Below are 110,018 nucleotides of genomic sequence, written 5' to 3'. Positions count from 1 at the left end.
GGGGAGTACGACCGCTCCTCCGAGGTGGGCGAAGGTGCGGGCATGCCCGAGGGCGCCCTTCCTACCGAGCCTTGGTCGGACCGGGCCACCCGGGTAGCTCCTATTGGGGGTGACGAATGAAGCGAACCCTCTCCGCCCTGGCCCTCGTAGCCGCGGCCGCGGCATTTGCCGCGCAGATGACCGGCATCTTCATCGGGGACCGGGAGCGAACCCTGTACGTCGGCGGCGAGCCGTTCTGCCTGGTGTTCCCGCAGCCGGTCCTGGGCGGCGAGGTCGAAACTCCGGGTTTTGCCCTCGCGGTCCAGGACAACATGGCCTGCTTCACGGCCCTCGATCCGGGAAGCCAGGCCCGCGCCACCCTCACCGTGGGGGACCGAACGCTTTCGTACGTCCTCAAGGCGAGGCTGGACGCTCCCTCGGCGGAAATCCGGGTGATCTTCCCCGGGGGACCCGCCGCATCGCCGTCGAACCAGGGCGCCCCGCCCGCAAAAGCCGAAGCACCCCAAGCCGTCGAAGCTGCTACCGCAAAGCCATCGGCGAACGACCAGGAAGCGCCCGAAAAGGTCGAGAGCAATTCCCCGCTGCCCGTCCCCGAAGAGGTGCGGCAGCGGGTCGTAACCCCCGAACCGGATCCTACGATTCAGCGGCTGGAAAGCATCATCGCCAAGCTCGATCGTGTTCTTCGGGCCCAAGAGGTCAGCGAGGGGCGCTACCTTCCGGAAAGCGTAACGGAGCCTAGCCACCAGCGCGGGGCGGGCGAAGGAGAGGAAAGCCCCTCCCTCCAAGAGGAAGTCCGCAAAGCTGGAGAGCCTGCTTCTGGCTCGGAAGCAAGCGGTGTGGAGAAGGAGGAGGCGAGCCCGCAGCAGGGTATCGCTGAAGTGCAAGACGAGCCGGAAGGGAAGGCTGAAGCGGAGGAGCCCTCTGCGGGGGTCGGATACGACCCGGTCGAAGACCCTATCCCCCAGGGCGTTCGCGTCATCACTTCGCTCGTGCCTGGCAAGCACGCCTGGCGAATCACCTACACGCTGTACAACGATGGGGACTACCCCTTGATCACCGACCCTAATAACATTCGGATCCTCTTCAACGGGGAGGCCGTGGAAACGGGCAAGCTCAAGCAACGCACGAGCAGCGGCTACGCAGGCTGGGTTCCTCCTGGCTACGAAGAGGTTGGCTCGGTCGAGGTGTCCCCCCTCGACGGCCAGGGGGAGCTGCGGCTCGAGTTCGACCTGACCCGCCTGAGCCCGGAGCGGGAAAACCTCACCATCGTACGCAGGTGGAAGATAACCACCATGCCGTACGTCGTCCCTAACCAGCCATGAAACGCTACCGCTACGAAGCACTAACGGCCGACGGTGGTACGACCAGCGGCGAGATCCAGGCCGCCGGCGAGCTCGACGCCCTCGAGAAGCTCTCGGCTCGAGGGCTCGAGCCCTTCGAAATCCGCCCGATCGCAAACAGCCTTTTCGAGGGCATCAAGCGGCGCTCGGGCCCTCTGCGCCTCGTAGATTACGTTGAGCTCTACCGGGGGCTCGCACAGATGGTCAGTGCTGGCGCCCCTTTGCTCGAGGCCCTTGAAACCATCGAGGAATCGACCGAGCGTCCGCAGCTTGCCGCGGTCGTCCGCGAACTGCACGACCTCGTACGCGGGGGCACGAAGCTCGCCGAGGCCATGCGGATGACCGGGAAGTTCCCGGAGGCCCACATCGCCACCGTGACCGCCGCCGAGGAATCGGGAAAACTCGACAAGGCGCTCTACTCCATGGCCACCGCCGTGGACCAGCTCAAGGATCTGTACGCCAAGGTGAAGGAGGCCATGACCTACCCCCTCTTGATCCTCGCCCTCACGGTGGGGATCTCCTACTACCTCCTCACCCGACTGGTGCCCAAGATTCTCGGGCAGTTCATGGAGATCGGTTTGCAGCAGGTTCCGGGCCCGACCAAGGTCACCATGGCCGTCGCCGATTTCTTGAACCGCTATGGGCTCATCCTCGTCGTCCTGATCGTTGGCTTGATCTACCTTTTCGGAGTGTGGGCTCGAACCCCCCAGGGGCGGCGAACCCTCGACGCCTTCAAGCTGAAAGCGAAGCTAATCGGCCCCATCACCAAGAAGATCGCCCTCGTGCAATTTGGTCAGACGCTGGGGTTCTTGTACGAGCACGGGGTCAGCCTCAACGAAGCTCTCAGCATCGCCGGAAAGGCCAGCGGCAACGTGCTCGTCGAAGAAGCCGCGGAGCGCGTTCGGGCGCGCCTCGAGGCGGGAATGACCCTGTCCGAGGCCCTGGCCGACGACAAGGAGATTTTCACGCCTAAGTTCGTGGCCGCCGCCCGGATCGGCGAACGCTCGGCAAACCTCGCAGATCCCTTCTACGCCGCGGCGCGAAATTACAACCAGGACGCCATGCTCCAAGCAGGGGGCCTCTCAAAGGTCCTCGAGCCCATCCTGTTGGTCTTCCTTGCCGTGATCGTCGGAGCCATCATGCTCTCCATCTTCCTTCCCATGTACGATCTCATGGATCAGTTGAGGCAGACGCGATGAAGCGAAGCGGGTTTACCCTCATCGAAATTGTGATCGTCCTGGCCATTATCGCGGTGCTCATCGTCTTCCTGGCGCCGCGCGGGCAACGCGCCCAGTCGCAACAGGACGAACTCATGGCCCAAAGCCACGGAGGAATCGTTTACCAGGCGGTGCAGAACTACCTGCTGCAAAAGGTCAACAAGACCGTAAACGACTTCGTGACGGTCGCTGGCTTGGCTTCGGCCTCGAGCACGCCGCCAGGGTACACGCCGGCCGGCGATCTTTACGACTGCACCGCTGGGGTCAACGTGAACACGGCGGTGAGGTGGCCGCAAGCACCCCCCAGCGTGCGCTGCGTTCTCGACGTGAGCGCTGCGGGCGAGCGCTTCGCCGTCGTCACCTGGGTCGACGGGCACATCAAGACCTACTACGTCAACGGGCGCGCCGTCTTGCGCTAGCGAGCGGCTCCAATTTTGCGCCCATTCCGCACGGCGCGCCTCCTATACTCCTTGCGATGAAATGCGCAAGGGGTTTTTCATTATTCGAACTCGTGGTCGTTCTGGCCATAATTGCCGCGGTCACCTTCATGGTGACCGGGCGCGGCGAGAGCGACGCGTACGAGCGTCAGGTGGCCCTGAACGAGGCTGCGAAAATTCGCTTTTTCGTTAGCAAGGGCTTCGCGCAAGCGCGAAGCAGCAACGAGCCCATCGAGGTGGTGGCCACCGGGCACCGCCTGATGCTGCGCGGCGCTCGCAGCGGCACGGTGTACGACACCCTCGACACCAAGGTCTATGCGGCGAGCGTCTCGGGCGTGACGACCACCCTTTACCCTTCCGGGACCGTCACGGGGGGCGACTGTACCCTGGCCCTCGAGGGATCGTACAGCACGCTGCGGTTCGCCATTCAACCTGGGGGGCTGGTCCGGGAGGTCTTGGGCGACGTCGACTGCCCCACGACCTTGACGGTTGCGGGTACGCGGCCGTCCCTTCCCACCGGAACGGGAGGCGCGCCCCCCACCGATCCGCCCCCTCCCCCGCCGCCCACGGAGCTCGATCCCCCGCCCCCTCCACCGACAGGGAGCACCACGGGCTCCTTGCAGGTCAACATCGAAAACCCGGGAAGCGCTGGAACCGACCCCGAAGGGGACCTCCGCCTCCACAACGACACCGGCCTGATTCGGACGATCGACCGCGACACGCTGGTTTCAGGCCTCGACGCAGGAACGTACACGCTTTATGCGTTCCCGATCACGCTAAACGGGTGCGCCTACGAACCCACACGCGACACGTTCAACATCGGCATCCTCCCCAACGACACCTCTTTCGTCACGGTGACCTACCAAGGAGCGGATAGCCGCCTGAACTACGTAACGCTCAACGGTCTCTCCACAAGCGAGGCGGTCGTTCTCGAGCGCGAGGGCGGCACGGCGGTCCTCCGGTTCAAGGCGGTGGGGGCGCAGACCGTCACGGTGTCGGACACGCCAACGGACTTCAGCGCCGATCTCCCCACTACGGTCAACGACCCTGGAGACGTCGAGTACGAGCTCACCTTCGCTTACGCCCCGAACCTCGAGCCCCAGCAGCGCACTGCCCGCATCGAGGTACAGCTCGACGGTTGCGGGACAAGCGACAACGCCGTGGTGGACGTGGTTCAGGACGCCGGCAGCGCCCCACTCTCCATCGTAGTTTCGGGGCTTCCCGCGGGTGTCACGGTGCCCGTCCACCTCGAAAGCGCCGATGCCCGCTGCAAGAACCTCGACTTCGATACCGGGAACGCAACACTCGAAGAAGAGCTGCCCGCTACCTGCTCTTACAGGGTATGGGGCGAACGGCTTCAACACGGGGGCAACTACTATGAGCCCCAGCCGGTCGACTTTACTTTGAACGCCTACGAGCCCAAGACCGTCTCGCTACGCTACGAGCTAAACCAGGGGTATGTGGAGGTTGCCGTTGCGGGCCTGCCAGCGGGGGCCCCGGACGTAACGGTGAACGTCACCGGACCCGTCAGCGAGAGCGCCAGTGTGGCTCCGAGCGGCAATCACACCTTCACGCTTCCACCGGGAACCTACTCCGTGGAAGCCACCCCTACCGAAGTCGTGGTTGGAGGGGTGCGCTACGTTCTCGACAACCCTACACAGAGCGTGGCCCTTGCCAACGGGGACCGGCGATCGGTCACCTTCGCCTACCGCCAGATCGACGGCCTGGTGACCATCAGCACATCGGGCCTGCCCTCGAACGAGGAAACGCAGATCAGGGTCCAGCCGCAGGTGGGAAGCGCCTACATCATTAGCCTTAACGGGGGCGACAGCAAGACGCTTCCCTTTGCTCCCGGCCAGTACCTTTTGACGGCCAGCGATTCGGGCAACTACTACGTGGTTGGGGGTGGCGGCGTACTCAACGTGGCTTCCGGAGGGAGCTACACGGTTACCTTCACCTTCCGGAGGAAAACCGGGATCTTGCGCATTCGCGTTGACCACCACAAGGCCTGGGTCGACGGCGTGGGCACGGCCTACGGTGACGGGGACAGCGCCTTCGAGTTCCGCGACTTCAGGGTACCTACGGGCACCTACACCGTTAAGGGGAACGACACCTACGTCTACATCACCTCGGCTCCTCAGTACCGGTACAGGCTCATCAGCGGCAACAACAAGAGCGCAACCGTTACTTACAACGGCACGACCACGGTAACGATGGACTACATCATCGAGCGCAGGAACCGCTACTGCGTCTTCGTCTGCTGGTGGGGGTCCTGGTACAAGGTGGGTGATTGATCATGCTCAAGCGTCAAGGGTTTACGCTTCTCGAGGTCGTCCTGGCCATTGCGCTCGCCACGATGGCCGTGGGCGTGATCGTAAGCGTATTCGGAGCAACCACGGTCGGAGCTCGCATTACCCACCAGGCCGAGGCCTCGAGCCAGGTCATGGCGCTCATCGAAGAGGAGCTCGAGCAGGGGAACGCGGTTTTGACCGCAGGGGGCGTATGGGACTACGGGGAGCTCCCCGCGGTGATCCCGGTCAGCCGGCAGGACCTCAACCGCTACCGCCTCGAGATCGAGCGGCAAGGTGTCGAGAGCTTCGCCGGCGGTGGCGACGTGGTGCGCTACGGGATCCTGCTTTGCTCCATGCCCGTAGGAGCCAGCGAGGAGTCGTGTAGTCAGACGGTTTTTCGCGCTCCACCGCCCGCCGCCGCAACCAGCGCCGGCGTTACCACCGACACCGCCTCGCAGCTCTACATCGGGGGTGAAGACCCCACCGGCAGCGCCAACGTGGTGGCGACCAACGGCACGTCCACCCAGACCTACACCAGCTACGGCACCTATGCGCTTGCTGCGGGCTACACCGTGACCGGCAACAACGTCGTCAACGCTTCGGGCATTCGCTATGCGCCCGAGGTGGCCTCGGGTGGCGGCGCGGTGCAGGTCTACTACAAGGCAGATAGCGGGGCGATCCTCGTGACGGTAGGCAAGGACGAACCCGCCCTTACCCTGCCGGCGATCGAGCTTACCGGACCTGCCGGATTTTCCGCCGCGGTTCCTGAAGGCGAAACGCGGTTCGCAGAGGCGGAGCCGGGCACCTACCGGATCGTTGCGCCGAATGCGACCTACGGCGGCTACGACTACGCTGCCCGTTACGGGAGCAGCGCCAACTCGGACGGGAGCTTCCAGGTAACCGTTGGCGCCGTCAAGCGTGTCAACCTCCGCTACGTGGCCACCAACGGAAAACTGCGGCTTGAGTTCAAGGGGGGAGGCCCCGCCCCGAAAGTGGCGCTCAAAAGGAAGGTGGGCTCCGACTATACCCTCCTCGAGAGCTTCGTCCTGCCGACGACGAAGAGTTACGAGCGCATGGACCCCGCAACCTATGCCGTCGCCCTCGACGGCCCCTACCAAAGCGACGGGATCGATTACGCACTCGAGTTTCGGCGCTACGACCCCAGCCGATCTGCGTGGTCTCCTTGGTTTAAGGAAAGCGAGGCACGCTTCGACCTGATCCCGGGCGAGGAAACCGTCATCTGGATGCGCGCCTATCCCGTGACCGGCAAGGTTACTTTGCACATCGACGGCCCTTCGGATTTGCAAACTACCGTCACCCTCGCAGGCCTCAAGCCCGACGGGTCGCTGTTCAAGCGCGAGTTCACCCGCCCAGGCGTGTACACCGTGGGGAACCTCGTACCGGGCAGCTACAGCTTGCAGGCCTCGAGCGGGCAGGACTCCGCGGGCAACTACTACTTGGTGCAGGGACCCGAGAGCTTCTTGCTTGCGGCTGGGGAGGCTAAAGACGTAACCCTATCCTACGGGCAGGCCCAAGAAGGAACCTTGGTGGTCTTCAACGTCAGCACCGCTTACGGCCCGAGGTGGGAAAACGAACCCGCGGCCTACAAAACCGCGGTCGTCGAAGCCAATTCGGTCAGCGTTCCGAGTGACGCGTGGGTAGTGCACCGCAGCTTCCAGCCCTTTCTCATTCCCCCGGGCAAAGACGGCTGGATTTGCACCGAGGATCCCATCACGGGAACGTTCATTACCTACAAGGTCTCGAGCTTTCTTCAGCAGCCGCAGAACCAGTGGGTGGACTGCCTGAGCTACCGGGGGAACGAAGGCAGCCTCCTCGTCCGAAGGGTCACCGCCAGCGTGGCTCCGATCAGCGGCTACTTCTTCAACGAGGTGAGCGTCCTAAGAGACCAGGTTCCGAGCAACTTCGAGGCGCGCTTCCGCGTAGAGCAGGACGTCAACGGCGGCCTCTACGTCCGGGAGCCGGCCAAGGTTCGGAGCAGCGATCTTACCGAGGACCCCAACGCCGCGGGTCGCTGGCGCGCAAGCAAAGGTGAGCAGCTCCAGGACCTGACCACGGTAACGCAGTTCATGGCGCTCGGGTCCTATACCGGGTCGCAGTGCGACTTCTGGGCTCTCGACGTCAAGGTTATCGATCCCGGTGGTGTGATCTACACCGACTCCAAGACCTACAGCCGCCAAGAGCATGTCACCATGCCCATCTCGGTTTTGGGATTGACCGGCAAGAAAGCCTACCTAAGCGTGTTTGCGCAATGCCCGTAAGGGGGTGAGGGGGAACATGAAGAATAGAAGAGGCTTTACCCTGATCGAAATCCTGCTGGCCCTCGCGGTAGCGGCAGGGCTGATGCTCGTCCTGATGCGGATCTTCGGCTCGGCATCGGACACCGCGCTCACGGTAAACGCCGCGGCTACGCTCGAGGCCGAGCTCGCCACCGCGCGGGCTACCATCGAGCAGGCCTTCAACGACAAGAGTTTCATCGCGCCGTTCTACGGGGAGTCCGCCGCAGTAGGTCTTCTCTATTCGGTGGACACGGCCAAGCCGCGGCAGACGGCCAGCCTGCAAAGCTCGACGCGCGTAGACTTCGACACCGCGCCACCGCACAGCCCGGTGGCCACCGGCGTCGTTTTCAACGGTGGCCCGCGAGGTGCGGTCTTCGGCGTAACCGAGGGCGACACCTACGTCGACACCGACTGTCCGGTCGGGCTGGCCTGGACGCCGGCCACGGAGTACCACGCCGCGGGCACCGTCGAACTCGGCGTTGGCGCGGCCCTCAAAGCGCGCTACAACGGGGACTTCGTCGACGACACCCTCTACTTGCGCACCGATCAAAACGCGTGGATGCCGGTCCTCGAGGGGGTCAAGGGGTTCCGCCTCGACTACCTCTACCGCAACCGCACGGGCGGAGGGGCCAAGAACTACCCGAGTGACGGAAACGTCCCCTGGGAGGTAGATAACGCACAGATCCTCACCCCCACTCCAGCGGCTAACGACGGGCAGGAATTGCAATTGACCCAGGTCGTGGCCCACGTCACGCTCGAGCGGGGCGGCACCGAACGAAGCGCCACGATCCCCTTGAGCGCGCGTCCGCTGAAACCCGTGCGCTATCTCGAAGCGTGTGGGAGCGCGGTTCGCGCAAAAGGAACCCTTATTCTTGAAATCTCGGGCTTGCCTAGCGAGCGAAGCGGGGTGCGCCCAGTAAGCGTGAGCGGGCCTGACCCCGCCGTTTCCGGCAGTTACGACTACTCGAAAACCTGGCCCAGCATCGACGCCGGAACCTACACCGTCACCGCCGGCCCCCTGGAGATCAACGAAGGCGGCCTGATCCGGCGCTACGTGCCGCGCAAGGATCCCGACGTGCCCCACGACCTCGCCCGCACCATGTCCTGGAACGTGAGCGTCAACTCCTGGTCGCCGCGGCGCGTGCGCGTCGTCTACGAAGAGGAGCCCGCCGTACTCTTGTGGAGCAAACCGGTCATCTACGTCACCATCCCCTTCTCCTGGGTGGTCCCGAGCAACGCCGGGGCCGGACTTGCGGGCCCCAGCGGGTCGGTAAACTACTGGTACATGAGCACGTCGAAGCCGCAGCTCGGCAACGACTTCATCGACCGTGCCTGCGACGCCGGCTATCCCTGTACCGGTGACCTTGGTTACGGCGTCTACGGCCTCCCCTACCCCGTTTGGGGTGGAACCGAGACCGTTTACGCCCGCCCCGGCAACTACACCGCCACGGTTCAGGGGATCCTGCACCAGACGACGCTGCTCAAGTTCACCGTCATCCCCGCCTTCCCCCTCGTCTACGTTGTCTTCAGCCCCTGCACGAACGTCACCGTCCTCGACGAGGCGGCCGGAACCGCGCGAACCTATCCGGTGGGCAGCGGCCAGGCCACCGAGGTTCGGACGGACATCCTCTGCCCCTTCCTCTTCTGAGCCATGAAGCGAGTTTTCTTTCTCTTCACCCTCACCCTCCTCCTCACCGCCTGCCCCGGCCCCCAGCCGCCCGGCGGCGACTACACCGTTCCCGACGTCGCCTACTCGGTCCACCCCCTCTTCATGATCGACCGCCCCTTCGCGGTCCGGCCCGGGGGCTGGACCGAGGTCTGGCTCTCGATCGTGCCGGAGCCGCGGCGGGACGTGACCGGTGACCTCGACTGGAGCGGTTTCGTCACCGCCCTGGGGGACAGGAAAGTCGAAGTGACCCTGGACGACGCGCCCAGCTGGATCACCAACTGGGAGGCCCTGGGCACGGTAGGCCTGAGCGATTACCACGGGCTTCCCGAGTGGCTCGACGCCTGGGCCTACGCCGTCCGCCTCGAGCTCGCCCCCGACGCGCCCGCGGGCGACCACCGGCTGCGCTTCACCGTCCACGCCCCCACCCCGCGCTCTGGCGAGGTGACCCTCCGCGTCATCGACGTGAGCGGCGCCACCTGCGGCCAGCCCGGCCCCGGCCTCCCCGACGACCCCAGCTACTGGCGCAACGCGCCGGTCCCCGACACCTTCTTCCAGTACGACCTGGGGAGCTGGATCAAGTCGGGCACCCTGCCTCCCGCCGGCCCCGACCGGCCGCTCGTCTGGGCCTGGGGCCTCGAGGAGGCCTGGGTGCGGCTCCCCGACGGCTGCGACCCGGTCTACGTCGTCGCCCCCGACTCCGGCGGCCCCGACGCCCGCATCTTCTGGACCCGCGACTTCGACGTCTCCACCCCTCAGTACGAGACGATGCCCTACGCCGTCCGCTCCGACGTCACCGGCGCCTTCGCCCCCCTCGACTGGTGGATGAGCCTCAGCTTCAGCCTCGACCTCGACAACATGGCCGCCCCCGGCTACCCGCCCAACTACCTCCAGGTCACCCAGCAGGGGCAGGCGATCTGCTCGGCGGGGGACCAGGCCATTGACGCCTTCTACGACCCCTGCCACGGAAACGGCACCATGATGGCCACCGGGGGCACCTGGAACGACGGCTACGGCGTCGCTGGCCTCTTCAAGAACGTCGTCAAGTGGGTGCCGATGCGGGCCGGGGGTGAGAATGGGGGCTTTTACGGAGCCGCGCTCAACAGCACGGCCACGGAATACGCCCTCACCGGCAGTTTGACCATGGATGGCCAGACCTTCACCTGGCCCGGGCGCACCCCCATCGTCGTCACCGCGGCCGTAGGGGCGCCCAGCCAGGGGGACTGCGACGCCCTGGCCGCGGCCCGGGCCCGCGGCCAGATCGCGGTGTACGGCGCCGGGAACAACCTGGACTATTTGGGCGACCCGGCCGGCTGCCCCGACGCCATCGCCGCCGGCTCCGCCGTCTTCTCGCTGATCCCCGGCAACACCGACGACGGCTCCACCGACTGGGCCGGCTCCATCTGGGCCCGGGCTTGGGTTTCGTCTTACGGCGACAACCCCAACACCCCCTGGGAAGAGCGCATGGACTTCGTCGTCCCCGGCCAGTTTTACACTCCAGACGCCTTTCTCCCGGACAAGTACGGGTTCAACGTCTACCCCTGGACCTCACCGGCCACGCACCGGCTCGGGGGGCTGATCGGGCTCTACCTCTACTCGAACCGGGTCTGGCACGGCGATCCCTACCGCGGTCTGTGGGGCACGGCGGACCTCTACACCATGGTCTACGACTGCCTCAAGGCCGCTTCGTCGAACTACGACCCCGCGGCGCCCGGCGAGGGCTGGGACGTAGAGACCGGCTGGGGCGTGCCCGACCCGGCCAAGATCGTGGACCCGAGCTTCGCGGCGTGTCACGGAGGCTGAACCATGGACCTGGCGGGGCTGGCTTCCTGGTTGTGGTACTGGGCTTCCGGCCTGGGGCCACCCCTCGCCCTCCTCGTCCTTGCCCGCTGGGTGGGGGAGTGGCTGGCCCTGGACATGGACCTGGGCCCCGTCGCCCCCATCCCCCCTTTGGTCGCGCTGCTCGTTTCCTTGCAGCTCACCCGACACCTGATCGGAGGATGACCCAATGAACAACGCACGCGGCAGCATCATGCTGGTCGTGCTCATGCTGAGCCTGCTCTTCAGCGCCATCGCCGCCTTCAACCTGTTCGTAACGACGACTCGGAGCCAGGCCGTACGCCTCGAACAGCGCACGCAGGCGCTCGAGGCCAAGGCGCGCGCCCAGGCACACCTCCTTCGCGGCCACGTCGTGACCAAGCTCAAACACGAGGTGGCCGCCCAGACGGAGCTGAACCTGGGCAACGGCGCGTACTATCTGGAGAACAAGGAGGCCGACCTGGCCAGCGCGCTCCAGCAAGTGGCCGACGGCCTCTACTGCGACTGGGTCGAGGGTACCCGCATGCGCGTGGCCTTTACGAACGAGGCCTGCGGGGAACCTCTGCCACCCGGGGTAACCCCGCCGCGCCTCCCCTACCTGATCGGGGGCGCGGCAAACACCTTCGTTAGCGGACCTTTCGGGATAGGCGGGACTTACTACTACTACCCGCAGGTGTACGCCATCCCCTACGTGGCGCTCGTCGAGGCGAAGGATGCTGAAGGTGAAGCGGTAGCCGTGTTCAAGGGCTACTTCGAAGCGCACGTCTCCGTGCCCAACCCCATGCACTTTTCGACGTACATCGAAGATCCTCCCACGAGCGGCCTGGTCGCCTTTGGCAACAACGACCTGATCGAAGGGGCGGTGGCGGTTCCCGGCCCGGTACGCTTCGACGGGGAACCGCTACTTCTTGGTACCGTCTTCGTCCACAGCAACCCCACCGGTGAGGTTTCCTTCGCTGGGGTTCGCCTCCAGGAAAATAAGATCGTCAACCCGCAGGCGCCCTGCTACCCCGGGGCCTGCCCTAGATTGACCTCGGGGGCCGACTGGTCAGCACCCTTCACCCCACCCCCCTTGTCCAACTACTACAGGGCCCCGAGTGGCGCCCTCGAGTTCAGCGGTGACGTGGATCGCATCCGCATGCGCTACAACGGCAGCGACGGGCGGCATTACCTCTACGTGAAGCAGGGCGCGACGGAAACCCAGTACCGATTCACGATCGGGGGCGCGCTGGAATCCTCGACGGACGGTGGGGCTACCTGGACGGAAGAGCAGGCCAACTTCAACGGCCGCATCTACGTCCGCGGGGATCTTCGCGGACTCGAGCCAGTTGACGCGTTCGAGCCCGCCTTGGACGGCCCGGTTAGCATCTTCACCGACGGCGACCTAACGGTGACGGGTCCCCTCCTCTACAACAACACGCCCTGCCAGCGATACAGCGACCCCGACTCGAACACCATCTACTCTCAGTGCGACACTACGGTAGACGACCAGCTCACGCTCGTCTCCTTGGGCGGCAACGTACTCCTCGATGTGCCGCCTGGCCATTCCTGGAAACTCGCAGCCAACCTCGTGGCTGTACAAGGCGTCGTGAAACCCTCGAGTTATTCGGCCCCGCCGGCCACCTTGGACCTCCTGGGGACGATCGCGGCGAAACGTTACGCGCCCTGGGGGTTCGACGATGCCGACGGGCGCAGAATCACCGGCGTGGTGCTGCATCACTACTTCGATTCACGTGAAGCACGGGGCGCCACCCTCCGCTCGGCTTTGTTCCCGATCACAGGAACGGCGGCGCAGGTCATCGGCATTGTTCCGCACAGCGAGGCCCCCAAGATCGTTCGGGAATAAGCAGCGCTAAAGCACAAGCATGGGAAAGGCCCGGGGGTTTCCCCGGGCCGCTATGCCTGCCTACGCCGTGAGCTACTCGCAGGCGGTCGGCTGGGCGGCGCTGGCCTTGACGGACATCGGCTTGATGCCGTCCTGAGTCGCCTGGTGCCAGTAGGTGCCGTCATCGTGACGCGCGACCGCACAGAAGCCGGTCGCGTCGCCGCTGATCAACGCGGCGGTGACCCCGGTAGGAGCGGCCGGGAGCGGAGGCTCGAGGGCCTGGAGGTCGGCGATGTTGCCGGTGTAGGTGAAGGTGCGGCCGCGGTACTGCGCCTCCGCCTGGGAGATCTCCCGCAGGTAGGAGATGGCGGCCTGGTCGTTGCCGGACTTCTGGGCGCGGGCGATCCGGGGCAGCAGGAAGGCCATGAGAATCGCCAGGATGCCGATCACCACCATGAGCTCGATCATCGTGAAGCCTTTGTTCTTGCGCATCGTTACCTCCCTAAGGTGTTAGCAAGTGCCGTATCCACGGCGGACGCGGGCCTATTGCTTCGGGCCGAAGACGCCGTTACCGACATCGAAGGACTTTCCCTTGCCGGCAGCCTCGCGCAGGGCCTTGAGATCGCTGGCGATCTCCTCCGACGCGTCCGCCATACGACTCAACGAACGCGCCACGACCCATGCGAGGTACCCGTAGAAGGCCATGATGGCGAGGGAAAAGACCGCCTGGAAGAGGAAATACGTAGAGCTCATCGGCATAGCGACCCCAAGCTACAAAAACGCCGCCCATTAATGGGCGCGTTTTGTGTACAGTTCACTCGATATGAGGATGCGACCCATGCGAACACTGATTTTTCTCGTTGCCATCGGCCTGAGCGCCCTCGCACAGGCCGCGGCTCCTACCGGCCCGCGCACCACCACCGTCTACTACGCCCCCGAGCTCACCAGCACCGCGGGCATCATCGAGGTGAGCCCGCACTTCACCACGGTGTTGCGCTTCCCGGGGAGGATCGAGGACTACTACCTGGGCGACGAGCCGCTGCTCAAGATCAAGGCCCAGGACAACGTTTTCGTCATCTGGCCGCTCCAGCGGGCCGGACGTACCGACCTGCACGTGCTCGTCAACGGCCAGTCCCTCGAGTTCATCGTGGAGGTCGTGGCCGAAGGGCAGCCGCGGGAGTACATCATCAAAGAGCATCTGCCCTATCGCAGACCTACTGCGCCCGTGTCGGTCACCGCCCCCACGCAGCCGCGGGCATCGTCGACGCCCAGCTACACTGCGCCAACCAAGCCTGCCGCCACCAGCACCGAAACACCGCAGATAGCCGTCCGGAAGGTGGCCGAGGCCAACGAGGGCGGGCAGATCGCCTTCGCCGGGGCCAAGGTCGAAGGCAGCGCCCGTCTCGTGGCTCCGGGTCAAGTGGCAGCTTTCCTATCCATCGCGAATACCGGGGTCGCCAACCTCGTCATCGACCCTGGTGAGCTCGAGGTGCGCCAGAATGGCAACTTGCTCGAGTACCTCCTCATCCGCACGCCCCCCGAAGACGTCGTCCCCCCCACCCGCGCCCTGACCATGACCGTGCAGATCATGGATGCCAAGGCCGGGCCGCTTGAAGTCTTCTTCAATGTCCGGGACGAAGGAAGCGGCGTCATTTACCGGGTAGCCCTCGAGTTCTGGCCCACGGACAAGCTCAGCCCGGCGCGCAAGATCACCGTCGGGGCGCTCTAGGAGGCACCATGCGCGCGTGGTTCTTCATCCTGGTCCTCCTCGGTGTGCTCGCAGCAGCCGAAGACAGCGACGCGCCCGTAGGCTTGGTCTCCTACATCGGGGACAGCCTCGAGTTCGACACCGACGCCGAAGACCCCCGCGCCAGCCTCCCCCACATCGAGGTCGTAGACCTGAGCGAGTACACCGCTTGCCGGGACCAGGGCTTCCCCAGCGACTGCAAGTTTGAGTACCCCATACCGTACGTACCCGAAGGCGAGGCCGAGAAGCTCGAGCGCGCCCTATCCGAAGCCTGGGCGAGGTACGACGCGCGGGTCGCCCATCGGGTAGACGCGGCTATTTACGGCACGGCGCTCAAGTGCCAGTCCGCGCCCCAAGACGAGTACCTGGGCGCCTGGGACGGCACGGCGAAGGAACTACCCACCGAAGAGTATTGCGACGGCGATCTCCCAAGCGCCCCCGTCATGTGGTATCCGATGGTCTGCCCGAGCTTCTACCTGGACTGGGAAGATCTGCTTCAGCGCTACACCGAAGCGATTCTTCACGGGTACACCAACTATCTGGTGGATTACTACGCTGACGTTGGCGCAGCCCTGGCTCGCCATGCCCCCCTGGCGCTTCAGTGGGAAAACGGCTTGTTCCCGGGTAGCGGGTCGGCGATCGCCCCGGTCATCAACCTCGATGCGGGCAGCCTCGAGCAGTGGGCGGAACTGGCCGAGAAGGCTCAGGACGCCGACCTCCGCGGTGCCGCCTACATCAACCAGGCCCTTCCGGGGATCCCCAGGGAACTGCGCAAGGTGCTGCGCAACCTGCCCGACGACGAGCGCAGCGAAGACGGCCCGGGTCTTGCCCAGCTCGAGGCCCTCAAGCGAACGATCACCACCCGCGGCGACATCTTCCCCGAAGGCAAGCCCCAGTATTGGGCGGGAAAGAACGGGGGACCCGTCCCCGAAGGAGTAACCGGGGCAGCTCTTCCCGAGGAGTACCAGGCCTACGGCGTGGTGCCGATGATGCGGGTGTACACCAAGACCGACACCGAGGTTTCCCCGCATACGCCCACCTTCTTCGTGGCCTGCCTCACCCCGACCACCCCACCCGTACCGGTACCCATCCCAATCCCCCTGCCCATCGTCCACGTCGCCCCCCGTGCGCACACCGGCTGGGAGGCCGTCCCTGAAGGGTGGCCCATCCCGGGTATCAAAGGAGACCCCCTCTACTAATGGCAGCCGAGAGACAAATCCCCGAAGAACTCCGGCGCCGCCTCAGCGACGCCTTGCAGCGAACGGTACCCGATAGACTTACGCCCACCCAGCTATCGGCCCTGATTAACGATCTAGGCGAAGGCGGCCACAAGGATTTGCAGCGCGAGCTTTACGCCACGGTCGTTGGGGCCGTGCCCTCAGAGGAGTTCGCCAAGCAGGCGGAGGTGACCGAAAAGGTAAACCAGCTCAAGGGGGGACTCACGAGCGAACGGGACGAACAGGGTCGCCGGCACCCATCGCGCGCCAAGCACTTCATGCTCATCAGCGCTGGCACCGTTCTCCTGATCGGATTCCTCATGTGGAACAGCTTCCGCCCGCCTTCCGTAGCGCGCCCTGCGCGATCCGCGCCGCCTCCGGTGGAAACCCAGGAGCCCGCAGCCAGGCCGAGCGAAGGCGCGCAGCCGGAAGTGAACCTCGGGCAGGTTGAGCAACCCCAAAGCGAACCTGAACCTCAGCCCATTCAAGACGAGCCGCTTGAGCCTACCGTGCCAACGCCCAGCTTTGGCGCGAAAGGCGGCTACGAGGACCCCGCAGGCGACTTTTACGCCTACGGACTCGACGGCGTCGACGGGGCGGAGCAAGGGCCCGGCGTCGCCGCAAGCGTTGCGCCGCTAGCGGGAGGTGGGGGTGCTCGCCTCGCCCTCACGGGTGGCGGCTCCGGCGCATCAGCCGCACTCAGCGGGGGCGTAGCCGTGACGGGGCGCTCGGCTGCGGGAGGCGCCGGAAAGGCCCAGGCGCTTTCCGGGGGCATGGGCGGCAGCAGCCCGGCCCTCGGGGGGACCGGAATGGCTAGCCAGACAAAGCTGACCGGGGGAATGGCCATGGAGCAAACGCCGGAGGGAAGTGCCTCACGTGTCGCCCTGGCATCGGCTTCCAGCTCCGCCAGGATGTCACCTGCCCCGCGCGCCTCGGGGCCGACCGCAGACCGCCGCCTCTCGGTCCCCGCTGTTCCCTCGAGCCCCACCCCATCTCGCAACCTTGCCCGGGCCACGAGTCCACTGACGCCCGGCACCCTCCTCGAGGGAAAGATCGAAGCCGCGCCCGTGCTGGCCACCGGCCTCCCCGAAGCCCCAGTCAGCGTGCGCGACAAGGATGGCCGGGTCTGGCTTGGTGTGGCGAAACTCGCAGGGGCGAGCGGTCGCGCGATGATCGTGCTCGACGAAGTTGTCGAGAACGGCCGCCTTTACCGAACCAAGGCCAGCGTACTCAGCACCGACCGGGTGTACGGGGTCAAAGTCGAAGCGAAGGAGGTTTCGCCCGCCCTCGCGAGTTCTACCCTGCGAGCAGCTCTCGGGGGGGTGGCAGAGTACGTCAAGGGCGTACAGAGCGCCACCAAGGTGTACGTGGACCCCGAGGGAAACCGCGTCGAAGAAACTCAGCCAGCAGAAATCGAATGGGTAGTGGCCAAGCGGCTTGCGGAAGTGTTCGACCTGCCCATCGAAGAGAAGGCAATTTCGCGCATCTTCGTGATCAAAAGTGGGGAGCCGGTGCGAATCCTTGTACGTCAGTCGCCTCAGCCCGTCGATGGCGCTCGCTGATCTTCTGAAAAGCGACGGGGCCTTGACCCTGAACCAGGCGCGCCGCTGGGTCTCGGGGGCACTCCCCGAGCCAGATCGCGTCTTGCACGTCTACGGCCTCGAGGTGCCGGTCTTCCTCTCGCCCGAGCTTGCCGACGCGGACGACGGTCTGGTCATGCACGCCGCCATGGTGGGCGAGATGCGGCGGATTCTCGAGGTGCCGGCAACAGCATGGCGGGCGGCGAACGCGACCCGAACAGACCACACCGGCCTTGAGCCGGATGCCGTATGGAACAGCAAACGCGGGCGAATCGCCGTGGAGTTCGACGCCGGACGCTACCCGCGTGACCGTGTGACGGCCAAGCTCAAGCACTACGATCTCGCCTACGACGGACAGATATGGGGGGTGCTCCGGCCTGCAAGGATTGGCTACGTGCAGCGCCTGGCACGCGAGCTCGGACTCAAGCGGCCGCCGACCATCACGGTCGAGCCGTGACGAGCTCGAGGGTCATAGCGGGCAGCTCCGGGAGTTCGCGCAAGCGCCTGAACTCGACGGCTCCCTGGCGCACGAGGTTGAAGGGGCGCCCCCCGCGAGGGCGGTCGAAGGCAACCGTGACCCTGGCCCCCAATTCACGGCCCTTGCGAAACAGCTCGAGCAGAGTAGGTTTGGATGGCGGCATGGGATAGCCAGCCACGAGTAAGCGTTCGCCGCTGACCACATCGCGCAACAGGACCGAGCCGCGAAAGCGCTCTTTGTAGACGAGGGGACGCTCTCGTCTCAGCTCCTCGATCAAACGGCGGGTTGCAAAGCGCCGGGTGACGTAGCGCATGCTCAACGGCTTCCAGGGATTCTTGTAGCCAAGGTAGCGCCGGCCCTCGACTCCGAGAACGAAAAGCGGGCCTACGGGAGCGTCTACGCGCTGGAGCATCCCCTCGAGCCCGCCGGGAAGATGCTCTATGTCGCCTTGGTGAAGCGGCCCGATGCGGTCTAGGTACAGCAGCACCAACGCCCCCCGGGGTGTGGGGAGCAGGCGTTCGTGAGTTGGTTCGAGCCGCTCTTCGTCACTCAACATTTTGTGCGCCCATTATGCCGGAGCCCGTTGCTATATTGGGCGCGATATGAAACGGTTACTGCAACCCACACCCATGACCATCGCACTTTTGGCCGTTCTCGCCCTGGTGGTTGCGGCGCCTGCGCTGGCTCAGACCACCGAAGACAACTTCCGCAACGTCCTGGGAACCGTGCGCAACATCGGGCGGGAAACCGCAGACACCACGCTGTGGTTCGCTACGACGGTCTTCAAGGTCATCTTCTACGCCGCCGCCCTGGGCGCCCTGCTTTGGGGCCTGTCGATGAAGGCCGCAGGGCACAAGAACTGGTGGATGTGGGCGGGCGGCGCACTTGTTGCAATCATTGGCTACAGCGTCGGGCTTCCGTTCCTCGAGGCCCTGGTGGGTGGCCCCCCCACGATTAGCCCCTAATGGAGCTGCGCGGAAAGACCTTCCGGATCGACCAGCCGGGTTACCTGCCCGGCCCTCTTGCCATCACGTACGCGGACATCATGGTCATCTTCTCCTTTGCGGGCGTGATGGCCCAGGTGGCCCGGCTCGTTCTTGGCGGGGCAGGTTCCGCCCTGGGCTTCATTGGAGGCACCATCCTCGGATACATGCTCTGGCAGGCCGTGAAGCGCGCCCTGCCGGGCCCAAACGCCTCCTACTACCTGGACTGGGTCAGCACCCAGGCAGATCACTACGCCCACCGCCCCGATGAGCACCATCATCCCTTGATCGTCTATGGCGACTAAGCGCAGACCCCAGCACAGACCAAAGCCTCGCTCCTACGAGGCGCCACCCCCCAACTGCGTGGATGCGAAAACGCGCTCGCTCCAGGAGTTGCTGCCCTACTGGCACATCCGCGACGGCGTCGTTTTCAACCGTAACGGCCTAGGGGAGGTTGGTTTCAGGATCCGCCCGCCGGCCGCCTCATCCATGGGCTACGAAGAGCTCGTGGGGTTCTTGCAGCAGATCAAGTCGACGCTCCGAAACGCCATCCAGCCCAACCAGCGCCTTCGTCTGTACTTCCGGGTGCAGCCGGCCGAGGGCCCGGACCTAACCGGATACCGGGAGCAGATACGCGCTCGGGAGCCGGCGCTTGCAGAGATAGGGCACCTGCGCAACGACGAACTCGAGCGGCTGTCGCGATCGCGCGCCTTCTACGACTACGACTTCGTCGTCTCGATCGAAGTGGGCACCCCGCGCGCCATGCACCGTTCTGCCAACCCCATCGCCGTTGCGGTATCCGAAGTGCTCCCCTTTCTGAAACGCCGCGAGTACGTGCCCTTCACCCCTAGCGAGTACCTCGAGTGGCTTGAGGACGTCGAAATGGCGCGCTTCCGCTTGCGCGCAGCGCTCGAGATGGGCGGCATCGAGGCCCAGCCGCTAAGCGACGAAGAGCTGTTCCGCTTCATCTTCGAGTACCTGAACCCCGAAATCGAGCCCCCGCCCTACGCGCCGCCCGCCATCCCGGACGAGGGCACAGAGTTCGACCCCGCCGAGGTCGGCACTTCGCTCCGCGACCGCTTGGTAAGGACCCCGATCGACAACCGGCGGCTCGACCGCTTGCAGGTGGGCGACACCCTTATCCGCCTCTACCACCTCGCAGACGTGCCCCCAGAGCTCGAGTTCGGATCGGTGCAAGCTGCCCTCTTCGCGGTGGAGCCTCCCTACTTGCTGGTGATCGACTACGAGCGCCTGGACAGCGCGGCCGCAAGCACCCGACTCCGCAAGATCTACACCGACCGGGTTCAGGACGCTCGGGTCGGAGACATGCCTTCCCCGGAGGCGGATGAGGGATCCCAGCAAGCCTACGAGATGCTCAGGCGGATCGCCTCCACGGGCGAGGGCGTTTTTCGCGTCGGGGTCAGGATCGCCCTTTTCGACAAGGACGAGGAGCAGCTCGAGCGGCGGCACACGGCCCTGCTCAGCGCTACCGGCCGAATCGTGGGAACGCCCTTCTTGCCGCTCGATCGAGGCGCACTTTCTCCATGGCTCGAAACCCTGCCCTTTAGCGCATTCAAGATCAAGGGAAGGAAGCTCTACATCGAAACGGATGCCGCCCGCTTCTGGCCCTGGCGCGCGCCCTGGACGTACTGGCACCCCGAACCCATCGAAGTCTTCCGAACCCAATGGAACACGCTCGTGGGGCTCAACGTATACGACCACGGGGAGGTGCCCAACTCGCATGCAATCATCGCAGGGAGCTCGGGATCGGGGAAATCGTTCCTGGTGCAAACCCGCATGCTCGAGCTGCTGAAGACGGGAGACGCCATCGCCATCGCCGTGGACGAGAAGCCCAACTCCTACGACGGTATGTACCGGCTCTTCGCGGAGCGAGGCCTGGGGACGCGGATCCACTTCGGCCCCAGCTCGGACACGGTCATCAACCCCTTTGACCTTCCCGAGGGCTCGACCGAGCCTGACGAGGTGAAGCGTTTTTTCCTCGAGGCCCTCTTGAACCGAATGGTGCCCCCTTCGGATGACCCAACCGTGGGCGCCATCGAAGAGGCCATTAAATCGGCCGCGGTGACTCAGGTTTACGCCCAGGCCGTGGACGAGATCGAAACGGACGACGGCGGAATCGAGAAGGTCTTCACCGGGGTGACGATGAGCGACTACGTACGCACCCTGAGCCAGCTCAACGTCATTGGTGGCCGAACCCTAAACGAGCGGGAGCGTGAGATCGCGAACTCGCTTGCGACGCGCTTCGAGCGCTGGACGCGGGCCCACCCCCGGGGACGCCTTTTCGACGGTCAGACGACCGTTCCGATCGACGATGCGGCGAGGTTCGTCTACTTCGTAGTCGAGCACGGAGAGACCTTGAGCGACCTCTTCCCCATCACGATCCTGACCGTCGCCGACCTTACATGGCGGATCATCCACAAGAGCCGTTACGCACGCAAGCTGATCGTTTTCGAAGAGGCCTGGGCGCTTCTTCAGGACGAACGCAGCGCGTCGTTCGTACACGCCTTCTTCCGCGCCGGCCGAACGCTCGGCGTCGCCGCTTGGGCCGTAAGTCAGTCGCTTGCGGACTTTACCGGCGAGCACGCGGCGGCCATTCTCACCAACGTCAGCCACGTTGCGCTCTTACGTACGGACGATCCATTGGGAACCAAGAAGGAGGTGTTGCCGGGGGTGCCCGAAAACCTCCTTGACGTACCGCCCCCAAGGCCCGGCGAAACCGGACGCAACGCGCTTTTCTGGTTGAAGGCGGTCTCAGGGGAAATCGGGGACGTGCTCAAGGTTGAGGTGGACCCTCTAAGCTATTGGACGTTCACCACCAGGGCAGACGAAGCCCGCAGGCGCAACGAGCTTGCCGAGAAGCTGGGCAGCTTCCACGCCGCACTCAGGGTTCTGGCGGGGTACGAAAAGAACCCGGAAGTCCACGCCGCAACGGAGTAGCCGACTAGCTGAACCGAAAACCCCCCCATTCCCGCGCCTTCAAGCGCTACGCTAGCGCCGAGATGAAACGAGCCAAAATCGTTCTCGGCGCTTTCCTACTCTTCGGCTTCGCGGCAACATCGACCGCGAGGGCAGAAGTGGGTCTCAACGACATCCTTGACGAGGCCTGCGCCATCAGCAACGTAACCGCGGTGTGTCAGATCGCTACGCTCCTCGAGGAGCTGGGGACCAACGTCGAGCAGTTCGTCGACGCAGGCCAAGGTGAGGTTCGCAAGCGTCTTACCGGCGGCTTGGTGGACGTGGTGGAGGGGTTTACCCGGGACATCGCTAGCGGCGTCGAGCTACCCCCGGAACTTCTCAACAAGCTCGAGGAGATCGCCAACCTCCCAGAGCAGTTCCGGGAGGATTACCAGGCAGCCTGGGGAAAGGTAGACGAGCTCAAGCGGGCGCTATCCGACGATATGATCGCCGAGCTGCGGAGCTTGTTGCAGTACGAGGGCGGAGACGATCTTCGCGTCGAGATCGACGGCGAAGAGGTCTCGATGAACGAGCTCCTAGCAGAAACCGTACAGACGCCCCAGCCTTGCGAAAGGCTCGTGGTGACCTCGCCAATGGACGACGAGTACGGCGCCCTGGCTGACGCATGCGCCCGCGAAAGGGCAGCTCGCAGAGAAAAAATCGCTCAATTCATTGCGGAAGCCTCGAGGAAAACCTTCGACTATGCCCAGTCGTCGATACAGGCTGCCGAACAAGCCAGACGCAACGAAGACGCACAGCGCCAGATCGAGGGCGCCCGAATCCTGGCGAATGCCCAGGCGAGCGCCGAGCGTCTGGCCAGCGACTACTCGCTCGCCGCAACCGCGAAGGACGCCTCCAGCCGGGCGAAAGAACTTGCAGACAACGCCCAGAACGCGAGTTCTACCCGAGCCGCAGTGCAGGTCCTGGCGGAGGGTATGAGCTCCCTCCTCGAGTCCAACACCGCCTCGCTGGCGGCCGTGCAAATGTCGCTGGCCGAACTGGCCCAACAGCAGGTCTACACCAACCAACAGATCAACAGGGTGGCCAGCCAGACCGTCAAAGAGGTGGCTGGCCAAGAAAGCGAACTCATCGAAGAGGCCTTAGCCGACGCGGCCTACTTTGAAGGTCTCCACGACGCGTTTTCGGAGCAGGGGGAGAGCCTGATCCGAAATGCCGAGGCGCTCTTCGACACGTCCTGCGCCAAGAAGCCCCGGTGGTGGGAGGAGGGGTGCCCATGAGCAGCCCTCTCGAGTTCCTTGCGACGCTCAACGGCTCCCTGGTTTCCCCCCTGGAGTCGCTGCTCTTCCCCATAATCGGCGGGCTCGTCATCATCACCGCGCTTTGGGCGCTAACGATGGGTCCGCTTCGCGGCCGCCCAGACCTGATCGCCCCCGCCCTTTTCCGGTCTTTCGCGATCGCCGGCCTCATCTTCGCCTCGCCCTACGTTGGAACCTTGCTTTTGTCCGGCTGGAGCATTGCGTACTCAACCGGCTATAACGCGGCCAAGCAAAGCCTCGACGACATCCTCGAGCGGGGAAACACCTATTTTTCGACGATGGGCCTCATCGCCGGCGGCGTAGGTGCGCAAGCCGTAAAGGTGGCCGCTTTAAAGGTCGAGCAGGCCGCTCGTGAGGCGGCAATCAAGCGCATTACCGCCGAGGTCTACGAAGAAGTAAACACCCAGGCAGCCAAGCAGGGGTGGTCGAGCACGAAGATCGGCCAAGAGTTGCACGAACGCCTGCTCAGGCGATTGACCCCCGAGGAGATCGAGGCCGCCACCCAGAAAGAGCTGGCCTCGGGTAAGTCGCTTGGCAACCGAATGGACAAGGCCCTCAACTACGCCAACTGGGTGGGCATCCCTTTGATGGGCATGCTCTGGTTGTTCTACGTCTTGGGCCTGGCCACGGGGCTGACCGTGATCCTCCTGAAACTTGCGTGGCCGATCGCCTTGGCTATGCTAGCCCTTTCGCCGCGCTCTGGCTCGTTCTTCATGGCCCGCTGGTTCAACATGGCCATCTCGGCCCTTGCCACCGCCCTCCTGGTCCCCATGATTGTGGGCCTGGCGGCACAGATCTTCATCGGCGTTCCCGTCGAAGAAGTCATCAACCGCTGGAAGGAGCTGGCCGACACTACGGGGGGCGGCGGCTTCCTCGAATGGCTGAAGGACGCCTTTTCCCTGGTCGCAATAAGCCTGTGGAGCGCCCTTCTGATCCTGGGAGGCTTGTTCATGCTCTTTATCGTGGGGGGCATCGCCGCAACTGCGGTGCCCACCGTCATCGGCCAGGTACTTGTTTCGACGGGCCTTTTCGAAACCGTGTTGGCTGGGCGGGCGGCCGTCGGGTTGCTGCCTGCGGTTCGCGGCGGCATGGGGCGATCGGGTCCGCAAACGGGGGCCCCGACCCAACCGCAACCCCCGTCCGAACCGCCTGGTGGTGGGATGTACGGGGGCGGAGGTGGAAGCACCCCGCCTCCGGGCGGTCGGTTGCCCCCCGCCAGTACGCCTCCGGTGCTACCCCAGGGAGGCGCGCCCCCTGCTTTAACAACCGGGCAAAAGCCCACCAACCCCGGGCGCGGGGGTTCGGGAATGGCCGTCACGCCTGAGACCGAACTGGTGCGCAACCCACGCCCACACACCAACGAAACCGGCTCCGGTCGGGGAGGTAAGGCGTGAACCCCGCTCGAGCTCTCCTCGGCCGCCCCCTGTACATACCGCTGCTAATCGGCCTGTTCTTCATGGTCCTGGCGGGGGTTCTTGCCGCACGAAGCTACGCCAACAGCGTGATCGCGGCCACGCGCGCGACCTACGACTCGGGCTGGCACAAGGTGATCCGCTACGACAACCCGATTTCGTTCCTGTCGCGCTGCTACGCGTGGGACGCGAAGCACCCTGGGGCCAACTGCATGGAGATCTACCGCTACTACCAGAGCGTCCATGCACCGGATTACCGCTGGCCGCTCGCATCTGCTGCGGCGGCCGCCTTGTCGTTCATCGCCGTAGCCTTTTGGCCCGGGAGAAAACCCGAACTGCCGGCGGAAGGCGGCCTCGCCAAAGAGGACGACCTCAAGAAGCATGGCTACCTGGGCGAAGGGCGGCTGAGCGATGGGGCCGTTTTCCTGGGGTTGCTCGAGGGGCGGCCCAAAAAGTACGTGCAGCTCCCCCCAAAAGAACTAGCGCGGCACGTGCTCGTCGAAGCCGGGACGGGCGAGGGTAAGACTTCGACCTACGTCATGTCGCTGGCGATCAGCGCAGCACACCACCGCCAGGGAATGATCGCCTGGGACCAGAAGTACGGAGAGCCAAGCGGTCTGGTCGACGTGCTGCCCATCTTTCGCCACTTCGAACGCCCGGTGTACACCTACGCTCCTTACGATCCCGACACCCCGCGCATACCGCTGCTCGACATGGTGGTGGACTACATGACGGCCACCAAGCTGGCGGAAGCGCTGATCGCGCCAGCCAAAGAGGAGTCGGTGGACTTCTACCGGGACATCGACCGTGAGATGTTCGCGGTTGCGGCCCTCGCCGTGGCGCTCATTGCTCGCGCCGAAGGCCGAGCCGCTCGCATGAGCGAGATCGTGGAGCTCTTCAACACGGGAGACCCCAAACAGGTCGCCGACGTCTTACAAGAAGCAAGCCGGTACGCAACCAGCCCAGCCAACGACCCATGGAAGTGGGGGCGGGTCATCTTTGGCGAAGAGAGCAAGATACGGGGGGTCCCCGAGTACATGCGCTCCTTGAGGAAGAAGATCGCGGTCTTCCTCGAAGATCCCAACGTCGACCGCGCCACCTCTCGAGGGGCTCCGGGGGAAAACCTGTCCCTGACAACGATTTTCGAGAAGCCCTCGCTTCTCTACATTGGTCTTCCCAAGACCAAGGTGATGAGCGTTTCGAACAAGGTGCTGATGCGCCTGCTCAAGATCTGGATCGACGACGGCCTCTACCAGGCCGCCGTGGAAAACCACGGCGGAGAGCTCCCCTATTTAACGCACTACGTACTTGACGAGTTCCAGAACTTCGGGGAGCTCCCTCATATTTCCGAAGGCCTCGCGCTGTTCAGGTCGATGAACGTCGCCTTCCACATCATCATTCAAGACCGGGCCGCCATCGAGTCCATATACGGCCCCGAGGGCCTCAAGGAGCTCACGGGCAACAACACCGGAACCAAGATTTTCTACGTTGGCGGTCTCGGCGACAAGGCACGCGAAGACCTGGAGAAGGCGGTGGGCGACAAGGTGATCGTCGAGGAGGCCCTGATGCGCCAACTCTCCCCCGTGCACGAGGTGGAAGCCAAACAAACAAGGCGGCTGGGCAAGAAGCCGGTCTACTCCAGGGAGGAGATGCAGCGGGCCGAACAAGGTACCGTACTGGCCAAGATGCACTACGTGCCCTTCGTGATCTACCAAGCCGTACTGCTGGACGATCCCCGCCACCCTCTGCATCGGAACTGGGCAAGCATCAAACAAAACGCCCTCGCTTACGCCAGGGAGTGGAAGGCCCACTACAGCGAGCGCGGCGACGAGAACGCGAACGGACGAAGCGAGCAGGACGCCTCGATCACCGGCTTCCTGGGCTGGGTCAAGGAGCTTATCGACGCCACGGCGCCCCTCGAGGCTGTGCGCGATCGCGAGGGCAACATCGGCATGGTGCGCGTACTCGGGCTTACCCGGGAGGCTTTGTCCGACGAGTGGGTGGAGCGCGGCTGGGTGGCCAGGCATCGGGACGGCTGGGTGCTAACGCGCGCCGCTCTGGCCCTTCTGGAAGACGACCTACTGCGACGGCTACGTGAAAACGCCGCCATCCGCGGGCAGCTCAAAAAACTCGAGGAGATGGGCAAGGTGGCTCGAGGTGTGGCCGCCCAAAGTGTGGCTCTCGTCATCGTCGACGAACCCTCACGCTCGATCTTCGTGCACGTCAGCACCCCGCTCTCCAAGTGGGGAGAAGAGCGCGTGGCCGATCTCCTCGCCTTGGGGGTTACGAATCCCAACGAGTGGCGTGCCCTGCCAAGGGGTCGCCTCGCCTACGGAATGCTGCGCGACGAATCGCTGGAGCAGGGCTACGGTGAACTGTTCGCGCGCAACGAAGGAGGTGGAGTATCCGCGCTTTAATCGCCCTTATCACAATCTTGGGGGTTGTTTTTGCACAACCTGCGCCCCTCGAGGTAATTTCTCGCGCGCAGCCTGGCGACGTCTTGCTCTTGGCTGCGCCCAGCATAAAAGACGAAGAGATAGCCCTCGCACTTGCTCGGGCTGCCCACTCGGGCGTCATCGTTTCGATGGTTCTTGACGCCCGAGCAGCCTTCGATCCTGATGCCTACACCCGCCACCTCAGCACAGTGCCCGGGCTGATCGTGCGCCTGGCGCCGCGAATGAAGACGAGCATCTTGATCCACCGCGGGATCGTGCTCGTTGGTGATGGCGTCTGGAAGCCTGGGGGCTCGGTACGGGTAGTGCGCGAACATGGCCACGCCAAATGGTTTTCGCAGGTGTTCCTTCGGGCCCAGCCTTATGAATACGTTCCCCAACCCCCGCCCGGCTACACGATCGCCGAAGGAAACCCCCTAGACGAGGTCGCAGATAGGGCCCTGGAAGCCTTCGAGGCAGTTTTCGAGTCGATGTATGGAGGTAAGGAGCAATGAAGGCCCGCCGGAAAACGTTTTTCGCATTGCTAATGTCGCTCGCCTTTGCCCAGGTCATGGCCCAGCAGCCGCCACCGCTAAACGCTTTCGATTGGGGCCAGGTTCTCGAGCGAGTATCGCATGCACAGGAAATTGTTTTGGTCTCCGTTGAGAATCTGGACGACGCAACCGCCGAGGCTCTCGCGCAACTTGGCTACGAGGGGGTAAAGGTTTACTTGCTAACCAATGATCACTCCGCTGCCCTAGCAAGGCTCGAGCGCAGCGGAGCCGCTCTGCTGGGCGGATACGCGGGGCCCTTGGTGATCGTGGATGGAAGCGTCTTCGCGTATGTCGACGAATACGAAGCCTTCGTCGAAGCGCCATCAGGGGCGCTAGCCAAGCTGTACCTGAAACAGTTTGGCCTGGGAGGTTCCGAATGAGGACCTTTTTCCGCTTCCTTCTTCTCGTAGCCGCAGTATTTGGTCTCGCCTGGGCTGAAGGGGACGACCAAGCAGAGCGGCTTGCTCAAATCCAGGCGCTCCAGTCCGAGATCGTTGTGCTTACCGCACGAGCTCAGGCGCTCGAGGACACCATTCAGCGCTTCGTGGAGGAGGCCCGAGCAGACGGTGAGTTCACCGAGGACGAGCTTCAGCGAATCGAGGAGCTCACCGCGCAAGCTGAAGAGTTGAGCGCGGAGCTCGAGGCCAAGATCGAAGAGCTCGAATCGCTACGGGAAGACGTCGCCGAGGAGGGGACCACCTTCCGAAGCCTTTTCGAGCTCCTGCGACTGCTGGACGAGGCATATTCGTTCGTCTACGTCTCGGCGGGGGAGCTGGATCCGCGATTCGCCGCCTACTTGAGCAAGCTCCACCCGGCCCTCCTGCGTAACAGCCGCTCACCCCGCTTCCCCATCGTCAAGTATGCGGAGCAGTTCTACCCGCTCGTTCCCGGGGTAGCGGTCCTGACCACCGAAGACGGATGGCCCTTGTCGCCGCCTCCGCCCTTCATGCCTGCGCTCTTTGTTCAGCAGCACGACATCGATACACGCGACCCCCGGTGGACGCAGGATCTCATGGGGCAGTACAGTCCCTTCCCTGTCGTTGCGGTGGTCAAGGGAGAAGTTCCTGAGCCGCCGATTCTCTTCTTTGATCGGATCAGCCTCGAACACCAAGTCAGCTACATCAACATCCCCATCACCGTAGCCGGCCAGAAGATCACCATTCCAATTCCCTGGCGCATCGTCCCCAAGGTCGAGTACCGCATCTACACCGTTTCAACGCCCCTCATCAGTGAAGGAGTCTTCGACCCTGAGCGAAGCACGTACAGCTACATCAAGAACACGCAGGAGTCCAGGAACAAGATCCTCGGGCCATTCATGGACGCCCTGTACCGCTCACCTCCATACGCGCCCTGAACGAAGAAAGGCCCGGGAGCGAGGGGGGCAACCCCCTCGCATTTTTTGCGCCCATTCGCGCGGGAAGGGCTTCTAGATTGTCCCTATGGTTTCCTATCACCTCACCACCCTATTGCTCATACTGGGCTTCGTTGGCGGCGCTGTTAGCTTGATTTGGCTGAACTGGTCGGTTGGCGTACTGGCCCTTGTTTCCGTCGGCGTGCTCTACTGGGTTCGCGAAGCCGTGTTACTGCTCGAGGACCTGAGGGACGTGCTCGAGAAAGAACGGGGTTGATCGTGCGCACCCTCGTTGTCGCACTTGCGGTGCTTGCCGGTAGCAGTCTTGCCTGTGGCTACATTCCAGCCGAGCTCTACCGGCTAACCGCGGAAGCTGCGGCCCGCCACGACCTCCCCCCCGACATGCTGGCGGCGCTGGTCTGGGTCGAGAGCCGCTACTGCCCGAATGCACGTGGCAAGGACGGCGAAATCGGGCTTGGCCAAGTTCTGCCGAGCACGGCGCGCGACCTGGGGGTCGACCCGCAAAAACTCTGGGACCCCAGGCTTAACCTCGAAACGGCGGCAAGATACCTGGCAATTCAGTACCGCCGGTTTGGCCGCTGGGAGTTGGCGCTCGCAGCCTACAACGCCGGGCCCGGGCGGGCCTACGAGCCGCCTCGAAGTACCCGCCAGTACGTGGTCAACGTGCTTTACGTGTATGAACATCTGAAAAAACGGCGCATGGTGGCAACCAAATGAACCGCGAGAAGCTCCCCGAAGACCTGGAAGCCCTCATCCAGCGCCTTCCCGCCAAGTTCAGGCGTCCGTTCCGCGAGCATCCCGATCTTTCCGAGGCGACGCTGCAAATTGGGCGCCCCCTAACCGTGTCGTGGGGCGATTGGGAACGGCGGTTCGTTGAGTACGAAGACCTGATCCCCGCGCGCGAAGACATCCAACGCATCGCTCAGCAGTTCGCAGGGATCAAAGATGACGGCCGTGCCGGCATCGACGGAACGGCTCACCGCGTGAGCGCCATCTTCGATCGCATGAACAACATCGTGGGCTTCACCGTTCGCGTAGCCCGCCACTTCCCAGGCGCCCTTCCCGAATCGCTCAAGCTCGAGCTGCTTCGGAGTAAAGGATCCGTCCTCATCGTAGGTGCGCCCGGGTCGGGAAAAACGACACTCCTCAGGGCAGTGGCGGCCGCTTTCGCAGACGCGATCGGACCACACCTGAACATCATCGACACGTCGAACGAGATCGGCGGCGTGGGCGAGACCCCGATTCACGAACTTCGTCACGCACGCTGGCACCAGGTGCCCAACCCCGCAAAGCAACCCGAGGTGATTCGCCGGGCCATCGCCAACCATGGCCCGCTCGTGCTGATCCTTGACGAGGTGGGGTACCACGGCGACGTGCCCGAAGTGGAGGCCGCCGCCCGGCGCGGCGTACAGGTCATCGCCACGGTCCACGGGTACGGAATCTTCGACGTGATCGAGAATGCGCACTACTCCCCCCTGCTAGGTCATCCCGATCTAAACAGTCGTGTGCGCCTTGCCCGCCCAGCTTTCCAGTCGCTGCTCGAGGTGCGGGCCAAGGGCAAGTTCTACTGGTTACCGGACTTAGCCGACGCAGTCGATCGCGCGCTAGCGGGTGAGCCGGTCAAGGGGCAACGCATCGGCCACTGGGCCGACGGGGAGCCCGACTATCCGCCTGGTGCAGGCTTGACGGTTCGGAAGGGTTTGCGGAGCCCGACCCTTAAGGGTGATGGAGGCGCGAATGTGGCCCTTTGACGAGGAGTTGACGCCAGCAAGTAGGGTCGCCTACCCCTTCAGCGGCACCAAGGCCAGGCAGTTTGCGGCCCTGATCGAGCTGTACAGCAAGCACTACTATCCCCTTCCGCAAGACGGCGAAGAGACACTGCTGCCGGAGCGGGCCCGGGAGCACGTGATGCTCGCCCTCGCGCGGCTCGGGGCAGTGGAGATGGACCCCGCCAAGTTGCTGCGTGCGCTCGAGGAAACCAAAGGAGAAGTGTACGGCCCGGAGGAGATCGAAGAGCTCCGAGGGGTTTTGCAGAACCAACATAACGCCGAAGCGAACGAGGAGGGAGCTCGGGAACCCGGCGCTCAGAACCCAGAAGGGCCCACACCTGAGCCGCCGGGCGACGACGCCATCAAGAAGGTCGCGCCGCCCGAGCCACGGGCAAACGGCAATGCGCCGACGGTTTCGGTGATTTCGGAACCTTCCCCTTCAGGGTTCGTTTCACCCAGGCGGCGCAGGGAGTCAGCCGCGCCTGAGGGGGGCGCACGAGCAGAGCGCAAGGAAGAGAGTGTAGCTCCGCCTGCCGACCCGGCCAAGAAGAACGCCGGGGCGCCGCCCGCTGAAGCCCGAAGCAAGCGCAGTCCTGCGAAGAACACAGAGGCTCCGAAGCGCCCACCGCAACCCCAGCCGGACATGGGCACATCCAGACGACACGCTCCCATCCCCCCCGCACCATTCGCCGAAGGGCTGGTGCAACGAATCGAAGCTCTGGAGGCCAAGGTGGCGGGCATGCACAGCGGCATGTCTCGCACTCCGACACCCGGGAACATGGCTCCCGCCATCGAGCAGAGACTCGCCGCGATCGAGCAGGCGGTAAAACAAGGAGCGCAGGCGGGTCAGGCGGTAGAACGACTGCAAAGAGAGCTGGCCGCTCAGCGGCAGCAGATCACGCAGCTCGAGCGTCGGGTAGCCGAGGCCGAGAAGCGCGCCGCGCAAACCCCGCCTACAGAAAAGCTGCGCACGGGGTTAGAAGAGCTCAAGCTAGGGGTGGAAGCCCTCGAAACGGAGCAGCTCGAACTGCGACAAAAGCTCGAGGAAGTACAGGCATGGCTCGAGACTCTTAAGTCGGTGCTGGCCACTTTAACCGGCCAGGTCACGGCGCTTGAGGAGGTGGTCGGCCACAGCGAACCAACGCCTGCACCTCCCCGCAAGCTACTTGATTTGCTTACGCGCAAGAAGTCTTAGCCCTTAGTATTTATCCTTGTTGGCGGCGGGCGGCAACCAAGCTCCCGCCGCCATTGACTGGTGGGGCTGCTTCAACGGACCATACGCGGTGTACTACCGCCCTCATGTTCCTGCGCGATTTGCGGTCTTACACCGCCTCCTAAACCCACGGCTTTGCAGCGGTGTTCCACCGTATTTTTCGTAGCTGGCCTACCCTACACTACATATAACCGGGAAACTTACCGCCGGTCCAAGACCGTCCCCTAGCGGGTCCGGTCTTGGACCGTAACTACAGCTCGAGCTCGACACCGTATCGGCACCCTGCCCTCGGATGATGCTGCGGCATAGCAGAACCCCCAAGTGCGCAGCGCGGAGGCAGGCGGGCTCGAGCGCCACCTTTCGAGCGTGCACTGACTTGTGGGTTTCGATACGGCAGCGGCCATGACGGCGTCCCGGCTCCTCGAGTTCTGATCGGGCGATGCCTGCACCCTCACTGTCGTTCGGGTGCAGCGAGGGAAGGCGGAGGGGGAAGCACTGCTTACCCAGATCCCCCTTGGTCTTGAAGGTCTACCCCCCTACCGCAAACCGCGCGGGCCCGGCCCCCGGGTACGGGCTCGAGCGCCCCCTTCAAGGGGCGGGTGGCCTGAAGGGGACTGCGTAGACGCCTCGAGCTCCTCAGAGGCCGCAGAAGCGCCTCGAGGCGTTGTCGCCAAGGGTAGACACCGGGCGAACCGCTTACGGGCGTCCTAGCCGGTCCCTGGTTGGCGAGAGGTGCCTTTCCGGCACCGACCCATAGCCCCCGACCCGCTGCCGCGGGTCGGGGCGAGGACATTGCAGGAGGTGACCATGAAGATCCGTGGACACTACGGGATGGCCAAACTACTGCGCGTCGAGCGTAAGTACGCCGCCGCCAACAAGGCGCGGCGCGCCATCAACCGCGAGATCAAGGAGCACGGGAAGAAGGCGCTCCGCCTCGAGGCCAAGTGGGCCATCGAGGAGGGCCTTGCGGAGCTTTACGCCTGATGAAGAATTTCCGCGTAGGGGGCGCGGCAGGCTTCCCTGCCACTCTCGACACCTCTACGGGGGCGCTCGAGCTCAGGGAAGCAGAGGCCGTGAGCCGCTCTGCCCTCGAGCACCTACTTGCCCTCGAAGGGGTACACGGAGCCCGCTTCCTCGAGCGCAGGGGGGACGCGGTGCGGTTCCGTGTACCTGTGGGGCGCCTCTCCCCTACCCCGAAGCCGTAGCGTCGCGGCCGCGACGCTACGCGCGGGTAGGGTGGAGGTGATGTCTGTGAAGCAAGGGCTGGCGTATGCGGGGATCGGAGCTCGAGCAACACCCCCGGAGGTGCGGCGGTTGATGACGCGCATCGCCGAGCGACTGGGTCAGCTTGGGTACACCCTTCGCACCGGAGGAGCCGACGGGGCGGATCAGGCGTTCCTCGAGGGGGCGCTGAAGGCAGACACTCCTGTGGAACTCTACCTCCCAGCCCGGAGGCACAAAGGGCACACCCAGGAGCGCTACGGTAACAAGGTTCGGGTCTCCTCGAGCATCCCCGACGCCGCCTTCGAGCTTGCGCGCGCCCAGCACCCCGCATGGGACCGGCTAAGCGACTTCGTGCGGCGACTCCATGCCCGCAACGCGCAGATCCTGATGGGCAAGAACCTGGACGACCCGGTGCGCTTCGTCATCGCGTGGACCAAGGACGGCAAGGTCGTCGGGGGTACGGGCATGAGCATCAGAATCGCTCGAGCTCAGGGGATCCCGGTCGTGAATCTCTTCGACGACGGGGCCCTCGAGGAGATCGCAAGGCTGCTTCGGTAGGGCAGGAGGGGGCTGAGACTGCCGGCGCGCTGCTGTCGCAGCGCGCCGCGTGCATTCCTCGAGGAGGTCAATATGTACGACCAAAAGATGCTGCTGGCGGCTGAGCTGGGCAACGTGGCGGCTCTGGAAGAGATTTTGAGCAACGGCCAGGACCCGAACACCCGCTTTGCCGACGGCGGTACCGCGCTCCACGTCGCAGCTCGCTACGGACACGAGAGCGCGGTCAAACTCTTGCTCAAGGCAGGTGCGAATCCGAATCTCAAGGACATGGTTGGGGCCACCCCGCTGCACTGGGCGGCAATGCTGGCGCCACCGGCCTTGCTCAACGTCCTCCTCGAGCGGGGTGCAGACCCGCTCATCAAGGACGACGATGGTGAAACCCCCCTGGACTGGGCCGAGCGCGAGGGCAACGACCAGCATGCCAGCAAGCTGAGGGAGGCCATGGAGGCCAGCCGAGAGGCCGCCCTCAAGGCCTTGCAGCAGCAGGCCCAGGCGCTGGGCTCGACTACTACTGACTCAACACGGCAAGCCCAGAAATCCCCCGCCCCGCTGTCGCGGGGGCGGGGCGCGCTTTCAAGGAGCGGAGGTGTTCGTGTGGACGTGAGGTTGCTCGACTACCTGGTCGCGGCCGAAGCCCGGGCCACGGCGCGGGGCTTCAAGGGTGAAGCCGAGGCGCTGGCCGGGCTGTACCAGGCCGCGGGTGCGGCGGCGCTGATGCCTGAGCGCGGCGACGTAGAGCGTGTTCGGGTGGCGCTCGAGGGGCTGGCCCGGGTGAACCCGCGCCAGGAGCGGGCGATCCGCCCGTCCTTCGAAGGCTTGCTGCACAGGCTCGAGGCCATGGGGGCCTAACCCCGAGAGAGGAGGCGAGATGAAGGAGTTCCTGTACACGATGGCGTTCTTCGGGAGCGCCTTCTTCATCCCGATTCTGGTCGTCTACGGTGGCTGGTCGATCTGGCGCGCCGCGCGGTGGGCCTTGCGGCTCTTCCGTCCGCCCTTCAGCCGCCCGAGCCAGTACGACTACCCCCTCGGGTTCAAGCGCTGAGCTCGAAGGGTCACGAGGTCGAGGAAGCCGCCCTCCCGCTGTCGCGGGAGGGCGCGTGCATGGGGCGAAGGAGGTAGACATGGACGAGGTTCAGAAGCAAGCGATCGAGCGCGTTCGCGGCTTGGCCGCGATGGTGGACGCGGGCAACTTCGACGAGATCGTGACCCGTCCCAACGGGGTCCACGAGGGGTACGTGGTCGTGGGCGGGGAGCGGCGGGCGGTCTTCAGCACCGGCCCCGAGGCCTTCTTCGACCCTGAGGCGGTGCTCGAGGTGCACGACCGCGGGGACGGGCCCGCGGCGCGCCCGGGCCAGCTCACGCAGCTCCGCAACCTGCGCTACCCGGGGCCCATGCCGCGGACCGAGGAGGGCGCGACCCGGCTGCTGGAGTTCTGGCAGACCTACTACGTCAACGTGGTGCGCAACCACCTCTCCCCCACCCAGGGTCAGCTCCAGGCCCTGGCCAACTTCGGCTACGACGGGCCCACGCCCGCGACACGGGACGAGGCCAAGCGGCTTCTGGCCGCGATCCAGGCCGAGCGCCGCAAGGCCAAGGCCGCGTAGCCGCCGCGGGGCGGCAGCCCCGCGGCGCGAGACCAGAGCGAAGGAGGTGCGGATGAAGAAGACGAGGTGGAACGGATGAGGCGGGTCGTGACCTTCGAGACCGAGGACTTCGTCCTCGAAGCGAGGCCGGACGCCGACCCAAAGGTCCTCGCCGAAGCCCTGCGCGGCGAGGACGGAGTGCCGCCTCTGATGGTGGCGCACTACGACGGGTTCGAGCTCTACCGCGGTCTCGCGGACGTGGGCGGGGTGAGGTTCGCCCTCGCGCTCGCCATGTACCGCGACGCGGTGCGCGCCCGGCAGGTGCAGGCGAAGCGCGCCGAGCGCCGGCGAGCCCGCCGGCCGGTGGCGGTTCGCGCTGCGGCCTAAGACCCCAAGCCCCTCTCCCCCACCCCGCTGTCGCGGGGTGGGGCGCTGGTGAGTGTCCGGGGGTGGGAGCCTCCGGGAGAAAGGAGTGCGTATGAACAACGAAGTGACCCAGAACCAGATCCAGGCCCTCAAGCAGCTCGCCAAGAGCCGCGGCGTGAAGCTGGCGCCCAACGGCGACTACTTCCGCAAGAGCAAGGCCTACAAGGCCAAGTACAACGAGCTGCTGGCCATGCCCCGCGCCGAGGTCAAGAAGACCTGGAGCGAGGAGGCCGTCGCGGCGCTGAAGGCCTACGCGAAGCGCGTGGGCTTCCCCGGGGTGGACGAGATCACCCCCGAGAACGCCCGTGAGATGCAGAAGCAGGTCAAGGCCTTCGCCGCAACCGCGCCGGCCAAGCCCGGGCAGATCGCCCAGATCGAGAAGCTGGGGCTGCACGACGACCCGGCCTCGCTCTCCTACGCCGAGGCGCACGCGCTCCTCTCGGAGCACGGGCGCGTGGTGTGGGAGCGCCAGCAGCAGAAGGCGGCCTAGGTTTCCAAGACGCGTCCCCCCACCCCGCTGCCGCGGGGTGGGGCCTTCCTCCCGGTGGAGGTGTGCATGAACAAAAGCACGGAAGTAGGAGTGAATCTGGACCAAGGGGTGCTGGTGCGTCGCTACACCAGCGACGGGCACGCGGTCGCTTTCATCCGGGACGGAAACGTCGTGCGGCCCGTGTTCGACACCAAGGCCAACAAGTTCTACCCGCGGGCGCTGCTTAGCGCCGTCGTGCCCGACCTCCAGCCCGCGACGCCCGAGCAGATGGCCGAGCTGAAGCGCCTGGGGTGGCCGTGGAACGAGCCTCTGAGCCAGAAGGAGGCTGGTCTGGCTCTGACCGTCTGGTCGGATTTCGTCATCCACCGGAACCCCAAGGATGCCGGTCAGGCCGCCGTTCAGGCGCAGGTCGCCTAAGACCCCAAGCCCCTCTCCCCCACCCCGCTGTCGCGGGGTGGGGCGCTGGTGAGTGTCCGGGGGTGGGAGCCTCCGGGAGAAAGGAGTGCGTATGAACAACGAAGTGACCCAGAACCAGATCCAGGCCCTCAAGCAGCTCGCCAAGAGCCGCGGCGTGAAGCTGGCGCCCAACGGCGACTACTTCCGCAAGAGCAAGGCCTACAAGGCCAAGTACAACGAGCTGCTGGCCATGCCCCGCGCCGAGGTCAAGAAGACCTGGAGCGAGGAGGCCGTCGCGGCGCTGAAGGCCTACGCGAAGCGCGTGGGCTTCCCCGGGGTGGACGAGATCACCCCCGAGAACGCCCGTGAGATGCAGAAGCAGGTCAAGGCCTTCGCCGCAACCGCGCCGGCCAAGCCCGGGCAGATCGCCCAGATCGAGAAGCTGGGGCTGCACGACGACCCGGCCTCGCTCTCCTACGCCGAGGCGCACGCGCTCCTCTCGGAGCACGGGCGCGTGGTGTGGGAGCGCCAGCAGCAGAAGGCGGCCTAGGTTTCCAAGACGCGTCCCCCCACCCCGCTGCCGCGGGGTGGGGCCTTCCTCCCGGTGGAGGTGTGCAATGAAGAAGCCCAAGAAGAGCCGACAAGAACGGGAAGAGGGTGCGAGGAGGCGGTTCCTCTTCGCGCACCGAGCCAAGGAAGAGGAGTACAGCCAACTGCTCATCGTGCGGGTGGAGCGCGTGTCGGGCGGGGTGCTCTTCATCGTGGAGGCAGGCGCCATCCCCGTGCGCGAACGGCTGAAGGCGCTCGGTTTCGGCTGGGACGCCAGGAGGGAAGAATGGCGGCATTTCACGAAGAAGCCCGTACCCTTCCTGGAGGCCCTGAAGCTCAGTCTCCCGGAGGGGTGGGAAGTGCGCACGTACGAAGCGCGCGCGGCGCAGGCGGCGTAGCCGCCTGCCGTTCACCTAACGTTGATTAGGGGGGGACATACCTATGTCCCCCCCCCCCTGGGTTGAACGGTGGTCGGAGGAGGGGGGGGTGGATACATGTCACCCCCCCTGGGTTGAACGGTGGTCGGAGGAGGGGGGGTGATACATGTCACCCCCCCTGGGTTGAACGGTGGTCGGAGGAGGGGGGGGTGATACATGTCACCCCCCCCCTGGGTTGAACGGTGGTCGGAGGAGGGGGGGTGATACATGTCACCCCCCCTGGGTTGGTCAGGCGGTCGCCTCCTCGAGAATCTTCTCGGCCTCAGTAAGGATCTCACTTAGGCGGCTGAGCAAACTGGGATCCTGGGTGTCGCGAAGTCTCTTGCGGATAAGGCGCGCGAGTTTCTTGGTTTTGGTGATGAGCGCAGTCGCTGGTTCCTGTTTTCCTTCCTTCCCGTCACTGAGCCATGGCTCGAGCCGCTCTAGATTTTCGCCGGTGGGATGCTCCAAATACGCCTCGATGAGAGCGTCGGGGGCGCCACCGTCATGCGCCGCTTTGAGAGCGAACAACATAGAGGAAGAAATGCCGTTCCTGACGGCTTTTTCCAAAAACAAGGTGGGCAAGACGAGAAGCCGCAGGCGGCCGTGAAGAAACTCTGCCCAGTCGGGGATGCCCGCTTCACTAAGGTGAAGCGAGGTGATCTGCGCCCGGTCGCTTCCGATCAGCGCTATGGCTTCGTGAAGAGACGAGTTCAAGGGGGCGGCATCCCCTTCCACTTCCTCAAGTGCGGCCCGGGCCAGCCTGACGGCCTCGTTGGCCGGAACGTCGCCGAAAAGACTCTTCGCGCGTTGCAGGGCCTGAATGAGGTCGAACAAAAAACCGTGAGCCTCTTCAGCTGGAACCTCGAGGGACCGCGCCGCACGAACAATCAACACCCAGACGCGCTCGACCTCAGGCGGCCTTCCGCGCCAAAGGATTCGAGCGCGGGTGTCTTCTGGAACCAGCGTCGGGGACCAAACTGCGTGAGTCGTGGACCAACCCAAGCGCCTGAGCGCTTCCAGGCGGTGAAGGCCATCGACGACATACCACTTCTCGGGCGGTATCGAATCCGAGGTGATCAGGAGAGGCTCTTTGAGCCCATGCTCGCGGATGTCCTCGACGAGGTGCTCCACCCGCCTCTCGTCGATTGCGCGAGGGTAGGGGGGCTCGAGGTCGCCGAGGGCGACGACGACCGTCTCGAACTTCTTGGCATCATCGTGCATGGCCCTAAGCTAGTACGCTGGCCTGGGATAATGGGCGCACAATGTGCGCTGAAGCGACCGCGATAGGGGAGAGGAGGTACCCAACGTGTGGGACTCTTTGTTGAAGTTCGTTTACGCAGTAACGATCGCGCCAGTGGTCTTCCTCTGGCGCGCGCTAGCGTGGATCGGCGCCGACCTCGGCCGCCTGCTTACGGTGGGCGCGCTCGTCACCTACTTCTTCTTGCCCTTTAGCTCGGCGGTCAAGGAGGACACCCGCACCTTCGCCATGCTTTTCCGTCTCGCGGTCATGGTCCCAGCAATCTGGGGCTTGGTAAACCTCGCCGAGGCTTTCGTGGTGGGGGTGCGAGGCTACTACGCACAGGCGGGGAATCCGCACTCTCTTCGCGCTGGCGCCTGGTGGCCGGTCCGCAACGAGCAGTGGTGGGCGCACCTGTCGTGGAAGCTCTTCGCGGCCTACGCGCTTGCCTACGCAGCCTTCGGATACAACGTGCTCACGGGGGTTCTCAACTGGCCTACGAGCCTTACCGTGAACGTGGGCTACCTTGCCGACCTGGTCCGCTTTGCGTTCACCCACTCCCCTACGGTGTACCTGCTAACCGTTCCTCTTCCGCCCCCCAACATCGTGGCCACCGTTTCGATCGCCGTCGCGGCCCTAATGGCCCTCGAGGCGCTCCGGCGCCTTGGCGCATTCCAGGCCGTCGGCCAGATGGTCGAGGCTCGCCAGGTCGCCTCCAAGAGGGAGCCGAAAGCCGCCGAGAAGAAGGCCCCCCGTCGCAAATCGCACGAGGCGACGACGGAGCAGTCCGCCGAACACGCCACCGCAGACTCGAGCCAGGCGGCGGAGGGCCACCAACCCGAAGCGGGCGACGCCGCTTCGCCCCAAGACTCCAAGGCGCGCCTGACCACCAAAGACGTGATCACGGAGCTCAAGAAGGAGCTGGTCCTTCCCGACGAGACGCTGCGAGCGGTTGCCGAGCTCGCGGTCTTGATCTCGGACCCCGAGGGCTTTCGGCAGACCTGGCAGATGGACCCCCCCAAAGGCGCACTCCTGTGGGGACCGCCGGGAACGGGGAAGACGACGATCGCGCGCAAGATCGCCGAGATCACCGGCATGCATTTCGTAAACCTGAGCCCGGCAAACGCCCGCAGCATGTGGGTGGGTGAAAGCGCCAAGCTGATCCAGAAGGCCTTCGCCGAGGCTCGAGCCAGCGCCCCCGCGATCGTCTTCATCGACGAGGCGGAAACGGTGGCGGGAAGCCGCACCCAAACCGGCTCCGACGGTGCGGGGCAGGAGCAGATCGCTGCGGTCAACCAGCTCCTCCAGGAGATCGAGGGCACCAGGAACAGCGCTCGTCGCTACGTTTTCGTTCTCGCCGCAACCAACCACCCAGACCTCATCGACCCCGCCTTCCGCAGCCGCCTGGGGCGCGACGTCCCGATCGGGATGCCGACCCACGAGAACCGGGTCGAGATCCTGCAAAAGCTGCTCATGCGCATTAAGGGCAACCTCGGGCACGTTGACTACAACGAACTGGCCAGCCGAACGGAAGGCTTTTCGGGGCGCGACTTGCGAACGCTCGTGCAGCTTGCGGTAACGCGCGTGCACGCCGAGGGCCGCGACACACTGGAATGGGGAGACCTCTTAGATGCAGTCGACGAAGTCTTCAAGAACAGGTGAGTTGCTTCCCTCTGCGACGCGCAAGACGATCGAGGCCGCCTTCCAAGAGGCGGCCTCGATCTTGGCTTCCGGGAACCTCTCCCCGCTGTACGGGATTGCCAGGGCATCCGCGTACCACCAGCGCTTTTCACCGCGAAACCGGCTCCTCTTGTGGGGCCAGGCCCCGCACGCGCGCATGGTGCGGGGCGCACAGGGCTGGAGGGCGCTGCGGCGGGAGGTCCTTCCGGGGGCTCCGGCGTACTTGGTCATCGCGCCCCAGCAGGGGGGCTACGGGCTGCTCAAGGTCTACGACGTGAGCTTTACCCGGGGGCGCAGCGTGCGCTTGACGCCGGCCAGCGTACAACTCGCCAGCCTTTTCTCCGCCAACCGCGAGGCGGCCGCCGGTGAGGCTGCGGGGTTGATCAAAGGGACGGGGCTGGAGGCGGAGCTGGCGCGGGTCGCGCTGCTGTACGCGCTCGGGCTCTTCCCCTGGTATCAGGCGTCCCTCCGAGCAGGGGAGAGGCTCGAGGAGAGGCAGCTCTTCAGGGTTGCGGAAAACGCGCTCAAACGAGCCGACCGCGCCCTTAAGGTGCTGGAAAACAAGGCGCGCACCGCGCGCGAAGCAGAAAGGAGAGCGGCATGAACGCAGTAATCGTAACTGGAAAAGTCGAGCGGGCCGAAGCGAAGGCGCTCGACGGGGACAGAACGCTGGTGACCTTCAACTTGATCGGGGCCTACGAGGAAGAGGGTCGGGTGCGCAACTTCGTCGTGCCGGTGAGCCTCTTCGGCGCCCAGGCGCGTCGTTTCGATAATGGCCTCGAGGGGCAGGAGGTCGCAGTCGTCGGTAGCCTGCGGCAACGCACCTGGGAAAACGACAAGAAGGAGAAGCGGAGTGCGGTTTCCCTCGTTGCCCGCTACCTCTACCGGGTGGCGCACGCGGAAGCCAAGCCCTTCGGTAAGGGCAGCGCCCCTTTCCCGGCGGTGAACCAGGTGAACTTGCAGGGCCGTCTGGTCGCGACCCCTGAGTCCAGCGAGCGCGGCCCGCTTCGCGTGACCCTTGCGGTCAGTCGCGACTACGTTCCCGAGGGCAAGGAGCGTCCCGATGCCGACTTCATCGACATCACGATCTGGTCGCCGCTTGCCGAGGCCCTGGCCCAGGCAGAGAAGGGCGACCCCCTGACCGTATTTGGCCGTTTCAACCGCGAGAGCTGGGAAAAGGACGGAAAAACGCACTACGCAGCGCGCGTGACGGCGACCGGCGTCGTTCCTGGCATCCCCCTGGTCCTCGAACCTGCGGCTTCCTAGGCGGAATTTTCACGCCGAGCACGGTGCTTGTGCGTATCCACCGGCATGGAACCCAAAAGGCTCCTTTTAATACCCGTGCGCGTATTATACTGGTGGCCGAGGAGGATACCATGCCGGTGGACTATGAAGAAGTAGGCGCCGAACTGGCGCGCATGTTCGTAGAGGGCGGTAGCTTTCCTACGATCAACGGCCAGCTCGCGCAACATTGGGGTATTCGTCCCCCTGCGGCGCTGTTTCGCGTCAAACAGGCCGTAAAACACGGCTACGTCGCCTACTACCAAAACGGGGGCGAGAAGGGGCACTACCACCCCACGGCGAAGGCGCTCGCCGCGGCCACCAAGCGAGGATGGATTCGTTTGGGGGCCGACCGCCCGACGCCGATCGTTGCGGTGTACAGCGAGGCCGGCGGGGTGGGGAAGAGCACGCTGGCCCGGGAAATCGCCGTTGCCGCGGCGCGCGCGGGTCTGCGGGTCCTGGTCGTCGACACCGACACCCAGGGCACGCTTTCGGGTTGGCTACTGGGGGAAATCGAGCGCGAGATCGAGGATGACGAGACGATCCTGCCGATCTTCAAGGGCAAGCCGCTTCCGGAGCCCCTGGTCTCCAACTACGGTCCCTACGTCATTCCCGCGAACCGAGGGCTGGGGGAGCTCGAGCGGCTGGTCCGTACCGCCCTGGGCGGCACAGCGGCCCTCAAGATGGCGCTGCAAAAGCAGGCCGACGAGTACGACCTAATCGTCATCGACACCCGCGGAGGCGAGGGGGCGGCGGTAAACGCCGCGCTGACGGCGAGCAACCTGCTGCTCGTCCCGGTACAGACCTCGCTCAAGGGGTTGCAGGGCCTCCCCATGGTCCTCGAGTACGTCGAGCAGCAGGCCGCTCTCCACGACCTCGAGGACACCTTCCTGGGCGTCGTGCCGTTCATGTACCGCCCTCGCGGGACCGCCGACGCCTCGATCTACGAGGCCCTGAAGGCGGTTTTGACGGAGGAGGAGGGGTCGGGCCGGCTCTTCTCGCCCGTGCACATGCGGCCTGGCGTATTCCGAAACGCTGAGCTAAACGGACCCCTGAGCTTCGAGGGCCCGACCGAAGGGGACCTCCACTTCACCGTGGCCCAGATCTTGACCGAGGTCGCGCAGCGCCGAAACCTATTGGGAGGTGTCCTCCGTGGCTAAGAAGAAAAACCCCTCCGCTACTGACGTCGTCTTGAGGCGGTACGCCGCCAAGAAGGCCGCCGTGAAGCGGGGAGCGCCGAAGGAGCGGCCAACGCCGGAAAGCCTCAAGGGCTTCAAGGCGCTCAGCCGCATCCCCGTGGCCGCCATCGAGCCCAACCCGGAACAGCCGCGCGTCGAGTTCGACGAGAAGGAGCTCGAGCAACTGGCGACCTCGATTCGCGAGCACGGCCTGCTCCAGCCCATCTCCGTGATCGAGCTCGAGCCCGGGCAGCGGTACCAGCTGATCGCCGGCGAGCGCCGGCTGCGCGCGGTCCAGCGACTGGGCGAGGAGACCATCGAGGCCATCGTCTACACCCCCGAGTCCGCCCCCGAGGACCTCGACCTCGTGGCCGCGATGGAAAACACGAACCGCGCAGACCTCACGCCGGTCGAGCTCGCGGAGGTCGTCCTGAAGCTGATGCGTAAGAACGGCATCCTGGAGACCCCGGAGGAGCTCCGCAGCCAGGTCAATCGCCTGCGCAAGAAGGGGATTCGCACCCCCAAGGACGAGGAGGTGGCGGCGCTTTTCGGCCAACTCGGGCTTTCCGCCGAGTATTTTTCGCGGTCTGCCTTGCGCACGCTTTTCTGGCCCCCCGAACTTCGCGAGGCCGTGCGCGAGAAGAGGGTCGCCTACCGTCCCGCGGCGGTCGTGGCCAGCGTCGCGAACGACGAGGAGCTCTTCGAGCGCCTCTTCGCAGCCGCCCTCGAGGGGGTTTCCGAGGAGGGCCTTCGGCGAATGCTGCGAGATGCGCGGTCCAAGAGGGCCAAGGAGCTCTCCAGGGAGCAGGTAGAGATCAGCTTCTACCGCGTGATCACCGAGCTGAAGCGGCTCGAGGAGATCCTCGAAGACGATGAGGCCAAGGCGACGTTCGACGACTTCCTGCAAAAGTTCAAGCGGATCATGCTCCCCAAGCTCAAGTCCTAAGCCACCCCGCCACAAAAAGCGCGCCCATTTTCCGGGCGCGCTTTCCTATGCTCTACCCCTGGAGGCGTTTGTATGAAGCGACTGATCCCCATCCTCGTCGCGGTGGCCGGCCTGGCGCTCGCTGCCGCCCCCAACTTCAAGGACGTGCCCGAAGACCACTGGGCCAAGGAGGCCGTCGAGAGCCTGGCAGCCCAGGGCATCGTAGAAGGCTTTCCGGACGGCACCTTCCGGGGCAACGACTACGTTACCCGGTACCAGATCGCGATGCTGATCTACCGGCTGCTCGAAAGCGAGCCCTTCGCGGTTCAGGAAACGGTCGGGGCCGTGGATCCCGAGATCGTGCGCGAACTGGCCCTCGAGGTGGCCGCTCTGCGCAACGAGCTCGCCGCGGTGCACGAAGAGATCCAGCAGATGCAGGCGGGCGTTGAGGCTGGTCCGGGAATGGACCAGGACACCTTGGATCGGCTGCTTGCGCGCTTGGAGCTCGTGGTGGAGTTCCTGAGCAACACCCAGGAAGACCTTGACGGGCTGAAGCAGCGGATCTTCGAGCTCGAGGGGCAGCAGGTGGACCTGGCGCGAATCGCCCACGAGAACCGCCGGCAGCTCCAGAGCCTGGCCGACCTGCTCGCCATCTTCAACGACGACGCCCTCAACCTCAAGGAGCGGTTGGTGAAGGTGGAGGAGGTGCTGGCCGGCTACCCCACCCGCGACGAGGTTCAGGGGGTGCTCGACGGCCTCGCGCGCGACTTGACCGCGCGTGTGGATCAGCAGCTCGAGCTGCTGGCAAAGGACATCGGCGCCCTTCGCAAGGAGGTCGAGGAGCGCCTGGAGCCGCTGAAGGACGCCGAGGGGACCCTCGAGGGCGTCAAGGCTCGTGGCGGCTGGAAGGACGCCTACGTGAAGTCGCATTACCAGGTCAGCCGCGGCGCTGTGGGATACGACCTCGATCGTGGCGACTTCGAGGCTGGAAGTGCCGTTCTAACCGGTGACGTGCAACCCTACGGCGAAGGTTACCTGGAAACTGGGGCCACCCTCACCTCGTGGGGGCGCGAACTCGCCGTCGGGATGCGCTTCACGGCCACCCCCGCCTTCGGCTTCGAGCGCGCCTGGGCGCAGGGGGATGGCCTCGAGGGTGAGCTCGGGCGCAACGTAGCCTTCGCGTACGACGGCTACGTCCTCGACCAGTCGGCCGGCTACCCCGAGTTCGGCGTGCGTGCGGCCATCCTTCGAGAGGCGCTGGATCTTCGGGTCTTCGCGGCCGCAGACGGGCTCTTCGCCGGCGCCTTCGAGCTTCGCCCCACCAACGGTGTGGACGTTGCCCTGGGGTACGGAAATCTGGCGCCTCACAGCGCAGGCTACGCCCGCGCCGACCTCGACGCGGGCTTTGCGCGCGTCGAGAGCCTCTACCTGTACAGCTTCGAGCGGGGCCTGGGCGGCGGGTACGCCTGGCTCGAGCTGGGCCAGGAAGAGCCCACGGTCATTCTCTACGCCCGCAAGCTCCCCGACCTCACAGCGACCGAGCTGCTGTCGCAGGAGGACGGTGACGAGCGCTTCGAGATGGACCAGGAAGGCCTGGGCGCTCACCTCAAGGGTAGACTCGGGCGCTTCCTCGCCGGGGGCTTCTACGACCGCTACACGCTGCGTGGTACCCCCCGCGTGGCCTTCGAGGGGTACGCGGGCTTCGACGCCGGGCTGCTGACGCTGACCGGGTTCTACGCCACGGTCACGGAGAACGGGGTCATGCAGGCCACGAGCGACGACGGGCGCTTCGGAACCTACCGCAGCGCCCTGGGCGCCCGGGCAGAGCTCGCCCCGCTCGTAGAAGGCCTCGACGTCTGGGCCGAGTACGCCCGCTACCCCAGCCGCGACGCCTTTAGCTTCTTCGGCAGCTTCGACGGCGACCTTGGCCCCTTTAGCGCGCGCGCACTGGTGCGCTACTGGGGATACGAGGACGTGCTCAAGATGGGCGCGTACGTGGAAAGCCGCCCCTTCAGCGTTTGGGGTAGCCCTTCGGTCTTCGCGGGCTACGTGACCGCGCGAAACGGGGCCGGCGGGGAAGAGGACGCCTACCAGATCGGCCTGAAGTCGCAGCCCCTGGAGGGTCTGGAGCTTGCCGCGAGCTACCGCGGCTACGGCGCCCGGGGCATGGCCGGTCCCACCGCCGCCGCCATCGATCCGCTCGATCCCGACTACCCCGGGATCTACGGCGGCGGGACGGCCGACTTCGAGTTCCACGGGTTCAGCTTCTCCGCAAGCTACGCGGGGTTGCGCGCCCAGGTCGACCTGCTCAGCGGCAGCGGCGCCGTGTACCAGCGCTTCGCCCTGGGAACCGACTGGGCGCTCTAACGCAAACGCCAACCGCCAAGGGCCCGGCCGTCGCCGGGCCCTTCTTCGTTTTACCGAGAGGAGGGGACATGAACGAACACGAGCGCGTCATCGCGCACGAGGTGGGGCCCGCCGCGGTGGTCGCCGGAGCGGGTTCCGGGAAAACCCGGGCCGCGACGTTGCGCGCAGCGCGGCTGGCGCGCACGGGGGAGCGCGTGGGGCTGGTGACCTTCACCGCCTCGGCCGCTGAGGAAATGCGGCAACGCGTCCTCGCCGAGGACGTCCCCGCGAAGCACGTCTGGGCCGGGACCTTTCACAGCCTGGCCTTCCAAATCCTGCGCCAGTTCCCCGAGGCCGGAGGCTACGAGGGGTTTCCCGAGGTCCTGACGCCGAACGACGAGCTGCGGCTCTTCCGGCGCCTGTGGGCCGAGCTCCTGGACCAGGACCTCGACGCCGAGCTTCGCCGCAAGCTGGTGAAGGCCCTGGGGTTCTTCCGCAAGGCCCGGGCCGAAGAGGCCCTCGAGGGCTGGGCGGCGCGGGCAGGGGAGAGCCTGGAGCTCGACGCCGAGATGCTCGAGGCCCTGATGATCAGCTTCCAGCTCCGCAAGCGGGAAGCCGGCCTGGCCTCCTTCGACGACCTGATCGAGGGGGCTTCGCGGGCCCTGGGGGACAAGGACGTGCGCAAATGGGCGGATCGCCGCTTCCCCTTCCTGATCGTCGACGAGTACCAGGACACCAGCCGCGCGCAGGAGACCTTCCTTGCGGCGCTGATGCCGGGAGAGGCGCCCAACCTGATGGTGATCGGCGATCCCAACCAGGCCATCTACGGCTGGCGCGGCGCCGGCTCGCGAACCTTCGAGCGTTTTCAGGCGCGCTACCCGCAGGCGGTCCTCTACCCCCTGCGCAAGAACTACCGGTCCACCCGGGCGGTGTTGCGTCTGGCCGAGCGGGCGATCGCCAGGCTGTACCGCTCCGGCCAGGAGGCCTACTACCGCCTCGAGGGGGTGAAGGAAGAAGGGGAGCCCCCCGTGCTGCTCACCCCGCCGAACGCCGCGGCCGAGGCCACCGACGTGGCCCGGGAAGTCGCACGGGCCGTGGCGTCGGGGGTGCCCCCCGAGGAGATCGCGGTCCTTGCGCGCTCGAGCATGCAGCTCGCCGGCGTCGAGGACCGGCTGGCGCGCTTGGGGGTGGCCACCCGGCTGCTCGGGGGGATCCGGTTGAGCGAGCGCCGTGAGGTCAAGACCCTCGTGCAGCTCCTCAAAGCCGCGTGGAGCCTGCACGAGCGCGCTCTGGTGGACTTCATCGAGGAGGCCGTGCCCGGCCTTGGAGAGCGCACCCTCACCCGCGTGGAGCACGCCGCCCGCCCCTACAACCTCGTGGACCGGATCATGAACGACGGGGCCTTCGTCCGCGGCTTCAGCACCCGGGTGCAGCAGGGCCTCTTCATGACCCGCACGCTGTTGCAGCTTGCCCGGGCCACCTTCGAGGGCGTGACCGGTGAGGCGTTCGCGGAGCGCTTCCGCGAGTTCGCGCAGGACCTCTACGGGGAGCTGTTGCCCGGGTACCTGGCCCGGATCGGCAAGCAGGGCCCCAACGAGGAAGCGCGCCGGCGCCATCTCGAGCGCTTCGTCGCCACCGTGGAGGCGTTCGCGCGGGAAGAGGCCGAAGGCGGCCTCGACGACCTGCTCGCGCGGCTGGCTTTCCTCGAGCAGCAGGACGGCCCCGCGGTGACGCTGGGAACGGTGCATGCGGTGAAGGGTCTGGAGTTCGAGGTCGTCTTCGTGGTGGGCATGGTCGAGGGCGCCTTTCCGATCCTTGCCGACGACAGCGACCCGGAGGAAGAGCGGCGGCTCTTCTACGTGGCCGCCACCCGGGCGAAGCGTCGCCTCTACCTTTCGGCACCGACCTACGGACCGCGGGGCAAGATCCTCCAGCCGTCGCGGTACCTCGAGGAAGCCCTGGACGAGGGGCTCGTGCGCCTGCAAAAAGTGCGCCCAGCCGCTTAGGCGCCTCGCCTATAATCCACGGCGTGAAGCCAACGCCGCTGCCCAAGATCCTACGTCGTGTCCTCCAACACCTGCCCGACGAAGTGCCCCTGCCCAACGAGATGCTCCCGGCCCTGCTCGGGGCCGCGGTGCGGGTGGGGGCGTCGGACCTCGAGGTGGCCGACGGGGCTCCGCCGATGTTCAAACTGAACGGAGAGGTGGTGCCCCTTCCCGAGGAATGGACGATGCCAAACCTCTTCGACGCGCTTCGGGAGGCCATTCCACCCGATGCGCTCAAGGAGGTAGCGGACCGGCAGGTGCTCGACCGCGACCTTTCGGTGGCGGTTCCGCAGCTGGGCCGCTTTCGGGTGAACCTCTACTACCGGATGGGGGCGCCTGCCGCCGTCTTCCGCGTGGTGCCCGGCCGCATTCCCGCCTTCGAGGAGCTGGGGCTGCCCACCGAAATCCTGCGGATGGTCGATGCTCGATCGGGGCTCTTCCTGGTCACCGGCGCGACGGCTTCAGGCAAGTCGACCACGCTCGCCGCACTGATCGACTACATCAACACGCGCTACGCCCGGAAGATCCTCACCATCGAAGACCCGATCGAACACCTCCACAAGAACAAGCGCGGGTACGTGGTGCAGCGCGAGGTGGGCAGCGACACCCGCGGTTTCTACGAGGCCTTGCGGTCCGGGATGCGACAAGCGCCCGACGTCATCATGGTGGGCGAGTTGCGCGACCCGGAGACGATCGCGCTCACCTTGACCGCAGCGGAGACCGGACACCTGGTGCTCGGGACGCTGCACACCTCTGGAGCGGTGGGGGCCGTGTCGCGGATCCTTGACGCTCTGCCGGAGGGGTTGCAGGCCCAAGGTCGCGCCCAGCTCAGCGAGCAGCTCATCGGCGTGCTGAGCCAGAGGCTCCTTCCGCGCAAGGACGGCAACGGCCTGGTCCTGGCCTTCGAGCTCATGCGCGGGACGACGGCCGTGCGCTCCAAGATTCGGGAGGGCCACCTGCACCAGCTCGCGGCCGAGCTGGAAAACAAGGCGGAAGGGCACCGGACGATGCGGGAGAGCCTGGAAAACCTGACGGTGCAAGGGCTGATCGACGAAGGCGTCGCGCAGATCGCGGCCGGTCACCGGGGTCTGTAGCCCGCTCCGAACCGCCCACAAAAAAGACGCCCATTCCCCGGGGGCGGCGTTCTAGATTGGCGGCATGATGAAAGAGTCCGCTCCCACGATGGTTCCGGAGCTCCAGCGTGTGCGGCTGGAGGATTTCGCGCAGTGGATTGTGCCGAATCCCGATTTCCCCCGGGAATTCGTCTTCGATCTGGCGATCAAGGACCTGGGCGAGCGCCGCCTGCGGCGCGCGCTCCCCTTCATCGAGGCGGGGGCGCGACTTCCGCTGAACGCCCTTGGGCGCATCGCCTCGCTCTACGTCGAGGGGCTCCAGCGGATCGAGCGCGGGTACAACCCGGTCCTGGGGGCCTCGAACCTCGCGCGCATTCTGCTCGAGGACCCGGAGATCCCTAAGTTCCACGCGGGCAACAAGCCGGCGCGGAACACCATACAAACCATGGCCAAGATCTGGCGCCCCCTGCGCGAGTACAAGGGCGACGAGGTGAAGAAGGTCTACCTGACCCTGCGCCACTGGGCCCAGACGGCCCCTGAAAGCTACACCCTGGCGGGTGCGCGGGCGGTAACCCTCATCACGAACTTCATCACCGACCCCTTCGTGGCGGCCGACCTGATGCGTCAGGTGGTGTTGCGGCTGCAAGACACCAAGGAGTACGCCCACCATGAACCCCTGACCATCAAGGCCAAGCAATTCCTACCAAAGAAGCTGCGAGAAATCCGCGGATGACGAAAGGAGACGCCATGAAATGCATCGTGTGTGAGGCGGGGCCCGAGCAGGCCCTCCTGGTCGAATACGGCGACGGTAAGGGGCCGCCGCAGTACATCTGCGAGCAGTGCCTCAACGAGGGGATGCGCTACCTCGAGAACGAGGACCGCTTCGAACCCGCCCCGGCGCCGGCCGCTGCGCGCTTGCCAGAACGCGCCCGCCCTCCTCGCGAGATCAAGCAGGAGCTCGACCGGAGGGTTGCGGGCCAGGAGCGGGCCAAGCGCGCTCTGTCCGTCGCTTTTGCGACCCACGCGCTGCGTTTCAAAAACCCCGACCTCCCGAAGGCCAACGTGCTGCTCGTCGGGCCGAGCGGGACGGGGAAGACCTTGCTCGTGAAGGAAGCCGCGCGCGTCGCCGGCCTGCCCGTGGCCATCGCCGACGCCACCAGCCTGACCCAAGCGGGGTACGTGGGCGACGACGTGGAGAGCGTCCTCACCCGGCTGCTCGCGACCGCGGGAGGCGATCTCGAGCTTGCTCAGCGCGGGGTGATCTTCGTAGACGAGGTGGACAAGATCGCCCGCAAAGGCGGGGAGAACCCCTCGATCACCCGCGACGTTTCCGGCGAAGGGGTTCAGCAGGCACTGCTCAAGCTCGTCGAAGGCACCGTCGCCAACGTGCCCTTCAAGGAGGGTCGCAAGCACCCCGGCGAGGATACCGTGCAGATGAAGACCGATGGGATCCTGTGGATCTTCGCTGGGGCCTTCGAGGGGCTGGAGATGATCCTCGAGGAGCGCAAGGGGCGCCCGGGCATCGGTTTCGGAGCGGACACGCCGGAGCCCGATGAGACCCTTCCTGAAGTGACCCACGAAGACCTGATCCGCTACGGGTTGATCCCCGAGTTCATGGGCCGGGTGCCGCAGCTCGTGCGCCTCGACCCGCTGGACGGGGACACCTTGCGGCGCATCGTCGCGGAGGTGGAGAACTCCTACCTCGAGCGGTACCGCCGGATCTTCGACGCCTACGGCGTACGGCTCGAAATGAGCGAAGCCTTCGTCGACGAGGTGGTGCGCCGGAGCCTGAAGAACCACCGGCGCGCGGGCGGGCGTGCGCCCCAGGCCGTACTGGAGCCCATCGTGCACGAACTGCTCTTCCACCTGCCCGATCCCGAAGTGTCGCAGATTCGCTTGGAACCCGGCCACCTGGACGATCCAGAGCGGGCGCTCGAGGAGGCGCGAAGCCGCGATCTAGCGGCCTGAGGAGGGGCCTTGGTAAGCGAGGGCCGCTGGAAGATCGAGCGGGTCGTCTACCTGAAAGACGGCTTCGCCGTCGTTGCGGTCCGCAACGAAGCCGGGGAGCGCCACACCGCCGTGGGCGAGATGCCCACCCCCGTAGAGGGGACGTGGGTGCGCATGGAGACCGAGCACACGGTCCACCCCCGATACGGGCCTCGGCTCAGGGTGGTGCGTTTCCTGGGCCTCGCGCCGCCGCCCTCGAAGGAGCTCGCCAAGATCGAGGGCTATCTGAAGCTAGGCTTTAGCGAGGAAGCCGCGAGCTGGCTCGCGGCCCGCTTCGGCTCGCGGCCGGAACGGGCCTTCGACAAGCCCCAAGAGCTGCTCGTGCCCGGGGTGCCGCGTGAAGTTCTCCGGCGGGTCTTCCCGCGCCTCGAGCGGTTGCTGGGTGGATTGATCGACCTGCTTGGGGAAGGACACACGGCCGCTCCTCTTTTTTTGCTCGCGGAACGCAGCGGCCTCGGCAAGGAAGAGATCCAGGAGCTGGCCCGGGAAGCCCGAAAGCAGCGGCTCATCGTTGAGGAGCAGGGGCGCTACGGCCTGGTTCAGCCCTACCGAACCGAGCGCAGCATCGCCGACGGGCTCCTTTTTCGCCTGAAGCCCGGCCGCGGGTTGCGCCTTACGCCTCCGGCCGGCCACGGCCTCTCCGACGAGCAGGCTCGCATCTTCAAGCTGGTGCGCGAAAACCGCGTGGTCGTCCTCACCGGTGGTCCCGGGAGCGGCAAGACGACGACGATCGCCACGCTACTCGCCGCCCCCGAGCTGCATCGGATGCGGTTCGGGATCGCGGCTCCTACCGGGAAGGCGGCCCGTCGCATCGCCGAGGTCGCGCGTCTGCCTGCGGAAACGATTCACCGGCTGCTGGGGCTGGGGGAGGCGCGCCGGCCTCTCTACCACGCGCGCAACCCTCTGCCGTACGACCTGCTGGTGATCGACGAGACCTCGATGCTCGACGCCGAGATCGCAGCCTTCCTGGTAGACGCGCTCGCGCCGAGCACCTCGGTCATCTTCGTCGGCGACCCCGACCAGCTTCCGCCCGTAGGTCCCGGGCAGTTCCTGCGCGATCTGATGACCCGAGTGGCCACCTTGCGGCTGACGCAGATCTTTCGTCAAGCGCAGGACAGCCCCATCGTGAACGGGGCCTACGCCTTGCGCGAGGGCAGGATGCCCTTGGCCGACGGCGAACGTTTGCGCCTTTTGCCTTTCGAGGAAGAAGCCGCGCAAACGACGTTGCGGACGCTACTCGACGAGCTCCAGAGGCTCGAGCAGATCGTCGGCGAACGGCCCCAGGTGCTAGTGCCCGGGAACCGGGGCCCCCTGGGGGTGCGTCGCCTCAGCCCCTTCCTCCAGCAGCAGCTCAATCCCGGGGGGAAACCGCTGGGGCCGATCGGTTGGGGCATGGAGGCCCGCGAAGGGGACCCCGCGGTGTGGATCCACAACGACTACGAGTTGGGAATCATGAACGGTGAGGTGGGGGTGCTGCGGGGCGGGGGAAGCCTGGGCCTCACCTTCGAAACCCCGACCGACCGCTTCGCCATCCCCGGGAACAAACGCAGCCGGCTCGTCCTCGCCTACGCGATGACGGTACACCGGTCCCAGGGCTCGGAGTGGCCCGCAGTCATCACGATCCTTCCCAAGGCCCACATGGCCTTGCTCTCGCGGGAACTCGTCTACACGGCGCTGACGCGCAGCAAGCAGTACCATACGCTGCTCTTCCACCCGGAGGCCCTCTACCGAGCCCGTGCGGTGCAGGCGAGCCGGCGGTACACCTGGTTGGACGTACTCTTGCGGGGTTAACGCCGATGGGGACGTTGTTTTTTGGACTGATACCCCCATTTGGGGGATGTACAGGGATTAATTCCCGCCTTATCGTTTTCTCAGGTTGACTGCCCGGGAGGATCGTGCATGACCCGTATCAACGTCGCGCCGTTTAGTGTTCCCGACGAGGCCAAAACTTTTATTGAAATCGTTCGCCCCTATGCCCACCTCCGCGAGTTCGAATGGACCTCCCCGGTCTCCCTGTCCCGGCCGATCATCGTGCTGGACGGCTTCGTGGGCGTCGGGTACCTGGACCTCGAGCTCGACCTGCGCCCGACCTACCTGCTTGTCCCCGGCGCCGTGGGAATGCCCCTCGACCCCAACGACCAGTACAGCGGGCGCGAACCTCTGCTTCCGATCGGCGCCCGGGTCCTCGAGTTGGACACGGAGCGGCGCTGGCCAGCAGAAGTCGAGGCGGCCTTTGGCCGCCTCGTTGGGTTTGAGCTGCGCCGCATGACGGACTGGGTGGTGTGGCGGGATACGCGCAACCGCATGGAGCGCGTACAGGACGTCTTTCAGGCCGTCGGGCACCTCAACAGCAAGTCCTTGAGCTCCTTAACCGGAATCCCACTCAAGACAATTCGGCAAAGGTTCCGCCAGTACACGCGCGCCAGCGGGCGTGTGGCCGATGCGGAACGTGAACTCCCCCTAGCAGGGCGAGCCTCAGGAGAGGGCTTGCTTTCTTAGTTGTAATCGCCAAAACGGTGCAGGGCGCCCTTCGGGGCGCCCGATTTCTTGGAACAATACGAAGAGGAGGTCGACGTGAAAAACGAGGCAGCGCTTCATACCGTGGTGGGGCCCGCGGGGGCGGGGAAGACCGCCCACGTCCTGTCCCTGGCCGCGGAGCGGCTCCGCGAGCCTACCCCCCACCGCGTGGGCGTCGTCACCCTGCCGCAGGCACGCAGGCACCTGCTCGCCCGCTTTGCCCGGGAACAGGGTGGAGCGCCCGGCTTCAAGGTGCTCCACTGGCAGGCCCTCTACACCGAGATCCTGGCGGAGCTTGGCCGCCTGGGTCCGCCGCTCGACGCGCTTGAGCGCATCGCGCTGGTGGGGGAGGCCCTGCGCGAGGTCGACGGCCGCACCCCGGGCCCGGGCGAGGCCAGCCTATTTGCCCGGGCCATCGCCGAGCTCAAGCGCTACGGGGTGAAGCCCGACAGCGTGCCCGAGCCCGACCGGGAAGCGGCGCGGCTCCGGCAAGTCTACGCGCGCTACGAAGAGTTGCGCCAGGGCCGGCGTTACCAGGACCCCGACGACCGGCGCAACGAGGCCCTCGAGCACCTGGGAGAGCTCGAGCGCCTACCGTACGCCACCCTGATCGTGGACGGCTTCCGTGAGCTGTCGCCGGTAGAGGTGCGCTTCCTCAAGGCGTACGCGAAGCTCGGGGGCGAGGTCGTCGTCACGTCGCCCGCACCGGTCCCCACGCTTCCCACGAGCCAGCTCCTCGAGGAGTCCCATGTCGAACTCGAGCGGTTCGCGCTCCCCAACGTGGTGGAGGAGGCGCGCTGGGTGATGGCCCGGGTGAAGCGCCTGCTGGTCGACGGCGTTTCCCCAAGCGAGATCGTCGTCGTTACGCCCCCGGGCCTGGCGAGCCACTACCGCCACTTCGCGCAGCGTTTCGAAGTCCCGCTCGCCGACGAGCACACCGAGAGCCTAGCCGACCTCGACGAGGGCCGCCACCTTCTCGACCGGCTCGCGCTGGCCGACCACCCTACGGCGGACGCCCTGCGGCGTGTGCCCGGGCTCGAGCCGCTGGCCGCCCGCCTCTACGCCCTGGGGGTCTCGGGCATGGAAGCCACCGAACGGCTAGCTTCCGAGCTGGGCCTGGAAGAGCGCTTCGAGGAGGCCCGGCGGATGCTCGAGCCCGAACCCTCGGAGGATCCCGAAGACTGGGTGCGCAGGTTGATCCAAGAGGATCCGCTACTCGCGTCTTCGCCCTGGGCGGACGAGTTCATGCGCGCCGGCTTCCTCGCCGCGCGCTTCGTAAACGGCCACGACTACGACCCCGCGCGCATGCGCGACTGGTGGCGCGCCCTCTTGGGAACCTTGCGCCCCGTGCGCCAGGAGGCTCGCGGAGTGACCTTCACCACGGCGGGGCGGCTTGGGGGGCGCCGCTTCGAACACGCCTTCGTCGCCGGCGCCTTTGCGGGCGCCTACCTCACGGGTGAGCAGGAAGACTACTTCCTGCCCGACGATCCCGGGGTGCGCCTGCCCTGGGACGCTGCCTTCGAAGAGCTGGGGCTGCCCGAGCGCCTTCGCAACCGGACCCTCTCTCTGTGGGACGAGCTGCGTGGCGCCGGCCGGACGACGACCCTCAGCTTCCCGCTGGCCAGCGCGAGCGGGCCGGTCGAACCGGAAGTTGCGCTGATCGGCATGAAAAAGGAAAAGGTGCCCCTCGCCGATCCTGCGCCCCTCCCCGCCGAGCGCAAGGAGGGCATCTACAGCCCGCCCGAAGTCGCCGCACCCTTGACCTATCGCCACATTGATCAGGTGCGCATGCTCGACGAATGCGGGTACCAGGCCTTTCTTCAGCGGATGAACCTGGGCGAAGAAGACGAGGGCGCGCTTGAGTGGTACGAACTACTCGAACGTTTGAAGGGGGATCGAACGGACCGGGAAGCCCTGGAAGGGCTAGGGTTTGATCCTTCCGAGGTAGACGAGCGCTGGCACTTTTTACCTGAGTTCACCGTCATGGAGAAGGTGGGCGGTGAGATGGGTTTCCCGGTGAAGCTCCACATCGTAGTCAGCGACGACGAGCTTGCCGAGATCATCTACGTGACGACCAAGGAGATAAAGAGCAGCAGGAGTGCCTGGGAGCACGCAAGCAAACGTCCGAGCTATTACCTCGCGGTTAGGCGGTTAGCCCGCGACGGGCGCGAGGTAATGGTGAGCGTCCACTCGATCCCTCTGCGCCGCCGAATCGCTACACGCCAGACTCCTTTCGGGAGATGGGTCCTTCGAAACGAGAATTTCGTACGTGGAGTAGAGAGGGCCGTGCGCATGGTTGCCAACGCCGAACGCGGTGTGTACCGAATTGCACGTAGCGATTATCGCTGTCGCAGCTGTCGCTTCGCCGACATTTGTCGCCACCGCGTCGTGCGGAGAAAGGGGAACGCATGAAGGTCATCGTCGCAAGCGCGGGGACGGGGAAGACGACCCGGCTCACCCAGCGCTACCTCGAACACCTCGAGCAGCATCCGCCGCAGCGCGTCGCTGCGGTAACGTTCACGAACAAGGCCGCGGCCGAGCTTCGGGAGCGCATCTTCGAGGCCCTGGGCCGGGGATCGTTCTACGACTTCACCCCCTCGCCCGCCCTGGCGGAGCGGCTAGCCGACTACCAGGTGAGGGTGCTCGAGGCCCCCATCGGCACCATTCACAGCTTCTTCGGGTACCTGCTTCGGTTGACGGCGCCGATGCTGGGCCTCGACCCTCACTTCGAGGTGATCGACCCGGCGACCGCGCGGGCGTGGTTCCTCGAGGAGGTCCGCAACCTCGCGATCATCGAGGGCGCTGAAGTGGACGAGACCGTGACCACGGCGCTGGTCGAGCTCTTCAAGCGGCGTTCGATCTCCGAAGCCTTCGAGGGAACGGGCGACGCAAGCCGGAGCCTGGTCGCGGGGTTCAAAAAGGTCTACGCCCGCTGGCTGACACGCCTGGGCGGCCGCTATCTCGACCCCAGCGAGATCGAGCGTCGGGCGCTTGCCCTGATCCGCCACCCGGAGGCCCTCGAGCGTGTACGGTCCCGGCTCGGAGTGGTGCTGGTCGACGAGTACCAGGACACCGCGCCGATCCAGGCTCGGGTCTTCGAAGCCCTCGAGGAGGCCGGGGTGCCCATCGAGGTCGTGGGCGACCCCAAGCAGTCGATCTACGCTTTCCGCGACGCCGACGTGGAGGGTTTCCGCGAAGCCCATCGCCGCGCGCGCGAGAACGGGAACGTCGAGACCTTGACGGTGAGCTACCGTCATCCCCCTGCGCTCGCGGACTTCCTCAACGCCTTTACGTCCGCGGAGGCGGCCCTCGGAAAGGCGTTCACCGCCGAGGAGGCCCCCGAGGTCAAGCCGGGCCGCGAGGGCGACGCCCGCGTGGAGCTGATCACCGTGACTCCCGGAGATGGCAAAGCCACGCTGGATGCGTTGCGGAACGGGGAAGCTCGCTTGCTGGCCCGCGAGCTACGCCGACTGCACGACGAGGAGGGCTACGACTACGGGCAGATGCTCGTCCTGTTCCGGCGACGCCATCAGCTTCCGCCGCTCTTGCGGGCCTTGCGGGGAGCGGGTCTGCCCTTCGCGGTCGTTGGGCTGCGGGGGCTTTACGAGGAGCCCGAGGTTCGCGAGCTCTACCATGCCCTGCGTCTGGCCACGGGCGAAGCGCCGCGCGACAGCCTAGCCGTCTTCCTCAGCGGCCCCTTTGGCGGGCTCACGCTCGGGCAAGTGCGCGAGGTGCTGGCCCAGGACGCTCCGGAGTCCTACCTGACCCTGCACCACCCCGAGGCCGCCGAGCGCCTGCTGCGACTCCGGGCCGACGCCGAGAAGATGCGCCCCGCCGAGGCCCTGACGCGACTGATCGAGGCTCCGACGGCCAAGGGTCCTCCCTTCCTCGACCTGCTCGAGCTCGAGATGGCGGACACCGTCCTCTACGTCCTGGGTCGGATTGAGCACACCCGCACGTACCCCGAGGCGGTGGCCACCCTCGAGAGCTTCCGCAGCGGCGGCGAGGAAGAAGCCAGCCTCGCCCGGTTGGGCGGGGACGCCGTGCGGGTAATGTCGGCGCACGCCGCCAAGGGGCTACAAGCTCCCGTAGTGGTGATCTTCGACGCCGACCGCACCTTCAACGGCAACTCCGACGAGCTCGTCATCGAACCACGCACCGGCCGCGTGGCCCTCAACGGCGAGGACGCATACGAATCCATCGCACAGGCGCTGAAGGCTCGCAAAGAGGGCGAGGACCACCGGCTGATCTACGTGGCCCTTTCGCGAAGCTCCGAGCGCCTCATCGTGAGCGCCGCGGTGAAGGAGCCCAGAAAGGGTTCGTGGCTGCACCACCTCACCGAGGTTCTGAACCTCGGGTCGAAGTTCGAACACCGCAACGTAACCCTCGCAGAAATCGCCCTCGAAGAACCCATCGAGCAAGAGGCCGCTACCCTCCCCGTGGATCCAGAGCTCGCCACGCCCCTGCCCCCGGCCCCGCCGGCGGTGAGCTCGCCCACCGCGCTGAAGGCCGAGCGCGAGCTCGAGGTCCCCGATCCCGAGGAGGCATGGCCCGCCGACCCCGAGGCGCGGCTGCTCGGGCGGATCGTAGGCATCCTCGTTCACGAGGGCATTCAGCGCGATTGGGACCCCGACGATCCCGAGGTGCTGCTGGCCCTTGAGGGGGAGCAGGTCCTCGAGGAGGTTCCGGCGGATCGCCGGCCGGCCGTGATCGAAGAGGTGGCCACGCTCCTGCGGGTCTACCGGACCCTGCTGGGCAGCGCCATCCCGAGCCTCGAGGAGCGGGAAGTGGACCTGGCCGAGCTTCCCCTCGTCTACCCGCTCGGGGCTACGGCCTGGGAGGGGGTCATCGACCGCCTGTACCGCGTAGGCGACGTCTGGTACCTCGAAGACTACAAGACCGACCGCGAGGTGCACCCTGAGCGCTACCACTCCCAGCTCGCGCTCTATCGCGAGGCCGTACGCAAACACTGGGGCATCGAGCCCGAAGTGCGCCTCGTCTACCTGCGCACCGGCCAGGTCGTTCCCCTCGATGCTGCTGCGCTGAAAGAGGGCCTGGCCAGCTACACCGGAGGTTGAACCATGGAAGACGGCGTAACGCTGCCCTGGGGCTCCCTGGGGCTGGGCGGCCTGGCGGGCTTCGCCGCCGGGTTCGCCCTCAAACAAGTAGGGCGAATCGTCGCCCTGGTCGTGGGGCTCTTCTTCATCGGGGTGCAGGTGCTGGCCTACCAGGGTTACCTGCATGTGGACTGGGCTGGAATCCAGCGCGACCTGGCCCCGGCGCTCGCCCCCGAGCGCATCGAGTCGATGTGGTCGAAGGCCATAGCCGTACTCACCTACAACCTGCCCTTCGCCGCCGGGTTCGTGCCCGGGTTCTGGATGGGTCTGCGCGCTCGCTGACCCCGACAAGCAAAAAGGCGCCTATTGGTCCCCTTCGTGGTGCTACCCTTGCTTTGATGGAGGTGCAAGAATGACCATCCGCCCTGCTCGCTTCAATGCGGGGGACCTCGATCGAATGTACCCCGCCGCCTTCGTGGACAACGTCGTCGCCGCCGTCCGTCGCGGGGACTACGATCGGGCCATTGGGCTCTTCGACGTGTGGCTCTCCTATCCCTGGGACTTTCACGGAGACGAGGGTATGCGCGTCGACGCCTTTCTAGGCGCCTTTCACAACGCCGTGGATCAGCGAGCCCGCCTTCCCGAGATCGAACAGCGGGGTCAGGATTTCCTCCAGGCATGGACCGACCTGCTCGAGGATTTCGTCCTCTTTCTGGTTCGCGGTGAGCTGGAGTCCGAACGCAAGCGCGAACCGCTGGCCGAACGGCTCCATGAGCTCGAGCAGACCTACGCCGCCGCGGGATTCGCCGCCATGCCGCTCGAACAGATTGAGGAGCTGCTGGCGAACCACCCCAACCCGGACGATTACCTCGAGGCCCGCCGGCGGCTGCTGGCGATCAAGTAGGGCATATCATGAGCAAAAAATGTGCAGCGTTTTTGCACTTTACTACCCTGCGGTAGTAAACTCAGGTAAGCATGACGGAGCCGTTTTGATCTAGAAGGGAGATCGGTATGCCTTTGGCCCACACCGGGGTTTTTGGCCCCGCCCCCATCCTTCCTTTACGGAACCGGAAGAAGGACTACGACGCGCGGGCGATCGCAGAAGTGCTTGGCATCCCCCTCTCCACACTAGCCCCGATCCTCGGCGTGGATTCCTCGACCCTGAGCCGGAACTCGGCCACGCCGAAGATCCGCAAGCGCGCGGCTGAACTCGAGCGCATCCTCAGGATGCTCGAGGAGCTCTACGGGGACCTCGACTACGCCGTCGCCTGGCTGAAAACCCCGAGCACCCGCTGGAGCGAGGAGGGGAGCCTCTCCGCCATCGAGCTCATGGCGAAAGAGCCATGGGGAATGAAGCTGGTGTACCAGACCGTAGCGAACCTTTACAGGGGGGAGCCCGAGACGTGAACGAGGGCCGCGATTTCGACGGCGCCCTGGCGAAAGCCGGGGCGTTCGTTCGTCCACTCGAGGACCACGTCGGCTACCGGGCCATGCGGCCGCCCTATCACTGCCCCGGTTCCGTGCTGCTGAACGGAAAAGGGGCCGAACAGAGCGTGGGTCGCTTCGATGGCTGCACGAAACTTCCTACGCTCTACCTCTCGGCTTCGCCCACCGCGGTGGTGCTGGAAACGCGGTACGGCCTCGACGATCTTGGTCATGGTGGGCAGTTTGTGATGCATGGAGGTTTGCGCCCGCGCCACGAGCGTGCGCCGCTTTGCATCGTCCCGGTGCGGGTTCGCCTCGAGCGGGTGCTTCACCTTGAAGAGCTGCTTTCGAAAGCCCCGGGCCTGCTCCCCATCACCCCGGAAGAGGTGAGCGACCGCTATCACGACATGAAGGCCATTCGTGGCGACTACGTTCCCATCCACGAGCTCGCCCTCGCTGCCCGGAGCGCAGGAATCCAGGGTGTGCTTTACCCCTCGCGGCACGAGCCGGGCAGCCAGAACCTAGCGGTCTTCGTGGAGAACGTGCACCACGGATCGCTTCGCGCGTTGTACGGACTAGACATCCCGTGCCGGCCCGGGTGGTGGCGCTGGTCCGTGATCGCACTCCACACGACACTGGCGTGGGTAACGGGAAAGAGAAACCCCCTGCTGCCTGCACGCAAGAAGGAGGAGCCGTGTCCAGAAGTCGAGAAGAAGCCGCGCTCCTCGCGCGGTCGCACCTGACACGGGTCCCCGACCTGTTGCGCCGCCTCTCGCGTCACAATGCACCTACCACCGCTGGACCCCTGATCGAAGAAGCCGTTCGCCTACTCGTCGATCTCGAGCGCGATGCCCACGTTCTGCATGGCTACGGAGAGGCCCTGGATCCGCTTCCGCGGCAGGTCCTCTGGGCCAGTGAACGCCTTGCGGAGCTGGTGCGCGAGACCGTGCAAGTTCGAGTCCCCCACGAAGCGGCCATGCGGCTCGAAGATCACGCCATTTTCTTCGAGCGCTGGTTGGCCGAAGAAAGCGCCCCTGAAGAGCATCAATAGAACCCCCTGACAAGAAAGCGAAAGGAACGAGGCTGCACAGGGTGCAGGCCTCGCAGTCGTCCGGGTTGTCGCAGGAGAAAGGAGAAGACCATGAGCAATAAGTCGCTCGAGGACGTCCTTAAGGCCGCGGTTGCCTCGCTCGCACAGGCAGAGCCGGCATCCCCGAAACACGAGCTTGAGCGCCTGCAGGGGCTGCGCGCGCGGGTAGAAGACGCCCTGCTCGACGACGGGGCAAGGCGCGAGCGCCTGCAAGAGGTGCTCGAGGCCATGAGCCGACTGATCAACGAAGGTTACCGGGTCGTGCCCACCCGCAAGCACGCCCCGCTGTTCGAAGAGCTCAAGCGCACCGTCCGCGAGCTCTAGAAAGGGGGCTCAATGCCGCGCAAGCGAACGAACGGGGGAGTGCAAAGTCGCCAGCTCGACGAGCGGTTCGCCCTCTCTTACCAGCCCGAGGCGCCCGACCACGGCCGGCCGGAGCTGGCCCTCGTCGACCGCAGGGAGCCCCGCTGGCGCTACGCGATCATCGCGGTAGGGGAGAAGGCAACCCAGTTGTGGGGCCTCGACACCTTCCCTAACGAGGTCCTCGAGCGCGCAAAGGCAGAGCTGAGGGGGGAGGGGCTACTCGGATGACCCCCACCTTCGACCCATATTTACCCCGTTGCCGGCGTAGCCGCGGGTCTCGATTGAGCAACGGCTCGCTTCGCCCGCTTCCACCAGGAGGTGGTGCAGGTCCTCGACGAGATGCGCGCCAGCCGCAGCGCCTTCCCGGAAGACGTCTTCGATGACTAAGCCTACGCCGCCAGCTTCCCCATCCGCGACGCGAGCAGGGCGCCCGGCTTCCGGACGCCGCCCTCCTCGACCTCGGCCATGAGGCGCTCGAGCTGCTGCGCGAGGGCGTAGAGGCGCCCCGAACGCAGCGCCCGCCAGAGGAGACCGGCGAAGTAGCGTACCGAAGCGGCGTCGTCGAGCGCAGCGGCCATCATGCGGGCCACCCGGTCCACGGCGAGGTGGCGGGCTTCCTCCACCAGCTCGAGGTCCACGATCGCGTCGCGCATCTGGCCCCGCGAGGGCTTGGGCGGGAGCGAAGTTTCCCAGGTATCTACCGAAGCAAGAACGCGTGAGGGAGAAGAAAACCCCAAGTCTTTCAAGGTGTTGGTTTTGAAGTCTCTTTCCTCGGTAGAGGTGTGGGAAACTTCGCGCGCACGAATCAAGGCCTTCGCCGTCCGCCCGGCGGCCAGGTCGGCGGCCAGGTCGCGCCAGGGGTGGGTGAAGTCCTCGGGCAGGAAGCCGCCCACCTGCCCGGGCCGCAGCCGCACCCGCACAACGGTGCCGTCGTAGAGGATCCGGCCAGAGCTCGAGCGCAGGTCGGCGACGTGCCCCCGGTGGCGCACCAGGCCCAGGGAGGCCAGGCGCCTCAGCGCCACCCCGAAGCGCTTGCGCGCGGTCTCGGGCTTGGCCTCGGGCCACAGCCGCACCGCGGCCAGGCTCTGCACCACGTGCACGGCCACCTCGGACGCCCGCCGCTGGCGGCTGCGCTGGGCCTGCTGGAGGCCCAGGTAGACCAGGTAGTGGAGGACCCGCTCGGCGTGCTCGCGGGCCTGGCGCGTACGGCCCACGTGGCGCCCCGCCAGGAGCTCCCGGGCGAGCTCGAGGGCGAACGCCTTGCGGTCCCGGGGCAGCACCCGGTCCCAGGCTCGCGTCGTCTCACCCGCGACCCAAAGGTCTTTGGGTTGGGCGATCCCTCGAAGGAACGAAGGTGGAGAATTTACCGTCCTGCTCTGCGCAAATGGCATACGACCTCCCGAGCGGTAGGCCGGGATTCGAGACAATACGCTCCCCCTTGCGCAGAGGCCGGTTTTCTTGTAAAGTGGGCTTTAGAGAGATCGCCCACGTCAAGATGGCTTCTGCGCTGCCCGGACTCCCCAATCCGGGCGGTTCGCATATGGTGTCTCGTGCCTAGCCGCTCATAGTCCCAATGATACCCCGGCTCCCTTCCAACAATGAAGGGAAAAAGTGTATGGCCCGCCGGCGCGATCCGGCGGCTCCTTTTTCGCGCCCAGCCCGGACCGCTGGTGCGCTAGGCTCGAACTGGTCCCCGACGGCGCCGGCGCGCCGGGAGGGGGCCAGGAAGCCCACCCCGGTCGTGCTGGTAAGCCACCCGTCGGGGTGGGAGGAAGAAGATGGGAAGAAGAGCAGCAATGACGTCCGTGGAGGTCCTCCAGCGCTGGGCGGCCGAGTCTCCCCCCAGCCGTGGAGAGATGTACGCGGCCGCGGCCGCGTACCTGAACGGTGAGCGGGGCGCCGCGGTGGAGGCGCTCTACCGGGGCATGGCCCCGGTGATCCACCTGGTGGCCTTCGAGCTGAGCTACGGCTCGCTCGAGCGGTACCAGGACCTCGTCCAGGACGGCTTCGCCTTCTTGGGTGAGTGGGTGCACCGCCTCCCGAAGCGAGTGCTGGCACGCCGGGTCTCCATGGCCCGCCTCTTCCTGGCGGACCTGAAGGTCCACCTGGAGGACCAGATGGCCATGGAGCGCGGGGGCGTCTCGCTCTCGACCGCCATGGCGCGCTTCCTGCGCCAGGTGGCGGCGGTCAAGCGCAACCTCGAGGGGAAGGGCCTTCCGGCCACCCCCGAGGCCATCGCGGGGGAGATCGCGAAGCCCCGCGATGGCCGCCGGGGTCGCGAAGCCGACCCCGAGCGGGTGAGTTGGGCCCTCCAGCTCCTCTCCGTTCTGGAGTTGGACCGGCCCGTGGGCGAGGAGGGGTCGACCACCATCGGCGAGCTCATCGCCGACGAGCGGTACGATCCCGCCGCCGCCTTCGAGGCGGCCCTCGGGGAAAGCGAGGCCAAGGAGACCCTGGCCGAGCTCGAGGCGGCCGCCAAGCTGGCCACCGAAGAGGAGGAGGCCCTCGAGGCCTTCAAGCGCCTGGGGTACGTCCCCAAGGCCCTCCGGGCGGCCTACGAACGCGCCCAGGCCAAGCTGCGCTGGGCCGCGGGTCTCACGGGCAAGGCCGCGGCGGCCTAGCCGCCCGGCTGCGCGTAGCGGAAGGGGCCTACGGGCCCCTTCCTTCCATCCCGGGCCACATCCGGCGCACCACCCGGTCCCCTAGAATGAAAGCATGTACCGCAAGATCTTCGGGGTGCCCACTTCCGCCCTCACCGAGGAGGACCTCCGCTCGCTGATCGACCGCGAGGTCTCCGAAGGGCCCTACCTCGACTACAAGCGCGAGGCTGATCTGGGGACCAAAGGGGGCCGAAAGGAGGCCGCCAAGGACGCGGCCGCCTTCGCCAATGCCTACGGGGGCTACCTGATCTACGGGGTGGAGGAAGAGGGCGGAGTCCCCAAGGAGCTCGTGGGGATGGAGCTCGACGACCCGGACCGTGCCGCGTCTACCCTCGAGCACGCCATCCGCGACCTCACCGAACCCGCGGTCGAGGTACACGCCCAGCCGGTCCGCCTCGAGGACGGCAACTACGCGATCGTCGTCGAGGTGCCCCGCAGCCTGAATGCCCCGCTCATGGCCGATGGTCGGTTCTATCGCAGGGTGGGAAGGAGTTCCGAGCGTATGAGCTACATGGACGTTCGCCGCGCCTTCGCCGAGAAGGGTGACGTGATCAGGAAGATGCGCGAGCGTTTGCGCCAGCGCATCGACGACCTCGAAAGCGGTTACGGCCCCGTTCGCTGGGAGCTTTGGGCCGGGGCGCTCCTCTACGTGGCCTCGGTTCCGACCTACGACGCCGCGGCCGTTCGCGTGCTCGGGCCTGAGGAGCTCCACTCGATACGGTGGCTAAGCGCCTTCGCTGGGCGCTATCGGCTCGGTCACCACGCCGACGGACTGCTCGCGGCCGAGGAGCGCGAACCACACGTGGACTTCGCGCTGATGACGCACGAGGGCGAGCTTTTTCACGGCGTGGGGCCCCTCCGCGAATACACCCACTGCAAGCAGCACGGGGAAGAGCCCCAATGCATCGATGCCCATGCGATAGAGCTGAACGTCACCAGGATGCTGCGCAAGAACCTGCCCCGCCTGGGGGACGTGGGGTTCGAGGGCCCCTACTACCTCGCCCTCGTCTTGGTGAGAGCGCACGGCTACAGGATCGGCAAGCCCCGGTACAGTGGGCGAGAACTACAAAGGCCATTCCTGCTCCTCGACCAACTGCTCCTCGACGATGACGTAGAGGCGATCGCCAAGGCTTCCAGCGACGAGCGCGACGAAGAGGCGTGGCAAAGGGGCACGCGGGTGGTGGCGGCCCGCCTCCAGCCCGTCCTCGATCGCCTTTGGCAGGCAGGAGGATTCACGCACAGCCAGCTCGCGCACGACCTGGGTGAAGGAGGATGAACCTCTGCGCCGCCCGCTACGCGGTAGAGAGGGCGCTCGCAAAGTCCGTCCCCAACGTACATCTCCATCCCTCACCGGTACCGACTAGGTCCACGGAGCCCCTCTGGGTGGTGTTCTAGCACACCAGGCCCCCCTTCGTATCCCCCCTAGGCTAAAAACATGGAAAAGATCTTTGGCAGCATGCCCCCAACGGAAAAAGACCTCGAGCGCCTCGTCACCGACCGCGTGCGCGCGGGCCACCACCTCGTCTACGTCCCAAGGCCCTCCGATGAAGATGAAGAGGCCCCCCAGGGCGAGGAGGCGGGTCGCGACGAGGGGGAGTCTCAAGTCGAAGCGCTCGTCCATGCCGCAGCGGCGTTGGCGAACGCCCACGGCGGCGTCGTCGTGCAGGGGATCGAAGCCACCGGCGACCTTCCCGTGCGGCTCGTGGGCTTCGACGGCGCCCCCTCGTTTCATGTCGCGATGCTGCTTCGAGACGCTCTCGAGGAGCACGCCGACCCGCCCATCGACAACCGAGTGGTCACGGTCGACCTGGACGACGGCCGCTACGCGATCGTCGTCGAGATTCCGCCGAGCCTCGACGCCCCGCACCAGGTGAACGGGGTCTACCCCCAGAGGTCCGGCCGCGAGACCGTCGTCATGACGGCCGCGGAGATCGACCGGGTGCGGGCGCACCGCCGGACCGTCCTCGAGGGGTTCCGTGCCCGGGCGCGCGAGCTTGCCGACGCGGCCCAGCACGGCCGGAACGTTCCAGTGAAGGAGACCGACGGCGTGGGCCTCTACCTCTACGTGGCCTCCGTGCCGCTCGCGGTGTCGGGTCGCGAGGTCGAAATCGGACCCGCGGGCGACGGGCTCCCTGCGATGCACCTGCTCCTCGGCCCTCCCGAAGCGCGGGTGGGGTTACGACCCACCCACTTCGGTGCCCTGGGGACCCGACCCGACGCCAAGGACGGGAGCGTCGAGGAGCTCGTCTACCTGACCCACCGGGGCGAGATGCTCCTCGGATTGCCCGACGCCCGAGCCTTCGAGGTCTCGGGGAAGCGCTTTTGTTTGAGCACCGACGAGCTCCTCGAGGCCGTCCCCGAAGCGCTGACCCCCAACCTGGCGTCCCTCGTGTCCATGGGTTTCGAGCCGCCGTTCTACGTCGCCCTGGTCGGGGCGGGGGAGTCCACCGACGTGCGGTTCTCTCGGGGCCCATCGTGCGGCTACCCCATCGCGCCTGGTGAGCTCCTCGTCGAGGCCCGGCTCCCCCTCACGCCCATGCGGACCCTGGACCTTTCCCCCGAGGACGGGATGACCCAGGAGGACTACTTCTACGAGAGGCTCGCCCACCCCATCCGCCCCTTCCTCGACCGCATCCGCCAGGCGGTGGGTTAGCAAAGCCCTGGCCTAGACGTCTCGACGAGTCCTCCTGAGCTGCCCCGCATCCCGCACCTACCCGTCCCCCACCCAGGGGGACACTTTTTGCGCCCAAGGAAGACCGGAGTTTTGCCAGACTGTGTGGCATGTGGGAACCGCGCTTTCGACCCTCCTTCCCCCAGCACGCACCGAGGCCCTCCACCTCGCGCTCCGCTCCGGGAGGCCGGCCGTGATCGAGGTTCGGAACCTGGGGGCGCGCCGGGCCCGGGACGGCGGCCAGATCAGCAACTACCTCATGCAGCACTCCGCCGGGTACCGCTTCAACCTGGGTCAACGCCTCCGCTACGAGGGCCGCTGGCGCCGCTTCGGGTTCGGCGCCGAGCGCGGCCCCTGGAGCTTCTTCCTGACCCTGATGCCCGACGTCTACGAGGATCTCCTCGAGCACCTGGAGCGCACCAAGGGCGAGCCCCCCTCCGAGGACGAGGTGGCCCGCACGCTCAAGGAGAAGCGCCTCGCCGAGGTCCCGCCGCTGATCGCCATCGCCCACCGCAGGGGAGGGGAGCCCCGCGCCCCCCGCAACCTGGAGCTGCGCCGCGACGGCGACCTCTGGTTCCTCGAGGCCGAGTGGGCCGGCTGGCCCTGGCGGGTGCACCAGAGCCTCAAGCTGCTGCACCGCATCCTCGACGAACTGCAAGGAGTCGAACGATGAAAAGGAACGAACGCCTCTACGGCGACCTGTCCCCCAGGGAACTCCTCGACGAGGGCGCCGAACCCGTCCTGCTGGTACGCCCCGGGGAAGGTCAGGCCCCCTACCGGGTGCCGCTCTACTCCGGCGAGGACCTCGACGCCGCCGTCGCCCGCGCCAGGAGCGCCGTGCCCGACGCCGAAGCGATCGAACTACAGGTCTACCTCCGGGGACGCTTCCACTACGTCCGCCTCTAGACGGTCCCCGTCTCCTCCCACCGAAGGCCCCCGCGCGAAGGCGCGGGGGCTCTTCCTTGGCCCCAAGAAAGGAGCGACGATGGCACGAAACCCGCCCCCGCCGCCGCACCTGCGCCTGAAGAGCGTAGCCGGCCGGCCCCTCCCCGAGGCCTTCGAGGCCGCCCTGGCCGCCCGCCTTACCGACCCCGGGCTCACCCGTCGCTTCGGGCGCCTGCGCCGCCGCGCCAAGCCGCTCCCCCCGAGCGCGGTCCACGGCCTGTGCGAGCGCCTGGAGCCGCTGGGCCTCGAAGCGCCGCGGGTGTACGCGGTGCCCTACCTGCCGCCGGAGTCCGGCATGCGCGCGCTCGCCCTCGTCGTCCAGGGCGAGGACGCGCCCGACCGCGGCCTCTTCCTGATGCGCCAGGGCGGCCGCTGGGTGCACCGCCCCCAGCTCGAAGCCGCCCTGCGCCGCCTCGATCCCGGCGGCGCCTTCCTCCGGGTCGCGGCCCGGCCGCCCTAGCCCTCCCGGCAGAACTCCGGCGGGCAGGACCCCTCGCCCACGAAGCGCACCAGGGTGACGTAGCGGTCCTGGTTCGAGCCCTCGACCAGGTGGGGCGGGTCGCCCTCGCGGGCGCCGCGGGAATACTTGATCACCCGCGGCAGGTCCCGCCGCTCGGCGAGGTCGCGCCGCTTGTAGACCGCGCCCCCCAGGGTCACCGCCTCGACGAAGCCGCCCGACTCCACCACCTTGGCCCCGAGCAGCCGCCAGTCGAAGCAGCGCTCGCAGGCGAGCGGCAGCACGATCCCCTGGTAGCGCAACCGCACCGCGGTCCAGCCGGCGGCGCCGCGCTCGCGCAGCACCGCGTAGAGGTCCTCCCCGTCCTCGAGCTCGGCCTCGACGGGGACGCCGATGGGGGTCTCGAAACGCACCTTCAGCCTCACGTCTTCCTCCTAGAGGGTCCAGACCGGCCCCTCGGGGTGGTCCACCCCCAGGAACTCGGCCACCGCCTCGCGCTTGCCGAGGCGCTGCCAGGCGAGCTCGCGGGCCCGCGAGCGCAGCCGGCGCGCCGCCATCCGCCGCCCCTTGCCCACGCCCGCCTCCTCGAAGAGCTCGGCGAGGCGCCGGGCGAAGGCGTCCTGCTTGAGCGGCACCCGCCGCCTGGGGCTCACGAAGAAGGCCTCCTCCTCGGGGAGCGCGCCCAGTCGGGCCCGGGCCTCCAGCCAGGCCTCGACCGCCTCGCGCGCGGCGGGGGAGAGGTCGATCCGCCGCTCGACGTAGTAGGGGGTCTTGCGCACCCCCAGCCGCCCCTCGGCGTAGTCGCCGAGGCGCAGGTGCTCCATCTCCCGCTGGCGCAGCCCCGCGTCGCCGGCCAGGTAGAGGATGGCCCGCAGGAGCGTCCGCTCCGGCTCCGGCCGGCCGTCCGCGGCCGCGAGCAGGCGGCCGAACTCCTCGTGGGTCACCGGGGGCTGCTGGTCGGCCCGGTCCTTGCGCAGCACCGGCCAGCGCACCTCGTCCGGCCAGGGGTGGCCGGCCCAGGCGAAGAAGTCCACCGCCCGCCGCAGCCCGTGCAGCCAGGTGCGCAGGCTGCCCGCGGCCAGCGGCCGGCGCGGGGCGTTGCCCTCCAGCCGGTGGCGACCGGCCGTGGTCAGCGCCGCCGCCCAGGCCTCGACGTCGCCCGGCCGCAGGTCGAGGCCCTCCCGCCCCTGCCACAGCCACAGCCAGGCGAGGAAGTCGCCCAGGGCCGCGCCCCAGACGCCCCGGCTCGACTCCGGGTGGCCGAAGCCGCGCAGGAAGGCGTCGAAGCCGGCGAGCACCCCCGCGACGTCCCGCCCCTGGAGGGCCGCCGCGATCCGGCGGCGCCGCTCGTCGGGGTCGAGCCAACCGTGGTCCTCGAAGAGGCCGAGCTGTTCCATCCTCACCTCCCCGGAGAGCATACCCGCCCCCCTATCTAACCCAAGCCTACCCCGGACGCCCCTCCGAATGGGCGCGTCCTTCGCACGAAGCCCCCGTGTGGGGCAGGAAGGAGACCGCATGGAAGCCACGCTGAGACGCCCGCAGGAAACCGCCCCCGAACCCCAGACTGCCGACGCCGCCGACGCCGCCGACGCCGTCACGATCACCGTGGAGACGAAGGCCCTCAAGGGGGCCCTCGACCGGCTGGCGCGCGTCCTGCCCGCCCGCAGCAGCGAGCCCGCCTACCTCAGCGTCGCCCTCACCCCCGCCGAGGGGGCGCTGGTCCTCGCCGGCACGAACGGCGCCCAGGACCTGGAGCTCGTCCTCCCCGCCGAGGCCCCTCCCGGCCCCACCCGGCTAGTGCCGGCGGCGCCGCTGACCCAGGTGGTGCGCTCGCTGGGCGCCGGGACCGTGACCCTGACGCTGGAAGGGGAGACGCTCACCCTGGAGGCCGGCCGCTTCGCCACCCGCCTGCACCTCTCCGCCGGGGACCTGGAGCTCCCCCTCGACTTCGGCGGGGACCCGCTGGCGAGCCTCCCCGCGGCCGAGCTGGCCGCGCTGCTGGAGCCGGTGGCCTACGCCACCTCCAACGAGAACTACCGCGCCGTCTTCACCGGCGTCCAGCTCGAAGTCCACCCCGAGCGGCTGCGCGGGGTGGCCTCCGACGGCTTCCGCCTGGCGCTCGTCGACCGCCCCCTGCCCGAAGGGGCCGCGGTGCACCGCACCTTCCCCGTTCCCGAGGACGGCGACGGCGCCGCCCCCGAGCCGCTGGCGCTGGTCGTCCCGAAGGCCTCGGTGGTGGAGCTGCTGCGGGTCCTCCGGGGGGTGGAGGGGGTGGTCCAGCTCCACCACCGCCCCGGCCGCCTCGCCCTCCACGCCGAGGGGGTGCGCTACGCCACCGCCCTCCTCGACGGGACCTACCCCGAGTACGCCCGGGTGATCCCCGCCGAGGCCCCCTTCGTGGCCGAGTTCGACGTCCGCCCCTTCCGCGAGGCCCTCCGGCGCACCACGGTGATGAGTGACGCCACCAACCACCGCGTCGACCTCACCTTCGAGGAGGGCCGGGTGCGGCTGGTGAGCGAGGGCGACTACGGCCGCGGCGAGGAGGTCCTGGAGGGGATCGACTACCAGGGCGAGCCCCTGACCACGGCCCTCAACGCCAGCTACCTGGAGGACGCCCTCGGCCCGGTGGCGCGCCGGGCGCGCCTCGACCTCACCGGCCCGACCACGCCGCTGGCGGTGCGCGACGCCGAGGCGCTGGACGGCTACCTCGCCGTCGTGGTGCCGCTGCGCGTCTAGCCGGCCATGCTCCAGCCCTATCCCAAGACCCCCGCGGGCCGCGCCGGGCGCGCGGCCCTCTTCCTGCTCATGGCCGCGGCCGACCCCGGCCTGCTGGAAAGCCGCTACTTCGAAGGGCTCTTCTCGGAGCCCAAGGTCGCCCGGATCCTGGCCCGGCGGGTGCGGGCGAACGCCGCCCTCGCCGAGCTGGCCGTGCGCCACGCGGGCCAGCTCCCGGAGGAGGTCGTGCAGGCCGCCCGGGCCGCCCTGGCCGCGGCCCCGAAGCGTATACCGCTCTTCCCCGAACTCGTGCGCGAGGCCCATGCGGCCCCGGAGCGCGAGGCCGCCTGACGCCTACGAAAGGAGGTCCCATGCCGAACCCCGGTGAAGCCCTCGCCGTCGTCCTCGTCCCCGCCGAGGTCGCCGACGCCCTGCGCCGCCCCATCTTCGCCCCCCAGCACCAGGTCGACTGGCTGCTCTTCCCCCGCCTGAACCGCCTGGTCGCCCGCGGCCTGGGGGAACGCTACCTCTCCGTCCCCGCCTACGCCAACGCCCCCGGCTCCGGCGCGGAGCCCTGGCCGCTGCGCTTCCACCTGGAAGGGAAGGCCCTCCCCGGGCCCGGCGCCCTGCGCTTCGAGGTCCTCGAAGGGGGGTGGGTGCGCTTCGAGCGCGAAGGCGCCGCCGACCTCGTCCTCCCCCTGGAGCGCCTCGCCCCCGGGGAACTCGCGGCCGCTTGGCCCGACTTCGTCGCCCGCAGGCCGCGGGCCGCCTGACCGGCCCCGGGAAGGCGCCGCGACCGGGCCGCTACGCGCCCTCGGCGGCATCCAGGGCCCGGGCTACCCAGCGCGGGCAGGGGCGCTCCTTCAGTACGGTGGCGGGAACGACGATCGTTTCCTCGACTTCTCCGTATCGAGCCTTTTCGTATGGGAAATCCTTGGGGGGCTCGAACAACGAGACGTGCTCCCGCGAATCGGGCCTTTCGTAGACGATTCGGATTACCGCATCCACGACCCTCGTCGCGTCGTAGCAGCGCACGAGGTCCTCGCTCCCGTAGAGCAACGAGAGGACGAGGCAGCCCAGCTCTTCCGTTTGCCCCTCCTTGAGAACCCCGTCGACGGGATCCAACCTGAGGATCCGCACGGTTGCGCCGCTGGGTATGGCTGCGGGGAAGTCGCTTCGCCTGCCCAGCTCCTCCAAGGGCTTCCTTGTTGGCACCTTCGTGGTGCACGACTCCAGAAAGTAGGCCGATAGCAAGAGGACGCCGTACTTGCCCAGGTTGGAGACCTCGATCCACGAGCTTTGCCGCCCGAGCGCATCGTCGAACTCCTTCACCACCCGGACGCCCAGGAGCGGTGCGAGGTCCGCCGCGGCCATGCGCGCCTGGAGCTCCTGCATCGCCCGGGTGGCCTCCGCCTGGGCCTGGGTGGAGCGCCACAAGGCCACGGTGAAGAGGGCGACCACGAAGCCCGGCCAGGTGGGGGCCGCGAAGCTGGCCGCCCGATCCGGCTCGAGGCCGAAGCGCAGGAGCACCCCGTAGACGAGGTAGGCGAGGAGACCGGAGAGGACCAGGGCCCCGGCCAGGCCGACGAGCCACGACGCCACCGCCTTGATCCGAGCCATCCCAACCATGCTAGCACCCCGCTTAACCCATACCCACCCCTCCCCCTACCCCACACCCCCCACCCACCCCAACCTCCCCCCTTCCCCACCCTCGCCGCTTTCGCGGAGGCTTGCGCGGGCGCGAGCGCGTGCGCGAAAGCGGGTTGGGGAGGGGAGGGGAGAGGGGGTTTGGGGGTGGTGGTGAGGGTAGTTGGGGGGGTGTGTATGGTTTGGGTCATGAGCGCCGGGGTGGGGGCCTGGGGTGCGCTAGCGTGAGGTCATGGAGCTCGTGGGTTTGTTGGACGAGGTGCGAGAGCTGGCCCGGGCCGCGGAGGAGACCTGGCGGGGGGTCAGGGAGGCGATGGCGACGATCCATCGCTACCGCGAGCCCGGCAAGTGGGAGCACTACGCCACCCAGGACGCGCTGCTCGGCGATGCGGTGCAGGAGCTCGGGGAGCTCGAAAGGGAGCTCGAGCGCTGCATCGTGCTGGGGCAGTGCGAGGAGGCGGAGCCTAGGCGCCGCTACGAGGAGGTTCGCCGCAGGCTCGAGGAGAAGGTCTTCGGCGTGACCCGGGGGGTGGCCAGGAACCAAGGCGGATAGCCCCACCCCTTCGTCCATCGAGCAAGCGGCCCTTCGGGGCCGATTTTTTCATGGTCGCGGCGATCCGAGAAAGGAGGTGGGCATGCCCAAGGGAGAACGAGGCTTCGTGTACTGCGTCGACGACCCCGGCCTGGAGGACCTCTGCGAGCCGTGCCTCGAGGAGCTGGCCGAGCGCCTGGCCGAGCGTCTGGGCCTCGGCGTGGAGATGGTCTTCGACGAGGCAGGGAGCGAACGCATCGACCTCTACGACCCCGAGGACGAGGAGGCGGTGTACGGCTACCGCGTCCGGCGCCGGGCGCACTGAGGTCCGCCGGCCAGGCGGGGCTCGGGGCGCCGGGCCCGCCGAACCAGAGGAGGTAACCATGATCTTGAAGAGTGGGAACCTGTTTGACCCCAACCTGAAGGACGCCCCCGACCTGCGGCTCTTCACGGCCAACGGGGTGGTGAAGCGCAACGGGGAGCTCGTGATGGGCGCGGGCGCGGCCAAGATGGCGAAGCAGCTCGACCCCACCGCGCCGGCCGTCTTCGGCCGGCTCGCGCGGGAGGAGGGCGCCTACGACGAACGCTACGGGGCCTACGTCTACGGGCTGCTGGTGGACCGGGAGCTGGGCCTCGGGGCCTTCCAGACCAAGTTCCACTACAGAGGGCGCGCCAGCATCGACCTGATCGCCCTGGCCGCGCAGAAGCTCGCGGTCTTCACCTCGCGGAATCCAGGCCTGCGCATCGGGGTGAACTTCCCCGGGGTTGGGCTCGGACGGCTGGACCGCATGTCCGTGCAGGCCGTCCTCGAGGAGTTCTGGTGGGACCTTCCCATCGAGGTGTGGCGCTTCAGCCCGCGCAGGTTGCCCGCGAACGCCCCCGTGTACCGGTTGCCGGTGAAGTCAGGAACGTGATCGGTGAAGCGACGGCCTAGTCAAAAAGGGGCTTTTGCTCGTCGTCCACCTTGAATTTTGGCGGCTGCCGCAGCTCCTCCGGGATCTCGTCCAGACCGAGCTCATCAGGGGTGAAGAGTGGGGAGGCGAGCACCTCCTCGAGTAAGGGCGCCTGCTCGCGGTTGATCTCGACCGTTCGCTCGAGGACCTCGATGAGCTCGAGCAGCTCCTCCGTGAAACGGGCGGGCCAACGGCTGGGAACGATGGCATCGAGTGCGCTCGAGGACTTGCCCGCAGGCTTCTTCATCCGGTACTTGAGCCAGCGCCGCAACGGCTTCCAGCCCGAGATCTCGTAGTCCCAGGCGGCTCTGGAAACCGGGGCGACGGCGCCTTCGCCGACGCGAAGCGTCTGTGTTTCGGGGTCGTAGGAGAAGTCCTCGGGATAGCCCTCCTCGGTGTGGGGGATGGCCTGCACCACCTTCGCACGCAAGGGGGGCGGCCAGGTGCGCCCGTCGGCGTAGCGCTCCCCGTAGGTGTGCAGCCAGAGGAGTTCCCGTCCGAGGGCGACCGCCCGCTCGAAGAGGCGCGGGTCCTTCGTCACCGGCACCCGGGGGCCGGGCTCCGCCTCGAGCTCTTCGTGAAAAGCGGCGGTGTAGGCCGGGTTGGAAAGCAGGCCGTAGACGTAGGCGGCGAAGTCCCCCGGCAAGACGTCAAAACCCAACTCGTCTTTCAGGGACGAAAGCAGCGCCGGGGCCAGGTTGGGTCGTTCACCGGCGGGGTCACGGAAAAGGGGAAGGACGTCTTTGCCGCCTCTACCCGAAAAGTAATGCCTGTCGGGGATGAGCGCCGTCGCCATGATCGCAGGACCCGCCCCCAGGGGTATGCTCATCAACGTCGTGAGGTAGAGCTGCCCCGGGCCGTGGCTCGCGACGAGGGGCGGCCGAAGGCGACTGGCCAAGCGAGGGTCGAGCAGGGCCCACTGCCGGTCCAGGCTCCGGAAGCCGTATCGAACCGGTTCAGTCGGGGGAAACGAAGGTGACAGCTCGCCTATCGGATCTAGCGATTTACCGGTAACGGGGTCATCTACCTCCGAGAAAACCGTCCGGTCATCCGTTTCTTTGAACAACCTTTGCCGCTCGTCCAGCGAGGCTTCGAGAAGCCTTCTCCAGCGCGCCCTCAGAACTTCCGGATCGGGGGCGATGGGCCACGTGCGCTTGAACTCCACACCCGAGTACTGCCAGGGAAAGAGGTCACGCAGAGGAAGAAACGACAGGTAGTCGCCGGATGCGCCCGGCACGAAGGGGGCATCGGGGGCTTCGGGGGCGTCCTTCCAGGGCAGGTCGTCGAGGTTCGAAAGCGCAGCCAGCCGCTTGAGCTTGGCCTCGCGGGGACCCCGCAGGCGCACGTAGCGAACCCGAGCACGGGCGCGGGCTTTCTCGCGCGCGTAGCGGACCCCCACCGCGATCGCCACCGGGGTTTCGATGTTGAAAACGTTCTCGTCGTCACGGGCCCAGGAGGGCGCGCGGTTGTCGCCCCCCAGGTCGAGGATCCAGAGGTCGTCGAAGACCTCGCGCATGAACTTGCGCATGCCGGCGAAGCCGGGCCCGCGCAGGTAGGAGCTGGCGGTGATGAAGGTCACGATGCCGGGCCCGGGGGCGCCCGGCGACTCGAAGACCTTCCACAGGGCCCAGCGCCAGAAGTAGACGTAGAGGTTGTAGACGTTCTTGAGGTGAACGCTCGCGCCGGCTTCCCGCACGGGATCGATGAAATCGTCCAGCAGACGCCGCTCGGCGTAGGGGCCGAAGAGCTTTTCCCGAGCTTGCCTGCGGGCCTGCTCTGACGTGGCTCCGAAACCGAAGCGGACCCAACCCCCCTTGGGATCATCAGCACTGTGGCGGTCGTACGGGGGGTTTCCGATGACGACCAGCACCGGGGCGTCCCGCTTGACCGCCATGGCTTCCTCGTGCTCCTTCACCAGGGGCTTCTCAAGAACCCCCAGGTGGGCCAGCGGCCGCAGCTCGGGCGCCTCCAGTGTGTCGGTGAGGTAGACCTGGGGCTTTCCTTCCGCCCCCTCTTCCAGGTAGGCGCGTTGCAGCCGCAGGTGCGCCACCGCGTAGGGGCCGATCAGGATCTCGAAGGCGAACAGCCTCTGGGCGAGCTCCGCAGCCTTTGCGGGCACGATGCCTTCCCCGAACCGGGACCGAGCCTCTTCGAGGGCCAGGTCGAAGGTGGCGAGCGGAAAGGTTCCGGTCCCCGCGGCCGGATCGAGGACCAGGACGCCCTCGTCCGCCAGCCCCGCGGGCTTGCCCATGCGCCGCAAGGCGTCGTGGGTGAGGCGCACCATCGCGCCCACCACCTCCACGGGGGTGTAGTAGACCCCGTAGTCCTTGCGCATCTTGGGGTCGTAGGCCGCCAGGAAGTCCTCGTAGAAATAGAGCCAGGGATCGCGCCCGTGCGTCCCGCCGTTGCGTAAAGCCGCCGGGTCCAGGGCCTCGAGGACGCGCGCGAGCAGCTCGTACTCGACGCGAACCTCTTCGTAAGCCCTCGACCCCGGGTAGGCGAGGACCTCGAGCACCGAGCCGAGCAGCCCGTGGTGGTCCCGCAGGGCGTCCGCGGCGCGGCGCGGGTCGTGGAGCTCGGCGGCGCCCTCGATTCGGGCCAGCAGAAGGGCGAAGGTGAGCGTCTGGGCATAGGCGTCGGCGAAGCGCTTCTCGTTCGCCTCGGGGAAGAGGGTGTTCTGCCACGTCTCCCAAAGCTCCCTGATTCCCGAATCGGAGACGATCACGGCATCGGCGACACGCTGGCGGACGATCCGCGTCAGGTCCGCGAGCAAGTCCGCGAGCTCCCGCGGGCGCGAGGGAACGATCGGGCTCCAGCTGAGGAAGTCGGCGAAGAGGGCCTCGATCTCCTGCGTGACGCGCTCGTCGACGGCTTCCGAGCCGGCCTCGAGCGGGTCGGCCGCGAGGGAGGCCCGGCGCTCAGCCTTCCCCTTGCGGTAGAGGATCCAGTCCCGGCCGTTCGTGTAGATGAGGTTCGGCAGGTTCCGAAACCTGTTCCACTGCCGCCGATCGTGCCCCCGGAAGCTCGAAGGGGCGATGCTCTTGCCGGGCTCCTTGAGCTCGATGAAGCCGACCAGGGCGCCGTTCAGGTACACGCCCACGTCGGGGCGGCCCTCGTCGATGCGGATCTCGGTTTGGGCGCTGACCCCGGGGTGGGCCTCGAGGAGGTCTTTGATCAGGGGCTTGAGCTGGTCTTCCGGATCGCCGGCCGCGCCCGCGACCGAGTAGGCCGAGCGCATCCCCTCGGCGAACCGCTCTAGGGCCTCTTGAAGGTCGACCGCTGGCATATTGGGTCCATTACACCACGACGTGCCCCGGGTGCGCGGTCACACGACCGGCCCGGGGCGGCTTCTTGCATGCGGGCGCATCTTCGAGCGAAGCGCCGCACGGGAAAGGAGAACCATGAAACTGGAGGACTACTTGGAACTGGCCGACCGCACCGGCATCGTCCCCTTCTTCTGGGGTGACCCCGGCGTGGGGAAGACCGCCCGCATCGAGCAGTGGGCGAAGGCGAAGGGCTACCACCTCGAACGGCTGGTGCTCTCGCAGCACGACCCCACCGAGGTGGCCGGCATCTACGTCGCCACCGAGGGCGCGCGCCGCGCCGAACGCGCCGTTCCCGCCTGGCTGGCGCGGGTCCTCGAGGCCGCCAAGCAGGGTCGGCGCGCCGTCGTCTTCTTCGACGAGCTCACCACCGCCGCGCCCACGGTCCAGGACACCGCCCTGGGCATCTTCAACGAACGGGTCGTAGGGGACGTGCCGCTGCCCGAAGGGGTGATCCTCCTCGCCGCGGCCAACCCGCCGGACCGCGTCGATGGTCTGTGGGAGCTCTCCGCGGCCCTAGCCAACCGGTTCCTGCACGTCGAGGTCCGCCCCGACTTTCAGGCCTGGCGCGCCTGGGCCGAGGAACAGGGCGAAGCCCACCGCATCGTCGCGCACTTCCTGGATGCCCACCCGCAACACTTCCACGACTTCCCCACGCACGCCGGCGAACTCGCCTGGCCGAGCGCCCGCACCTGGGACAAGTTCGCCCGGGCGCTGGAGGAGGTCCTCGAGGAGCGCTTTCCCGAAGAGGGGCTTTACTCGGCCGGCAAGGGGCTCGTGGGCAAGGCCGCGGCGACGACCTTCGTGGCCTGGTACCAGGAGTACAAGGCGCAAAACGACATCCCCCCTGACCAGGTCCTTGCCGATCCGGCTGGCGCGGCCATCCCCAGCCGCAGCGACGTCCTGGCGCGCCTCGCTGAAACCCTGGTGAAGCGGGTGGCCGAAGCCCTCGAGGGGGGCCGCGACGACGCCCAGCAGCTTTACGCCCGTCTGATCGCCTACCTCCGGCGCGTGGACGCAGCCGGGCATCGGGCGGTGGCCCTTGCCACCGCGCAACAGATCACCAAGGCCGCGCTCGAGAACGAGGTTGAGGACGCCTGCGCCCGGGCTCTCGGAGACGAAGAAGTCGCTTTCCTGGAGTCGGTGAGCCAGAACGTCCTCGGGGCCAGGGCGGCCTGAGAGGAGGACCGAGATGCCCGACCCCCTCGTAGAAGAAGCGCGCTGGCGCGTGCTAGAAGCCTTGCCCTTCTTCTCTCGGCTGGTACTGCACATGCCCGTGGTGGCCACCACCAAGGTCCCCGTCCTCGCGGTGGACCAGCACGGCCGCCTCTACTACAACCCCGAGTCCTTCGCCGCCCTCGAGGAGGAAGAACGCGCCGGCGTCGTCCTCCACGAGGTCCTTCACCTGGCCTTGAGGCACTTCGACCGCGCCGCCGAGGCCGGGGTCGGACCGGGGGACGCCTACCACTGGAACCTGGCGGCGGACCTGGAGGTCAATCCCATCGCCCAGCGCACCTTCCGCCTGCCCGCGGGAGCCTACCTGCCCAGCCAAATCGGCCTTCCGCCGGAGGGCGTCGCCGAGGAATACTACGCCCTTCTGAAACGTCCCGACGCGCCCCAGGAAGCGGACGGGTCTGCCCAGGAAGAGCACGGGACGGACGAAGGCGAAGAGGGGGGCCTCCCCATGGGCCCCGGCTCTTCGAGCTCAGCCGCCGACGGCCAGGCCAGGCCCTGGGAGCTCGCCCCGGACGACCCCGAACACCCCGGGCTGCTCAACCCCCTCGTGGACGTTCTGATCGAGGAAAGCGCCCGAGAGTACCAAAACAGCTTCCAGTCGGGGTACGGTCCCTTCTCACACAAGGCGCTCGTCGCCTGGGCCGAGCGGATCCTTGCCCCGCCGCAGGTCGACTGGCGCACGCGGCTGCGCCGGTGGGTGCAGAACGAGGTCGGGCGCAGCAGCGGGGGAGCCGACGACTACACCTTCCAGCGGCTGCGCAATCGCGGCCGGCTGCTCCTGCCGCGCACCGAGGCGAGGAAGCCCCGGCTGGCCTTGGTCATCGACACTTCCGCCTCCATGGGTCAGGAGGACTTCGACCAGGTACTTGCCGAGGTGAAGGGGATCCTGCGCGCCGCAGACGACGTCCACTACTTCGCCGTGGACGCCGCGGTCACCGCCCAGGGCCGCTTGCGCAGTCTGAGGCGGCTCGAGCTTCGCGGCGGCGGCGCCACGGACATGGGGGCCGGCATCCGAGCCGCACTCGAGGCGGGTTATCGCTCGATCGTGGTGCTCACCGACGGCGGCACCGGCTGGCCTCGGGGCCCCGAGCGGGGGGAGCGGGTGATGACCGTACTTACCCAAGGAATTTACGGCCGCCCGCCCGGGTGGATCGAAACGATCGCGCTCGACTAGCGCGAAAGGAGGGCATGACATGGGCTACAGCCACAGCGTCAGGATCAAGGAAAAGCACTACCCGAAGGCCCTTGGGGCGATCCCCCTGGTGGCCCGGGACCTGCGCCGGCTCCACCGCGACCGCGTGCTGCCGCCGCTCGCTGGTCCCCTGGGCCGCGGGCGGCCGGAGTTCGGCGACGCCGAGATCGCGTTCAACGGTGTGGGTTCGCAGGCCGCCGAAACCTGCTACCTCGGCCCGACCGACCCTTTCCCGGGAGAGAGCGAGCGCTTCTACTTCACGAAGACGGGCCGGGAACCTTACGACCTGGCCGTCATGGCCGCCTACGCCCTTTGGTGGTGGCACTCGGGCAAGTCGATCGAGGTAGGCAGCGACGGCGAGCTTGCGGATTGGGAGCCGGCGCTGGAGATGCTCGAGATCGAGTTCGGCTACGTGATCCCGGTGCGGGAGCTCTTCGACGTGAGCTACGCCTGGCTGCGCTTCCCCCGCGGCTTCGAGGTCGTGCTCGAGCTGAGGCATGAGTCCGAACGAATCGAGCAGGCAACCCTCGAATGGGCGAAGAGCACCCTCGAGTACCTGGCCAAAGACAGCCGCAGCGAGGCCGGCGAGCGGCTCGACGCCGACGTGTTCGCAGCGCTGCGGCGCGAACGCTTCGACCGAGCGGCGTTGCTGTTGCATACAAGGAGGCCGATTCCGGGGTTCGGGCGCCGGCGCTTCGGTTCGATCCTCTTCCCGGACGACCTGAGCCAGCGGGAGGCAGCATGAGCAACGCCGAAGTCCTGGCCCAGCTGGGGTTCTCCGCTTCTACGGAGAACCCCTTCTACCTGACCTTCGACCCAAGCCGACCGGAGCCGTCTGAGCAGCTCTTCGCCATAGCCGACCGCGCGGCGCTGGCGGAACCCTACCGGGCTTACCGGGAAGCGGTGCGGGAAGCCCTCGAGGAGGTCGAACGCCCACCGCAACGCCTGGGCCTGAGCTTCAACAAAAAGGCCCTTGGGCATTTGGCGCAACTCCTCACCCGGCTTCCTGAAGAGGATTCGCTGAAGGAGCTCGGCCGCTTCCTGCTCCGCTGGTCGGAGGAGGGCTTCGACGCCTTTCCCGACGAAACCCTCGAGCACGACTACGGACGGTCGCTCAACGACAGCGCCAGCCTGTGGTTCGACGACCTCATGGGGGAACTCAAGCGGCAGGGCTTCGAATTGACGGAGTACAGCGTGGAGCCGTTCGGCTACCGCAACTACCTCAAGGGGCGCGTCAGCGGCACCTTCAGCAAGCGGGCCCTCGCGGAAATCGAAGAGGTGCTTCCGGATCCGGTCGCCGCGGCCGCCTCAGAGCTCTACTACGAGGCCGCCCGCTACGCCGCCGCGAAAGGCCTGCTCGAGGAGGCCTACGAGCCGAGCGTGACCCGGGACCTGATGGGGCTCCTCAAGAAAGCCGGGCATGCGAGGTACCGAACCTTGCTCCTCTTCCTCGTGACCGGGGACCTCGACGGCTTCGCGGATGCCACCGGGGAACTCAACGCTGCCGATCTGGCCGAAGCAATCGACGCGGACTGGCTGGAGAAAGCCGAAGCCGCGTTCCACGTCGAGTTCAACGACCGCGATGGGGACGACCCTTTGCGGGATGTGGCAGACAGCCTGCAACGAGCTCTGCGCGACTGGTACGAACGAGAGCTCGAGGGGTCGTTCGCAGACCGCCTCGACTGGCTGGCCCGGGCCATCGAACACGCCCTCGCCAAAGCGCAGCCCGTACAAGACCCCACCCTCGAGCAGATGAAGGCTCGGCTACGGGGGTTCGGGATCCTCGAGGAGGAAAGCGAAGATGCCGCGGCCTGACGACGCCTCCACTTCCATGCTCGAGCGCTTCAGCGAGACCGAATGCGAGCGGGAAACCCTCGGGGCGTTCCTCGAGTGGTTGCGCGAGCGGGGTATCCAGCTCGCGGTCTGGCGCAACGACGAGCACCTCCACCCCGCCCACCGGCCGCACTCGGAGCTCGTCGCCGAGTTCCTGGGCATCGACCTGGACCAGCTCGAGCAGGAGCGACGCGCGTTGCTCGAGAGGCTTGTGAGCGGTGGGGCGGATTCTCGAGGATAGAACCGAGCACCATCCCCATCCACCAATCCCACACCCCCAAGACGCACAGGAGGAGCCATGGAGCAGTTCAGCGGCGCCGTCCTCAAGAAGGAGGGCGCAGGAACGCATCGAATCGTGGCCGCCCGCCGCGACTACTCCGCCAACAACCCCGACCACGCCCGCATCTTGCTCGAAGCCGAGATTCCCGGAAGGCCCACGGTAGTTCTCACCGTCGCGCTGACCCCGGCCCGGCTGACCCAGGAGGTCTACGAAGACCTCCAGAATGCGGTGCTCGAGCGACTCGCCGAAGCGGGCCTCACGGAGATCGAACCCGAACGCCTGGCGTTGACCGTGGCCAACGTACGCAAAGGAGACGCTTACGAAAGCTACCTGCTGGCCGTCGCGCCCGTAGAGCGCTAAGGGAGAATGCCCATGAAGAAACACTTGCTGTCGTTTTCCCTGGGTGTCCTGGTCTTCTTGCTGCTTGCTTGGAGCCGGCCACCCGAGATCGAAACCGTCGTCGTCGAACGCCCCGTTCCCGTACCGGTCGTCACCCCGACGGGCCTGCCCGAGCGCGCGCTCGTCCTCGAGCTCACCTTGACCGCCTACTCGAGCACCCCCGACCAAACCGACAGCACCCCCTTCGTCACCGCGTCGGGCCAGCGGGTGCGCGACGGCATCGTCGCCGTGAGCCGCGACCTCGAGCAGCAGGGGCTGCGTTTCGGGAGCAAGGTCGTCGTCACCCGCGTCACCGGGCCCGGCTGCGGCCCCGAGGCCCAGGCGCTCGTGGGGCGGGTCCTCGAGGTGCAGGATCGGATGCACCCGCGCAAGCGACAGCAGGTCGACGTCTGGCGACCGAGCAGGGAAGAGGCCCTGGCCATCGGCCGCTGCACCGCCGAGGTCGTGGCCTTCGCTCCATCCGCAGGGGTGGCCCGGGCCACGCGCTGACCCGGCCAGCAAAGGAGGGCATCCATGAACCCGAGCAGGTTTTGGCTCGATCTGTTTTCGCGTCTCCGCACGCGGCTCTTCGGGGCCCGCGACGACGGCCCCTCCCTCGAGGCGGGGCCGGCCGACGCCTACGACTCCGGGGAAGACTTCCCCGAAGAAATCGAGTGGTACCCGATCGAGGGCGCCCCCTGGGAGGAGGCTTGCGACGGGGCGCAGAGTGCGTTCGGGGAGTGCGACGACTTCTTTGACTAGACCCAAGGAGGAACCATGGCGAAACACGCGTACGTAGGGGTGTTCGTGGCCGTCGACGCCCCCGAGCTCTTCAAGGACCCTGACTTCCGCGTCTGGCTCGAGAAGGAGCCCCGGGCTCGCTGGAGCGAGGAATCGGCCTGCTGCGACAGCCTCTTCACCCATGTTCTCTACGACTACGACCACGAAACCGGGGAGCACAACCTCGAAGGCAGCGACGTCGCTACGAACCTCGAGGGCGTGCCCCAGAAAGCCGTCGACGTCATCGTCGAGGCCCTAAGGGACGCCGGCTTCGACCACTTCGAGGGGCTCGTGTGGTTGCGAGGAAGCGACGAGTGAGCGAAAGGAGAAATGCCATGAAAAACGAAGTGGAACAGGAAAGGCAGGAGTTCATGGATTTCGTTCGGAGCTACGTTCCGGACGCGGTGCGCGCGCGCATCCGCTACGAGTACGAGATCCTGGACTACGGCGAAGCGCTCTACCCCGACTACTCCCTCGAGGCCATCGAGGTCGAGCGCCGGGATGGGACGACGGTGAGGCTCGACCGGGTGATCGACGAGCGGGCCGAAAACGAGCCCGGCTTCGTCGACGGGCTCACGGACCCCTGGAGTGAGGCGATCGCGACCGAAGACGACACCCTCGTACACGAGCTCCTTAAACCCCTGGTCCTGGCCAGCCACGACCCCTACCTCAAACGGGGCGTGCTGAAGTTCAACCTTGGCGAAGCTGCCTAGGGAGGAACCTTGGAAACGAGCATCAGCAGCCACCCCGAACGCGGGCCCTGGGGCAACCCCCGCTGGCGCGGCAACGCCAGCGGCTACTTTTACAAGGACCTCTTCGAGGCCCTGGGGCCTAAGACCTTCGTCGACCCCATGGTGGGCAGCGGCACCAGCGTCGAGGTCGCCCGCGAGATGGGCATCGAAGCCGTGGGCCTGGACCTGCACAGCGGCTTCAACATCCTGCGCGACAGCATCCTCGAGATCGTCGGCCGGCCCGCCGACCTGGTCTTCAGCCACCCGCCCTACCACGACATGATCGTTTACTCGGGCGAGGTCTGGGGCGACGAGCCCCACCCCGACGACCTCTCGCGCGCCGGCAGCGTCGAGGAGTTTGCAGACAAGCTGCACCAGGCCGTGCTCAACCAGCGCACCGCGACCAAGCCCGGCGGCCACTACGGCGTGCTCATCGGCGACCTGCGGCGGCAAGGACGTTACTACAGCTTCCAGGCGGAGCTCATCGCCCGCCTACCCACCGACGAGCTCGCCGCCGTGCTGGTGAAGGTCCAGCACAACGTCAGCTCCAACGCGCGCAATTACCGGCTCCGCTACCCGCGCATCATGCACGAGTACGCCCTACTGTGGCGCAAGCAGGACCGCAGCACCTATCAGGTCATCGGGGCGATGGCCTTCCCCCAGAAGCGCCGCCTCGAGGGAACCTGGCGGGCGCTCGTGCGCCAGGCCATGGTCGAACACGGCGGAGAGGCCGCGCTGGCGGACCTCTACCGGACCCTGGAGGAGGGGGCGCCGGAAAGGGTGCGCAACAATCCCCATTGGAAGGCCAAGGTTCGCCAGGTGCTTCAGCGCCACGGCGACTTCCGCCCGCTAGCGCGGGGGGTATGGGCGCTGGCCGCGTGAGGTCGGCGGGGCAGACGAACAAGCAAGAAAGTCAGCCTGCTTGGCTGGATAGGCATCCCGCCTGCGTTTGCGAGCTCTCGGCTCACAAACGAGACGGGCCAGCATGATCGCTTGCTGGCCCGTCTGAACCTCCTTCCGCCCTGATGGCAAGTACGCAAGCCCCCAACGGTCCAGAAAGGAGACGGACATGCAAGAAGAACTGCTGGCTTTGCCGGCCACTCTGACGACTTCGGACGGCCCCGAAGACTACTGGTTGCTCGTCCACCCGGATGCCGACCTGGCTCAAGCATTCGCTAAAGCTCGGACACTCGAAAATTGCTTGCGCGAACAGGAGCTTGTCCGCGCCGTCTTTCTCCCCAACCACGTGGCCCCTGCAACCGGGCTCCTCTGGGGTGAGGAACCCCTCACCCAGGCCATCGGTGCAGAGCACTTGACGGAAGCCATCCTCACCGCACTCGAAAAACAAAAGCCCTTTGCCATCCCCACGAGAGAGCTTCCCGACCCCGGCAACACGTTCGAGGTACTCCGCACCGAGCACGCCCTTTGGCTCGACGTCAGCCCACAGCACCCGGAGGGCGTCAACATCGAGTTCTACGGATATCCGAAGTACGGGAGCGGCCGCTTCTATGCCGAAGTCCCGAACGAGGTCGTGGAAGAAATTCTGGCCCGGTTCCCCACGGAGGAGGCCCGATGAAAACCTGGCGTATTCCGGTCACCACCTACTACCAGCTCGCGATCGAAGAAGCGGTCGTGGTCACCGCGGACAGCTTAGAGGGGGCCCTGAAGGAAGCCGAGAAAGCTGTAGATCGGCTGCCGCGCCCCGAAGAGCTCCCGGCAGGTGCGCAGTTCGTCGAAAGCCTCCCTCATCCGGAAGAGGCCGAGCCGCTCGAGGAACTTCGCACATCGAGCTTCGACGAGCTTCCCAAGTCGGTCGTCGGCAGTAGCGTCCAGACCGTGCACTTCTTCGTGGGCAAATGGACCGCGCTTCTCTCCCAACCCGGAGGCCTTCCCTGGGCGCTCAGCCAAATGGAGTGCGGTGGGGACGGGGTCTACCGCTTCCAGGACGGCCCCTTGCAGAACGTTGCAATCGAGCTCGACCTCGAGGGCCGCGTCCTGGCCGTTTCCGTACGGGGGTACCGCACCGCCGTCCCCCTTGCTTCACCGGACCTCGAAGGAGCGACCCGTTAGCCGCACCAAAGGAGGAAGCATGGAACACCACTTTCTGGCCATCCGAGTGGCCCACGAAATCGACGAACAGGCAAGCGAGGTCGGCGTGGTCCTCGCCGGTCCGTCCTTCGCCCAGGAACTCGGCTCGCTGGCCAGCTACGCCAGCGAGCTCGCGGAATGGGGCTTCGTCGAAGCCGCGTCCCGCAACCTGGTCCACTGCCTAGACGGAGCAGCCCTGTACCCCCTCGACACCGCCGAGTGGGCGAAGCCCCTGATGGAGGAAGAGCGCGACGTCGCGCTCGTTCCTTCTACGGAAGACCTGCCCCTTGCCGTCGGGAAGGTGGACGCCTTTCACGTCGTCGTCCAGCAAACCGGCGACGTGGTTCTGGAAGTCCACGAAAGCGAGAGCGGCGCCGTCTACCGCTCCGAGCCGCTGGATCCTCGCGAGCTACCGTTAAACGGGTAGCGAGGAGGAGTGGTCGCGCACCCATGGCAGGCGGCGGCCGCCCTATCCTGAACCCAGGAGGCCTCATGACCAAGACGATACCCGTGCTCGACAAGGGCTTCGTGCGCCTGGTGGACGCGATGGGCGACGACCGACGCATCGTCCAGGCGGCGCGCGTGAGCTACGGCGAAGGCACCAAGACCGTGCGCGAGGACGCGGCCCTGATCGACTACCTGATGCGCCACCGGCACACCAGCCCCTTCGAGATGGTGGAGTTCACCTTTCACGTCAAGGCGCCCATCTTCGTCACCCGGCAGTGGTTCCGCCACCGCACCGCCAGCGTCAACGAGATCTCGGCGCGGTATTCGGTACTGAAAGACGAGTTCTACGAGCCCGAGCCCGGCGAGCTGCGGGCGCAAAGCGAGCTGAATAAACAGGTGGGTGAAGGCGAGCTGCCGGCGGAAGCGGCCGAAAAAGCCGCCCGGCTGCTGGCCGAATCCGAGCGCGAAGCCTATGCCCACTATCAGAAACTGCTCGAGCTTGGGGTGGCGCGCGAACAGGCCCGCAGCGTCCTGCCCGTGGGCATCTACACCGAGTTCTACTGGAAGCAAGACCTGCACAACCTGCTGCACTTTCTCAAGCTGCGGCTCGACCATCACGCCCAGGCCGAGATACGCGCGTACGCCCGCGCGGTGGCCGAGTTCGTGAAGGCGCGGGTACCGCTGGTGTGGCGCTCGTTCGAAGAGCACGTGCTGTACGCGCGCACGCTGAGCGCGAGCGAGATCGCCACGCTGCGCAGGCAGATCGACCCCTACGCTTACGAAGCCGCTCTCAAGAAAGCCGACCTTTCGAACAGCCGAGCGCGGGAAGCGCTGGAAAAGCTGGGCTACGTCCGGACTACGTGCTCGGAGTGCCGCGGCGAAGGGGTCGTCGCCGACCGTTGGGGCTTCTGGGAAGCCGCAGCAACTCGCGGCATAGGCGAAGAGGAATACGCCCGCCTGCGGGAACTCGCCAGCGAACTGGGGATCGCCGACGACCAGTACCCCGACCGCGACCCCTCCTGGTTGCCCCCGGAGGAGGAGACCTGCCCGGTGTGCGACGGGCAGGGCTACCGCTACCTCGAAAGCGCGGTAGGGTCATGAAGCCTTCCAGGCGACCGGATCCCCGCTGTCCTCGAGCCGTCCTTGTTTGGCAGTACCTCGAAGCCATCTTCCTGGTCGCCGCGCTTGCGGCCGCCGTCTTCTCGCTCCCCTTCGTGCCCGGCGACCTGGCCACGTCCCTGCGGCTTACCCTGGCCTATACCGTAGCGCTAACCTGGGCCGGCTCCCTCTTCGCCCAGCCTCTTCCGGTCATCTCTCTGCCTCGGTTCCGCCCCACCTGGCCCGGAGAACCGACGGCCGTTCCCGCCGTCGTTGCCCTGGTCGCTGCTCAGGTCGGCTGGCCGCCTGAAGTGTTGGTGATCAGCTACGCGCTGGGCTACGTCTACCTGCGCACCATCGGACGGTGGCAGCTAAGGCTCTGGTTCGGCTGCTCGCCCTGAGCGAGCCAAAGTTTCCTGGCGACCCGGCGGAGCAACCGCCGGGTCTTTTCGTGGAGGTACAAAGTGCATGCGAAACACGCCCCCACCCTGCCCCCCGTCGTACTTCTCTACAAGGACACGGTCGAAGCGGAACACCCCGGGGTCGGCGATCCCATCGAAATCGCCCTCGACGAGCTCAACACGCTTCCCAGCTTCTACGCCATCGGCGTGGACAACGAGACCATCCTCGGCTCGTTCGAAACCCTGGAGGAGGCCCTCGAGGCCGCAAAGCGCGCCCTCGCCGAAGGCGATCACTGGCGCATCGACCTCGAGCTGCAAGACCGCGAGCTCAACCCCCTGCATACCGACTCCGGAGAAACCGCGATCTACGTCCTCTACAGCGAGCCGGTAGAGGACGAAGAAGAAGACGTCCCCGAGGAGATCGAGTGGTACCCGATCGAAGGCGCCCCCTGGGAAGACTTGGGCTGACCGCCCGCAAGCGAAAGGAGGTTCGCATGTACCACCTGTGGCACGTTCCCGACCTCGAGGTTGCGGCCCGGCGGCTGAACGACGCCGGAAGCCACCCCGGCGGCGGCGTCCTCGTGCCCGCCCGGGGCAAGACGTTCGCGATCATCAACGAGGGGAGCTACCTCCCCGGGATGAAGCGCACCTGGGTCGTTGCCGAGCGCCTCGGGCCTGGTTCGTTCCGCCCCCGGTCGTCGTTCGAAACGCGCCCGCGCACCCGCATCACCGCGGAATACCTCGCACGGCAGATCCAGCGCGTGGAGTGGCCCGACGCCCCTCCGGTCCAGGTCGAAGCCGAAGAATACCGCGGCCAACGCTGGCAAGCCGCCTGAATCCATGACGCCCAGCACTGCACGCGTCAAGAGCCCCCTGCGCTGGGCCGGGGGCAAGGGCCGCGTTGCCGGCCTGATCGTTCGGGCGCTTCCCTCCCACCACACCTACGTCGAACCCTTCGGAGGGGCCGCTTCGGTGCTGCTGGCCAAACCTAGGAGCTCCGTCGAGGTCTACAACGACCTCGACGGCGAGCTGGTCAACTTTTTCCAGGTCGTTCGCGACGAACCCGAGGCCTTCGTGCGGGCCTTCCGCTGGGCCCTGGTCGCGCGGAGCGAGTACGAGCGCCTGGCCGCGCTCGACCCGGCCGAGCTCTCGCCGGTCGAGCGCGCCTACCGGTTCTTCTACCTGGTCATGGGCGGGTGGGGCGCGGAGGCGGGCCGGCCGCGTTTCCAGACCGCCGTGAACGACAAGGGTGGGGGCAACCGCTTGATCGGGGCCTTGGCGAGCCTCGAAGAGCGCATCGCGCCGGTGCACCGAAGGCTCCAGGGCGTCCTCATCGAAGCCCTGCCCTGGCAGGAGGTCCTCGAGCGCTACGACGGCCCCGACACGGTTTTCTACGTCGACCCGCCGTACCCGGGCCACCAGGTGCGCTACGGCGTCGGGATGCGGGGGATCGAGGGCCACCGAGAGTTGTGGCGGACGCTCGTGAACCTCGAGGGGAGATGGCTGCTCTCGACCTACGACGACCCCGAGCTGCGCGAGGAAATGGGTAGAATCCTTGGTGATGGCGTGCGCTACTACCCGCTGAACGTGCCCTGGGGCTTGCGCACCCAAAGCTCCGGGCAGGGCCTGGAGCTCCTGGTCGCCAACTACCCGCTGCCGGAGGCCTTTCTGAGGGCGAATCCCCGAACCGCCGCCAAGGCCTCGCCGCTCTTCGATCCACCCGCCTGCACGAAGGCATCATGAACTACGAACTTCTGGACTACACCACCTTCATCGAACGCCCCGACCGGAAGATCAGTCGCGAAATCGACTTCGGCGTGCACTGGCGCATGCTCGATGACCGTTCTCCTTCCCCCTGGCGCGTGTCCTGGATCGAGCGCACCGGGGAGCTCTACGCCGTGGAGGTCGCGCCACTCGGCCATCGGCGCGCGATCCTACTCGGTCAGTACGCCGAGCGCGACGAGGTCGAGGCCCTGCTCGATGGCTGGGCGGAACGGCCCATGCGTATTGGCCCCATGATCAACCCGCACTACATCTCACCGGTGTCGTGACCACCCGCCCTCGAGAAGCGGGCGCCTGCGTAACCTACGCGCGGGTGACGGCGACCCGCCCCGAACCCCCGAGAAAGGAAAGCGAACCGTGGCCGAGAAGAAGCGAAGCGAACTCGAAGACCTTCTCGCCTCGCAAGCCAAGATCAAGGTACGTCGGGCTCGGGACGTCCTGGACCGGGCTCGCAGGGGCAACCTCGGCTCCATCCAACCCCTCTGTGAGAGCCTGAGGGACCTCCAGCACGCCTTGGACCTCCTGACCGGAAACAAAGATTCGAGCGACCTGCGCCACGAGGCACGCGAGCTACTCGCTCGCCTCGAGCAACTCGTTGCGGCGCTCGCGCGGCATGTGGCCACCGAGTCCGCTCGCCTGGACGAAGGCAGGCCGCCCTCTCGGACCTAGCCCGCGCGTTCCGGCAGCAAACTGCGAAATCCGCCCAATCCCCGCACCACCACCGCTAGCCTCGGGGATGAGTCCACGGCGTCTCATCGCCCGTAAGGAGGAAGTATGCCTACACCCTTCGACGAACACGCCCAAGCGATCGTCCGACGGCAGTATGCCCAACCCGGCGAAGACTCGGTCGAGGACGTCCTCAGGCGGGTCGCGCGGGAGATCGCCCGCCCCGAAGGCCCGGAACGAGAAGTGTGGGAGGAGCGCTTCTACGAGCTGATGGCCGAGAAGCGCTTCCTGCCCGGAGGGCGGATCCTCGCGGGGGCCGGGACCGGTCACGGCAACCTGCTCAACTGCCACGTCCAGGGAGCGCTCGAGCACCCCGAGGGCTCCCTCGAGGGCGTCATGGAGATCGCCCGCAAGCTCGCCCTGGTCACCAAGGTCGGGGGCGGCAACGGCGTCAACCTGGACGCGCTGCCGCCCGCGCGCCGTGGGGTACAGGTCATCTTCCCGGACCCCGTTGCGTTCATGCGGGCGGATCATCCCGACGTGCGGAGCTTCATCCGCGGCGACTACCCGCCCACCGACCCGGCCCGCCCCGACCGCGGGGTCTTCGCCGGTCGCATCTTCCTGCGGGCCGTCTACGGCGAGCTCTCGGACGAGCTGCGCGCCCTCGCCAGGGAGCAGGGCGTGATCGTCCGGGAAGCGTTGCCGCAAGGTGCGATCGAGGTGCCGGACGACATGGGGGGCATCATCGACGCCGCCACCGAAGCGGTGCGTCGCGCCCTCGCCGGCGAGCAGGTCTACGTCGACTTCTCGGCGCTTCGCCCCGAAGGAGCGCCGGTCAAGCGTTCGGGCGGTACAGCCAGCGGCCCCGTGAGCTTCCTCAGCGAGATCTTCGACCACTTCCTCTACTGGGCGCGCCTCGGCGGGGTCGAGTCGGGTCCGGTGGCCACCCTTCGCTACGTCTACGCGCCGATCCTTCGGGTCGTGCGCCAGGGCGGCACACGCCGCGGCGCGGGGATGGCCACCCTCTCGTGGCAGCACCCCGACGTGCTCGACTTCCTCACCGCCAAGGACCTGGACCGCGAGGAAGCCGAAGGCGACATCGCCACCTTCAACATCAGCGTGCTCGCCGACAACGAACTCTTCGACGGCCCCGCGGTGGACTCCGGCTACCTCCACCCGGTCCCCGGGAAGTACGATTCGCTCCCCACCCTTTCCGACGTCCGTCCGTGGATCCTCGAGCAGATCGCCGAGCACGCCTGGGCTACCGGGGAACCCGGCCTGATCTTCATCGACCGGATCAACGAGAAGTCCCCGCTGAAGGTGCTGGATGAGCGCTGGCGCATCACGGCGACCAACCCTTGCGGTGAAATCCCCCTTGCCAAGGGCGAGGCGTGCGATCTGGGGGCCATGATCCTGCCCAGCTACGTGAAGGACGGCGCCTTCGACGAAGCGGCCTTCCGCCGCGACGTGCGTCTGGCCGTGCGGTTCCTCGACAACGTCCTGGACGTCACGCGCTATGCGGTGAAGGACAACGAGGAAACCCAGGCGCTCACGCGTCGTCTGGGCCTCGGGGTCATGGGCCTGGCCGACATGCTCATCCTCATGGGGTACCGTTACGACGACCCCGAAGCGCGCGAGGTCGTGGAACACGTCGTCGGCATCCTCAGGGACGAGGCCCTCGCCGAAAGCGAGCGCCTGGCCGAAGAGCGTGGCGTCTTCCCCCTCTACGCGCAGCACCAGAAGGAGTTCGAGGCCCTGGGGATCCGTCCGCGGCGCAACCTGGCCCTCCTCACCGTCGCCCCGACCGGCACCGTGAGCATGGTTGCGGGCGTCTCGAGCGGCATCGAGCCCATCTTCGCCGCCTTCGTCTGGCGGCGCATCGGAGAGCAGTACGTCCCCCTCGTCCACCCGCTGTTCGCGCGCCTCCTCGAGGGGTTCGAACCCCCCGAGGGGTACCGCACCCCCGAAGGACGTTGGAACATGGAGTCGGTTCTGGCGGCTCTCCAGGAGCATCACGGTTCGCCGCAGCAACTCGACTTCTTGCCGCAAGCGATCCGTGACGTCTTCGTCACCGCCCACGATGTGGCCCCGGAAGACCACGTCGCCATGCAGGCCGCCGTCCAACGCGCTTTCGACGCCAGCGAGCAGCTCGTCGGCAACGCGATCTCCAAGACGACCAACCTTCCGAACGAGGCGACCGTCGAAGACGTCCTTACCGTCTACCGCACGGCCTGGAAGCTCGGCGCCAAGGGGATCACGGTCTACCGCGACGGCAGCCGCGATTTGCAAGTGCTCGCCACCTCCAAGCAAGACGACGACGCACCCAAGGAGCCCGAGCTGCCGGCGGAGGAGCCCACCGTACCCGTATACGAACGCCCGAGCCGCCTGATCGGCCACACCGACATGGTGAAGCTCACCAACGGCGACGGCCGCCCCCACAGTTACTTGGTGACCGTCAACTACTTCGAGGGCAACCCCATCGAGGTCATCATCACCACCGGCAAGGCCGGAGACGAGACCAACGCCGACAGCGAGGCCCTGGGCCGGGTGGTGAGCATCGCCCTTCAGTACGGGGTGCCGCCCGAGGCGATCATCAAGACGCTCCGGGGCATCAACGGAGGTCTCTACGGGAGCTACGCCAAGCGCTTCGTGACGAGCAAGGCCGATCTCATAGCGGTGGCGCTGGAGCTCGCCACGAAGGAAAGGGCAAAGGAGCCTGCCGCAGAACCCAAGAAGACCGTCGCCCCCGAGCCGGCCCCTGCCCCTGCGGTGGTTCTCGCTGGCGGAGCAGCCGCGGAGTCTGGTCACGCCTGTCCCGAATGCGGCGAGCCCATGGTGCGCAGTGAAGGGTGCTGGACCTGCCACGCCTGCGGCTACTCTAAGTGTGGATAGCAAGGCTCGGAGCGTAGGGGTGTGCTATCCTGATACTTAGGAGGTTTCATAATGGCACTTTCCAGCCCGGCACGCCCCGCCAACCCCTTGCCGCGATTCGCCGAAGTCGCGACGTCTCTGGGAATGAGCCGCGAGGAGCAGGCGAAGTTCTTGGGGCTGTCGCGGAGCAGCTACTTCCGCTACCTAAAAGCGCAGGAGGTGGACCCCGGTGTGGCTGCCCTGGCGGAGTACCTGCCGCGGGCCTACGAGCATCTGCTCGAGCTCTTCGGAAACGAAGAGGACGTGCGCAACTGGCTTCTCTACCCCAACCTGGCGCTGGGTCGCGAGCGGCCCCTGAACCTGCTGCGGAGCCTGAGGGGGTACGAAGCAGTTCTGGAAACCGCGAAGCAGGGGGTCTATGGGGTCTACTGAGCTGCGCCTCTGGCGCGCCTACGACCCCGACCGGCCCTACACCCGGAGAGCGGACTTCGATCCGCTCTCCGGCGAAGGGGCCTCGTTCGTCAGCGGGCGCTGGCACACCGCCCGGCCGGACGTGCGGATCGTCTACGCCGCCGAGCATCCAGCCCTTGCCCTACTCGAGCTCTACGTCCACATCGAGCACGCCCTGCACCGCTACACCCTCGTCGAGTTCCTCGTCGAGGCACCGGGCGTGGCCCGGGCGCCGGCTTCCGTGGTGGAGAACCTCGACGACGTAAGCGCGACGCGCACCTTCGGGAACGCCTGGTATATGAGCGACCTGAACCCCGTCCTCGAGGTTCCCTCGGTCTTGGTCCCCGAGGGGACGAACTACCTGGTGCGCATCGACGACACGGTGCACCTGAGGCGGTTGCGGACCACCACCTATCCGCTTGATCGCCGTCTCGCTGAGCGCCTTTGAGCAGCCGCGTGATGGTGTTTCGCGCGCATCTACGAAGCACCCCAAGGAGGGCCCTTTGAACCAAGAACTCCTACTGCCCGCCGCCCGCATCGCCGGACTCGAGCCAGCCGAGGCCGAGCGCCTTGGTCGGAAACTGCCGCCCTGCTTCAGCCCCGAAGGCCCCTACGCGGTGCGGATCCTCGCGAACGCCCTGGCCGCGCTCAAGTTCTTCGAGCGGAACCGCTTCGAGGTCTATCTGACCGGCGACGCGCGAGAAGCGATCGAGCGGTCGGCCGACCCGCGGCTCGCCTCGGCCTGCTTCGGTGGGCCAGCGCTGCTCCTGCACCACCCCAAAGCGCCCGCGGTCCTCCTCTACGTGCTTTTGCCCGGAAAGCAGCTCGCCTTTTCCGGGACCCTCGCGCCGGGGCTGCCCGACGGACTCGAGCATCTGGGCGCGGCGCGTAACCTGGGCGAGCTGAGGCGCTTCGCCAACGACGAGCGGCTCCATGGCAAGCTCAAGAGGATCTCCGGCGTGCCCAGCGAGGAAGTCCGCGCCCGGGCGGCCGCACTGGCTGCGTCGTGGGTGATCGAGGCCATCCCCGAGGAAATCCAGGCCCTGTTCGACGACTTCGAGGCCGACGTGGCGGATGAGGTCCGTTTCGTAGCCGGCCTCCCCCACGACCACCCGCTTCCGGCGGTTCCCGAGCGAATCGATCACGAGCTCGAGGCCCTGGCGGGGCAGATCGCGAGCGAGGTCTTCCTGGTCGAGCTGCTGCGAGTCTACATGGACCGCGGGGAGGCCAAGTTTTACCTGCTCGAGCGCCTGGGGCACTTGGTCCCCGACCACGCGGACCGGCCAGGCGTCCTCGTCGTCGCCCCTCTCGTGAACGTGGGCTGGCCGCGCTTCCTTAAGAGGAAGGGGCTGGGGCACGAGGTGAACTATGCCGTGCCCTTCCGCCTAACCGAGCTGGAGGGTGGGGGAGAAGCCCTCATCACCGCCCCCCCGTACGTTTTCGAAAACGCTCGCGAGCTCGAACGTACGCTTCGGGAACTCGGGGGCCGCTACCTCGGCAGTGACTTCAAACCCGGAGAACTGATCGACGCCCTGAAAAAGAGGGAGCCCCGGCCGTAGCCGGGGAAGCACGGCAACGCACGGCCTACCGTTTCTTGGGGTAGGCCGTGATGACATCAAAAGGATGCCGTTCGGCTAGTACACGGGGCCACTTCCCGGCTTCGGCGTTTTGTCTTCGGGGAACAAAAAAAGAAAGGCAAGAGGAGGAACCATGGGCGACCGAACTCAGGCTACGTGGGAACTATGGCTCATCGAACCACTTGACGAAGACGAAGCGAATGCGCTGAAGAGCGAACTCGAGTTGTTACGTAAGCGCACGGGTTATCAGGAAGCGGAACCAGATGGCAAGGTCCTCCGCGCAAGCTGTGAAGAGTGGAACTACCCCATGGTCGAGCAGCTTGGTGAGCAGTACAAAACCCTTGGTAACCTCACGAAGGCCGGAAAGCTCCTCGTAGAGCTCTTCGCTGACAGCGGTGGCAGCTACGATGCCTGCTACGGCGCGCTTCATCGCGATTTAGTCTTCAGGGCTCCCAGGCTAGAGCACGAAGGACCGGTCATCAGCGTCCCATTGACAGACAAACCCGACGTTCTTCGCAAAGCGTGTGAAACGGTGCAGGAAATGACAAGGAAGTACCGCGCCCTTACTGCCATCATGGAAAAGGCGATTCCGTGGCCGCGGGAACTGCAAGAAGCGTTCGTCGGTGGTGCTGAGACCGCTTAAGGAAGGAAGCATGCCCAAACGTCGCCAACAAAAGAAGTCGCGTACCCGTGAGCGCTTCGAAGCGCTCACGGCGTCCCTCGCCCAAAAGATAGCGACAGAAGGAGCCGGGATCGTTGCCCGGGCCGCAGCACAGGTCCTCGTAAACCTGCGCGGATCCTTTTCCCCAACCAACGTCGTGATGATTGCTGCCCAGTACCCCGCGGCGACGCGGGTTCAGGGCTTCCGCGCCTGGGAAAAGGAAGGCTACCCGGTGAGGCGGGGCGAGCGCGCCATCTGGATCTTCGCTCCCCGCTTTGCGAAGAAGGTCGATGGGGAAAGGGGGGACGGAGAGGAGGACGTGCGTGAGCTGAAGGGCTTCATCACCGTGCCGGTATTCGACATCGCCCAGACCACCGCACCCCCGGAGGTTTACCCCACACCGGATATGCGCATCAGCGGAGCCGTGGACCTGGGGAGCGCCGTTCGTGCGGTCAACAACACCATCGCCCCGGTGAAGCTCCTTCCTACTTCGCACCCGCGCCTGAAAGGGTCTTACGACCCCAAAGAGCACCGCATAGTGCTCTACGCCGCCCCCGACGCGGTCCGGCTTCATACGCTGCTGCACGAAGCCGCGCACGCCCTCTTGCATCGCAGCCTCGAGGGTGCCGAAACCGCTCAGGTCGAGCGGGAGGCGGAGCTCGCCGCCTATCTCGTGGGGCACGCGCTGAAGCTCGATGGGATCGACGAAGCGAGCGCGTACTACCTCAGCCGCTACACCAAGGACCCTGCCGAACTCTTCGAGGCGCTCAAGCGTAGCGCGACGGCCGCGGCGAAGATCCTCGAGGCCCTCGAGGGGTCGACGAGGTTGCGCAAGGCGGCCTGACCAAAAAGAACCCCCGCGCCACTGCGCGGGGGTGAATGAAAAAGGGGCCCCCGCGCTTTCGCGCGGGGGGAGGGGATTACGCGGCACCCCGGCGCAGTTGCCGGGGGCGACGCAGGGAACGGGCCCCGGGGTATTTCACCCGGAGCTCCCAGTCCTTACCCAGGGGGCCATCATGGGTCGCCTTCACCACCAAGGCCCAGAGGGACCCCTTGGGGGCGACAATCTCCTTCGTGAGCTTGCTCTTGAAGGAGTGCTTGCCCGCGTGCTGGCCCCAGTAGGCCAGCACGCGGAGCTCTCCGAGGAAGGGGTCGTACAACGCGACCCCTTCCTCGGAGTGGTTGTAATCGAGCGAGCCCCACTCGTCCACGAGCTTGTAGTGAACGAGCAGAGCGGTGCGGCCGCCAAGGTCCAGAGCGTACGCTGTGCCCCGGACCTCGGTCCCGTACCCCGGGCGGTCGCCCGGGGAGACGTGCTCAAAGGTGTAGAGACCCTTGAGCACCGCCGACAGCGCCGCGTGGGCACTGGCAGCGACCGTAAAGCTGTGCGCTTTGCGCGCAGCTTTGCGCAACATCCGCTTGAAGGCGGGAATATTCTTGATCCTCTTCCTCATACATACCTCCTTCCCGGCGCCTCCCCGTAGCGGGTGAGGTCTTACCCGGGGGCGCCGGGAAAGGGGCTTCCTTGCTCGCCGGGAAAGGCGGGCACGAAAACCTCGACCTTTCCCGGCGCTTCTTTTCAAGAACCCACCCTCCTCCCCTCAAAGGAGGGCTGAACTTGTTTTACCTAAACAGACCCGCGGGTTGGGAGCATGTTGCGTTCTCATCAACCGGGGAGCTTTAAGCTGATAGGAAAGGAGACCAAGTGGAGCAAAGGTGCTGCCTGCTCAATCCCACGGCTTCCTACTTCGCTCTCGTTGAAAGCCCCAAGGAGCTTGCCTCCGTCATCGACGGCGCCTTGCATATGGCGGGGTTTGCCTTTCTGGGGGCAAAACTCCCCTGGCCGAAAACTACCGAAGAAGCCCTCAAAAAGCACGAGGAGTTTGCTCGCCGAGCCAAGGAGCTCCACGAGAGCTACAAGCAGCGGAAACATGAACTGGACCTCCGCGTCGCCAACAACATCGAACTAAACATCGAAGGCGCCCACGCCCGCGCTCGCGCGCACCGGGCCATCGCCGAACTCCTCAAGATACGCGAGGCCCTTCTCGATCCCGAAAAGAGCGCCGAGTGGGCGCTGCCCTGCGACGCGCCGGAGGAAGCCAGCGAAGCCGTGGCCAGCTCCCTGTGTTACTGGAGCACTTACTGGCTTACCGAACTCGGAGTTAGCATCGGGAGAATCTAATGCGACCGTACCCGAAAACCTTCGGAGAGGCCCGAAGCCGAATCCACGAATACGTCCGAGGCCTCGACAACACATTCCTCGAAGGCGTCATCATCGACCTGCTTGACCGCTTGCCCCGTTCCACCGCGAACGACATGCTGAACTCCGCCCTCGAGCTCTTGGGCGGAGACTTCTGCGACACGTACCCCGAAGCCGCGCGTGACCTCATTGCCCAGGCACTCGACTTTGCCTTCCTCGAGGGGGGCGATCTGGGTCAGGCCGCCCACGCCTTCATCGAAGAGGGTCCGGCCTGGCTTCGCCGGAACGTGGACCTCGGCAACAAGGTCTTAGACCCCGCGGACCTCCAACGCCTCCTCAAGGAGATCCTCAAGGAAGAAGGAGAGGAGGACTCGTGAAGCCCAACGAAGACGAGCTCAAGACAGCAGCGCGGGCCTACGCCGCAACGCTCGACAAAAACGGCGTCATCCAAACCGCCCGCGCCCTTTCAGACCGCTTTTGCACCCATGAGGTGAGGAGCCGACTCGACTCCGCCATCTTCCTCGTCAACGGACCGTTCTTCGGGGTGCCGCAAACGGAGGCAGCACGTTCCTTGATCAGCCGAGCGCTCTACTATGCTACAAAGTACGCCCTTTGCGCGCGCGAACGCGAGGAAGCCCTCACGGTCCTCAAACCCCACCTCCCCGGTTAGGATGAGTTCGATGGAAGCAGCCGAGCCACGCCCTCTAACCTGGCTGCGAACGCTCGGCCAGAAGTACCCGCACGCCTGGGACACCCTCCAGAAGTTCCGCGCCATGCGCGGTTCCAAGCCGGAGCTCTCCTGGCCGAACTGGGTCTACGTGCCCGTGGCGGGGGCCTACGCCGTCGTTTCCCAGGGAGACTTTCTAACCCCCGCGGACCCACGAATGCTGGACGTTTCCAGCGTCGCCGCCCTGGGGGCGTGGCGCATGACCAAGGGGATCTACCGCTACGACCCCGTCCTCTTCGAGGAGCTATGGGCGTCGGAATACGAAGGCCCGATCACCCTCGAGCCGCTGCGCCAGCTTCCCGAATGGGCGGTCTACATCGAAACCCCGGGAATCACCATCTGGCGAGGGGCCGCGCAGCTTCACGGATTCTTTGCCTTCCTCGAGTTCGACCTGAACACCCACCACAACGAGCTTTACCTGGTGTGGGACGTGGACATGGAAAACGAGGGGGCGGCGCTGATCAGTACGGTGCTCCACCTCGACCACCCGACCCTCGAGGACTCCCTGCGCTACGGCGCGGAAGAGGGGATAACCAACGTCGACAAGCTGTCGCCCGAGCTGCGACGATCCCTCGAGAAGGCCCACGGCGCGCCGCTCGAGGAGCTCAACGAGCGCAGTACCGAACTCAACCTCGAGGTGGCCAAGCGCGCCGTCTCCCTGCTGCTCTACCTGATCGCATCGGGCGACGTGCGGCCAGCCAAACCCGGGCAACCAGAAAAACCCCATCGCCCGCAGCCGACCACGCGCAAGGGAAAGAGCAAGCTCGCCGCCGCTCCCGGGCCGCGCCACTGGGACGTGGGCGTCCGTTTCGGCAACCTACTCCGGGGAGCCTACGCCCGAAGCGGCTCAGCCAACGCTTCGGGTACGTCCAAACGCCCCCACGTCCGCCGCGCCCACTGGCACGGCTACTGGGTGGGCCCACGCTCCAAGCCCGAGGAGCGCCGCCTGGAGCTGCGCTGGCTGCCGCCCATCCTGGTGGGCGCTTCACGGGACGAAGAGCTTCCCAGCGTCATCTGGCGGGTAAAGGCATAAAAAGACCGCCCGTGCATGCACGGGCGGTCTCGTCTGGTGGACCCGAGGGGATTCGAACCCCTACCTGCCGGTTGACTCAAGTTTAGGAACAAGGTGCCCCGATTCGAACGGGGTGCTCAACGCAGAGCAATCCAGATTACCTTGAAGCCGGCTGTCTTCCCATTTGACTACGGGCCCAGCCAAGAACAACTATATCACCTCCCGCCCTTCCTGTCAAGCTCCTTCCAATTTCTTTATAAAATAAACTGCCCCCAAAAAAAGGAGGTCCCATGCAAACCGCAACCTGCCCCGTTTGCGACCGCGGCAAGATCCCCGTGAACTTGACTTTCACCCGTACGCTGACGAACTCGGCTGCCCCCTCTGCGGAGGAAGGGCGCACTTCAACCTCGAGGACCCCCAGGACGCACGCACCCTTGCCGCTCTGAAGAAGTTCGACACGAACGACCCCAAGTTCCAGGAGCGCCGACCGCTCTCGCGCCGAAATGCGCCGCCCGGCTTTCCGAACGAGACGACCGGTAAGAAGCAGATTTCTCCCCAACCGACGAAGGAGGAACCATGATGACGACCCCACCTGCACCGCTTCGCGTCTTCTACGAGGGCCTGACTGCATTTTCCGATACCTTCGCGCTCTACCCGACGGCCTACGAGCAAACGAAGTTCGGCATTGCCCTGCTCAGCCTTAGCGGGCCCCGAGAGGCGGTGCGCGCCGTCCAATCTGCACTCTTTATCCCCGGTGGCTCGATCCATGCCCTGACGGACAAAGGGGAGATTTTCAAACTGGCGTTCCTTGGAACGGAGCACTGGCAAACCGACAAGGCCTACGGGCTCAGCATCGTTCACCGCCAAGGTACGGCCCAGCACGTACTGATGACCTCTAAGGAGTTTAGCGAGGGGCACGTCGCCTTCGGGCGTTCGAAAGACGAGCACGAGCGCGCACTCCACCGCGCGATCTCGGACCACCTTCCCTTCCCAACCCACCCCTTGTGGTCAGAGTGGTGGGTCGAGACCCTGTTGGAGTTGGATTACCTGACCCCGCTACCAACGAGCCCGGGGTTCTACGCGACGGCCGTGGAGAGTGAAGAAATCCAGCGCAACCGGAAGGGTCTCTTCGACCTCTTGACGAACGCCCTTCGTTCCGGAGAGCTGGAAACGCCGCGTCCCGCACACGCACAGGAGGCCGCATGAGGCACGCTGGTCGAGTCAAGGCAGGCTTCTTTCCCACCCCTTTGAGCGTAATCGAGTGGATCGGCCGGATCGTCTTACCCCCGATGACATGGAGCGGGGAGTACGTGAGCCTGGCCGCCCTCGACCCCGCCGTCGGGGATGGCGAGGCCTTCGGCGCCCTCACGGGGTTGGTTGGTGAGTCGCACAAGGTTTACGTAAAGGCTTACGGCATCGAGCTCGACCGACATCGAGCGACCAAGGCCCGAGGCAAGGTCGAGAAGGTGGCCGTTGGCAACGCCCTGGGGTTCGAAGCAGCGGGGTTCTCGTTGCTCTTCCTCAATCCTCCCTACGATGACGCGGGCGGCGGGAAGCGCCTCGAGGTCGAGTTCCTCGAACGTTTCGTGGACGCCCTGGTTCCTCAGGGGGTGCTGGTCTACATCATTCCGGAGTATTCCTTGCCCGCCGCCGCCGGGTTGCTGCTCAGCCACTACGAGGAAGTGCGCGCCCTGCGCTTTCCCGAACCCGAGTACCGGGCGTTTCGCCAGGTGGTCGTCCTGGGCAGGAAGCGCAAGGACCCCGTCATCGTCGAAGATCCTCGCCTCGAACCTGAAGAGCAAGACCTAAGGCACGTTGCCCTTTCCCGTACTTTGCGCTACACGGTGCCGAAAGGCGACCTCGATGCAATACGGCTCGTCGACCGGGGGCTCGAGCCCGAAGACTACCTCAAGCTGGCCGCCCGAAGCCCCGCATGGGACAGCTTGCGCGCTCGTGCCCGCAGCGTCGAGGCGCCCGCGAAGATGCCCCCGCTCGTTCCGCTGAGCCGCGAACACCTCGCCCTGCTGGTCGCCGCAGGCCACCTGAACGAAACCGTCGTGGCCACCGACGAGGGGCCGCTGCTGCTGCGCGGTCGCGTCGAGAAGGTCCGTGAGGAGTTGCCCCCGGAAGACGACGGGGAGCGCAAGATCCAGCTCGTGCGCGAACGTTACGTATCCACGATCCAGGCCTTCAACCTCCAGACTCACGAGCTCAAGGAGATCCGATGAAGATCCAGGACCTCGGCAGCTTCCTGGCGCAGTACGCCAGCGCGCTTCTCTCCCACGTGGACCGTGCTTTCCCTGCGGTCGTGCGTGAACCGGGCAAACTGCCCGAGCTGCTCCGGAAGCCGCTCGGGCGCCAAGCGCTCGCGATCCACGCCGCCCGTCGAGCCCTCGAAACGTACGGAACGGCGATCGTCGTAGGGGAGATGGGCTCCGGGAAGTCGTTCATCGCCGCCGCCACCGCGGCGGCCGCCTCGGAGCGCACGCTCGTCCTTTGCCCGCCCCACCTCGTAGAGAAGTGGCGCGCGGAGATCGAAGCCACCGTCCCGAAGGCGCAGGTCGTGATTGCGGAGACCATCACCGACCTCGAGCAGGCGCGCAAGCTGCCTTCCGACCGCCCCCTCTTCGTCGTCTTGAGCAGGGAGCGCGCCAAGCTCGGGGCTCCCACCGTGCCTCAGGGGATCTACTTCTCTCGCGGTATACCCCGCTGCATCCGCTGCGGGCAAGTCTTCAGGGACGAGAAGAGCGGTGCCATTCCCGGGCCGGCCAGCATCGCCAAGCTGCAACGCCCCGTGTGCGCGCGCTGCGGCGAGCCGCTCTACGCGCCTGACCCCAAACGCGCCCGTCGCAAGGATGGCTCGGTCAAGTACCCGCTCGCGGAGTACGTCAAACGACGCATGCGGGGGTTCTTCGACCTGCTGATCCTTGACGAAGCCCACGAGTACAAGGCGGCGGACAGCGCCCAGGGCGTGGCGGCAGGGATGCTTGCGGAAGCCATACCGCGCTCGCTGATCCTTACCGGAACGCTCTTCGGCGGGTACGCCTCCACTTTGTTCTTCCTCCTGTGGCGCTTCGTTCGCCCGTTCCGCGAGCACTTCGCGCGCGACGAGGTCAAGAAGTTCATCGAGACCTATGGCGCGGTCGAGCGTGTGGAGGTTGTCGACAAGGAAAACCGCGGGATCACGACGCGGCGCGGGCGCACGGCGTTGAGGACCAAGGAGATCCCGGCCACGAGCCCAATGCTGCTCTACTTTTTATTGCCGTTCACCGTCTTCCTGAAGCTATCGGACGTGGCCGGAGGCTTGCCGCCCTATGGCGAAGAAGTTCGGGAGATCGACCCGGGCCCGCTTCTGGAGGAGTGGTACGACTCCCTGATGGGCTGGTTCGACGACAAGGACCTTCGCAAAGAGCCGCATCTCCTCGGGGCCTACTTCCACGCCGGCGTGTTCAGCATCGACACCGCCACGGAGGGTTTCAATGTAGCCGACGAGTATGCGCACCCTCCCCTCGAGCTGGAAACGTTGCCGAAGGAAGAAGAGCTCGTCGAGCTCGTCAGGCAAGAGCGTGCACGGGGCCGGCGCGTCATCGTGTTCGTGCAGAACACCGGTGAGCGGAACCTGGCTGGAAGGCTCGAGCGGATTCTGACCACGAGCGGCTTTCGCGCGCGGGCGCTCTATTCCAGCACCGCAAGCGCCCGCAAACGCGAGGCCTGGATCCAAAAGGCGGTGCGAGAGGGCCTCGATGTGCTCATCCTGCATCCGCGTCTCGTGCAGACGGGCCTCGACCTCATCGACTTCCCCACGCTCGTCTACTACCAGGTCGAGCCGAGCGTCTACGTGCTTCGGCAGGCCGCTCGCAGAAGTTGGCGCATCGGGCAAAAACACCCGGTTCGGGTCGTGTACTTCGTCTACCGGGCGACGCTGCAAACCAAGGCCCTGGGGTTGCTTGCCGCCAAGGCCCAGGCGAGCCACGCCATTGAAGGGCTCCTGGTCGAGGGTGGCCTCAACGCCATGGCGAACGACGAGGCCTCCGTTAGCCTTGCCCGCGCCTTGGCCGGCGCACGCGACACCAGCTTTGATCCGTCCAAGATCCGGATCGCGACCCTTGGTCTCGAGGGCGCGTCCGCTAACAAGCTCCCCGAAAACAAGGAGCTACCCCCCAAGCGCCAGTGCGCCGGTCACATCCCCTCGGCGCCCCTCGAGCTCCCCACCGTGGGAGAACTTGAGAAGGAGGGGGTCGAGCTGCCAGGAAGGAAACGTCCTCCAAAGGAAGCGGCCGTGCTCTTTCCTGAACTGCTCAAGGCAGGATGAACCCACGGCCGGCGCGCGGCGCACTACCATGGAGGACGACGGCGCCGCGCGCCGGCGCGTCGGTTCCTGCAATCAGGGCTTCGCGGCGCCGATCGTGAAGCCATTGGCGGCACTCCTGCGCGGAGGAGTCAGGTACAAGGTCCACGCTTGCGCGAATATTGCTTTCCCGGGGCGCCGCGCCGCCCCGCTCCTTGTTGGCTCAAAACGAGTTACCCCGTTTTGCCCCCCAGCCCGCGCACCGAACCCGCTACCCTGAATCCAGGATCGCGGCGTGGGCGATTCCCATCCGAAGTCAAAAATGGGTCAGCTTATCCGAGCAGTCACCTAACCTCGAGCCCCTACCACGCCTAGGGGCCTTTTTATTTTTCTCCCATTCCACGCGAGCCTTTCGCTACTGTTGGTCCATGGCAGCCGAGCTGGCCCTCACGAAATCCAAAGGGCGAGAGCGTGCCGGCGACATCCCCGAGGGTGGCAACATGCCGGTGGCCGTTTCTGCCCTTATCGCCCAACGAAGAGCTTTTGGTCGAAGGCTTCAGGAAACCCTAGGAGGAAGGAGGCCGGGTGATGATTAAACCCGACCGGTGGATCCGGCGGATGGCCCGGGAACACGGCATGATCGAGCCTTTCGAGGAAAACCTGGTGCGGGAAGGCGTGATCTCCTACGGCCTCAGCTCGTTCGGTTACGACCTGCGCGCCGCGCCCGAGTGGAAGGTCTTCACCAACGCCTACGGCGCCGTGGTCGACCCCAAGGCCTTCGACCCTCAGAGCTTCGTGGAGATCGAGGCCGACGAGGTCCTGATCCCGCCCAACTCCTTCGCGCTCACCCGCTCGATCGAGTACATCCGCATGCCCGAAAACGTGATCGCCATCGCGCTGGGCAAGTCCACCTACGCCCGTTGCGGCATCGTGGCCAACGTCACCCCGCTGGAACCGGGCTGGGAAGGCCACGTCACCCTGGAGATCTCCAACACCACCCCGCTGCCCGCCCGCGTCTATGCCGGCGAGGGCATCGTCCAGCTCCTCTTCTTCGAGGGCGAGACCCCGGAGGTCACCTACAAGAGCCGCGGCGGCAAGTACCAGGGCCAGCGGGGCATCACCCTGCCCAAGATCTAGAGGCAGTAATGAGCCCAAGGGGCGAATCGACTCATGCGATGATGGATTCGGCTCGGGCGAAGAGTCTTGAAGTGAGGCGAATCAAGGAATAAACATGAAGAACACCGGCGCGTTCAATCTGATTACGGATGCCTGGATACCGATACTCCCGACCTCGGGTTCACCCCGGGAAGTGGGGCTTTTGGAGGCCCTCGAGCGGGCTCACGAGTTCCGGGGCCTCGCGCTAGCCCACCCCCTCGAGCACATGGCCGTGCTGCGGCTTTTGCTTGCGATCCTCTACCGGGTCCTTACCCCTGGGCGCGACCTCGCCGACCTGCAACGGCTCTACCGCGAAGGCCGGTTGCCCGCGGACGCGATCGGGACCTACCTGAACGAGCACCGCGAGCGCTTCGCCCTCGAGGGCGATACCCCCTTCCTGCAAGTTCCCGACGTGGAGACGACCCCGACCGCGATCACCGTACTCACCGCCGACCTGCCGCAGGGAGGCTGGCCGTTGCTCACCGGCCGCCCGGATAGCGACCCCCCGCCCCTCTCGCCGGCCCAAGCCGCGCGCACCCTCCTCGCCCACCAGACCTTCGCCGTCGGGGGCTTGCTTAACCGCAACGGGGTTACGTCGGTTCTCGACGCCCCCAGCGCGCGCTTCGCTCAGTTCCACGCGGTGGGGGAGACCCTTGCCCGCACCCTGCTGCTCAACCTGGCCGGCCCCAGCGAGCCCGCCGACCTTCCGTTCTGGGAACGTCCCCAGCCCACGGCGGCCGACGTCGAGGCCTACCGCACCCGCGTCCAGCCCCTGGGTCCGGCCACGGCGTACACCTACCTCTCGCGCGCCGTTCGCCTGATCCCCACCCCCGGCGGCCGCTACGCCCAGGTGCGCTACGCTGCGGGGTGGCGCTACGATGACCTTCCCAACGACCCCATGCTGGCCTGGACCGAGCACCGCACCCAGGGCCGCGTACCCCACCGGCTCGACCCCGAGCGCGAAGCGGCGTTCGACTTGCTCGCCGCCCTGCCGGTAGGGGAGGGGGCGCGGTACCCCTCGACCCTGCGCCACGCCCTCGCCCTCACCGGGGAGTTGCCGCGCTACGTCGCGGTCGGCGCCCTCCTCACCGACCCCAAGCGGCCGGCGAAGGTCCTCGGACACCGGCTCGAGCAGCTGCGCGCGAGCGCGCTCCCCGGCGAAGCCACCCTCGCCCTGCTCGAGGCGGCCGAAGAAACCGCCGAAGCCGCGCGGAAGGTAGTCTTCCACGTGCTCCACGAGGCGCACCCGCACTGGTCGAACAGCCAGGTGGCCGCGCGCTACCGCACGCTCAACCCCCTGGCTCCGTACTGGAATGCGGTCTTCGAGGCGTACACGGCGGGGTCGGGGGACGCTCCCGACGTCCTGGCCACGGCGCTGCGCCGGGTGGAGGAGGCCCTAGCCGTGCCCTACGCCAACCACCCCCGTATCCTGGCCCTGCTGGCGAACCGGCTCCGCCCCCTCGCCCGCAACCCCAAGGAGGTCTCGCATGCCTGAACACCCCTTCGCCAATTACCTTCTCGGGCTGAAGGCCCGCCCGCGCGCGCTGGCTGAACTGCGTCGGGTGGCGCCCGCGACCGCCCACGAAGACGTCACCGCAATCAAGCACTTGGCCGGCTGGGCGGGGGAGAGCGCCCTCGGCCCGCTGCGCTCCCCCTTCGTCGTCGCGGTTCTCTTCGCCTACCATCCCGCTCACGAACCCTTGGTGCCGTTCGCCGAGGCCGTGAGGCGTCTGGGGCGCGACGAGGCCCTCGACCGGCGGATGGAGCGGCTGCTCGTTGCCGAGTGGTCCGTCCTGCCCGAACTGTTGCGCCAGATGGTACGCAGGCTCAAGACCGCTGACCAGGGCTTCGACTACGGCTACCTGTTCGCGGACCTCGAGCGCATCGAAACCAGAAGAAACCCCGACCCCCGCATCGCCTGGGCGCGAACCTACTACCGCCTAGCGAAAGCCGACCAGCCGACCAAGTAGGGAGGAGCTACGAATGAACGTACTGGAAATCCACCTCATCCAGACCGTCCCCGCCGCCAACCTGAACCGCGACGACGCCGGCTTCCCCAAGCAAGTCACCTTCGGAGGCGTGCCGCGGATCCGCCTGAGCTCGCAGTCGCAAAAGTACGCCATGCGCCGTCGCTTCCGCGAGCAGTTCGACCGCTCGAAGCTGGGTGTTCGCACCCGCCAGCTCGCCCGGGCCCTGACCGAACACCTGCCCGACGTCGAGCTGGGGGTCCTCGAGGAGGCCCTCGAACTCGTGGGCTTCAAGCTCAAGAAGGGCGTCCTCGACACCCTCATCTTTCTGTCGTGGGGGCAGGTCGAGGAGCTCGCCGAGCTGCTGAGGGCGAACTGGGGGACCATCGAGCAGACGATCATGGCCAACCGCGAGGCCCAGGTCAAGGCCGAGGAGGGCGGTAAGAAGGCGCCCGCCAAGAAGTCCTTGCCCAAGGGGTTGGTCGACGAGGTGCAGCGGCTCCTCCTCAAGGCGAAAGCGGGCGACATCGCACTCTTCGGGCGGATGATGGCCAGCCTCCCGGAGGGGAACGTCAACGCCGCCGCGCACGTGGCGCACGCTTTCTCGACCCACGCCGCCTACCCCGAGAGCGACTACTTCATCACCAGCGACGACCTGGCCGCGGACGGCGAGGCGACCGCAGGCATGATCGGCGAGCGCAGCTACTCGGCGGCCACCCTCTACCGCTACGCCGCCGTCGACTACACCGAGCTCGTGCGGGGCCTCGAGGGCGACCAGGCCTTGGCCGCGGAGTTTCTGAAGGCCTTCGTCGAGGCCTTCGTCAAGGAGCTGCCGGGCGGGATGCAATCGTCGCACGCCGCCTACACCCTGCCGGAGGCGGTACTGTTGGTCGCCCACGCCGGGGAACCCCGCAGCCTGGCCGGCGCCTTCGACCGTCCGGTGACCGCGGGGGAGGGCGGCTACACCCTGCCGTCCATCCGCGCCTTGCTGCGCCGCTGGCAGGACCTCGAGACCATGTACGGCTCCCGGCCCGCGAGCACGGCGCGCTGGGTGGCGCTTCCGTCTTTGGACGTGCGGCTTCCCGACGACGCCGGCATCGTCGCGTCCCGCTCGATCGAGGACGCCATGCAAGACGTCGTGAATGCCGTGACCCGGAGGTAGCGTGGCCACCCTGCTCGTGCAGCTCTACGGCCCGATGCAAAGCTGGCGCACGGGGCCGCGCCTCGAGCGCCGGCCGACCCAACCGTTGCCTACGAAGTCAGGGGTGATCGGTCTGCTCGCCGGAGCCTTGGGGCGTCCGCGCGGCAGCGACATCGCCGACCTCACGGCCCTGCGGATGGGGGTTCGAGTCGACCGCCCCGGGGTCCTGGAGGTGGACTACCAGACGGTCAAGAACGTCGTCCAGGCCAAGGGGCGCGGCCTCAAGGACGCCCAGACCTGGCGCACCTACCTCGCGGACGCCGCGTTCCTCGTGGGGCTGGAAGGGGAGAGGGCGCCCCTCAAGGAGCTCGCGCAGGCACTTCAGGCTCCGCACTTCGTGCCCTACCTGGGGCAGAAGGGCTTCTACCCCGCCGCCCCGCTCTACCGGGGACTGCGGCTGGAGTTGGGGCTCGAGGGAGCCCTCGAGAGCGAGCCCCTGATCGTCCCGGCGCGCGAATCCCGCAGCGTCGACGTCTACGTGGACGACCCGGAAGGGGAGCTTCTGGTCCATGACGCCCCGGAGCGGGCACTGGCGGAGTTCGGAACCCCGCGCACCATCGGGGTGCGAGCCGTGAGGCGTTACCAGATCGTGGCGCGGCCCACTCAGGAGGAAACCGCATGAGCGCCGTCTACCTGACCAAGCTCACGCTCAACCCGTACGCCAAGGAAGTCCGTCGGGCCCTCGAGGACCGCTACGCCCTCCACCGGATCGCCTACTCCCTGAAGGGGGAGGGGCGAGAAGGAAGGCTGCTGTGGCGCCTCGAGCCCCCGAACGGCCGGGCCGGTGCAGTGATCCTCGTACAAACCCCCTACACCCCCGACCTGAGCTACGTGCTCGAGCGGGGCCTGGGGCACGCCGAAACCCGCCGCATCGAGCTGCGTCTGACCCCGGGCTCCTTCGCCTTCCGACTCGAGGCCAACGCGGTGCGCAGGCATGAGCAGCGCGCACGGCCGCTTCTCGACCCTGAGGAGCAGGTGCGGTGGCTCGGGGAACGGCTTGCCCCAATGAAGCTGCTCGAGGTGGTGCCCGTTCGTACCGTGCCCCTCGAAATCAAGAAGCCAGGCGGTCACAAGTACACCCTCCACGCCGTGCTCTTTGAGGGGCGGCTTGAAGTGGGGCGGGATGCAGTGGCCGAAGCCCAAAGGATGATGCTCGAGGGCATAGGCCGCGGACGGTCCATGGGGCTCGGGATGCTATCCTTGAAGCGGGCCAGGAGCGCCGGAGGTACTTGAAAAGTCCGTACCCCTTCCAGGGGGTGCGCACGAAGCAGAGGCGTTGCGAAGAAGGGTTTTCCCCGCGCGTGTGGGGGTTGGTCGACATGCC

The 110,018-nt window shown here is 66.5% G+C and carries 119 protein-coding genes, 1 tRNA gene and 1 pseudogene (1 of these 121 running past the window's edge); 109 read left to right on the top strand and 12 right to left on the bottom strand.

Annotation, left to right across the window (positions count from 1 at the left end):
- The 10 genes in view from OCEPR_RS11915 to OCEPR_RS11865 are tightly spaced (at most 56 nt apart) and all read left to right on the top strand, a layout consistent with a single transcriptional unit that may run on beyond the window.
- Window positions 1–120, top strand: the end of a protein-coding gene (locus tag OCEPR_RS11915; protein WP_013449792.1) for a type II secretion system protein GspD. The gene continues 2,295 nt to the left of window position 1, outside the view; 120 of the gene's 2,415 nt are visible here — the last part of the coding sequence; its start codon lies off the left edge, out of view; the stop codon is at window positions 118–120.
- Window positions 117–1,322 (top strand): hypothetical protein, encoded by a 1,206-nt coding sequence (locus OCEPR_RS11910; RefSeq protein ID WP_013449791.1) that lies wholly within the window; start codon window positions 117–119, stop codon window positions 1,320–1,322. Before OCEPR_RS11915 ends, OCEPR_RS11910 begins: the two co-directional genes overlap by 4 nt.
- The gene (locus OCEPR_RS11905; protein ID WP_013449790.1) at window positions 1,319–2,539 is read left to right on the top strand and encodes a type II secretion system F family protein; all 1,221 of its coding nucleotides are present in this window, start codon (window positions 1,319–1,321) and stop codon (window positions 2,537–2,539) included. The genes OCEPR_RS11910 and OCEPR_RS11905 overlap by 4 nt, the downstream gene beginning before the upstream one ends.
- Complete coding sequence (locus OCEPR_RS11900; protein WP_013449789.1) at window positions 2,536–2,976, top strand: type II secretion system protein; 441 nt, start codon at window positions 2,536–2,538, stop codon at window positions 2,974–2,976. Before OCEPR_RS11905 ends, OCEPR_RS11900 begins: the two co-directional genes overlap by 4 nt.
- 56 nt (window positions 2,977–3,032) lie before the next feature.
- The gene (locus OCEPR_RS11895; RefSeq protein WP_013449788.1) at window positions 3,033–5,288 is read left to right on the top strand and encodes a pilus assembly FimT family protein; all 2,256 of its coding nucleotides are present in this window, start codon (window positions 3,033–3,035) and stop codon (window positions 5,286–5,288) included.
- Window positions 5,289–5,290: 2 nt separating this feature from the next.
- Complete coding sequence (locus OCEPR_RS11890; RefSeq protein WP_013449787.1) at window positions 5,291–7,564, top strand: PulJ/GspJ family protein; 2,274 nt, start codon at window positions 5,291–5,293, stop codon at window positions 7,562–7,564.
- 16 nt (window positions 7,565–7,580) lie between these two features.
- Window positions 7,581–9,230: a prepilin-type N-terminal cleavage/methylation domain-containing protein gene (locus OCEPR_RS12430; protein ID WP_013449786.1), complete on the top strand. Its 1,650-nt coding sequence runs from the start codon at window positions 7,581–7,583 to the stop codon at window positions 9,228–9,230.
- A 3-nt stretch (window positions 9,231–9,233) separates the two neighbouring features.
- Window positions 9,234–11,051: a hypothetical protein gene (locus OCEPR_RS11875; protein WP_013449785.1), complete on the top strand. Its 1,818-nt coding sequence runs from the start codon at window positions 9,234–9,236 to the stop codon at window positions 11,049–11,051.
- A 3-nt stretch (window positions 11,052–11,054) separates the two neighbouring features.
- Window positions 11,055–11,252, top strand: a complete 198-nt coding sequence (locus OCEPR_RS11870; RefSeq protein WP_013449784.1) for a hypothetical protein — start codon at window positions 11,055–11,057, stop codon at window positions 11,250–11,252.
- 4 nt (window positions 11,253–11,256) lie between these two features.
- Window positions 11,257–12,912 (top strand): hypothetical protein, encoded by a 1,656-nt coding sequence (locus OCEPR_RS11865; RefSeq protein ID WP_013449783.1) that lies wholly within the window; start codon window positions 11,257–11,259, stop codon window positions 12,910–12,912.
- Window positions 12,913–12,984: 72 nt separating this feature from the next.
- Here the strand turns inward: OCEPR_RS11865 and OCEPR_RS11860 are convergent, their stop codons facing one another.
- Together OCEPR_RS11860 and OCEPR_RS11855 are read right to left on the bottom strand one after the other, a co-directional pair.
- Window positions 12,985–13,383: a type IV pilin protein gene (locus tag OCEPR_RS11860; protein ID WP_013449782.1), complete on the bottom strand. Its 399-nt coding sequence runs from the start codon at window positions 13,381–13,383 to the stop codon at window positions 12,985–12,987.
- Between the two features lie 51 nt (window positions 13,384–13,434).
- On the bottom strand, window positions 13,435–13,650 hold the full coding sequence (locus OCEPR_RS11855; protein ID WP_013449781.1) for a DUF8066 domain-containing protein: 216 nt from the start codon (window positions 13,648–13,650) through the stop codon (window positions 13,435–13,437).
- A gap of 79 nt (window positions 13,651–13,729) precedes the next feature.
- Between OCEPR_RS11855 and OCEPR_RS11850 the strand changes: the two genes are divergently transcribed.
- Genes OCEPR_RS11850 through OCEPR_RS11830 form a run of 4 tightly spaced genes read left to right on the top strand, consistent with a single transcriptional unit; the run spans window position 13,730 to window position 17,892 of the window.
- The gene (locus tag OCEPR_RS11850; RefSeq protein WP_013449780.1) at window positions 13,730–14,620 is read left to right on the top strand and encodes a hypothetical protein; all 891 of its coding nucleotides are present in this window, start codon (window positions 13,730–13,732) and stop codon (window positions 14,618–14,620) included.
- 8 nt (window positions 14,621–14,628) lie between these two features.
- Window positions 14,629–15,837, top strand: a complete 1,209-nt coding sequence (locus OCEPR_RS11845) for a hypothetical protein (protein ID WP_013449779.1) — start codon at window positions 14,629–14,631, stop codon at window positions 15,835–15,837.
- Entirely contained in the window at window positions 15,837–17,417 is a 1,581-nt protein-coding gene (locus OCEPR_RS12685; protein WP_013449778.1) for a hypothetical protein, read from the top strand. Before OCEPR_RS11845 ends, OCEPR_RS12685 begins: the two co-directional genes overlap by 1 nt.
- Window positions 17,404–17,892 (top strand): replication-relaxation family protein, encoded by a 489-nt coding sequence (locus OCEPR_RS11830; RefSeq protein ID WP_013449777.1) that lies wholly within the window; start codon window positions 17,404–17,406, stop codon window positions 17,890–17,892. Before OCEPR_RS12685 ends, OCEPR_RS11830 begins: the two co-directional genes overlap by 14 nt.
- Here OCEPR_RS11830 and OCEPR_RS11825 read toward each other — a convergent pair.
- The gene (locus OCEPR_RS11825; protein WP_187288520.1) at window positions 17,876–18,400 is read right to left on the bottom strand and encodes a hypothetical protein; all 525 of its coding nucleotides are present in this window, start codon (window positions 18,398–18,400) and stop codon (window positions 17,876–17,878) included. The two genes, OCEPR_RS11830 and OCEPR_RS11825, sit on opposite strands and share 17 nt — an antisense overlap.
- Window positions 18,401–18,515: 115 nt before the next feature.
- Between OCEPR_RS11825 and OCEPR_RS11820 the strand changes: the two genes are divergently transcribed.
- From OCEPR_RS11820 to OCEPR_RS11720, 23 genes are all read left to right on the top strand, one after another.
- A complete protein-coding gene (locus tag OCEPR_RS11820) occupies window positions 18,516–18,878 on the top strand; it encodes a hypothetical protein (RefSeq protein ID WP_148229364.1) in 363 nt (120 codons plus the stop codon).
- Window positions 18,878–19,201, top strand: a complete 324-nt coding sequence (locus OCEPR_RS11815; protein WP_013449774.1) for a hypothetical protein — start codon at window positions 18,878–18,880, stop codon at window positions 19,199–19,201. The genes OCEPR_RS11820 and OCEPR_RS11815 overlap by 1 nt, the downstream gene beginning before the upstream one ends.
- 184 nt (window positions 19,202–19,385) lie before the next feature.
- Window positions 19,386–21,854 carry a VirB4 family type IV secretion system protein gene (locus tag OCEPR_RS11810; protein ID WP_041554953.1) on the top strand — a complete coding sequence of 823 codons (2,469 nt, stop codon included), beginning with the start codon at window positions 19,386–19,388 and terminating at the stop codon, window positions 21,852–21,854.
- Between the two features lie 62 nt (window positions 21,855–21,916).
- Window positions 21,917–23,110, top strand: a complete 1,194-nt coding sequence (locus tag OCEPR_RS11805) for a hypothetical protein (RefSeq protein ID WP_041554952.1) — start codon at window positions 21,917–21,919, stop codon at window positions 23,108–23,110.
- Complete coding sequence (locus tag OCEPR_RS11800) at window positions 23,107–24,543, top strand: hypothetical protein (protein ID WP_013449771.1); 1,437 nt, start codon at window positions 23,107–23,109, stop codon at window positions 24,541–24,543. The genes OCEPR_RS11805 and OCEPR_RS11800 overlap by 4 nt, the downstream gene beginning before the upstream one ends.
- Window positions 24,540–26,978, top strand: coding sequence for a type IV secretory system conjugative DNA transfer family protein (locus OCEPR_RS11795; RefSeq protein ID WP_013449770.1), 2,439 nt, complete (start codon window positions 24,540–24,542; stop codon window positions 26,976–26,978). The genes OCEPR_RS11800 and OCEPR_RS11795 overlap by 4 nt, the downstream gene beginning before the upstream one ends.
- Window positions 26,979–27,061: 83 nt before the next feature.
- Complete coding sequence (locus OCEPR_RS11790; RefSeq protein WP_148229362.1) at window positions 27,062–27,508, top strand: hypothetical protein; 447 nt, start codon at window positions 27,062–27,064, stop codon at window positions 27,506–27,508.
- A complete protein-coding gene (locus OCEPR_RS11785) occupies window positions 27,505–27,927 on the top strand; it encodes a hypothetical protein (RefSeq protein ID WP_013449769.1) in 423 nt (140 codons plus the stop codon). The genes OCEPR_RS11790 and OCEPR_RS11785 overlap by 4 nt, the downstream gene beginning before the upstream one ends.
- Window positions 27,924–28,901, top strand: coding sequence for a tellurite resistance TerB family protein (locus tag OCEPR_RS11780; protein ID WP_013449768.1), 978 nt, complete (start codon window positions 27,924–27,926; stop codon window positions 28,899–28,901). Before OCEPR_RS11785 ends, OCEPR_RS11780 begins: the two co-directional genes overlap by 4 nt.
- Before the next feature lie 85 nt (window positions 28,902–28,986).
- A complete protein-coding gene (locus OCEPR_RS11775; RefSeq protein ID WP_013449767.1) occupies window positions 28,987–29,175 on the top strand; it encodes a COX20 family protein in 189 nt (62 codons plus the stop codon).
- Between the two features lie 2 nt (window positions 29,176–29,177).
- A complete protein-coding gene (locus OCEPR_RS11770) occupies window positions 29,178–29,636 on the top strand; it encodes a lytic transglycosylase domain-containing protein (protein WP_013449766.1) in 459 nt (152 codons plus the stop codon).
- Entirely contained in the window at window positions 29,633–30,670 is a 1,038-nt protein-coding gene (locus OCEPR_RS11765; RefSeq protein ID WP_013449765.1) for an AAA family ATPase, read from the top strand. Before OCEPR_RS11770 ends, OCEPR_RS11765 begins: the two co-directional genes overlap by 4 nt.
- Window positions 30,657–31,883, top strand: a complete 1,227-nt coding sequence (locus OCEPR_RS12680) for a hypothetical protein (RefSeq protein WP_013449764.1) — start codon at window positions 30,657–30,659, stop codon at window positions 31,881–31,883. Before OCEPR_RS11765 ends, OCEPR_RS12680 begins: the two co-directional genes overlap by 14 nt.
- A gap of 825 nt (window positions 31,884–32,708) precedes the next feature.
- On the top strand, window positions 32,709–32,885 hold the full coding sequence (locus tag OCEPR_RS13085) for a hypothetical protein (RefSeq protein ID WP_013449763.1): 177 nt from the start codon (window positions 32,709–32,711) through the stop codon (window positions 32,883–32,885).
- Window positions 32,886–33,329: 444 nt separating this feature from the next.
- Window positions 33,330–33,683 carry a hypothetical protein gene (locus OCEPR_RS11755; protein ID WP_245544492.1) on the top strand — a complete coding sequence of 118 codons (354 nt, stop codon included), beginning with the start codon at window positions 33,330–33,332 and terminating at the stop codon, window positions 33,681–33,683.
- A 72-nt stretch (window positions 33,684–33,755) separates the two neighbouring features.
- The gene (locus OCEPR_RS12425; protein ID WP_013449761.1) at window positions 33,756–34,532 is read left to right on the top strand and encodes an ankyrin repeat domain-containing protein; all 777 of its coding nucleotides are present in this window, start codon (window positions 33,756–33,758) and stop codon (window positions 34,530–34,532) included.
- Between the two features lie 19 nt (window positions 34,533–34,551).
- On the top strand, window positions 34,552–34,725 hold the full coding sequence (locus OCEPR_RS13080; protein ID WP_013449760.1) for a hypothetical protein: 174 nt from the start codon (window positions 34,552–34,554) through the stop codon (window positions 34,723–34,725).
- A 79-nt stretch (window positions 34,726–34,804) separates the two neighbouring features.
- A complete protein-coding gene (locus tag OCEPR_RS11745) occupies window positions 34,805–35,287 on the top strand; it encodes a hypothetical protein (RefSeq protein WP_013449759.1) in 483 nt (160 codons plus the stop codon).
- A gap of 75 nt (window positions 35,288–35,362) precedes the next feature.
- Complete coding sequence (locus OCEPR_RS11740) at window positions 35,363–35,653, top strand: hypothetical protein (RefSeq protein WP_013449758.1); 291 nt, start codon at window positions 35,363–35,365, stop codon at window positions 35,651–35,653.
- Window positions 35,654–35,744: 91 nt separating this feature from the next.
- Window positions 35,745–36,182 (top strand): hypothetical protein, encoded by a 438-nt coding sequence (locus tag OCEPR_RS11735; RefSeq protein ID WP_013449756.1) that lies wholly within the window; start codon window positions 35,745–35,747, stop codon window positions 36,180–36,182.
- A gap of 66 nt (window positions 36,183–36,248) precedes the next feature.
- Window positions 36,249–36,599: a hypothetical protein gene (locus tag OCEPR_RS11730; RefSeq protein WP_013449757.1), complete on the top strand. Its 351-nt coding sequence runs from the start codon at window positions 36,249–36,251 to the stop codon at window positions 36,597–36,599.
- Between the two features lie 91 nt (window positions 36,600–36,690).
- Entirely contained in the window at window positions 36,691–37,128 is a 438-nt protein-coding gene (locus OCEPR_RS11725) for a hypothetical protein (RefSeq protein ID WP_013449756.1), read from the top strand.
- A 67-nt stretch (window positions 37,129–37,195) separates the two neighbouring features.
- Window positions 37,196–37,525, top strand: coding sequence for a hypothetical protein (locus OCEPR_RS11720; protein ID WP_013449755.1), 330 nt, complete (start codon window positions 37,196–37,198; stop codon window positions 37,523–37,525).
- A 267-nt stretch (window positions 37,526–37,792) separates the two neighbouring features.
- Here OCEPR_RS11720 and OCEPR_RS11715 read toward each other — a convergent pair whose 3' ends face one another.
- Window positions 37,793–38,767 (bottom strand): ParB/Srx family N-terminal domain-containing protein, encoded by a 975-nt coding sequence (locus tag OCEPR_RS11715; protein WP_013449754.1) that lies wholly within the window; start codon window positions 38,765–38,767, stop codon window positions 37,793–37,795.
- Window positions 38,768–38,852: 85 nt separating this feature from the next.
- Between OCEPR_RS11715 and OCEPR_RS12420 the strand changes: the two genes are divergently transcribed.
- The 18 genes from OCEPR_RS12420 to OCEPR_RS11620 all read left to right on the top strand — a co-directional run bounded on the left by OCEPR_RS12420 (window position 38,853) and on the right by OCEPR_RS11620 (window position 61,060).
- Window positions 38,853–40,445, top strand: a complete 1,593-nt coding sequence (locus OCEPR_RS12420; protein WP_013449753.1) for an ATP-binding protein — start codon at window positions 38,853–38,855, stop codon at window positions 40,443–40,445.
- The gene (locus OCEPR_RS11705) at window positions 40,414–41,067 is read left to right on the top strand and encodes a hypothetical protein (RefSeq protein WP_148229361.1); all 654 of its coding nucleotides are present in this window, start codon (window positions 40,414–40,416) and stop codon (window positions 41,065–41,067) included. The genes OCEPR_RS12420 and OCEPR_RS11705 overlap by 32 nt, the downstream gene beginning before the upstream one ends.
- On the top strand, window positions 41,064–41,729 hold the full coding sequence (locus tag OCEPR_RS12415) for a single-stranded DNA-binding protein (RefSeq protein ID WP_013449751.1): 666 nt from the start codon (window positions 41,064–41,066) through the stop codon (window positions 41,727–41,729). Before OCEPR_RS11705 ends, OCEPR_RS12415 begins: the two co-directional genes overlap by 4 nt.
- A gap of 110 nt (window positions 41,730–41,839) precedes the next feature.
- Window positions 41,840–42,904 (top strand): ParA family protein, encoded by a 1,065-nt coding sequence (locus OCEPR_RS11695; RefSeq protein WP_013449750.1) that lies wholly within the window; start codon window positions 41,840–41,842, stop codon window positions 42,902–42,904.
- The gene (locus tag OCEPR_RS12410; protein ID WP_013449749.1) at window positions 42,897–43,868 is read left to right on the top strand and encodes a ParB/RepB/Spo0J family partition protein; all 972 of its coding nucleotides are present in this window, start codon (window positions 42,897–42,899) and stop codon (window positions 43,866–43,868) included. Before OCEPR_RS11695 ends, OCEPR_RS12410 begins: the two co-directional genes overlap by 8 nt.
- Before the next feature lie 72 nt (window positions 43,869–43,940).
- Window positions 43,941–46,214 carry an S-layer homology domain-containing protein gene (locus OCEPR_RS11685; protein ID WP_013449748.1) on the top strand — a complete coding sequence of 758 codons (2,274 nt, stop codon included), beginning with the start codon at window positions 43,941–43,943 and terminating at the stop codon, window positions 46,212–46,214.
- 68 nt (window positions 46,215–46,282) lie between these two features.
- A complete protein-coding gene (locus OCEPR_RS11680) occupies window positions 46,283–48,199 on the top strand; it encodes an ATP-dependent helicase (RefSeq protein WP_013449747.1) in 1,917 nt (638 codons plus the stop codon).
- 23 nt (window positions 48,200–48,222) lie between these two features.
- The gene (locus OCEPR_RS11675) at window positions 48,223–49,332 is read left to right on the top strand and encodes a type IV pilus twitching motility protein PilT (RefSeq protein WP_013449746.1); all 1,110 of its coding nucleotides are present in this window, start codon (window positions 48,223–48,225) and stop codon (window positions 49,330–49,332) included.
- 64 nt (window positions 49,333–49,396) lie between these two features.
- The gene (locus OCEPR_RS11670) at window positions 49,397–50,044 is read left to right on the top strand and encodes a hypothetical protein (protein ID WP_041554943.1); all 648 of its coding nucleotides are present in this window, start codon (window positions 49,397–49,399) and stop codon (window positions 50,042–50,044) included.
- 14 nt (window positions 50,045–50,058) lie between these two features.
- Complete coding sequence (gene clpX, locus OCEPR_RS11665; protein ID WP_013449744.1) at window positions 50,059–51,279, top strand: ATP-dependent Clp protease ATP-binding subunit ClpX; 1,221 nt, start codon at window positions 50,059–50,061, stop codon at window positions 51,277–51,279.
- A gap of 9 nt (window positions 51,280–51,288) precedes the next feature.
- Entirely contained in the window at window positions 51,289–53,109 is a 1,821-nt protein-coding gene (locus OCEPR_RS12405; RefSeq protein WP_013449743.1) for an ATP-dependent DNA helicase, read from the top strand.
- A 108-nt stretch (window positions 53,110–53,217) separates the two neighbouring features.
- Entirely contained in the window at window positions 53,218–53,817 is a 600-nt protein-coding gene (locus OCEPR_RS11655; RefSeq protein ID WP_013449742.1) for a hypothetical protein, read from the top strand.
- Between the two features lie 75 nt (window positions 53,818–53,892).
- Window positions 53,893–56,247, top strand: a complete 2,355-nt coding sequence (locus OCEPR_RS11645) for a hypothetical protein (protein ID WP_013449741.1) — start codon at window positions 53,893–53,895, stop codon at window positions 56,245–56,247.
- Complete coding sequence (locus tag OCEPR_RS11640) at window positions 56,244–58,913, top strand: UvrD-helicase domain-containing protein (protein ID WP_013449740.1); 2,670 nt, start codon at window positions 56,244–56,246, stop codon at window positions 58,911–58,913. Before OCEPR_RS11645 ends, OCEPR_RS11640 begins: the two co-directional genes overlap by 4 nt.
- A gap of 3 nt (window positions 58,914–58,916) precedes the next feature.
- Window positions 58,917–59,234, top strand: a complete 318-nt coding sequence (locus tag OCEPR_RS11635) for an FUN14 domain-containing protein (protein WP_013449739.1) — start codon at window positions 58,917–58,919, stop codon at window positions 59,232–59,234.
- A gap of 70 nt (window positions 59,235–59,304) precedes the next feature.
- Window positions 59,305–59,796 (top strand): hypothetical protein, encoded by a 492-nt coding sequence (locus tag OCEPR_RS11630; protein ID WP_013449738.1) that lies wholly within the window; start codon window positions 59,305–59,307, stop codon window positions 59,794–59,796.
- Window positions 59,797–59,903: 107 nt separating this feature from the next.
- Window positions 59,904–60,299: an antitoxin Xre-like helix-turn-helix domain-containing protein gene (locus tag OCEPR_RS11625; RefSeq protein WP_013449737.1), complete on the top strand. Its 396-nt coding sequence runs from the start codon at window positions 59,904–59,906 to the stop codon at window positions 60,297–60,299.
- Window positions 60,296–61,060, top strand: a complete 765-nt coding sequence (locus tag OCEPR_RS11620; protein WP_013449736.1) for an RES family NAD+ phosphorylase — start codon at window positions 60,296–60,298, stop codon at window positions 61,058–61,060. The genes OCEPR_RS11625 and OCEPR_RS11620 overlap by 4 nt, the downstream gene beginning before the upstream one ends.
- A gap of 83 nt (window positions 61,061–61,143) precedes the next feature.
- Here the strand turns inward: OCEPR_RS11620 and OCEPR_RS12675 are convergent, their stop codons facing one another.
- Window positions 61,144–61,362 (bottom strand): hypothetical protein, encoded by a 219-nt coding sequence (locus OCEPR_RS12675; protein WP_013449735.1) that lies wholly within the window; start codon window positions 61,360–61,362, stop codon window positions 61,144–61,146.
- A gap of 96 nt (window positions 61,363–61,458) precedes the next feature.
- On the opposite strand from OCEPR_RS12675, the gene OCEPR_RS11615 reads away from it, so the two are divergent.
- Both OCEPR_RS11615 and OCEPR_RS11610 read left to right on the top strand, forming a co-directional pair.
- Window positions 61,459–61,731, top strand: coding sequence for a hypothetical protein (locus OCEPR_RS11615; protein WP_013449734.1), 273 nt, complete (start codon window positions 61,459–61,461; stop codon window positions 61,729–61,731).
- 39 nt (window positions 61,732–61,770) lie between these two features.
- A complete protein-coding gene (locus tag OCEPR_RS11610; RefSeq protein ID WP_222829141.1) occupies window positions 61,771–61,998 on the top strand; it encodes a hypothetical protein in 228 nt (75 codons plus the stop codon).
- Window positions 61,999–62,159: 161 nt separating this feature from the next.
- On the opposite strand, the gene OCEPR_RS11605 is transcribed toward OCEPR_RS11610, so the two are convergent.
- Window positions 62,160–63,050, bottom strand: coding sequence for a hypothetical protein (locus tag OCEPR_RS11605; protein WP_041554939.1), 891 nt, complete (start codon window positions 63,048–63,050; stop codon window positions 62,160–62,162).
- Between the two features lie 516 nt (window positions 63,051–63,566).
- Between OCEPR_RS11605 and OCEPR_RS11600 the strand changes: the two genes are divergently transcribed.
- The 6 genes from OCEPR_RS11600 to OCEPR_RS11575 all read left to right on the top strand — a co-directional run bounded on the left by OCEPR_RS11600 (window position 63,567) and on the right by OCEPR_RS11575 (window position 68,506).
- Window positions 63,567–64,391, top strand: coding sequence for a sigma-70 family RNA polymerase sigma factor (locus OCEPR_RS11600; protein WP_148229357.1), 825 nt, complete (start codon window positions 63,567–63,569; stop codon window positions 64,389–64,391).
- A gap of 94 nt (window positions 64,392–64,485) precedes the next feature.
- A complete protein-coding gene (locus tag OCEPR_RS12400) occupies window positions 64,486–65,706 on the top strand; it encodes an AlbA family DNA-binding domain-containing protein (protein ID WP_013449730.1) in 1,221 nt (406 codons plus the stop codon).
- A 159-nt stretch (window positions 65,707–65,865) separates the two neighbouring features.
- Window positions 65,866–67,083: an AlbA family DNA-binding domain-containing protein gene (locus tag OCEPR_RS11590; RefSeq protein ID WP_013449729.1), complete on the top strand. Its 1,218-nt coding sequence runs from the start codon at window positions 65,866–65,868 to the stop codon at window positions 67,081–67,083.
- A 211-nt stretch (window positions 67,084–67,294) separates the two neighbouring features.
- Window positions 67,295–67,774: a hypothetical protein gene (locus tag OCEPR_RS11585; protein WP_013449728.1), complete on the top strand. Its 480-nt coding sequence runs from the start codon at window positions 67,295–67,297 to the stop codon at window positions 67,772–67,774.
- On the top strand, window positions 67,771–68,007 hold the full coding sequence (locus tag OCEPR_RS11580; protein WP_013449727.1) for a hypothetical protein: 237 nt from the start codon (window positions 67,771–67,773) through the stop codon (window positions 68,005–68,007). Before OCEPR_RS11585 ends, OCEPR_RS11580 begins: the two co-directional genes overlap by 4 nt.
- A gap of 79 nt (window positions 68,008–68,086) precedes the next feature.
- Window positions 68,087–68,506 (top strand): hypothetical protein, encoded by a 420-nt coding sequence (locus OCEPR_RS11575; protein ID WP_013449726.1) that lies wholly within the window; start codon window positions 68,087–68,089, stop codon window positions 68,504–68,506.
- Here OCEPR_RS11575 and OCEPR_RS12395 read toward each other — a convergent pair.
- A complete protein-coding gene (locus OCEPR_RS12395; protein WP_013449725.1) occupies window positions 68,503–68,928 on the bottom strand; it encodes a single-stranded DNA-binding protein in 426 nt (141 codons plus the stop codon). The two genes, OCEPR_RS11575 and OCEPR_RS12395, sit on opposite strands and share 4 nt — an antisense overlap.
- Before the next feature lie 9 nt (window positions 68,929–68,937).
- A complete protein-coding gene (locus tag OCEPR_RS11565) occupies window positions 68,938–69,900 on the bottom strand; it encodes a tyrosine-type recombinase/integrase (protein ID WP_013449724.1) in 963 nt (320 codons plus the stop codon).
- Between the two features lie 118 nt (window positions 69,901–70,018).
- Between OCEPR_RS11565 and dnaN the strand changes: the two genes are divergently transcribed.
- Genes dnaN through OCEPR_RS11550 form a run of 3 tightly spaced genes read left to right on the top strand, consistent with a single transcriptional unit; the run spans window position 70,019 to window position 71,991 of the window.
- Entirely contained in the window at window positions 70,019–71,239 is a 1,221-nt protein-coding gene (gene dnaN, locus OCEPR_RS11560) for a DNA polymerase III subunit beta (protein WP_013449723.1), read from the top strand.
- Window positions 71,240–71,245: 6 nt separating this feature from the next.
- Window positions 71,246–71,569 (top strand): hypothetical protein, encoded by a 324-nt coding sequence (locus OCEPR_RS11555; protein ID WP_013449722.1) that lies wholly within the window; start codon window positions 71,246–71,248, stop codon window positions 71,567–71,569.
- 20 nt (window positions 71,570–71,589) lie between these two features.
- The gene (locus OCEPR_RS11550; protein ID WP_013449721.1) at window positions 71,590–71,991 is read left to right on the top strand and encodes a hypothetical protein; all 402 of its coding nucleotides are present in this window, start codon (window positions 71,590–71,592) and stop codon (window positions 71,989–71,991) included.
- A gap of 31 nt (window positions 71,992–72,022) precedes the next feature.
- Here OCEPR_RS11550 and OCEPR_RS11545 read toward each other — a convergent pair whose 3' ends face one another.
- Window positions 72,023–72,838, bottom strand: coding sequence for a hypothetical protein (locus OCEPR_RS11545; protein ID WP_041554935.1), 816 nt, complete (start codon window positions 72,836–72,838; stop codon window positions 72,023–72,025).
- 259 nt (window positions 72,839–73,097) lie between these two features.
- Here OCEPR_RS11545 and OCEPR_RS11540 point away from each other — a divergent pair, with 259 nt between their 5' ends.
- The 3 genes from OCEPR_RS11540 to OCEPR_RS11530 all read left to right on the top strand — a co-directional run bounded on the left by OCEPR_RS11540 (window position 73,098) and on the right by OCEPR_RS11530 (window position 74,311).
- The gene (locus OCEPR_RS11540) at window positions 73,098–73,418 is read left to right on the top strand and encodes a hypothetical protein (protein WP_013449719.1); all 321 of its coding nucleotides are present in this window, start codon (window positions 73,098–73,100) and stop codon (window positions 73,416–73,418) included.
- A gap of 82 nt (window positions 73,419–73,500) precedes the next feature.
- A complete protein-coding gene (locus tag OCEPR_RS11535) occupies window positions 73,501–73,722 on the top strand; it encodes a hypothetical protein (protein ID WP_013449718.1) in 222 nt (73 codons plus the stop codon).
- A 58-nt stretch (window positions 73,723–73,780) separates the two neighbouring features.
- Window positions 73,781–74,311: a hypothetical protein gene (locus OCEPR_RS11530; RefSeq protein WP_013449717.1), complete on the top strand. Its 531-nt coding sequence runs from the start codon at window positions 73,781–73,783 to the stop codon at window positions 74,309–74,311.
- A 16-nt stretch (window positions 74,312–74,327) separates the two neighbouring features.
- On the opposite strand, the gene OCEPR_RS11525 is transcribed toward OCEPR_RS11530, so the two are convergent.
- Window positions 74,328–77,636, bottom strand: coding sequence for a type ISP restriction/modification enzyme (locus tag OCEPR_RS11525; RefSeq protein ID WP_013449716.1), 3,309 nt, complete (start codon window positions 77,634–77,636; stop codon window positions 74,328–74,330).
- 115 nt (window positions 77,637–77,751) lie between these two features.
- Between OCEPR_RS11525 and OCEPR_RS11520 the strand changes: the two genes are divergently transcribed.
- The 27 genes and pseudogenes from OCEPR_RS11520 (at window position 77,752) to OCEPR_RS11390 (ending at window position 96,988) form a co-directional block, all read left to right on the top strand.
- Complete coding sequence (locus tag OCEPR_RS11520; protein WP_013449715.1) at window positions 77,752–78,852, top strand: AAA family ATPase; 1,101 nt, start codon at window positions 77,752–77,754, stop codon at window positions 78,850–78,852.
- Window positions 78,853–78,865: 13 nt separating this feature from the next.
- The gene (locus tag OCEPR_RS11515; RefSeq protein WP_013449714.1) at window positions 78,866–80,083 is read left to right on the top strand and encodes a vWA domain-containing protein; all 1,218 of its coding nucleotides are present in this window, start codon (window positions 78,866–78,868) and stop codon (window positions 80,081–80,083) included.
- 19 nt (window positions 80,084–80,102) lie between these two features.
- On the top strand, window positions 80,103–80,846 hold the full coding sequence (locus OCEPR_RS11510) for a hypothetical protein (protein ID WP_013449713.1): 744 nt from the start codon (window positions 80,103–80,105) through the stop codon (window positions 80,844–80,846).
- A complete protein-coding gene (locus tag OCEPR_RS11505) occupies window positions 80,843–81,916 on the top strand; it encodes a hypothetical protein (protein ID WP_013449712.1) in 1,074 nt (357 codons plus the stop codon). The genes OCEPR_RS11510 and OCEPR_RS11505 overlap by 4 nt, the downstream gene beginning before the upstream one ends.
- On the top strand, window positions 81,903–82,175 hold the full coding sequence (locus tag OCEPR_RS13075; RefSeq protein WP_013449711.1) for a hypothetical protein: 273 nt from the start codon (window positions 81,903–81,905) through the stop codon (window positions 82,173–82,175). The genes OCEPR_RS11505 and OCEPR_RS13075 overlap by 14 nt, the downstream gene beginning before the upstream one ends.
- Window positions 82,176–82,232: 57 nt before the next feature.
- The gene (locus OCEPR_RS11495; protein WP_013449710.1) at window positions 82,233–82,574 is read left to right on the top strand and encodes a hypothetical protein; all 342 of its coding nucleotides are present in this window, start codon (window positions 82,233–82,235) and stop codon (window positions 82,572–82,574) included.
- A gap of 12 nt (window positions 82,575–82,586) precedes the next feature.
- Window positions 82,587–83,102: an RlpA-like double-psi beta-barrel domain-containing protein gene (locus tag OCEPR_RS11490; protein WP_013449709.1), complete on the top strand. Its 516-nt coding sequence runs from the start codon at window positions 82,587–82,589 to the stop codon at window positions 83,100–83,102.
- A gap of 24 nt (window positions 83,103–83,126) precedes the next feature.
- Window positions 83,127–83,354 carry a hypothetical protein gene (locus tag OCEPR_RS11485; protein ID WP_013449708.1) on the top strand — a complete coding sequence of 76 codons (228 nt, stop codon included), beginning with the start codon at window positions 83,127–83,129 and terminating at the stop codon, window positions 83,352–83,354.
- A gap of 15 nt (window positions 83,355–83,369) precedes the next feature.
- Window positions 83,370–83,690 (top strand): hypothetical protein, encoded by a 321-nt coding sequence (locus OCEPR_RS11480; RefSeq protein ID WP_013449707.1) that lies wholly within the window; start codon window positions 83,370–83,372, stop codon window positions 83,688–83,690.
- A gap of 17 nt (window positions 83,691–83,707) precedes the next feature.
- A complete protein-coding gene (locus OCEPR_RS11475; protein ID WP_013449706.1) occupies window positions 83,708–84,085 on the top strand; it encodes a hypothetical protein in 378 nt (125 codons plus the stop codon).
- Window positions 84,086–84,094: 9 nt separating this feature from the next.
- The gene (locus tag OCEPR_RS11470; RefSeq protein WP_013449705.1) at window positions 84,095–84,985 is read left to right on the top strand and encodes a TRM11 family methyltransferase; all 891 of its coding nucleotides are present in this window, start codon (window positions 84,095–84,097) and stop codon (window positions 84,983–84,985) included.
- A 187-nt stretch (window positions 84,986–85,172) separates the two neighbouring features.
- Window positions 85,173–85,679 (top strand): hypothetical protein, encoded by a 507-nt coding sequence (locus OCEPR_RS11465; protein WP_013449704.1) that lies wholly within the window; start codon window positions 85,173–85,175, stop codon window positions 85,677–85,679.
- Window positions 85,676–86,173, top strand: a complete 498-nt coding sequence (locus tag OCEPR_RS11460) for a hypothetical protein (protein WP_013449703.1) — start codon at window positions 85,676–85,678, stop codon at window positions 86,171–86,173. The genes OCEPR_RS11465 and OCEPR_RS11460 overlap by 4 nt, the downstream gene beginning before the upstream one ends.
- A 19-nt stretch (window positions 86,174–86,192) precedes the next feature.
- Entirely contained in the window at window positions 86,193–86,618 is a 426-nt protein-coding gene (locus OCEPR_RS11455; RefSeq protein ID WP_013449702.1) for a hypothetical protein, read from the top strand.
- A gap of 65 nt (window positions 86,619–86,683) precedes the next feature.
- Window positions 86,684–87,481: pseudogene (gene thyX / locus OCEPR_RS11450) on the top strand (FAD-dependent thymidylate synthase); the annotation flags it as partial.
- A 254-nt stretch (window positions 87,482–87,735) separates the two neighbouring features.
- The gene (locus OCEPR_RS11445) at window positions 87,736–88,137 is read left to right on the top strand and encodes a hypothetical protein (RefSeq protein ID WP_013449700.1); all 402 of its coding nucleotides are present in this window, start codon (window positions 87,736–87,738) and stop codon (window positions 88,135–88,137) included.
- Between the two features lie 63 nt (window positions 88,138–88,200).
- On the top strand, window positions 88,201–88,605 hold the full coding sequence (locus tag OCEPR_RS11440) for a hypothetical protein (protein WP_013449699.1): 405 nt from the start codon (window positions 88,201–88,203) through the stop codon (window positions 88,603–88,605).
- A 26-nt stretch (window positions 88,606–88,631) separates the two neighbouring features.
- On the top strand, window positions 88,632–88,973 hold the full coding sequence (locus OCEPR_RS11435) for a hypothetical protein (RefSeq protein ID WP_013449698.1): 342 nt from the start codon (window positions 88,632–88,634) through the stop codon (window positions 88,971–88,973).
- A gap of 4 nt (window positions 88,974–88,977) precedes the next feature.
- Window positions 88,978–89,880, top strand: coding sequence for a DNA adenine methylase (locus OCEPR_RS11430; protein WP_013449697.1), 903 nt, complete (start codon window positions 88,978–88,980; stop codon window positions 89,878–89,880).
- On the top strand, window positions 89,877–90,188 hold the full coding sequence (locus tag OCEPR_RS11425; protein ID WP_013449696.1) for a hypothetical protein: 312 nt from the start codon (window positions 89,877–89,879) through the stop codon (window positions 90,186–90,188). Before OCEPR_RS11430 ends, OCEPR_RS11425 begins: the two co-directional genes overlap by 4 nt.
- 88 nt (window positions 90,189–90,276) lie before the next feature.
- A complete protein-coding gene (locus OCEPR_RS11420; RefSeq protein ID WP_041554934.1) occupies window positions 90,277–90,588 on the top strand; it encodes a hypothetical protein in 312 nt (103 codons plus the stop codon).
- A 105-nt stretch (window positions 90,589–90,693) separates the two neighbouring features.
- Window positions 90,694–93,477, top strand: a complete 2,784-nt coding sequence (locus tag OCEPR_RS11415; RefSeq protein ID WP_013449695.1) for an adenosylcobalamin-dependent ribonucleoside-diphosphate reductase — start codon at window positions 90,694–90,696, stop codon at window positions 93,475–93,477.
- A gap of 51 nt (window positions 93,478–93,528) precedes the next feature.
- A complete protein-coding gene (locus tag OCEPR_RS11410) occupies window positions 93,529–93,888 on the top strand; it encodes an antitoxin Xre/MbcA/ParS toxin-binding domain-containing protein (protein WP_013449694.1) in 360 nt (119 codons plus the stop codon).
- Window positions 93,875–94,354 (top strand): RES family NAD+ phosphorylase, encoded by a 480-nt coding sequence (locus OCEPR_RS11405; protein WP_013449693.1) that lies wholly within the window; start codon window positions 93,875–93,877, stop codon window positions 94,352–94,354. Before OCEPR_RS11410 ends, OCEPR_RS11405 begins: the two co-directional genes overlap by 14 nt.
- 55 nt (window positions 94,355–94,409) lie before the next feature.
- Window positions 94,410–95,465 carry a hypothetical protein gene (locus OCEPR_RS11400; RefSeq protein ID WP_013449692.1) on the top strand — a complete coding sequence of 352 codons (1,056 nt, stop codon included), beginning with the start codon at window positions 94,410–94,412 and terminating at the stop codon, window positions 95,463–95,465.
- A gap of 151 nt (window positions 95,466–95,616) precedes the next feature.
- Entirely contained in the window at window positions 95,617–96,126 is a 510-nt protein-coding gene (locus OCEPR_RS12670; RefSeq protein WP_013449691.1) for a hypothetical protein, read from the top strand.
- Between the two features lie 10 nt (window positions 96,127–96,136).
- On the top strand, window positions 96,137–96,988 hold the full coding sequence (locus OCEPR_RS11390; RefSeq protein WP_013449690.1) for an ArdC-like ssDNA-binding domain-containing protein: 852 nt from the start codon (window positions 96,137–96,139) through the stop codon (window positions 96,986–96,988).
- Window positions 96,989–97,064: 76 nt separating this feature from the next.
- On the opposite strand, the gene OCEPR_RS11385 is transcribed toward OCEPR_RS11390, so the two are convergent.
- On the bottom strand, window positions 97,065–97,598 hold the full coding sequence (locus OCEPR_RS11385; protein ID WP_013449689.1) for a hypothetical protein: 534 nt from the start codon (window positions 97,596–97,598) through the stop codon (window positions 97,065–97,067).
- A 251-nt stretch (window positions 97,599–97,849) separates the two neighbouring features.
- Between OCEPR_RS11385 and OCEPR_RS11380 the strand changes: the two genes are divergently transcribed.
- From OCEPR_RS11380 to OCEPR_RS11370, 4 genes are read left to right on the top strand one after another with little or no spacing between them, the layout of a single operon-like run.
- A complete protein-coding gene (locus tag OCEPR_RS11380; RefSeq protein WP_013449688.1) occupies window positions 97,850–98,326 on the top strand; it encodes a hypothetical protein in 477 nt (158 codons plus the stop codon).
- Entirely contained in the window at window positions 98,326–98,721 is a 396-nt protein-coding gene (locus tag OCEPR_RS11375) for a hypothetical protein (RefSeq protein WP_013449687.1), read from the top strand. The genes OCEPR_RS11380 and OCEPR_RS11375 overlap by 1 nt, the downstream gene beginning before the upstream one ends.
- Complete coding sequence (locus OCEPR_RS12665) at window positions 98,718–99,014, top strand: hypothetical protein (protein ID WP_013449686.1); 297 nt, start codon at window positions 98,718–98,720, stop codon at window positions 99,012–99,014. Before OCEPR_RS11375 ends, OCEPR_RS12665 begins: the two co-directional genes overlap by 4 nt.
- A 10-nt stretch (window positions 99,015–99,024) precedes the next feature.
- A complete protein-coding gene (locus tag OCEPR_RS11370) occupies window positions 99,025–100,104 on the top strand; it encodes an AcrVA2 family anti-CRISPR protein (RefSeq protein ID WP_013449685.1) in 1,080 nt (359 codons plus the stop codon).
- 34 nt (window positions 100,105–100,138) lie between these two features.
- On the opposite strand, the gene OCEPR_RS12910 is transcribed toward OCEPR_RS11370, so the two are convergent.
- Window positions 100,139–100,281 (bottom strand) — tRNA-OTHER (locus OCEPR_RS12910).
- Between the two features lie 378 nt (window positions 100,282–100,659).
- Between OCEPR_RS12910 and OCEPR_RS11365 the strand changes: the two genes are divergently transcribed.
- From OCEPR_RS11365 to cas6e, 9 genes are all read left to right on the top strand, one after another.
- A complete protein-coding gene (locus tag OCEPR_RS11365) occupies window positions 100,660–101,289 on the top strand; it encodes a hypothetical protein (RefSeq protein ID WP_013449684.1) in 630 nt (209 codons plus the stop codon).
- Window positions 101,286–102,311 carry a DUF6094 domain-containing protein gene (locus tag OCEPR_RS11360; protein ID WP_013449683.1) on the top strand — a complete coding sequence of 342 codons (1,026 nt, stop codon included), beginning with the start codon at window positions 101,286–101,288 and terminating at the stop codon, window positions 102,309–102,311. Before OCEPR_RS11365 ends, OCEPR_RS11360 begins: the two co-directional genes overlap by 4 nt.
- Window positions 102,308–104,395: a helicase-related protein gene (locus OCEPR_RS11355; RefSeq protein ID WP_013449682.1), complete on the top strand. Its 2,088-nt coding sequence runs from the start codon at window positions 102,308–102,310 to the stop codon at window positions 104,393–104,395. The genes OCEPR_RS11360 and OCEPR_RS11355 overlap by 4 nt, the downstream gene beginning before the upstream one ends.
- Before the next feature lie 564 nt (window positions 104,396–104,959).
- Entirely contained in the window at window positions 104,960–105,508 is a 549-nt protein-coding gene (dcd, locus tag OCEPR_RS11350) for a dCTP deaminase (RefSeq protein ID WP_013449681.1), read from the top strand.
- A 94-nt stretch (window positions 105,509–105,602) separates the two neighbouring features.
- Complete coding sequence (gene casA, locus OCEPR_RS12390) at window positions 105,603–107,021, top strand: type I-E CRISPR-associated protein Cse1/CasA (protein WP_013449680.1); 1,419 nt, start codon at window positions 105,603–105,605, stop codon at window positions 107,019–107,021.
- Window positions 107,014–107,496, top strand: coding sequence for a type I-E CRISPR-associated protein Cse2/CasB (gene casB, locus OCEPR_RS11340; protein ID WP_013449679.1), 483 nt, complete (start codon window positions 107,014–107,016; stop codon window positions 107,494–107,496). The genes casA and casB overlap by 8 nt, the downstream gene beginning before the upstream one ends.
- Before the next feature lie 13 nt (window positions 107,497–107,509).
- Window positions 107,510–108,655, top strand: coding sequence for a type I-E CRISPR-associated protein Cas7/Cse4/CasC (gene cas7e, locus OCEPR_RS11335; protein ID WP_013449678.1), 1,146 nt, complete (start codon window positions 107,510–107,512; stop codon window positions 108,653–108,655).
- A 1-nt stretch (window position 108,656) separates the two neighbouring features.
- Complete coding sequence (cas5e, locus tag OCEPR_RS11330) at window positions 108,657–109,316, top strand: type I-E CRISPR-associated protein Cas5/CasD (protein WP_013449677.1); 660 nt, start codon at window positions 108,657–108,659, stop codon at window positions 109,314–109,316.
- On the top strand, window positions 109,313–109,927 hold the full coding sequence (gene cas6e / locus OCEPR_RS11325) for a type I-E CRISPR-associated protein Cas6/Cse3/CasE (RefSeq protein WP_013449676.1): 615 nt from the start codon (window positions 109,313–109,315) through the stop codon (window positions 109,925–109,927). Before cas5e ends, cas6e begins: the two co-directional genes overlap by 4 nt.
- Window positions 109,928–110,018 lie beyond the last annotated feature (91 nt).

Origin of the sequence: Oceanithermus profundus DSM 14977, from assembly GCF_000183745.1 — a bacterium.
GTDB classification, from domain to species: Bacteria; Deinococcota; Deinococci; order Deinococcales; family Marinithermaceae; genus Oceanithermus; species Oceanithermus profundus.
The sequence above is the reverse complement of the archived record's forward strand: the minus strand, read 5'-3'. Positions and strand labels throughout refer to the sequence as shown.

Excerpts from the sequence above, each read along its gene's own strand:
- OCEPR_RS11910 (WP_013449791.1), top strand. The coding sequence starts at position 117 with ATGAAGCGAACCCTCTCCGCCCTGGCCCTCGTAGCCGCGGCCGCGGCA.
- OCEPR_RS11905 (WP_013449790.1), top strand. The coding sequence starts at position 1,319 with ATGAAACGCTACCGCTACGAAGCACTAACGGCCGACGGTGGTACGACC.
- OCEPR_RS11900 (WP_013449789.1), top strand. The coding sequence starts at position 2,536 with ATGAAGCGAAGCGGGTTTACCCTCATCGAAATTGTGATCGTCCTGGCC.
- OCEPR_RS11895 (WP_013449788.1), top strand. The coding sequence starts at position 3,033 with ATGAAATGCGCAAGGGGTTTTTCATTATTCGAACTCGTGGTCGTTCTG.
- OCEPR_RS11890 (WP_013449787.1), top strand. The coding sequence starts at position 5,291 with ATGCTCAAGCGTCAAGGGTTTACGCTTCTCGAGGTCGTCCTGGCCATT.
- OCEPR_RS12430 (WP_013449786.1), top strand. The coding sequence starts at position 7,581 with ATGAAGAATAGAAGAGGCTTTACCCTGATCGAAATCCTGCTGGCCCTC.
- OCEPR_RS11875 (WP_013449785.1), top strand. The coding sequence starts at position 9,234 with ATGAAGCGAGTTTTCTTTCTCTTCACCCTCACCCTCCTCCTCACCGCC.
- OCEPR_RS11870 (WP_013449784.1), top strand. The coding sequence starts at position 11,055 with ATGGACCTGGCGGGGCTGGCTTCCTGGTTGTGGTACTGGGCTTCCGGC.
- OCEPR_RS11865 (WP_013449783.1), top strand. The coding sequence starts at position 11,257 with ATGAACAACGCACGCGGCAGCATCATGCTGGTCGTGCTCATGCTGAGC.
- OCEPR_RS11860 (WP_013449782.1), bottom strand. The coding sequence starts at position 13,383 with ATGCGCAAGAACAAAGGCTTCACGATGATCGAGCTCATGGTGGTGATC.
- OCEPR_RS11855 (WP_013449781.1), bottom strand. The coding sequence starts at position 13,650 with ATGCCGATGAGCTCTACGTATTTCCTCTTCCAGGCGGTCTTTTCCCTC.
- OCEPR_RS11850 (WP_013449780.1), top strand. The coding sequence starts at position 13,730 with ATGCGAACACTGATTTTTCTCGTTGCCATCGGCCTGAGCGCCCTCGCA.
- OCEPR_RS11845 (WP_013449779.1), top strand. The coding sequence starts at position 14,629 with ATGCGCGCGTGGTTCTTCATCCTGGTCCTCCTCGGTGTGCTCGCAGCA.
- OCEPR_RS12685 (WP_013449778.1), top strand. The coding sequence starts at position 15,837 with ATGGCAGCCGAGAGACAAATCCCCGAAGAACTCCGGCGCCGCCTCAGC.
- OCEPR_RS11830 (WP_013449777.1), top strand. The coding sequence starts at position 17,404 with ATGGCGCTCGCTGATCTTCTGAAAAGCGACGGGGCCTTGACCCTGAAC.
- OCEPR_RS11820 (WP_148229364.1), top strand. The coding sequence starts at position 18,516 with ATGAAACGGTTACTGCAACCCACACCCATGACCATCGCACTTTTGGCC.
- OCEPR_RS11815 (WP_013449774.1), top strand. The coding sequence starts at position 18,878 with ATGGAGCTGCGCGGAAAGACCTTCCGGATCGACCAGCCGGGTTACCTG.
- OCEPR_RS11810 (WP_041554953.1), top strand. The coding sequence starts at position 19,386 with ATGGGCTACGAAGAGCTCGTGGGGTTCTTGCAGCAGATCAAGTCGACG.
- OCEPR_RS11805 (WP_041554952.1), top strand. The coding sequence starts at position 21,917 with ATGAAACGAGCCAAAATCGTTCTCGGCGCTTTCCTACTCTTCGGCTTC.
- OCEPR_RS11800 (WP_013449771.1), top strand. The coding sequence starts at position 23,107 with ATGAGCAGCCCTCTCGAGTTCCTTGCGACGCTCAACGGCTCCCTGGTT.
- OCEPR_RS11785 (WP_013449769.1), top strand. The coding sequence starts at position 27,505 with ATGAAGGCCCGCCGGAAAACGTTTTTCGCATTGCTAATGTCGCTCGCC.
- OCEPR_RS11780 (WP_013449768.1), top strand. The coding sequence starts at position 27,924 with ATGAGGACCTTTTTCCGCTTCCTTCTTCTCGTAGCCGCAGTATTTGGT.
- OCEPR_RS11775 (WP_013449767.1), top strand. The coding sequence starts at position 28,987 with ATGGTTTCCTATCACCTCACCACCCTATTGCTCATACTGGGCTTCGTT.
- OCEPR_RS11765 (WP_013449765.1), top strand. The coding sequence starts at position 29,633 with ATGAACCGCGAGAAGCTCCCCGAAGACCTGGAAGCCCTCATCCAGCGC.
- OCEPR_RS12680 (WP_013449764.1), top strand. The coding sequence starts at position 30,657 with ATGTGGCCCTTTGACGAGGAGTTGACGCCAGCAAGTAGGGTCGCCTAC.
- OCEPR_RS13085 (WP_013449763.1), top strand. The coding sequence starts at position 32,709 with ATGAAGATCCGTGGACACTACGGGATGGCCAAACTACTGCGCGTCGAG.
- OCEPR_RS12425 (WP_013449761.1), top strand. The coding sequence starts at position 33,756 with ATGTACGACCAAAAGATGCTGCTGGCGGCTGAGCTGGGCAACGTGGCG.
- OCEPR_RS13080 (WP_013449760.1), top strand. The coding sequence starts at position 34,552 with ATGAAGGAGTTCCTGTACACGATGGCGTTCTTCGGGAGCGCCTTCTTC.
- OCEPR_RS11745 (WP_013449759.1), top strand. The coding sequence starts at position 34,805 with ATGGACGAGGTTCAGAAGCAAGCGATCGAGCGCGTTCGCGGCTTGGCC.
- OCEPR_RS11740 (WP_013449758.1), top strand. The coding sequence starts at position 35,363 with ATGAGGCGGGTCGTGACCTTCGAGACCGAGGACTTCGTCCTCGAAGCG.
- OCEPR_RS11735 (WP_013449756.1), top strand. The coding sequence starts at position 35,745 with ATGAACAACGAAGTGACCCAGAACCAGATCCAGGCCCTCAAGCAGCTC.
- OCEPR_RS11730 (WP_013449757.1), top strand. The coding sequence starts at position 36,249 with ATGAACAAAAGCACGGAAGTAGGAGTGAATCTGGACCAAGGGGTGCTG.
- OCEPR_RS11725 (WP_013449756.1), top strand. The coding sequence starts at position 36,691 with ATGAACAACGAAGTGACCCAGAACCAGATCCAGGCCCTCAAGCAGCTC.
- OCEPR_RS11720 (WP_013449755.1), top strand. The coding sequence starts at position 37,196 with ATGAAGAAGCCCAAGAAGAGCCGACAAGAACGGGAAGAGGGTGCGAGG.
- OCEPR_RS11715 (WP_013449754.1), bottom strand. The coding sequence starts at position 38,767 with ATGCACGATGATGCCAAGAAGTTCGAGACGGTCGTCGTCGCCCTCGGC.
- OCEPR_RS11705 (WP_148229361.1), top strand. The coding sequence starts at position 40,414 with ATGCAGTCGACGAAGTCTTCAAGAACAGGTGAGTTGCTTCCCTCTGCG.
- OCEPR_RS12415 (WP_013449751.1), top strand. The coding sequence starts at position 41,064 with ATGAACGCAGTAATCGTAACTGGAAAAGTCGAGCGGGCCGAAGCGAAG.
- OCEPR_RS11695 (WP_013449750.1), top strand. The coding sequence starts at position 41,840 with ATGCCGGTGGACTATGAAGAAGTAGGCGCCGAACTGGCGCGCATGTTC.
- OCEPR_RS11685 (WP_013449748.1), top strand. The coding sequence starts at position 43,941 with ATGAAGCGACTGATCCCCATCCTCGTCGCGGTGGCCGGCCTGGCGCTC.
- OCEPR_RS11680 (WP_013449747.1), top strand. The coding sequence starts at position 46,283 with ATGAACGAACACGAGCGCGTCATCGCGCACGAGGTGGGGCCCGCCGCG.
- OCEPR_RS11670 (WP_041554943.1), top strand. The coding sequence starts at position 49,397 with ATGATGAAAGAGTCCGCTCCCACGATGGTTCCGGAGCTCCAGCGTGTG.
- clpX (WP_013449744.1), top strand. The coding sequence starts at position 50,059 with ATGAAATGCATCGTGTGTGAGGCGGGGCCCGAGCAGGCCCTCCTGGTC.
- OCEPR_RS11655 (WP_013449742.1), top strand. The coding sequence starts at position 53,218 with ATGACCCGTATCAACGTCGCGCCGTTTAGTGTTCCCGACGAGGCCAAA.
- OCEPR_RS11640 (WP_013449740.1), top strand. The coding sequence starts at position 56,244 with ATGAAGGTCATCGTCGCAAGCGCGGGGACGGGGAAGACGACCCGGCTC.
- OCEPR_RS11635 (WP_013449739.1), top strand. The coding sequence starts at position 58,917 with ATGGAAGACGGCGTAACGCTGCCCTGGGGCTCCCTGGGGCTGGGCGGC.
- OCEPR_RS11630 (WP_013449738.1), top strand. The coding sequence starts at position 59,305 with ATGACCATCCGCCCTGCTCGCTTCAATGCGGGGGACCTCGATCGAATG.
- OCEPR_RS11625 (WP_013449737.1), top strand. The coding sequence starts at position 59,904 with ATGCCTTTGGCCCACACCGGGGTTTTTGGCCCCGCCCCCATCCTTCCT.
- OCEPR_RS12675 (WP_013449735.1), bottom strand. The coding sequence starts at position 61,362 with ATGCTCTTCAGGGGCGCTTTCTTCGGCCAACCAGCGCTCGAAGAAAAT.
- OCEPR_RS11615 (WP_013449734.1), top strand. The coding sequence starts at position 61,459 with ATGAGCAATAAGTCGCTCGAGGACGTCCTTAAGGCCGCGGTTGCCTCG.
- OCEPR_RS11600 (WP_148229357.1), top strand. The coding sequence starts at position 63,567 with ATGACGTCCGTGGAGGTCCTCCAGCGCTGGGCGGCCGAGTCTCCCCCC.
- OCEPR_RS12400 (WP_013449730.1), top strand. The coding sequence starts at position 64,486 with ATGTACCGCAAGATCTTCGGGGTGCCCACTTCCGCCCTCACCGAGGAG.
- OCEPR_RS11590 (WP_013449729.1), top strand. The coding sequence starts at position 65,866 with ATGGAAAAGATCTTTGGCAGCATGCCCCCAACGGAAAAAGACCTCGAG.
- OCEPR_RS11580 (WP_013449727.1), top strand. The coding sequence starts at position 67,771 with ATGAAAAGGAACGAACGCCTCTACGGCGACCTGTCCCCCAGGGAACTC.
- OCEPR_RS11575 (WP_013449726.1), top strand. The coding sequence starts at position 68,087 with ATGGCACGAAACCCGCCCCCGCCGCCGCACCTGCGCCTGAAGAGCGTA.
- OCEPR_RS11565 (WP_013449724.1), bottom strand. The coding sequence starts at position 69,900 with ATGGAACAGCTCGGCCTCTTCGAGGACCACGGTTGGCTCGACCCCGAC.
- dnaN (WP_013449723.1), top strand. The coding sequence starts at position 70,019 with ATGGAAGCCACGCTGAGACGCCCGCAGGAAACCGCCCCCGAACCCCAG.
- OCEPR_RS11555 (WP_013449722.1), top strand. The coding sequence starts at position 71,246 with ATGCTCCAGCCCTATCCCAAGACCCCCGCGGGCCGCGCCGGGCGCGCG.
- OCEPR_RS11550 (WP_013449721.1), top strand. The coding sequence starts at position 71,590 with ATGCCGAACCCCGGTGAAGCCCTCGCCGTCGTCCTCGTCCCCGCCGAG.
- OCEPR_RS11545 (WP_041554935.1), bottom strand. The coding sequence starts at position 72,838 with ATGGCTCGGATCAAGGCGGTGGCGTCGTGGCTCGTCGGCCTGGCCGGG.
- OCEPR_RS11540 (WP_013449719.1), top strand. The coding sequence starts at position 73,098 with ATGGAGCTCGTGGGTTTGTTGGACGAGGTGCGAGAGCTGGCCCGGGCC.
- OCEPR_RS11535 (WP_013449718.1), top strand. The coding sequence starts at position 73,501 with ATGCCCAAGGGAGAACGAGGCTTCGTGTACTGCGTCGACGACCCCGGC.
- OCEPR_RS11530 (WP_013449717.1), top strand. The coding sequence starts at position 73,781 with ATGATCTTGAAGAGTGGGAACCTGTTTGACCCCAACCTGAAGGACGCC.
- OCEPR_RS11525 (WP_013449716.1), bottom strand. The coding sequence starts at position 77,636 with ATGCCAGCGGTCGACCTTCAAGAGGCCCTAGAGCGGTTCGCCGAGGGG.
- OCEPR_RS11520 (WP_013449715.1), top strand. The coding sequence starts at position 77,752 with ATGAAACTGGAGGACTACTTGGAACTGGCCGACCGCACCGGCATCGTC.
- OCEPR_RS11515 (WP_013449714.1), top strand. The coding sequence starts at position 78,866 with ATGCCCGACCCCCTCGTAGAAGAAGCGCGCTGGCGCGTGCTAGAAGCC.
- OCEPR_RS11510 (WP_013449713.1), top strand. The coding sequence starts at position 80,103 with ATGGGCTACAGCCACAGCGTCAGGATCAAGGAAAAGCACTACCCGAAG.
- OCEPR_RS11505 (WP_013449712.1), top strand. The coding sequence starts at position 80,843 with ATGAGCAACGCCGAAGTCCTGGCCCAGCTGGGGTTCTCCGCTTCTACG.
- OCEPR_RS13075 (WP_013449711.1), top strand. The coding sequence starts at position 81,903 with ATGCCGCGGCCTGACGACGCCTCCACTTCCATGCTCGAGCGCTTCAGC.
- OCEPR_RS11495 (WP_013449710.1), top strand. The coding sequence starts at position 82,233 with ATGGAGCAGTTCAGCGGCGCCGTCCTCAAGAAGGAGGGCGCAGGAACG.
- OCEPR_RS11490 (WP_013449709.1), top strand. The coding sequence starts at position 82,587 with ATGAAGAAACACTTGCTGTCGTTTTCCCTGGGTGTCCTGGTCTTCTTG.
- OCEPR_RS11485 (WP_013449708.1), top strand. The coding sequence starts at position 83,127 with ATGAACCCGAGCAGGTTTTGGCTCGATCTGTTTTCGCGTCTCCGCACG.
- OCEPR_RS11480 (WP_013449707.1), top strand. The coding sequence starts at position 83,370 with ATGGCGAAACACGCGTACGTAGGGGTGTTCGTGGCCGTCGACGCCCCC.
- OCEPR_RS11475 (WP_013449706.1), top strand. The coding sequence starts at position 83,708 with ATGAAAAACGAAGTGGAACAGGAAAGGCAGGAGTTCATGGATTTCGTT.
- OCEPR_RS11465 (WP_013449704.1), top strand. The coding sequence starts at position 85,173 with ATGCAAGAAGAACTGCTGGCTTTGCCGGCCACTCTGACGACTTCGGAC.
- OCEPR_RS11460 (WP_013449703.1), top strand. The coding sequence starts at position 85,676 with ATGAAAACCTGGCGTATTCCGGTCACCACCTACTACCAGCTCGCGATC.
- OCEPR_RS11455 (WP_013449702.1), top strand. The coding sequence starts at position 86,193 with ATGGAACACCACTTTCTGGCCATCCGAGTGGCCCACGAAATCGACGAA.
- OCEPR_RS11445 (WP_013449700.1), top strand. The coding sequence starts at position 87,736 with ATGAAGCCTTCCAGGCGACCGGATCCCCGCTGTCCTCGAGCCGTCCTT.
- OCEPR_RS11435 (WP_013449698.1), top strand. The coding sequence starts at position 88,632 with ATGTACCACCTGTGGCACGTTCCCGACCTCGAGGTTGCGGCCCGGCGG.
- OCEPR_RS11430 (WP_013449697.1), top strand. The coding sequence starts at position 88,978 with ATGACGCCCAGCACTGCACGCGTCAAGAGCCCCCTGCGCTGGGCCGGG.
- OCEPR_RS11425 (WP_013449696.1), top strand. The coding sequence starts at position 89,877 with ATGAACTACGAACTTCTGGACTACACCACCTTCATCGAACGCCCCGAC.
- OCEPR_RS11415 (WP_013449695.1), top strand. The coding sequence starts at position 90,694 with ATGCCTACACCCTTCGACGAACACGCCCAAGCGATCGTCCGACGGCAG.
- OCEPR_RS11410 (WP_013449694.1), top strand. The coding sequence starts at position 93,529 with ATGGCACTTTCCAGCCCGGCACGCCCCGCCAACCCCTTGCCGCGATTC.
- OCEPR_RS11405 (WP_013449693.1), top strand. The coding sequence starts at position 93,875 with ATGGGGTCTACTGAGCTGCGCCTCTGGCGCGCCTACGACCCCGACCGG.
- OCEPR_RS12670 (WP_013449691.1), top strand. The coding sequence starts at position 95,617 with ATGGGCGACCGAACTCAGGCTACGTGGGAACTATGGCTCATCGAACCA.
- OCEPR_RS11390 (WP_013449690.1), top strand. The coding sequence starts at position 96,137 with ATGCCCAAACGTCGCCAACAAAAGAAGTCGCGTACCCGTGAGCGCTTC.
- OCEPR_RS11385 (WP_013449689.1), bottom strand. The coding sequence starts at position 97,598 with ATGAGGAAGAGGATCAAGAATATTCCCGCCTTCAAGCGGATGTTGCGC.
- OCEPR_RS11375 (WP_013449687.1), top strand. The coding sequence starts at position 98,326 with ATGCGACCGTACCCGAAAACCTTCGGAGAGGCCCGAAGCCGAATCCAC.
- OCEPR_RS11370 (WP_013449685.1), top strand. The coding sequence starts at position 99,025 with ATGGAAGCAGCCGAGCCACGCCCTCTAACCTGGCTGCGAACGCTCGGC.
- OCEPR_RS11365 (WP_013449684.1), top strand. The coding sequence starts at position 100,660 with ATGATGACGACCCCACCTGCACCGCTTCGCGTCTTCTACGAGGGCCTG.
- OCEPR_RS11360 (WP_013449683.1), top strand. The coding sequence starts at position 101,286 with ATGAGGCACGCTGGTCGAGTCAAGGCAGGCTTCTTTCCCACCCCTTTG.
- OCEPR_RS11355 (WP_013449682.1), top strand. The coding sequence starts at position 102,308 with ATGAAGATCCAGGACCTCGGCAGCTTCCTGGCGCAGTACGCCAGCGCG.
- dcd (WP_013449681.1), top strand. The coding sequence starts at position 104,960 with ATGATTAAACCCGACCGGTGGATCCGGCGGATGGCCCGGGAACACGGC.
- casA (WP_013449680.1), top strand. The coding sequence starts at position 105,603 with ATGAAGAACACCGGCGCGTTCAATCTGATTACGGATGCCTGGATACCG.
- casB (WP_013449679.1), top strand. The coding sequence starts at position 107,014 with ATGCCTGAACACCCCTTCGCCAATTACCTTCTCGGGCTGAAGGCCCGC.
- cas7e (WP_013449678.1), top strand. The coding sequence starts at position 107,510 with ATGAACGTACTGGAAATCCACCTCATCCAGACCGTCCCCGCCGCCAAC.
- cas6e (WP_013449676.1), top strand. The coding sequence starts at position 109,313 with ATGAGCGCCGTCTACCTGACCAAGCTCACGCTCAACCCGTACGCCAAG.